Genomic DNA, 113,291 nt, shown 5'->3' with positions numbered 1-113,291 from the left:
CAGCGCAGGTGCGCCCAGCCGCCGCCCTGGAACTTGTGGAGGGTGTCCGTACGCCCCTCGACGTACTCCTCCTCCTGCTGCCCGCTCGGCTCGGCGTGCCCGAGCCGGTAGGCGCGGTAGCCGCCGCCCTCGCGTCCGACCTCGACCACGAGGAACGGCACGTCGAGCGGCCGGTGGGCGAGCAGCGGCACGAGGTCCGGGACGGCGCCGTACCCGACGCTCTCGGGTCCGTGCATGTGCCCGGGCAGGACCTCGCTGACGACGAGCTCGCCGTCGCGCGCCAGGACGAACCGAGCGACCGGGGCGGGCACGCCGGGTGCCTCACCGAGTTCGCGTTCGATCGCCTCGACGTCGGCGGACGGTGCCCCCTGCGCCATGAGCTGGTCGCGGGCGGCGCGGACCTGGAGCGAGGCGAGGTGCTGCGGGTCCTCCCGGTCGCCCGAGACGTCGACGTACGCCCACGACCAGGTACCGGGCTGCGCGAGGAGGGCAGCGAGCCCCCGGTGTTCCTCTGAGACCTGCTCAGCGGTCGTCGGCGCCATGGTCCACCACCTTCCCCTCCGAGACCTGGTCCGTCTCGGTCGTGTACACGGTCGTGTCGATGCCGTCGGCGTCGTCCTCGGGCAGCGCGTGCGTCGCGTCGTCGACGAACTCGCCGTCGTAGCCGGACGCCGCGAGGGTCTCGGGGGCGTCGGTGTCGTCGGTGACGGGTTCCGATTGCCGGAACTCCTCCACGTGGGACGAACTGCCGTGCCCCTGGACGATGCTCTGCGCCTCGTGCGCCATCTGCTCGTCGACCTCCGGGCTGTGGGTGGTGTTGCCCCGTTCGATCATGTCGATCTCCTTCCGTCGGTCCCGCCATGGTCGGCGGCCGCGCCTGCGTGTGTCCGCAGCTCACGGCGGACGTCGAGGTCGGGAGGGCCGGGGCGGGCCGGTCCCGCGCCTCCCGTCCGGCGGGCGCCCCGTACCGACGGGACGCCCGGGCCGCAGCGGACGCTCGCTAGGGTTGGAGCACCCGCCGGCCGGCGGACCAGGATCGACGACGACCCTCGCGGTCGAGGACAGCACCCAATGACGGACATCGCCACCGCGCCCGCTCCCCGGGCGATCTCGGACCTCCACTCGACCGCTCCCGGCTCGGCCTCGCGCCGTCGCCCCCGCGCCCACCTGCACACCGACGCACCGTCGCTGTCGCTCGACGGGGACTGGCGGTTCCGCTGGTCGCCCGTCGCCGAGGTCGCCGAGGACTTCGCGGCCGACACCTTCGACGACGCCGACTGGCAGACCCTGCCCGTCCCGTCGCACTGGGTGCTGCACGGGCACGGCGCGCCGATCTACACGAACGTGCAGTACCCGTTCCCAATCGACGCACCGCACCCGCCGGAGGAGAACCCGACGGGCGACCACCGCCGCACGTTCGAGCTCCCGGCGTCGTTCGCGGACGCCGACCGGGTCGTCCTGCGGTTCGACGGGGTCGAGTCGCACTTCCGCGTCTGGCTCAACGGCGTCGAGGTCGGCTGGTCGACGGGGTCGCGCCTCGTGACCGAGTTCGACGTCACGGCGCTGCTCCGCCCGGGCGCGAACACGGTCGCGGTCCGGGTGCACCAGTGGTCCGCCGCGAGTTACCTCGAGGACCAGGACCAGTGGTGGTTGCCCGGGGTCTTCCGCGACGTCACGCTGCTCGCGCGCCCGGTCGCCGCGATCGAGGACGCCTTCGTCCGCGCCGACTGGGCTCCGCTGCTCGCGTCGGCCGCCGCCGCCGGCACCGCTGCGTCCGGCGCCCCCGCCACCGGCGTCGGTACGGTCACGGTCGAGCTCGACGCCGTGTTCCCGGTGGTGTTCCGGATCCCGGAGCTCGGCCTGGAGGAACGGTGGGCGACCGCCGCGGACGTCCAGCCCGTCACGCTGCCGGCCGTCGAGCCCTGGAGCGCCGAGGTCCCCCGCCGGTACGAGGCGACCCTGACGTCGGGGACGGCCGCGGGCGGGACGGGCGCTGGCGAGACCGTGACGCTGCAACTCGGGTTCCGCACGGTCGAGATCCGCGGCGACCGGTTCCTCGTCAACGGCGAGCGCGTCGTGTTCCACGGTGTCAACCGGCACGAGACGCACCCGGAGCGGGGCCGCGTGTTCGACGAGGCCCACGCGCGCGCGGACATGGCGATGATGAAGCGCGCGAACGTCAACGCCATCCGAACCTCGCACTACCCGCCGCACCCCCGGGTGCTCGACCTCGCCGACGAGCTCGGGTTCTGGGTGGTCCTCGAGTGCGACCTCGAGACGCACGGGTTCGAGCACCTGGGCTGGGCCGGCAACCCGTCGGACGACCCGGCGTGGCAGGACGCATACCTCGACCGCATCGCCCGGACGGTGGAGCGGGACAAGAACCACCCGTCGATCGTCCTGTGGTCCCTCGGCAACGAGTCCGGCACGGGCCGGAACCTCGCGGCGATGTCGCACTGGGTCCACCGCCGTGACCGCTCGCGCCCGGTCCACTACGAGGGCGACTACACGGGCTCCTACACGGACGTCTACTCGCGCATGTACCCCTCGCTCGTCGAGACCGAGTCGATCGGCGGCGGCCCCGTCGTGACCCCGCTCCTCGGGTGCGGTCCGGCCGAGGCGGCACGCCAGCGGTCGAAGCCGTTCCTGCACTGCGAGTACGTGCACGCGATGGGCAACGGACCGGGCCAGATCGCGGAGTACGAGGCCCTCGTGGACCGGTACCCGCGCCTCCACGGCGGGTTCGTGTGGGAGTGGCGCGACCACGGCCTGCTCAGCCACACGGCCGACGGCACCCCCTACCACGCGTACGGCGGCGACTTCCGCGAGGTCGTGCACGACGGCAACTTCGTGATGGACGGTCTGGTCCTGCCCGACGACACCCCGACGCCCGGACTCGCCGAGTTCGCCGCGGTCGTCGCGCCGATCCGGATCAGCGTCTCCACGACGGTCGCCGGGGGCACGGTGCTCGTCGAGAACCGGTACCACTCCGCGTCGACCGCGGGACTGCGCTTCTGCTGGACGCTCGAGCGCGACGGCGTCGCGGTCGCGGCCGGGAGGCTCGCTCCGGGCCTGGTCGCGGCCGGCGCCTCCGCCACGGTTCCGGTCCCGCCCGAGGTCCTCGCGGTCGCCGCCGAGGGCGTCGAGGGCGAGTTGTTCCTCGACGTGACGGCCGAACTCGCCGGGCCGACCGCCTGGGCCGACACCGGGCACGTCATCGCCCGCACGCAGGTGCCCGTCCCCGTCGTGGCGGACGCCACCGGCCCGGCGACCGACGCTCGCGGGGTGGGCACGCACCGGGCCTCCCGGCCGTCGTGGCAGGGCGACGCCCTGGGGATCGCGACGTTCGACGCCCGAGGCGACCTGGCGACGTGGCACGGCCTGCCCGTCGCCGGGCCGCGCCTCGAGCTCTGGCGCGCGCCCACCGACAACGACCGCGGTGCGTCCCAGGGCTCGTACGAGGTCGCCGACCCCGCGCTCACCCTGGGCGTCGGCGGCATCGCTCCCGCCTCGGCCGTGCGGTGGGAGGCCCACGGGCTGCACCGCCTGACGCACCGGCTGGTCGCCGTCGAGCGCACCGAGCACGGGCTCGTCCAACGGGTCCGGGTGTCCGCGGCGAACAGCGGCGCCGGGGTCGACGTCGTGCACCGGTGGACCGCGACCGCCGAGGGCGTGCTGCTCCGCACCGAGGCCGTCCCCTTCGGCGCGTGGGACTGCACCTGGCCGCGGATCGGCGTCCGGTTCGACCTGCCCGGTTCGCTGGCCGACTCGGACGTGACCTGGCTCGGGACGGGGCCCGACGAGTCCTACGCCGACTCGTCACAGGCCGTCCGCGTCGGTCGGTTCACCGCCGCGGTCGACGACCTGTCCGTCCGGTACTCACGGCCCCAGGAGACCGGGCACCGGCCGGACCTGCGGTGGCTCGAGCTCGGGCCGCTCCGCGTGACGACCGTGCCCGCGGCGGGATCCGGGCACGGCGCGCACGCCGGTCACCGCGCGGGGTTCACGCTGTCGCGCTGGACCGCGCAGCAGATCACCGCGGCCGGGCACCCGCACGAGCTGCCGGCCTCGGACGCGCTGTACCTGTACCTCGACGAGGCGCAGCACGGGCTCGGGTCGCGCGCGTGCGGGCTCGACGTCCTGCCGGAGCACCAGCTGTGGCCGGCGGCGCGGGCGTGGGAGGTGCTGCTCGGGTAGGGCACCCGGGCCTGCCGGCGTCGCACCGGTTCCTTCCGTTCGAACCCCGCGATGCGGGTGTTCGACGGGACGGAGGCGGTGCACCTCGCGACGGGCCCGCGGCGGCGTCAGCGCTGCTCGGCGGCGATCGCGTCCGCGGCGGCGGGGTCGGCGTCGTGGAGGAACGTCGACAGGCGCTCGACCTCCGGCTCCTCGCCGATGCCGTCGGCCGCCCGGCGCAGCGCGAACAGCGAGCGGAGCACGCCCCGGTTCGGCTCGTGCGCCCACGGGATCGGGCCCTGCCCGCGCCAGCCGGCCTTCCGGAGGGCATCGAGGCCACGGTGGTACCCCACGCGGGCGTAGGCGTACGACTCGAGCGCGGCGCCGCGGTCCCAGGCCTCGTCGGCGAGGAGCGCCCACGCCAGGCTCGATGACGGGTGCGCCGTCGCGACGTCGGCCACGGGAGTGCCCGCGGCGAGGGCGGCGGTGACGCCCGGGTCGTCGGGCAGGCGGGTCTCGGGCACGCCGAGGAGGTTGTCGGTCATACGCACCAGCCTCGCACGGCGCACCGTGACAGCACGGCCGACGCGGTCCGCGCGACGACGACATGCGCGGCCAGACGCCGGGGGACGCGCACCGGCGACCCCCAGGCCCCGCGCCTACCGTCCACCGCATGAGCGACTTCGACGCCGACCACGCCGCCCCGACCGCCCCCGAAGACGAACCACGCGGCGACCTCGAGGTGGTCCACGAGTTCACCGACGGCCCGATGCCCACGGGCGTGAGCGTCTCCCACGGCGGCCGGGTGTTCGTGAACTTCCCGAAGTGGGGCGACGACGTCCCGGCCACGGTCGTCGAACTCGTGGACGGGCAGGCGGTGCCCTACCCGTCGGTCGAGATCAACCAGGCACGGTCGATCGACGACGCCGAGCGGCTCGTCAGCGTGCAGAGCATCGTCGTCGCGCCGGACGACCGCCTCTGGATCCTCGACACGGGCAGCCCGATGATGGGTCCGACCAAGGAGGGCGGCCCGAAGCTCGTGTGCGTCGACCTCGGCACGGACCGCGTCGTGCAGACGATCGTCCTCCCGCGCAGCGTCGCGTACGAGACGACGTACCTCAACGACGTGCGGTTCGACCTCCGCCGCGGCGAGGCCGGGTTCGCGTTCGTCACGGACTCGGCGTCCGAGGGCCCGAACGCGATCATCGTCGTGGACCTCGCCACCGGTGAGGCGTGGCGGCGGCTCGAGGACCATCCGTCCACCAAGGCCTGCCCGCCGCAGGACATGGTCCCGATGGCCGAGGGACGGGTGCTCGCACAGCGCGCCCCGGGTGCGGCCCCGAAGCCGGTGACGATGGGTGCGGACGGCATCGCGATCTCGGCGGACGGCGAGCGGCTCTGGTACTGCCCGCTCATCAGCCGCCGCTGGTACAGCGTGTCGGTGGGGGCGCTCGTCGACCGGGCGATCTCGGAGGAGACCGTCGCTGGGACCGTCGTCGACGAGGGCGACAAGGGCGGGGGCGCGGACGGCCTGGAGTCCGACGACCAGGGCCGCCTGTACGCCACGAACTGGGAGCACGAGTCGATCACCCGGCGGCTGCCGACCGGCGAGATCCAGACCCTCGTGCACGACCCGCGCCTGCTGTGGACCGACACGATGTCCGTCGCGACGGACGGCTACCTCTACGTCACCGCGAACCAGCTGCACCGTCAGGCGGACTACCAGGGCGGCGAGGACCTCCGCGTGTACCCGTACTCGCTGTTCCGCTTCCGGATCGACGCGGGTCCCGTGCTCCTGCGCTGAGCAGGCGCCCGGTCACTTCTCGGGGTCGTGGCCCCAGTTCATGAGGGAGTACCGCCAGCGCGTGTGCGTGTCGTCGCCCGAGGGACGCTGGGCGGAGTGCCGGGCGACGTAGCCGACGACCTTCCGCATGTGCGCGTAGTCGTCGTCCGTGTACTCGCCCTGTCGCTCCTCGAGGATCCGGACGATGTGCCGGCCGCTCTCGTGGCCGGTCGACTCGCCGCCGCCGTCGGGCTTCTGCCCCACGGCCTTCGAGTCGTCGGTGTCGAGCCAGTGCCGCAGCTCGGTCGCGGTCATGTTCACGGCGCGGTGGAAGTCCTCGCGGGTCTGCTGCTCGTCGTCGGCCATGTCCCGATCCTGCGCGGCGCACCTCCGTGCCTGGCGCTCCGCGGTGTACCCCGGGGTCAGCGCTTGCGGGTGGGCCGAACGCTGAGCAGCTCGACGGTGCCGCGCTCCGGCAGGTCGACCACGGTCCGCACCGCGGCGGCGACGTCCTCGGGCGCCAGGTAGTAGCGGGTGTCGTAGTCCTCGCCGAGCTTCGTGGCGAGGGCGACCTGCATGTCGGTGTCGACGCGTCCCGGGTGGACGCCGGACACCCGGACCCCGTGCTCGCGCTCCTCCTCGCGGAGGGCGTCGGCGAAGGCCCGCAGGGCGAACTTCGACGCACCGTAGACGCCGCCGCCGGGCCCGCTCACGAACCCCGAGCCGCTGTTGATCGTGACGACGAGGCCGCGGACGGACCGGAGCGCGGGCAGCGCCAGCCGGGTGAGTTCCGCGACCGCGACGACGTTCGTGGCGAGGACGCGCTCCCACACGTCGCGGGGGGTGTCGGCGACGCGGCCGCCCTCCTCGATGCCGGCGGAGTGCACGAGCACGTCGAGCCGGTCCGGCAGCGGTGGCAACGGGCCCGCGACGAGGTCGGCCACGAACGGCTCGGCGGACGGAAGCGCGTCGACGACGGCGGCGACGGCAGCGGCGGACCGCCCACCGACGAGCACGTGGTGCGTGCGGCCGAGGTCGGCCGCGATCGCGCGTCCGATCCCCCGGGTCGCCCCGGTCACGAGTGCGGTCGGTCGGACGGGAGGCACGATGTCGGTCACCGTGTCAGCCTACGGAACGCCGCTGCGGTGCCGGGCCGAGTCGGGCCTCCCGGTCGCGACGCGGGCGGCGCGACGGACGGGAGGCCCCTGCTCACTTCTCTCGACCGGCGCTCTCGCGGATCTCGATGCCGGAGAGGACGTCCTTCGCGTGCTTCTCGTCCTGCTTGTCGATCTGGCGGGTGTCGCGCTCGGGGAGCTGGATGTCCTCCTCGGCGTGGATGCCGGCCTGGAGTTCGCGGCCGCGCTCGACCTCGGCGTCGAACTCGGCGCCGAACAGCAGGGCGCAGTTCGTGATCCAGATCCACAGGAGGAACACGATCACGCCGCCGAGCGACCCGTACGTCTTGTTGTAGTGCGAGAAGTTCGCGACGTAGAACGCGAACGCGATCGAGGCGATGATCCAGATGAGGAGCGCCAGGAGCGCGCCGAGGCTCATCCAGCGGAACTTCGGCTGCCGGACGTTCGGCGACCAGTAGTAGAGGATCGCGATGATCACGACCGCGATCGCCGCGAGGATCGGGAGCTTGGCGTAGTCCCACACGGTCACCGCGACGGAACCGAGTCCGATCGCGTTGCCGACCGCCTCGGCCACCGGGCCGGAGAGCACGAGCATGAGCGCGCCGATGACGAGCAGGACGACCGTGAACACCGTCACACCGAGCATCGTCGGGCGGAGCTTCCAGATCGGGCGCCCCTCACGGATGCCGTAGATGCGGTTCATCGCACGGCCGAACGACCCGACGTACCCGGACGCGGACCACAGCGCGCCGAGCACACCCACGATGAACGCGAGCGGGGCCGCGGGCGACCGGACGAGACCGTTGATCGGGCCCTTGAGCAGGTCGACGACCTGGTTCGAACCGACGTTGCCGAGCACCTTCATGACCTGGTCGACCGTCGCCTGCCCCTCGCCGAACAGGCCGAGGATCGAGACGATCGCGAGGATCGCGGGGAACACCGCCAGGACGGCGTGGTACGTCAGGCCGGCTGCCAGGTCGGTGCACTGGTCACTCGAGAACTCGCGGAGCGTCTTCTTGAGCGTGTACTGCCACGAGGGCTTCGTCAGGTCGGTCGGGTCGTCCGGCTTGCGGGGGTCGTCCGGGTCCGGTGCGGTGTTCCTTGCCATCGGTGGCTCCTCCTGTGGTCGACGTCGTCAGCGGGTCGCGGGGTGGCGACTCACCGGTCGTCGGCGTCGCGACGCTTCTGGACGGGGTTCAGCTTGTCGGGCTTGCGGGCGAAGGCGGCCTTCTTCCGCTTGCCGCTCTTCTTGGTCTTGCCGGGCTTGTAGACGGGCAGCAGCATCGGCTCCCGCGCGGCGTCGAGGCGCCCCGCGTCCGTCCGACCGATGACCACGCCGCCGACGATCGCCACGAGTCCCGCACCGGCCGTGACGGCCATGGCCACGAGGGGCGTCGGGTCCCGGTGCAACTGCTGACGCGCCTTTGCGACCGCCAAGCGCCACTGTGCGGGGACGTCCGAGCGCCGCACGACCTCGTTCACGGTGTGGCGCAGGTCCTCGCGCGTCCGCACGTTCTGGAGTTCGAGTTGCGGGATGCTGTCGCGCGATCCGCTGTCGGACATACCGGGCCTACACCGCGTCCGGCGACGGCGTGCCTGCCGTACCGGTCGTGTCGGTCTCGCTCGACGTGGCGGCGCTCGGCGCCTCCGGCTTGCCCGCAGCGCTCGGACCCGCGGTGCCGGGTCCGCCGGCCACGGTGTCGGTGCTCGAGGCGTCGGTGTCGGTGTCGCCCGACGACTTCACCTTGCTCTGCACGGCGCCGGCGGCACTCGTCGCCGCGTCCTTGACCTTGCTCGCGACGACCGGTGCCTTGTCCTTGACGAAGCCCTCGGCGTCGTGGAGGCCCTTCTGCACCTTCGGGTCCGACCACACGCCCTGCGCCCGGGTGCGGATGCGCTCGTACGAGGAGCGTCCGGCTCGGGCTCCGAGCACGTACCCCAGCGCGATGCCGGCGATGAACAGCAGTCTCTTCATGGTGGTCCTCTCGTGTGGAGTCGTCCACCGCCGTGCATACTCGGAGTCGAGTGGACGCTCATGCGGCTCGCACCGGTCTCCCAGGCGCCGACGTCGGCCGTCCCCCGGTCGCGCACACCGTCGTGCCGCCCGACGGCCCGCGCGGGCGCCGACGAGTAGCCTGCGGCCATGCTGTTCCGAGACGTCGCCGAGGGGATCCACCGCCTCGAGATCGCCCACACGAACCTCTACCTCGTCGAGACCGGCGACCAACTGCTCGTCGTCGACAGCGGTCTGCCCGCCGCGTGGCCGCACCTGCTCGTCGCGATCGCCGAGCTCGGGTACACCCCCGATGCCGTCGAGGGCATCGCGCTCACGCACGGGCACTTCGACCACGTCGGCACCGCGGCCCGTGCGCGTCGGGAGTGGGACGTGCCCGTGCTCGTGCACCCGCGGGACGCGGAGCTGGCCGCTCACCCCTACCGGTACCGGACGGAGCGGAACCGGCTCGTGTACCCGCTGACACACCCCGCCGGCCTCCCGAAGCTCGCGCGGATGGTGGTCGCGGGAGCGCTCATGGTCGAGGGTGTGACCGACACGAAGCCGCTCGACGAGCGGGACGCCGTGCAGGCCTCCCCGTGGATCATCGAGACGCCCGGGCACACCGACGGCCACGTCGCGCTGTACTTCGCCGACCGCGACGCTCTCATCGCCGGCGACGCGATCGTCACGCTCGACCCGTACACCGGTGGGATCGGGCCGCAGATCGTCGCCGGGTCGGCCACCGCGGACAGCGGCGCCGCCCTGGAGTCGCTCGACCGGCTCGTCGACACCGAGGCACGGATCGTGCTCCCCGGGCACGGCCCCCAGTGGCGCCGGGGCATCCGGAGCGCGGTCGAGCAGGCCAAGCGCCGATCCGCGCACTGAGGTCGGGGTTCGCCGACGTGACCCAGCGGGTCGCGTGAGGTCGGGCGCGGGTCGCGTGAGGTCGGGCGCGGGTCGCGTGAGGTCGGGCGCGGGTCGCGTGAGGTCGGGCGCGGGTCGCGTGAGGTCGGGCGCGGGTCGCGTGGATACGGGGCGCGGGTCGGGTGGAGTCGGACGGGGGTCGCGAGCGTTCGGACGCCGCCGCGACTCAGCGGGTCGCGGCGTAGCCGATGAGCACCATGGTGACGAGGAACCCCGCCAGGTAGTTCACGAGCAGGAACCGGCGCCACCCGGCGTTCGCCGCGTCGGCGTCGGCGTCGGCGACCGACCACCACGGCAGGACGTTCAGCGCGTAGGGCACGACGACGATCGCCGCGAACGGCCCCGGGAACGGCGTCGCGAGCACGACGAGCCCCGCGACGACGTAGGCCACGAACGCCAGGCGCACCGTGGCCCGGGCGCCGATGACCGTCGCGACGGACCCGATGCCCCCGGCGCGGTCGGCCTCGACGTCCTGGACCGCACCGAACGCGTGGCTCGCGACACCCCAGAGGAAGAACGACACGCACACGGCCAGGAGCGAGCCCGTCCAGTGCGCCCCCGCGAGGGTCAGGCCGTACACCGCCGGGGACACGAAGTGCGTGCTCGAGGTCAGGGAGTCGAGGAACGGCCGCTCCTTGAACCGCAACCCCGGCGCGGAGTACGCGACGACGGCGAACACGCTGACGGCGAGCACGAGCCAGCTCCACGGGCCGCCGAGCAACACGAGTGCGACGAGGAACGGCACGTTCGTCACGACGACGGCGACGAGGGTCGTCCGATGCACACTGCGGTCGAGCAGGGCGCCCTCGACGCCGCCCTTGCGCGGGTTCCGCAGGTCCGACTCGTAGTCGAACACGTCGTTGATCCCGTACATCGCGAGGTTGTAGGGGACGAGGAAGTACACGACCCCGAGCACGAGGACCGCGAGGTGGAAGCCGTCCGCCTCGTGTGTCCCGACCCCGGTGCCGAGCACGTACGCGGCCGCGAACGGGTACGCGGTGTTCACCCAGCTCACCGGCCGGGACGACACGAACAGCGCCCGGAGTGTCGACCCCGCGCGGCGCGGTCGGGCCGTCGGACTCGCGGCGCTCATCGTTCCGACCTCGATCGGGGCCCGAACAGCACGACGAGCGACGGCAGCAGCAGGACCGCCGCGATCGCGTACGCCAGGTCCTCGACCGGGACGACGCCGAGACGGATGCCGCTGATCCGCTGCGCGTCGTACGCCACGATGCCGGTGCCGACGATCACGTTGTCGAACACGACCGTCGCCACGACCAGGACGACGCCCGCCACCAGGCCGGTCAGGAGGACCGTGCGACGCCACCGCACGACGGCCTCCGGTCCGCGCCGGAGCGCCACCCGACGCACCGCGACGACCGCGGCGACCACGGCCACGAGGACCACGACGGCGAGGAACGCGAGGTCGAGGAGGGCGTAGGTCGCCGCGCCCGCGGTCATCGGAGCACCACCCCGGCGGCCGGGAGCACCGAGAGCACCGAGAGCACGCGGGCCACCCGCGGCGGCACCCCGCTCACCGCGCCACCCCGTTCGTCCGGCGGGCGGGAGGTTCGACGCGCGGCGGGGCCGTGCGCTCGACGACGGGTCGGACGAAGCCGATGAGGTCCATCGTCACGTAGCAGAGCAGCGCGAGGAAGAACAGCTCCTCGACCGGGACCTCCGGCGCCACCTGGACACCGATGAGCCACGAGGACGGTCCGCGGTGGAAGACACCGAGCCCGATCCCCGCGAGGTCCCACACGAGGAAGTACGCGATCCCGACGGCCATGACGGCGGCAGCCCGCCGTGGGCCCCGCCAGAAGAACAGGCGGAACCGGGCGTCGAGCACCGTCATGCCGACGAGCGCGACCACGAGACCCGCCAGGTAGAGCCCGGGCATCAGGGCCGCCGTCGCTCGAGCGGCTCCGGGAGCGGCTCGGTCGAGGTGTCGCCGTGGATCCGTTTGAGCAGCACCTCGGCACTGATGAGGCACATCGGCAGCCCGATGCCGGGGATCGTCGACGCCCCGACGTGGTAGAGCCCGTCGACCCGGGTCGAGGCGTTCCGCGCCCGGAAGAAGGCGCTCTGCCGCAGGGTGTGGGCCGGCCCGAGCATGCTCCCGCTCCACGCGTTGTAGTCGTCGGCGAAGTCCCTCGGCCCCACGGTGCGGCGCACCCGGATGCGGTCGACGAGATCGGGGACACCCGCACGCTCGGCGAGCGCCGCGATCGCCCGGTCCGCGATGCGCTCGACCTCGGGATCCCCCGCACCGTCGATCCCGCCACGTCCGATCCCGACGTCGGCCGGCAACGGGACGAGCACGAACACGTTGCTCGACCCCGCCGGCGCGGCGGTGGGGTCGGTCTCCGAGGTCGCGGACACGTAGATCGACGCGGGGTCGGGCACGTGGCGTTCCTTGCCGAAGATCGCGCCGAAGTTCGCGTGCCAGTCCGCCGTGAAGACGAGCGTGTGGTGCAGCAGGCCGGGGACGGGTCCGTCGATGCCCAGGTAGACGAGCACCGCACTCGGACCCGGGTCGCCACGTTCCCAGTAGGCGTCGCCGTGCGATCGGTACCGCGGCGGCAGCAGGTCGGTCTCGGTGTGGTGCAGGTCGGCCGCACTGACGACGAGGTCGGCCGGGGTCGTGACCGCGTCGCCGTCGGGCGTCGTGTGGTGCACGCCCGTCACCGTGCCGTGCTCGACGACGATCCGGTCGACCGTGGCCCCGGTCACGATCCTCGCGCCCTCGGCCGATGCCATCCGCTCGACCGCGTCGATCACCGTGCTGATGCCGCCCTGCGGGTACAGGACGCCGTCGGCGAGGTCGAGGTGGCTCATCAGGTGGTACATGCTCGGCGCGGCATACGGGCTCGTGCCGAGGAACACGGCGGGGTACCCCAGCACCTGCTGCAGGCGCCGGTCCTGCACGGTGGCCTCGACGAAGGACGACAACGGCCGGGTGAGCAGGCGGAGCAGCCGCCCGGCGCGACGGAGCACGTCGGGTGTCGCGAGCCGCCGCAGGTCCTGGAAGCTCGTGTAGAGGAACCGGCGCACGGCCATCGCGTAGGTCTCGGCCGCCGAGTCGAGGTAGCGCTCGAGCCGACGGCCCGATCCCGGCTCGATCGACTCGAAGAGCGCGACGTTGGCCTCGCGGGTCGCGGCGAGGTCGATGGGCTCGTCGTGGCCCTCGCTGTACACGCGGTACCCGGGGTCGAGTCGGACGAGGTCGAGCTGCTCGGCCGCGGACGTCCCGAGCAGCCGGAAGAAGTGGTCGAACACCTCGGGCATGAGGTACCAGCTCGGCCCGGTGTCGAACCGGAAGCCACCGGCCGACCAGGTCCCGGCGCGCCCCCCGAGCTCGGACCGCTGCTCGAGCACGGTCACGGCGTAGCCGTCGCGCGCGAGCAGTGCGGCGGCGGCGAGCCCGCTGATGCCGCCACCCACGACGACGACGCGACGGGCGGGGACGCGGCGGCCGGACGGTGCGGTGTCGGCGGCTTGGTCGGCCGCGGTGGTCTCGGTGCTCATGCCGTGCCTCCCGGCCGGTTGCCGCGTCGAACGCGAGGGACGGGGGCGCGGCCGACGAGCACCCGGGCGGCCAGAGCGGCCTTGACCGGGTCGGGGACCCGGACACGCGTCGTGACGAGCCGCTCGGCCGGGGTCGCGGCGATCCGGTCGTTGAGTTCCTGGAACAGGGCGTGCGCGAGGGTCACCGCAGGACGTGCCCGGCCGGGCAGGAGCGGGAGCGCACGCGCGGCGGCGTCGAGGTCGTCCTGCACGTCGGCCACGAGCCGCGCCTTCGTCGCCTCGTCGAAGGACCGGACGTCGACCCCGGGGAAGTACGACCGGCCGAGCTCGAGGAAGTCCGCCCGCAGGTCGCGCAGGAAGTTGACCTTCTGGAACGCGGCCCCGAGCCGACGAGCCCCCGTGACGAGCACCGCCTCGTCGAAGGTCGGCCGTCCCGCCCGGTACACGAATGCGCGGAGGCACATGAGTCCGACGACCTCGGCGGAGCCGTACACGTAGTCGACGAACGAAGCGTCGTCGTGTTCGCTGCGCGTGAGGTCGGCCCGCATGGACCGGAAGAACGGTTGCGTCAGCTCGGCCCCGAACCCGGTGGTCCGGGCGGTCCGGGCGAAGGCGTGCACGACCGGGTTGACGGAGAACCCGATCGTCATCGCACGCTCGGTGTCCTGTTCGAGCTCGTCGAGCAGGCGGCCCGCGAGTGTCGGGTCCAGACCGGCCTCGGTCGCGGGGCCGTCGACGATCTCGTCGGCCACCCGCACGAGTGCGTACACGTGTTCGATGTGCTCGCGGACGTGCGCTGGCAGCAGGCGCGATGCGAGCCCGAACGACGTCGAGTACCGGCGGATGACGACCGACGAGGCGGCCGCCGCGGTCGCGTCGTACAGGCCGAGCCCCGTGGTCACGGTCGGGGCCGCGCCCGTCACGTCGCCCCGGGTCACCGGACCCGGTCCACGAGTTCGGTCGCGATCGCCGCCAGCTGGCACCGCAGGTCGTCCGGGAGGCCCGCCAGCGCTGCCGTCGCGAGGCTCGCGTGGCGCTCGACCCGCTCCTGCGCGACGTCACGTGCGCCACTGCAGAGCAGACGGAAGCGCAGGTGCTCCGCTTGATCGTCGGTGAGGTCCCGGTTCCCGAGGAACGGCTCGATGGCGGCCCAGTGCTCGGTCGTCGCCGCGTGGGCCACGAGCACGGTGCGCTTGCCCTCGCGCAGGTCGCCCACCGCGGTCTTGCCCGTCGTCGCCTCGTCCCCGAAGACCCCGAGGATGTCGTCGACCACCTGGTACGCGACCCCGATCTCGCGCCCGAACACCCCGAGCGCGGCGACCACCGCGTCCGACGCCCCCGCGAGCACCGCGCCGGACTGCAGCGGTGCCTCGAACGAGTACACCGAGGTCTTCGCGCGCTCCATGGCGAGGATCTCGTCCACGCTCGGCATGACCCCGATCGACAGGTCGACGTCGGTCATCTCGCCCGCGGCGCTCGCGAACACGGCCTCGTCCAACAGGTCGAGCAGTCGCGTGCGGCGCTCGCCGTCGACGCCGCTCGACTCGATGAGCCGCGGCGCGCCCGCGAGGGCCAGGTCCCCCGCGATGACGGCCGCGCTCGTGCCGCGGTGCTCGGCCACCGGCGTCGGGATGCCGCCCGTCGTGGCCTCGTCCCGGTAGCTGCCGGCGACGTTCGGCACGCCCCGCCGGGACCAGTCGCGGTCGATGACGTCGTCGTGCACCACGAGCGCGGTGTGCAGCAGCTCGTATGCCGCGCCGACGTGGGCCGCCGCATGGAGGTCCCGCCCGCCGAGTCCGGTGTAGGCGGTGAGCACCATCCGCGGACGGAACTGCTTGCCGCCGGTGCTGGCGCGCTTGAGCACACGCCAGAGGTCCTCGGACGCACGGCCGTAGGTGCTGGCCCGACGCGCGGCGAGTGCGAAGAACCGCTCGAGGCACTCGTCGACGAGCGTGAGTCCGTCCCGGGCGACGGCGGTCGCGTCGTCGTTCATTGGCCTAACCTATCCATCGCGATGAGCACTTTCCCGGAAACCGTCGTCCTGCTGGACGACGACGGCGCCCCCATCGGTGTGGCCGACAAGTTCGCAGTGCACACCGACGCGACGCCGCTGCACCTGGCGTTCTCGTGCCACGTGTCGGATCCCGAGGGGAACATCCTGGTCACACGCCGGGCCCTGACGAAGGCCACCTGGCCCGGGGTGTGGACGAACACGTTCTGTGGACATCCCGGGCCGGACGAGTCCTTCGAGGACGCGATCGCCCGACGTGCCGCGCGCGAACTCGGGATCACCGTGGCGGACGTGACCCCGGTCCTCCCCGACTTCCGGTACCGCGCCGTCGACGCGTCCGGCATCGTCGAGAACGAGGTCTGCCCGGTGTTCCGTGCCACGACGACCGACGTGCCACGACCCGCGGCGGACGAGGTCGCCGAGTGGATCTGGGTCTCCGAGGACGAGCTGCGGGCCGCGGTCGCCGCGGCTCCGTTCGCGTTCAGCCCGTGGCTCGGGTGGCAGCTCGCGGTGCTTCCGGCGCGCGCGCTCGACTGAGGCGGACGCCTGGTGGACCCCGTCCCCGGGTGGTCCGGACGGCGGCCCGGGAGGCGTCCCCTCCACTGCGGGACCCTGCGGCCGGGCCGCCGCTCCGGTGCCTGCGCGAACTCGATGCGGCGCCCGACAGCGGAACGTGCATAATGATGTGGCTCGCGATGTGAACGTGCACATCGGGGTGGAATGAGAAGGCAATGGCGTCGGCGAAGACAGAGAAGTCGCGTGCGCCCAGCATCCGGGACGTCGCTCGGGTCGCGGGGGTGTCGCACCAGACGGTCTCCCGCGTCCTCAACAACTCCGACGCGATCCGCGAGGCGACCCGGGACAAGGTCGTCGCCGCGATGGAGCAGCTGCAGTACCGGCCGAACCGGGCCGCCCGCGCCCTGGTCACCAGTCGCTCCCGCACCATCGGGGTCCTCACCTCGCAGCGCTCCCACTACGGGCCGACGTTGACCCTCCAGGCGATCGAGGACGCTGCGGTCCGACGCGGGTACTTCGTGACGACCGCGAACATCGCGGCGCCGGACGACGCGTCGATCCGCCAGGGCCTCGGCCACCTGCTCGACCAGGACGTCGAGGGCATCGTCGTCATCGCGCCGCAGACGCGGGTGTTCGACGTGATCGCCGAGTCCGGCATGCAGACGCCGTACGTCACCCTGCGATCGAGCATCGGCGAGGACCCGACCGCGCTCTGGGTGGACCAGATGACGGGGGCGCGGCTCGCCACGGCGCACCTGCTCGACCTCGGGCACCAGTACGTGCGGCACATCGCCGGTCCGCGGGACTGGATCGAGGCGGACGCGCGCATGCAGGGGTTCCTGCGCGAGATGTCCGACCGTGACATGCCCGTGCAGCCGCCGATCCTCGGGGACTGGACCGCCGACTTCGGGTACCACGCGGGCCGCGAGCTCCTGCGCTGGCGGGACTGCACGGCGATCTTCTGCTCGAACGACGCCATGGCCCTCGGCGTCATGCACGCCGCCCGCTCCTACGGGCTCGACGTCCCCGGCGACCTGTCCGTGGTGGGCTACGACGACATCCCCGAGGCGCAGCACTTCTGGCCGCCGCTCACCACGGTGTCCGTCGACTTCGCCGAGCTCGGGCGCCGTTGCGTCGACCTCCTGCTCCCGGTCGAGGGCGACCTCCGGCCCGTCGACATCGTGCCCCGACTCGTCGTCCGCGGCTCCACCGGCTCGCCCCGGAGCCGGTCGTGACCGCCCCTGACCCCCGTTCCAGGGGCCTCCGGACCGCGTTACCAAACCGCGACCCCGGGGAATTGACAGCCGCCCGGAACCTGTGCGTAATATTGCCCCCGTTCCGCTCGATGTGACCGTTCACATGGCGGACGACCCGGACGCGACAACGGAGTCCGACACAGTGCTGCTGTGACCTCCGCTGGCGCGATCACCAGAAGGACTGCCGACACCTCGGCAGAAGGAGATGCACTGTGGCGTCACACCCGATCGGAACCGGCTCCGGCCAGTTCGAAACCGGCACCGAGACCCGGTCGATCACCGCGAACGAGACGATCCTCGAGATGCGGTCCATCACCAAGGAGTTCCCCGGCGTCAAGGCCCTCTCCGAGGTCAGCCTGACCGTGCGGGCCGGCGAGATCCACGCGATCTGCGGCGAGAACGGCGCGGGCAAGTCGACCCTGATGAAGGTCCTGTCCGGCGTGTACCCCTACGGGACCTACACCGGCGACATCGTCTACGAAGGCGAGGAGGTCCGGTTCGCGAACATCAAGCAGTCCGAGCAGGCCGGCATCGTCATCATCCACCAGGAGCTCGCGCTCATCCCGGAGCTGTCGATCACCGAGAACCTGTTCCTCGGCAGCGAGCCGAGCCGCTTCGGCGTCATCGACTGGACCGCGGCGCAGCTCCGCGCCGAGGAGCTCCTGGCCCGCGTCGGCCTCGACGACAACCCGGACACGCAGATCAAGAACCTCGGTGTCGGCAAGCAGCAGCTCGTCGAGATCGCCAAGGCGCTGCACAAGAACGTCAAGCTCCTCATCCTCGACGAGCCGACGGCGGCCCTGAACGAGAACGACTCGCAGCACCTGCTCGACCTCATCGTCGGCCTCAAGTCCCGCGGCGTCAGCTCGATCATCATCAGCCACAAGCTCAACGAGATCGAGCAGATCGCGGACAGCATCACGATCATCCGTGACGGCAAGTCCATCGAGACGCTCGACGTCCAGGCGGACGGCGTCAACGAGGACCGCATCATCCGCGGGATGGTCGGCCGCTCGCTCGAGAGCCGGTTCCCGGACCGCACCCCGAAGATCGGCGACGTCTTCTTCGAGGTCCGCGACTGGACGGTCCAGCACCCGGTCGACCCCACGCGCCTCGTCTGCAAGGGCTCGAACTTCCACGTGCGCCGCGGCGAGATCGTCGGCTTCGCAGGCCTCATGGGTGCGGGACGCACCGAGCTGGCGATGAGCATCTTCGGCCACTCGTACGGCACCTTCGTCAGCGGCCAGATCATCAAGGACGGCCGCGAGATCAAGGTCAACAACGTTCAGCAGGCGATCGACAACGGCATCGGCTACGTGTCCGAGGACCGCAAGGCGCTCGGGCTCAACCTCCTCGACACGGTCAAGCGCTCGACCGTCGCGGCCGACCTCAAGAAGATCTCGAAGGGCGGCGTCGTCGACTCCCTCGAGGAGTACGACGTCGCCGAGAAGTACCGCAAGATGCTCCGCACCAAGGTGCCCACGGTCGAGGAGGGCGTCGGCAAGCTCTCCGGTGGGAACCAGCAGAAGGTCGTCCTGTCGAAGTGGATGTTCACCGACCCCGACCTGCTCATCCTCGACGAGCCCACCCGCGGCATCGACGTCGGCGCGAAGTTCGAGATCTACGGGATCATCCAGCAGCTCGCGGCCGAGGGGAAGGGCATCATCCTCATCTCCTCGGAGCTCCCGGAGCTCCTCGGCCTCTCGGACCGCATCTACACGATCTTCGAGGGTGCGATCACCAACGACCTCCCCGCCGGTGAGGCGGACCCCGAAACCCTCATGCGAAGCATGACCTCCGCGCGGAAGGGCGCACTCACGAAATGAACAACCTCAGACTGCTCTTCGGCAAGGGCAACAGCGTCGGCCAGTACGGCATGATCATCGCGCTCGTCGCGATCGTGATCATCTTCGAGATCTTCACCCACGGGCTCACGCTGGACCCGACGAACATCATCAACGTCTTCCTCCAGTACTCGTACATCCTGATCCTGGCGCTCGGCATGGTCATGGTGATCATCGCCGGTCACATCGACCTGTCCGTCGGGTCGGTCGCGGCGTTCGTCGGCATCATCGTGGCGCAGTCCATGGCGGTCTGGCACTTCCCGTGGTGGCTCGCGATCATCCTCGGTCTCGCCGTGGGTGCGGCGGTCGGCGCGTGGCAGGGCTTCTGGGTCGCGTTCGTCCGCGTCCCGGCGTTCATCGTGACACTCGCCGGTCAGCTGATCTTCCGTGGCGCGAACCAGATCATCGGCAACTCGACGTCGGTCCCCGTGCCGAACGACTTCCAGACCATCGGCGCCGGCTTCATCCCGGACTTCGGCCCGGACTTCGGCTTCAGCAACGGCACCCTGATCCTCGGCATCGTGACCGCGCTCGCGCTCATCTACATGGAGGTCCGCGGTCGCCAGCGTCGCAAGAAGATGCAGGCCGAGGTCCCCCCGGTGTGGGTGTCGTTCGTCCGGACCGGCGTGCTCGTGGCCGTGACCCTGTTCGCGACCTACCTGTTCGCGTCCGGCAACGTCGGCACCTCGGTCCCGGTCGTCGCGATCATCCTCGGCGTGCTGGTCATCATCTACGGCTTCGTGACCCGCAACACGATCTTCGGTCGTCAGGTCTACGCCGTCGGTGGCAACGCGAACGCCGCGGTCCTGTCCGGCGTGAGCGCCCGCAAGGTGAACTTCTTCGTCATGGCGAACATGTCGCTCCTCGCGGCCGTCGCCGGCATGGTGTTCACCGCCTACTCGAACGCCTCGGGCCCGAACGACGGCACCGGCTGGGAGCTCGACGCCATCGCCGCCGTGTTCGTCGGTGGTGCCGCGGTCTCCGGTGGTATCGGTACCGTCTCCGGCTCCATCGTCGGTGGTCTGGTCATGGCCCTCCTGACGAACGGCCTGTCGCTGCTCGGCATCGAGTCCAACATGACGCAGATCATTCGCGGTCTCGTGCTCCTGGTGGCCGTCGCCTTCGACGTCTACTCGAAGTCGCAGGGCCGTCCGTCGCTCATCGGCGGCATGATGCGCCAGTTCCGGCGGCAGGAGACCCAGGAGACGACCATCGCGGACCAGCAGCCGCAGTCGATCCAGGACCAGCCGGACAAGGTCCTCTCCCACTGACCCCATCCATCCCCTGAACCCGCCGGCGGCGGTCACCACCGCCGCCGGCACCCGACGACGGCCTCCGCCGTCGACACGACCCGGGAGGGTCGGCACCGTCCCTCCCCTAGCTCAACGAAGAGAAAGCAATCACATGCGCAAGAAGTTCATGGTCGGTGCGAGCGTCGTGCTCGTCGCCGGTCTCGCCCTCACCGGTTGCTCGGCCCGCGGTGGCTCGAGCGCGAGCGGTGCGGACATCAAGAAGGGCGACACCATCGGCGTCGCGCTCCCCGCCAAGACGTCGCAGAACTGGGTGCTCGCGGGCGCCGCCTTCAAGAAGGCGATCGTGGCCGCCGGCTTCAAGGCCGACATCCAGTACGCCGCCGCCACGAACACCGTGTCCGACCAGCAGAGCCAGGTCTCCGGCATGGTCACCAAGGGCGACAAGGCGATCATCATCGGCGCGCAGGACGGCTCGCAGCTCGGCTCGCAGGTCAAGGCCGCCAAGACCTCCGGCGCGACCGTCATCGCGTGGGACCGCAACCTGCTCAACACGAAGAACGTCGACTACTACGTCGCGTTCAACAACTACAAGGTCGGTCAGCTGCAGGCGCACGCCCTGCTCGACGGCCTGAAGAAGAGCAAGGGCAACGGCCCGTACAACGTCGAGATCTTCGCCGGTGCGTCCACCGACGCCAACGCGACGGTGTTCTACAACGGTGCGATGAGCGTCCTCACCCCGAAGATCAAGGACGGCACGCTCAAGGTCGTCTCGGGTCAGACCAAGTTCCAGAACGTCGAGACGGACGGCTGGCTCGCCCAGAACGCCCAGTCCCGCATGACGAACCTGATCACGCACTACTACTCGGGCGGCACCAAGCTCGACGGCGTCCTGTCGCCGAACGACACCCTGGGCCGCGCGATCCTGACGGCCACCAAGGCCGCCGGTATGCCGAACCCGATCGTCACGGGCCAGGACTCGGAGACCGCGTCGATCCCGCTCATCATGAACGGCACGCAGTACTCGACGATCTACAAGGACACGACGCTCGAGGCCAACACGGCCGTCGACCTGGTCAAGACCCTCAGCCAGGGCAAGAAGCCCAAGACGGTCCTCGACAAGGCCAACAACAACAACGGCGTCAAGACGGTGCCCGCGATCGAGCTCACCCCGGTCCTCGTGACCAAGGAGAACGCGGTCCAGGCGTACAAGAACAACCCGACGCTCGAGCAGCTCGCCAAGCAGGGCTGACCCGCCGCGTCACCGACGCACCCAGGACCCCGTCCGCGACCCAGTCGCGGGCGGGGTCCTCGTCGTTCCGAGCCGGGATGGGCCTCCCGGCGGTGGGCACGACCCGCGCGTCTTCGGGAGCGGCCGGGGGCGAGGACCCGGCGCGCTACCGCTCCCCCGACACGTCGGTGCGGTGGAAGTTGAGCGCCGAGCGGGACGCCGTCGGACCCCGCTGCCCCTGGTACCGCGACTGGTACTCAGCCGAGCCGTAGGGCTTCTCCGCCGGGCTGGAGAGCTGGAAGAAGCAGAGCTGCCCGATCTTCATCCCCGGCCACAGCATGATCGGCAGCGTCGCGACGTTGCTCAGCTCGAGCGTGACGTGCCCGGAGAACCCGGGATCGATGAACCCCGCGGTCGAGTGCGTCAGCAGCCCGAGGCGTCCGAGCGAGCTCTTCCCCTCGAGTCGCGCCGCGATGTCGTCGGGCAGCGTCACGACCTCGAACGTCGACCCGAGCACGAACTCGCCCGGGTGCAGGACGAAGGGGTCGTCCCCGGTGGTCTCGACGAGCCGCGTCAGGTCCGGCTGGTCGACCGACGGGTCGATGTGCGGGTACTTGTGGTTGTCGAACAGCCGGAAGAACTTGTCGAGCCGGACGTCGATGCTCGAGGGCTGCACGAGCGACGGGTCGTACGGGTCGAGGCCGATCCGTCCGGCGTCGAGCTGAGCGGTGATGTCGCGGTCGGAGAGCAGCACGGGTCGATCGTATTGCGCGCGGTCCGGACGGTGCCAGCCGCCTCCGCCCGCGACCGTCGTGCACTGAGTGGGGCCGCAGCGCCCGGCCTGTGGAGACTCAGCGGGCGTGTCGGGAGGCGGACGTACGATTGACCGTCCGCGCACCCCGGCCCTCCCGGCCCCGCTGCGCATCCGCTGATGAGAACAGGCCGTCGAGACCAGGCATGACCGTCACCTCCTCCCCCACCGAGGGTGCCCCCACCGCTGCCGACGACCGCGTCGACCCCTCGCGCAGCGCCGGTTCCGACACCGACGGCGCACTGCCGGGAGGCCCAGCACCGGACACCGAGCCCGCCCCGGCCCGCGCGTCCACCGTCGCGACGGTCCTCGCCATCGCGGTGCCGCTCGCGGTGGCCTGTGCGGTGGGGTCGATGGCGTTCACGGGGGCGCTGACGGGCGACCGGTCACTGGTCGACGCCGGGAACTTCGTCGCCGTCAGCCTGCCCATCGCCCGCGCCGTGCACGACGGCATGGCCGCGCTCACCGTCGGGCTGCTCATCGTCGCCGCGTTCGCGCTGCCGGCCCAGCGCAAGGACCCGAAGCAGATGTCGCGGATCCAGCACCGCGCCGCACGGTGGGCCGCCGTGTCCGGGTCCGTCTGGTTCCTCGCCGCGGTCGTCGGGGTGCTCCTCACGGCCGCGACCACCCTCAGCGTGCCGTTGACGAGCCCCGTGTACGCGCGGAACTTCCTGGTGTTCGCGTTCCAGGTCGAGATCGGCGAGTCCCTCGTGGTCTCGGCGGCGGCAGTCCTCATCGCCACGGCGATCGCCGCGTTCGCCACCCGCGTCACGACGCTCGCCGTCGCCACGTGCTTCGCGCTGTTCGCCTTGCTGCCGCTCGCGCTCTCCGGGCACTCGGCGGGGTCGTTGCAGCACGCGAACGCGGTCAACTCGCTCGCGATCCACCTGGTCGGCGTGTGTGTCTGGGTCGGCGGTCTGGTCGCGGTGGTGCTCCTGCGCACGGGCACGAAGGGCGCGACGGGCCGCGTCGTCGCCCGCTACTCGACGCTCGCGGGCTGGTGCTTCGGTGCCGTCGCGTTCTCGGGGATCATCAACGCGTCGCTCCGGATCACCGGCCCGGGCGACCTGGTGACGACGCCCTACGGCTGGCTCATCACGATCAAGGCGACGATCCTCGTCCTGCTCGGGATCGCGGGCGTGGTGCAGCGTCGCCGACTGGTACCGGGCCTCCTGCGGGACCCGTCCGACCGGCGCCTGTTCGTGCGGTTCGCCCTGGCCGAGATCGTGTTCATGGCGATCGCCATGGGCGTCTCGGTCGGTCTGTCGCGGAGCCAGCCGCCGGTGCCGCAGACGCCGGTGGTGGGCGACGACGCGCGGAGCGGCCTGATCGGGTTCCCGTACCCGCCCGCGCAGACCCTGCACACGTTCCTGACCCAGTGGCAGATCGACTGGGCGTGGCTCGCCGTCGCGGTGACGATGGGCGTCTGGTACCTGCTCGCGGTCCGCAAGCTCCGTCGCCGCGGCGACAAGTGGCCAGTACACCGGACGGTGGCGTGGCTGCTCGGATGCGTCCTGTTCATCTGGTTCACGAGCGGTGGGCCCGCGGTCTACGGGATGATCCACTTCTCGAGCCACATGATCCAGCACATGGGTCTCATGATGTTCGTGCCGCTGCCGCTCGTGCTCGGCGGCCCCGTGCTCCTGGCGCTGCGGACCCTGCCCGTGCGGAACGACGGCAGCCGGGGCTCGCGTGAGTGGCTCATGCTGTTCGTGCACTCCCGCTACATGCACTTCCTCGGGCAGCCCGCCGTGGCGGGGACCCTCTTCGCGGGCTCGCTCATCGTCTTCTACTTCACGCCCGCGTTCCAGTACGCCATGCAGTCCCACGAGTGGCACGTCGTGATGGTCGTGCACTTCATCCTGAGCGGGTACCTGTTCTTCTGGGTCTTCATCGGGGTCGACCCGGGGCCGAAGCGTCCGCCGTACCCCATCCTGATCATCGCGCTGCTGGCCACGCTCGCCTTCCACGCGTTCTTCGGGGTCGCGGTCATGACGAGTTCCGACGTCTACGCGCTCGACTGGTACCACGCGCTCGGGCAGACGAACGACGCCGCGCTCCTCGCCGACCAGCACACCGGCGGGGGGATCGCCTGGGGCGCCTCGGAGATCCCGATGGTGCTCGTCGCACTGCTCGTCGTCCGGGGCTGGATCCAGTCGGACGAGCGAACCGCCAAGCGCCTCGACCGGCAGGCGGACCGTGACGGCGACGCCGAACTCAACGCGTACAACGAGCGGCTCGCGGCGATGAACGGCCGCCGGGCTCCCGGCGCTGGGGACCAGCGGTAGCACCCCGGCCGCCTTCCGCTGCGCCGAGCGGGGGAACCAGCGGCCGGGGGGGCGTCAGCTCCCGTGGACGATGCAGACCGCGTCGAGCGCTCGGGCTGCCTCCTCGGCGGCGGCGACCCCGGCCTCCCCGTCCGGCCCGTAGGGCGCAACGGCGTCGACCCACCACAGCGGTACGGGCAGCGGGGGCGCGTCGGGCAGGATGCGCTCCACCTCGCTCGCGGCGTCGACCCGGTGCACACCGAGGACGCTGATCACGGGGTGATCGGCGTCACGGCAGACCTGGAGCACGGAGCCGTCGTCGAGGGCGCGCACGCCCCAACCGTCAGCATGCGCGACGATCGCTTCCGCCACCTCCCGCAGGTCGACGGGCTTGCGGGAGAGCAGGGTGACGTCACGGGGCACCGGCGCCTCCGAGCGTCCGTGCATCGTGCTCGTCGAGGGCGCCCTCGGCCTGCGCGGGCTCGAGCGGACCGCCGCCGACGAGCGTCAGGAAGCGGTCCTCGTCCATGCGGTCGAGGAACGCCTCGAGCGCGTCCCAGCCGGAGTCGAACCGGACGAGGAGACCCTCGTGGCCGTCCGAGCCGAAGGTCTCGATGCGGGTGTCGGCGGGCGGCCAGTGGCCGCTGCGGTCGAGGAAGGCCGTCGCCTCGGGGCCGACGACGACCGCGGCGGGCTCAGGCTCGCCGTACGACACCGCGCGGACCATGTGGTCAGCATCGCCGTGGCGCCGCATGACGACGCCGAACACCGGGACGACGTCGTTCGCGACCTCGCGGACGGCGTCGAGCACGGCGTCCACTCCGCCGTCCGGCTCGGTGACCATGGCCGAGAGCGTCTCGACCACGAAGCCGTTCGTCATGTGCGCGGTCATGGTGGCCGCCATGCCGTCCCCGATCGCGTACGAGGTGCTGACGTCCGGCGCGCGGTGCTTGGCGTACTGGGTGACGACCCAGCGGTCCCACGGCACGGTGAGCGGCTCGGCGGTTCCCCATCGCTCCGGGCAGCTGTCCGCCGCGTCGCAGAGCGCCTCGAGCGCACCGCCGACGTTGATCTCGCGGTCGGGGTGGTGTCGGAGCGTCAGGTCGATGCTCACCTGCGGGACGGCGTGCGGGGCGACCGGGTGCTCGGGCGACGGTGTCCCGGACAGTTCCGGGCCGCGGAGCACGAAGTCGTCGATGGAGGTCGCACGGACCCCGGTGCGGCCGTCGCGCAGGGAGCCGTCGCGGTCCGTGACGGCCCACGCCGCACCGTGGGCACCGAGGGCGTGCCGGAGCGCGGGTGTGATCGCGGCGTCGGCCTCGGTCCGGAGCACGACGAGGCGTTCGCTCGTCGCGGCTCGGGCGAGCAACGACGCGAGGGCGTCGGTGAGCCAGACCACCGGGGCACTCGACTCGACCACGATCGCCGGTCCGACGACGTCGTCGATGAGTGGGTGTCTGACCATCCGCTTCGCCTCCCGAGTGCTGCTCACGGGCCGATGGGCACCGAGCGCAGGGAATCGCTCGGCACCGTGGACGGTACACACGGACGCTCGGCGTGTCCGTGGAGCACGGCCGCTCCCAGGGATCCTGGAGGGACGTGCCGGAGGCGGCCCGGGCCTCCCGGCTGGAACGGGCGCCCCGCTCCGCGTGCCGACGTGCGGCGATCGACCGGGAGGCCCCGCTCACCTCGTGCGCGCGGGTGCCGCGCGCATCCGCTAAGCTGGTTCGAGCCTCCGGGCGACGCGAGTGTAGTTCAATGGTAGAACTCCAGCTTCCCAAGCTGGTAGCGCGGGTTCGATTCCCGTCACTCGCTCCACAGCACCCCTGTCGACCGCTGTCGTTTCTCAACCCAGATGAGACTTCTCTCGGAGTAGTTGAGACTCCAGCCCCTTGAATCCGCACAAGTGCACCACTCCAGTGCTCGCCCGCGGCGCAGCAACCTCCGTCGATCATCGGTGGTCAGCGTGGTGACATGGCGGCTCCTGGTGGGATGCGAGCGGCGCGCGGACGAACGCCGTCCGCGCGCCGGAGTCGGATCAAAGGGTGACGGTCTCGGCGCCGAGCGACGTCACGATGGACGCAATCGCGAGCGAGGCGGGCGTGGGCAAGGGCACCCTCTTTCGCGCATTCGGCAGCCGTGAGGGGCTGCTCGACGCGCTGATCGAGGCGAAACTGGCCCCGGTGCACATGGTGCTCGACACTCACCGGGCGACTCAGGCGTCTCGGCGCCCGAGCGCATCGTGTTGCTACTCGATCAGCTGCTCATCTTCAAGCTCGAGAACCGCTACCTGGCCCGCGCGCACGAAATCGCGCGGCCCGGCGCCCTACGCCGCGCCCGCTACCTCGCCGAATTCGCGCGGCTTGAACCCCTCGTTCGCGAAATCCTCGGCACGCGCCCGATCGCCGACGCCGTGCATGTCAGTCACGCGCTGCTCGCTGCCATGCATGCGGACATCCTGGACGAGCTGATCGCCGCCGGGCGCAGCACGGACGAAATCCGCCGGGCGCAGTCCGCGCTGGTGCGCAGCGTCCTGTACCAGAAGTAAGGCGACCTCTCCGCGTCGATCCTGTGCGCCGCCGTACGGAGACCCCTAGCCGTCCGAGCACTCCCGGAGCGCGACCTCGCCCATCCGCGCGTTCGCGCACACCGGGGTAAGGGGTGCTCGGCCCTCCTTCCGCCCGGACGGTCAATCCTCGCGGGTTGCGTCAGACGAGTCAGACTCGCGGGTGGCCGGCGGTGTGGCGCCGTGGGGCTGCCCTTGCACAAGGTCCCGGAGGACTTGCGTCCTACTCGTGGGGCGCCCGCCGATCAGGGCCCAGGCGCGTTCGACGCCGAGGAGAATCGAAGCAATGGTCGCACTGGCGATGGCGGGGGTCGCCGAGGACCCCGTGGGGGCGACCAGTGCAACGATGCCGTAGGCGAGGATGACGCCGAGCACTGCGGTGAAGCCGACGAGGCCGAGGAGGCCATCGCGGGGCTCCTTTCGCCGGCGAGGTGTTGCGAGGTACCGGCGAAGGGTTGCGGCAACAAAGAGCAAGCCGCCGAAACTGAGAACGATGGCCGGGATGGCGAGGTGCGCCCCTGGTAACAGGGCGAGAGTGAGCGGCAGGAGAAAGCAAGTCAGCGCGCTCGAGGCGCGGGCTTGCTCAACGAGGGACGCGGTTGGGCCGCTGATCCGCTCCGGCGCGACCGAGATCGCGACGAAAAGCAACCCGATCAGCGCCGCCGCAGCACCGACTTCAGCGACGAAGAACTCCGTAAACGCGGCGGCTACCATCGCGCCAATGTACTGCGCGCCCCGCGACCGGGCCCCCGCCGAAGCGACTGCTGCAACGGGGGGCTTCGTTCGTGAGGCGCGGGGGATGGCGGCGAGGTCGTCACCCAGCGCATGATGTGATCCGACGCCGCCGACCCGAGGGCGGCGACTCTCACGAGAGCGCGGTCGCAAAAAGGAAGACCCCCGCAGCCGTGATGGCTGCGGGGGTCTGTCGTGTGTTCCTAGGACGCCAGGCCCGAGGTCACTTGCTCTTCGACACGAGCAGGCCCCAGGAGTCGTCCTTGGACGCCTTGACCACGGCTTCCACCTTGCCCGTCGTGCTGTCGAGGGCGATGGTCCTGCTTGCGATCTGTCCGCCCTTCTTGCTCGGGCTCGTGCATCCCGCGTCGACGGAGACCGTCGACGGCGGAAGCGTGAGGACCACGTCACCGCCGCCGTGGCAGGTGATGGCCACGTAGACGGTGTCCGTGGCCGCATCGAACGTACCGAGCGACTTGGACCCGGTGCCCGTGCTGGGCGGCACGATATACGCGCCCTGCGCGGTCAGCGACGGCAGTGCCTGAGACGTCGAAGAGCACCCCGTCAGAGATGCAGCCGCAACGGCAATGGTGACCGCAGCGACCAGGTGGCGATGCTTCATGGTGATCCTCGATTTATGCTCGGTCGTCAACTGTCTAGCGCAGATCGCGGCCAGGGCCTAGGAGGCCACGAAGCGGAAGTTCGGCTGGTTGTACTTGCTCGCGACCGCCACGGCAGTCTTGCCGAGGCTGGTGCAGCCGTTCCCGTTCGCGAGGCACTGGTACTCCGTCTGCGTCACCTTCTTCGACGTGTACTGCGCCTGCCACTGGAGCTCGCCAGTCTCACCGGCGGCGATGTTGAAGGAACGGGACGTGCTGACGGTCGTCGTCGCCGACGTGCTGTAGCCGACCGATGCGTTGATGTCCGCAACCGACGCCGAAACGGATCCCGTCAGCGTGTTCGAGATGGACGTCGAAAGGGAGCACGTCACGGAGCCCGCCACCGACGACTTCGTCACGGCCTGGCAGTTGTGCCACGATCCGGTGGTCGTGTAGGCGCTGCCGACGCTCGTCACCTTCCACTTGTTGACGTAGATGACGTCGTTCGGAGACGACGTGTCGGCGTGGGCCGGCGCCGCGACGAGCGTCAGGCCGATGACGGCGACGATGGCGGACCCCAACCGCCAGGCTTTGCGCGAGATGTTCATTGCAATCCCCATATGTCTCAAGAGGGAACGGCCATTCCCTTCCCCCTATGAGATGTCTGAGCCATCCTCGGATTTCGCGCATGTACTCACTTTGGGGGACACTGGCTCATCAATTCAGACGCGCGTCGGTGCGGCGTGCGCGAGGGTGTCGAGCTTGTAAACGATCGAGCCGGCGTCGGACCAGAGCACGACGACCTCGTCGGCGGCGAGGAAGTCTTCGGGCGCCACGAGCACGACGCCGGTCGTGCCGGCGGCCCCTCGCGCCGACTGCTTCGCGTGTCACCTGGCGCCGACGGTTTCCCGCGTCACCGCGCGCCGGTGTGATCCCACGTCGATTCCCAGCCCGCCGGGCGCCGGACACCGTTCGTTCGGGATCCCGGTCCACTGCCCGCTCGACGTGACGGGTAGCGCGTCGACAGGAGCAGGGACCGGGAGGGATACACCGCTCGGACCGGGCTCGGGCGGTGTCCGGTCCGTCCGGGTGCAGCGGGTACTCCTCCGAGCGTAGGTGTCGGCCGGATGGCGGACAACGGTGCCGCGCGCCCCAGTTCGAGGGCGGTGCGGCGCGAACGATGAGGGCACGAACGTAAGATCGTCGGCATGACCGCCGCCTCGGAAACCGTTGATCCGCTCGCGCTCGACCGCCAGCTCTGCTTCGCGCTCGCGGCGACCTCCCGGGCCGTGATCGGGCTGTACCGGCCGCTCCTCGAGCCGATGGGACTCACCCATCCGCAGTACCTCGTGATGCTCGCGCTCTGGGAGGACTCCCCTCGGTCGGTCCGGGCGATCGCGCGCGAGCTGCATCTGGACTCGGCGACCCTCAGCCCCCTGCTCAAGCGGTTGGAGGCCTCCGGGTACGTCCGACGCGACCGCAGTCCGAGCGACGAGCGCCAGCTGCAGGTTTCGCTGACGACGGCGGGTCGCGCGCTGCGCGAGCGGGCGCAGGCGGTGCCGCTCGCGGTCGCCGAGCGGCTGGGGTGGCCGGTCGCCCGCCTGGAGGCCCTCAAGGACGACCTGACGGCCCTCCTGTTGGTCGTCGACGACGTCTCGTGACGCACCGCGGCCCGGTTGGGTGCGATCTCGACTGGCCCGCCGCCGAACACGGTCGTACACTGATCATTAGGGCACGAACGAACAGGAGGAGCGATGGCGGGTCGATTCGGACGCTGGTACATGCGCTGGAACACGACACTCGTCGAGAAGATGGGGCCGTCGCAGATCGGAGCCGGACATCCCGAGGGCCCCGACGACCGCACGGTGGACCGCGCGTGTCCGCTCTGCGGCGCGCCGCTCTCGCAGCACCGCGTCGAGCGCCGCGAAGGACAGCGGGCGTCGTCGACGCTGCACTGCCCCTGACCCGGACGCAGCCCCTCCCCGGGTCCGGACACGGCACTCCCCCGCCCGGTCTCGGCCCTCCCCGGATCCGGACGCAGCCGCTCTCCGGAACCGGACCGCGTCAGTCCGCCAGCCCCGCGATCTCGTAGGCCTTCGCCGGGATCTGCGTGGCGAACTTCCCGCCGCTCACGTCGATGAGCGCACCCGTGACGTACCCGGCCGCTCGACTCGCGAGGAAGCAGACCACGTCGGCGACGTCGTCGGCGGTCTCCCATCGCCGCAGTGACAGCGTGTCGAGCAGGCGCGCCTGGGCCGCGTCGTCCATGTCGGCGAATCCGTTCATCGCCGTCGGCACCATCCCCGGGGCGTAGGCGTTCACCGTGACACCCCAGGGACCGAGTTCCCCCGCCAGCACGCGCGTGAACTGCACGACCGCTGCCTTGGAGGCCGCGTAGGCGGCGCTCCCGACGCTCGGCACGATCGCCGCGAACGACGCCGCGTTGACGATGCGTCCGGACCGCTGGGCGCGCATCGTCGGGATCACGGCTTGGCTCAGCAGGAACACCCCGCCCACGTTGACGTCGAAGCACCGCCGCCAGCGGTCGGGGTCGAGCGTGTCGATGGTGCCCTCGACGTTGATGCCGGCGTTGTTCACGAGCACGTCGATCCGTCCGGCGCGCTCGACGATCGTCGCGACCGCGGAGCGGACCGAGGCCGGATCGCTGACGTCGCACACGAGCTCGACGAACCGCTCGGCCGGCGTCGGAGCAGCTCCGTCGTCCGCCGCACCGAACGCCAGGTCGAGCGCGAACACCGTCGCACCTTCGGCGAGGAACCGCTCCGCGATGGTGCGTCCGATCCCCCGGCCCGCACCGCTCACCACGACCACCTGGTCGTTGAACTCGATCAGCATCCTCGCTGCCTCCACCCGTCCGCGTCGTGCCGCCGAGCATACTGACGACAGGAGGACGGACGATGAGCGATGACGCACGGGTGCTGTGGATCACGGGCGGCGGGACCGGGATGGGGCGCGCGGCGGCGCGGACGGCTGCGGCCGCAGGGTGGCGCGTCGCGGTGAGCGGCCGTCGCCGGGAGGCCCTGGACGCGGTGGTGGCGGAGGTCCGGTCCGACGGTGGGGACGCGATCGCCCTGCCGGTCGACGTGACGGACCGGCGGGCCCTGGCCGCCGCCCACACCGAGCTCGTCGATCGTCGGGGCCGCATCGACGGTCTCGTCCTCGCCGCCGGTCTCAACGATCCGGCACGACGATGGGCAGACCAGGACCTCGCCCGCTTCACACAGATCGTCGACACGAACCTCACGGCGGTGGTGGCGGCGGTCGACCTCGCGCTGCCGGAGCTGCGGTGGGCAGCCGGCGTCGTGGTCGTGGTGTCGTCGTACTCGGGATGGCAGTTCTCGCCCGGGGCCGGCGTGGCCTACAGCGCGAGCAAGACCGCCCTGGGATCCATCGTCCGGACGTTGAACGACCAGGAGGCCGAGCACGGCGTCCGGGCCTGCCACCTGTGCCCGGGAGACGTCGACTCGGACTTCCTGGCGATGCGTCCGGTCGTGCCGGACGCCGACGCCCGCGCGGTGATGCTCACCCCCGAGGACGTCGCCGCAGCCGTGCAGTTCGTCCTCGACGCTCCCGGGCACGTCCGCGTCGACGAGCTCGTCATCTCGCCCGTCTCGCAGCGCTGAACCGCGGCGACCGCCTCACGCACTCCGGCCAGACCGCTCGTCAGCGCCGACCACCCCCACCGGCGTGGTGCATGCCGTCGGCGAGCCACACCGCGAGCATCGTGAGCACGACGCTCCCCGACGCCGCCATCCGACCCGCGACCAGCAGGGACGGAACGTCCGCCGCGTCGCTCACCACGAACACGACCGCGGCGACGGCGCCGATGAGCACGGCGATGCCGAGGGCCGCCAGGAGCGCTCCGGTGACGAGGACGCGCGGCCCCCGCGGAGCGTCGCGGTCGCCCCGCAGGCCGAGGTCGACCCGCGGTCCGACCGCCCGGACGATCCCGAGCCAGAAGAGCGCGACCCCACACGCGCCGACGATGTCGCTCATGCGGTGCCAGCCGTAGACGACGGTCTGGTTCGCCACGATCACCGCGTAGGCGGCGCCGACGAGCAGCACCACGGGCCGGAACCGCCGGGGGGTCACCATGAGCACCGCGAACGACGCCGCGAGCGCGATCGTGGCGTGACCCGACGGGAACGAGTTCGGGGTCGTCGACCCGGCGATCTCAGGGCGCGCGGCGATACGCTTGAGCAAGGTCGACGTCCCCGCGGACGCGAGCACCACGACCCCGGCTCCGATGCCCACGCCGAGCCGCCGTCGGCCCAGACCGACGGCGACGATCACGACGACGAGCAGCAGGATCACCGGGACCGAGATGACGTTGAGCGCGGTGTCGGACCCGAACAGGTCCGTGTCACGGACCCCGCTCAACGCAGCGTCCTCGAGGCGCTGACCGATCGGGGTCAGCACGGCGGCCGCGTAGACGAGAGGCACGACCACGAAACCCACGGCAGCGAGCAGGAACCACCGTCCCCGACGTGACACCTCGCCGGTGCGGTCGGGCGTGAAGGTCACGGGACTCCTCTTGATCGGGGCGGTGGTCGTCGGCGTGGGCATCCGCATCGTGGCGGCGCTCCGATTGGGCCGGTCGGGGCGGGACACGATACCGTTTCCCCGCCCGCCGGAGGCTGAGAGCGACCATCGACCGTCGCGCTCGGCGCGCATCTGGGCGGCACTGACCCACGATCCCGAGGACGACCACGACGTCCGAGGAGAGGAGAACGAGATGTCCATCGTCCAGCCGAGCTTCGCGTCCTCACCGAACCGGGCGCTCGCCATGACGGCGGGCTCGATGTTCGCCATCTGGGGCGTCCTCGGCTTCTTCTTCGCGGGCAACGGCGGTCACCACTTCCTCGGCAACGAAGGCGGCTACCTCTGGGGCGCGTTCCTCGTGAACCCCGCCCTGGCGTTCATCTGGACGGCGCTCGCGGCGGCCCTCCTCATCGCCGGCATGGGGACGCTCCCGTCGGCGCGAGGCATGAACCTGCTCGTCGGCGTCATCGTCCTCGTGATCGGCGTCTACGGGTTCGTGTTCATGAACACGAGCGCGAACGTCCTGGCGGCGAACACCACCGACAACGTGTTCCACGTCATCGTCGGCGCGATCCTCGTGCTCACCGCGATCGGTGCGGACAAGCAGAACCTGCGGGCGATCCGCGGCCTCAACCGCGCCGGCGCCTGAGCGCTCCCGCTCCACGGCACCGACGACGCCCCCGGGACATCCCGGGGGCGTCGTCCTGTCCGCGCGGCGCGCCGCATGGGAGGCACTCCCCGGCTCCCCCGTCATTCGCCCGGTCTCCGCGTCGTCGCCCGGCCACCGCGTCCGCGGACGCGCGAGCTCACCGGGGCGGCGCCGGCAACGCGGTCGCGACGATCCGCGGCGCCTCGGACATGAACCGCCGCACGTCGTTGTCGACGATGATGTCGCGGGGCCGGAGGTCCCGTGTCATGTAGAGCCCGTCGAGCGAGGTGATCCGGCTCAGCGCGACGTACGCCTGCCCCGCGCTGAACACCCGGTTCCCGAGGTCGACGACGGCACGGTCGTACGTCTTGCCCTGCGACTTGTGGATCGTGACGGCCCAGGCGAGGCGGAGCGGGAACTGCTGGAACTCGCCGACGACGTCCTTCTTGAGCTCCTTCGTCGCCGCGGAGTACGAGTACTTGACCTTCTCCCACACGCTCGGCTGGACCTCGAACTCCTCGTCGTCGACCTCGACCCAGACGGTGTCGCGGATCTTCGTGACGACGCCGATCGTCCCGTTCACCCACCGCTGGTCGGCGTCGTTCCGCAGGAACATGACGTGTGCTCCGGGCTTCAGCTCGAGCGCCTCGTCGGCGGGGTGGTTCCGGCCGCCGAAGTCCCCGCTCACCTCGGCCTTGGCGGTCTTCACGCGGCCGGGTAGTCGGTCGAGCGCGCTCTTGTTGATCCGCGCGACGGTGTCGTTCCGGGTCGCGAGGGTGATCACGCCGTCCGGAGCCGGTCGCGCTCCCGCGGTGTTGAGCGCGTTCGCGACGTCCGCCGTGACCCGCCCGTGGCGCACGGCCGTGAGCATCGCCGCGAACGCGTCGTCACGCTGCCGGTGGATGCGGGCCAGCTCGACGATGTGCAGCTCGGTCTCGAGCCACACCTTGGCGTCGAAGAACCACATCGACCGGTAGTGGTCGGCGAAGTACGCCCGCTCGTCGGCGTCCCCCGGCACCGGTGGCAACTGGTAGGGGTCTCCGAACATGACGACCTGCACGCCGCCGAAGGGCTCGCGGGAGCGCTGGCGTGCCTTGCGGAGGGAGCGGTCGATGGCGTCGAGCAGGTCTGCGTTGACCATCGAGATCTCGTCGATGACGACGGTGTCGATCGTGTTGAGCAGCTTGCGGACCTCGCTGTTCTGCTCGAGGTCGGCGTCCGCGATGAGCCCGATCGGCAGCCGGAACAGCGAGTGGATCGTCTGACCGCCGACGTTGAGCGCCGCGACACCCGTGGGCGCGCAGATGACCACCTGCTTGGCGGTGTTCCACGACAGGTGGTGCAGGAGGGTCGACTTGCCGGTGCCCGCCCGGCCGGTGATGAACACGTGGTCACGGGTGGACTCGATGTACTCGAAGACCGCCCGCTGCTCCGGCGTCAGCTCGGGACTCATGACCGGGCCACCGCTGTCGTCACACCCGCGTCGACCCGGGCCGTCGGACCCGTCGACCGGGCGGTCGGCTCACCCTCGGACGAGGAGCGTCGGGACCGCACGAGGACCACCACGACGACGAGCACGAGGAAGGCGATGCCGGCCACGACGAGCACGAGTCCGCCCCGCGCCTGGTCGACCACGGGATCGGGACCCCACGTCCGGCCCATCGCGCCGAACCAGGACGCCTGGACCAGGCCGAGCGGGCCTCGGAGCACCGAGCCGAGCACCACCATCGACGCCGCGACGAGCGCCCCGCTGCCGATCCGGACCAGTGCCGCCCCGGTGCTCGGGCGTCGAGCCCCGACCGCCACCGGCGTCAGGAGAGTCGGCACGGCGACGAGCCCCACCGCGAGGAACACGACGTCGGTCACCGTGCGGGTGATGCCGTCGTCGGCCGCCCACCGCAGGGCGTCGGTGTCGACGTACGCCCACCAGAGCGCGCCGAGGAGCACGGCCGCGGGGAACGGCTGCGCCAGGTAGCGGACGACCACGTTGTCGACGAGGATCCCGGTCCACTCGCGGACGCCGGTGCTGCCGTCCTGCCGCGGGTGCACCGCGGCCCGGATCAGGAGGACCGGACCGGCACCCCAGGCGAGCACCGGCACGAGGAGCCCGAGGAGGACGTGCTCGGCGAGCGCCGACGACACGAGGAACCGGTCGTACCGGTGCAGCGCGCCGTTCGTCGCGGCGAGCAGCACGAGCACCGTCGCGATCGCCGACACGGTCCGCAGCACCGGCCACCGCCGACCCTGACGCCGGAGGCGGATGACCCCGGCCGCGTACACCGCGGCGAGCAGCACGACGGCCATGACCCAGAACAGGTCGAGCGAGCCGCCGGTGAGCCACGTCCACCCGCCGGGCGCGGCGGGCAGACGATCGTCGGTGAGCAGTTCGGCGGGCGTGGGGTCGCTGGTCGTGCTCAGGGCGACCTGGTCGACCGGGGGCGCAGTGCGGGCGAGCGCCGCCGCGAAGCCCGACGCGACGCCCATCACCGCGAGCTCGGCGACCACGAGCGTCCAGAAGGGGCGCCGCCGGGCGGGGTCGGCCGCGAGCGCGACGACGGTCCGACGACGCTGCAGTGCGCCGAGCACACCGATGCCCAGGAGCGCCGCGGTCTTGACGAGCACGAGGACGCCGTACGGGGTGAGCAACGCCCCCCAGCTCCCGACGCGGATCGATGCGGAGGCGTACCCCGAGGCGGCCACGAGCACGAAGCACCCGAGCGCGATGCTCGAGTACCGCGCGGTGACGAGCGGCAGCCGCTCGGCGGGGAGGACGCCGCGGAGGAGCGCCAGGGAGAGCAGCCCGCCGACCCAGAGCGCCGCGCCGACGAGGTGCAGTCCGAGTGCCGTGACGGCTGCGTCGTGGCTGGCCGTGCCCGCGGCGTGCCCCTGCTCGGCCATCGGGACCAGGCCGACCATCGCGACCCCGGCGACGAGGGCCACGAGCCCGCGGGAGCGGACCGCGAAGCAGAGGACCGTGACCACGGCGGCGACGAGGACCGTGACGATCCATGCCAACCCGAGATCCGTGCCGGTCAGGAACACGCTGAGGGACTGGCCGAACTGCTGGTCGAGCGTGACCGGGACGTCCACGACGCTGAGGAACGAGAAGAACGTGGTGACCGCGGCGGCGACCGTCCACACGCCGGCGGAGGCGGCGGCGACGTCGAGTGCTCGGTTCCACTCCGGTGCCGTGCGGGACAGCGCGACGGTGGCGAGCCCGAGGCCGCCGATGGTCGCGGCGGCCGCCAGGTCCACCACGGTCTTGGCGATCGGCAGACCGAACCGGACGGCGGCACCGGGATCCGACACGAGCGGGGCGTCCGCCGCACCACCGATGACGAGTGCCACGAGCACGGACACGAACGCCACGAGGAGCAGCACCGCGGGCGCGGCGATCCGGGCGAGACGAGTCACCCGTCCAGCCTACGGCGATGCCCCGGCGACCCCGACCGACTGTGGATCGCGGTCGTGGGACGCACGACAGGCCGGGAACGACGACGGGGACGGCGCAACGCGCCGTCCCCGTCGTCGATCCGCCGTCGTTACTTGACGGCGGCCTTGAGCTTGCTGCCCGCGCTCACCTTGACGCTGTCGCTCGCGGCGATCTCGAGCGCCTCGCCCGTCTGCGGGTTGCGGCCCGTGCGGGCGGCGCGGTGGGTCTTCTCGAACGCGATCCACCCGGGGATCGAGATCTTGGCGCCCTCGCTGAGCGACTTCGACACGACGGAGAAGAGCGCGTCGACGACGCCGTTGACGGCGGCCTGGCTCTGGCCCGACTCGGTCGCGATCGCGGCGACGAGCTCGGTGCGGTTGAGGGACTTGTCAGCCATGGATGTCCTCCTCGGACTCTCAGCGGTACAGACCGGGCGCATGCCGCACCCGAGCGGGGTGACCACGAGGCCGAGGGCCCGTGGAACCGTAGGCGAACCTACCAGCCACCCGGGCGCATCCCGGCCAACTCGCCCGGATTCTCGCGGTTGCTCGGGACTGCTGGGGCTGCTGTGACCCACGTGACCGAGCGCACGGCCCGTCGCATCACCCGCGGTCGACCGCATCACCCTGGGTGGACCGCATCACCAGGGAACGACGAACGCTCCCCGACCCGAGGGACGAGGAGCGTTCGTTCGTGGTGACCCGCGGTGTCAGCGGGTCGGCGTCACCAGGACGACTTGGTGATGCCGGGGAGCTCGCCGCGGTGCGCCATGGAGCGGAAGCGGACACGGCTGATGCCGAACTCGCGGATGTTGCCGCGGGGGCGACCGTCGATGGCGTCGCGGTTGCGGTAGCGGACCGGCGAGGCGTCGCGCGGGAGCTTCTGCAGGCCGACGCGGGCGGCCTCGCGGCTCTCGTCGGTGCCGTTCGGGTCCACGAGGGCCTTCTTCAGCTCGAGACGACGCTCGGCGTAGCGCTCGATGATGACCGCGCGCTGGTCGTTCTTGGCGATCTTGCTCTTCTTGGCCATGCTTAGCGCTCCTCGCGGAAGTCGACGTGCTTGCGGATGACCGGGTCGTACTTCTTGAGCACGAGGCGGTCGGGGTTGTTCCGGCGGTTCTTCTTGGTCACGTAGGTGAACCCGGTGCCCGCCGTGGAACGGAGCTTGATGATCGGACGGATGTCCTGACCGCGCTTGGCCATCAGATCTTCTCCCCACGGGCCAGGATGTCCTTGACCACGGACTCGATGCCGCGGGCGTCGATCACCTTGATGCCCTTCGCGCTGACGGTGAGCGTGACGTTGCGCCGGAGCGACGGCACGAAGTACGTCTTCTTCTGCACGTTCGGGTCGAAGCGGCGCTTCGTCCGGCGGTGCGAGTGTGAGATGTTGTGCCCGAAGCCGGGAACGGCGCCGGTCACCTGGCAGACTGCTGCCATGGTCTCCTCCTGAGATGGTTACCGTGCGGCCGGATCGGCCACACCCAAGGTCACTTGCCTGGCGCGCACGCGCTCGAGTCGACCGATCGACAGGAGCGAGGGGGCTGTGCGCACCGCCCCGTCCGTTCCCGAGGGAGCGGATCCGCGCGACCACGGCTGCTGCGATGGTCGGAGGGCAGAACAACAGTTCGCCGCGCGGACGCGACGGACCAAGCGACAAGCCTACGTGAGGCCCGGGCGCGTCGCAAGCCGCGCCTCCCGGCCGGCCGCACGCGGCCACCGCTCGCGTCCGCGCCGAGACCGCCCGACCCGCCGCTCGCGTCCGCCGAGAGAGCACGACTCGCCGTACGGGAGGAACGTGAGCGGCCCGTCTTGCACGCTCGTGAGCCGGGGCCCGGCGGAGCCGAGGCCCGACCGGGGCCGGAGGCGGGGCCGGACCGCACCCGGGGTCACCGCTCGCGCTGGGGCGCCATCCCCGTCGGACGCACGAGGGTGAACTGCTCCTGCCGCACCCAGTACAGGCCCGTCGCACGGCGCTCCTCACGCGTCGCGAACCGGTACAGGAACATCCGCGCGCGAATCCACCGTGGACGCCGCCCGTCGAAGGGGTCCACCCGGAGCAGGCGGAGCGTCGGCCGGTCCGCCTCGAGCAGGCGCACGACGAACACCCGGAACCAGCCGTCGTCGGCGCCGAGCGCCAGGAACCACATGAGCCAATCGAGCCGCAGGTGGTAGGGCGCGAACTGCCGCGGGCGCCGGCGCGGGTCCCCCGGTTTCCCCTTGAACTCGTACGGGACCCAGTCGCCCTCCTGCGGGACCTCGGCCTCGGTGCCCTCGACGATCACCTCGGACCGCTGCTGCGTCACGCTGCCGAACGCCCCGTACGCGTTGACGAGGTGCCAGCGGTTGAAGCTCGCGTTCATGAGCTGCCGCTTCGACACCAGGTTCTTCGCGGGCGACCACGACAGCCAGAGCAGGAGCAGCCCGACGAGCACGGTGAGCACGACGAACCACACGGGCGTCGCGGTCGGCCCCGCGGCAGCGTCCACTGCGGGGATCACCGCGCCGAACGCCCGGTCGTCGATGGCGGCGAACGCCAGCAGCATCGTGAGGACGTTGAGCCACGCGAAGTTGCCGCTCACCACGAGCCAGAGCTGCGTGATGACGACGAGCGCCGCGGCGATGCTCGCGACCGGCTGGGGTGCGAACAGGAAGAACGGCACGACGAGCTGCACGACGTGACTGCCGAGCGTCTCGAACCGGTGCACGGGCTTCGGCAGCAGGTGCGCGGTGCGGCTCATGGGGTTCGGCATCGGCTGCGTCTCGTGGTGGTAGTACAGCGCGGTCAGGTCCCGCCACGACGCGTCGCCCCGCATCTTGATCATCCCCGCACCGAACTCGAGCCGGAACACGAGCCAACGGATCGCGAACAGGACGATCACCGACGGGGCGACGTCGTCCGAGCCGAGGAACGCGACCGTGAACCCGGCCTCGAGGAGCAACGACTCCCATCCGAAGCCGTAGAACGTCTGGCCGACGTCGACGATCGACATGTACCCGAGCCACATGAGCAGGAACACGACCGCGGGCACCCAGGCGGGCCCGAGCTGCGGCAACCCGGCGACGACCGACAGCGCGAGCACGACGCCCGCTCCCGCGAGCATCCGCAACCGCCGGTCGGTGTACGGGATCCACCGCCACACGATCGGCTGCTGCTGCGCGTACCGGAGCCGCATGTACCGGGGCACGGGCAGGAGGCCGTGCTCACCGAGCAACGCCGGGAACTGCGCGAGCGTGGACAGGAACGCGATGGCGTAGACCGCCGCGACACCACGCTGCAGTACCTGGCGCGCCAGGTCGTAGTCGGTCGCGCCGGCCCACGTGGTCAGCGTGCTCACGTCCATGGCCGGGAGGCTACGCGGGTCCGGGTCGGGACCGGTCCGGCCGGGCGCAGGGCAGGTGGGCACCGGGCCGGGCGAGCGCAGGGCCGGCGAATGCCGCGCCGGCGAACGCGGGGTCAGACCCCCTGCGTCGGCCGCGGCGCGAGCGCCTCGACGATGAGCGCCCCGAGCTCCGCCGGCCGGGTGGACATCGCCCAGTGCCCGGTGTCGAGGCCGACGATGCGGAGGTCCTCGGTCGCCGCGAGCTCGGTCGCCCAGTCCGCGTGCGCCGTGATCCCCGCGGTGAGCTCGTCCGGGCTCATCTCGCTCGTGATGACCGTCGTCGGGACCCGGCGGCGTGCCTCGTCCGTCAGCCGGAAGTGCTGTCGGGTCGCCCCCGCGGGCACGGGGATCGCCCGCGCCTGCAGCGCCGCCCACTGCTCGTCGGTGGTGTCCCGGACCATGGCCTCGCCGAACGCCGAGCGCTCCGGGAACGGCACGACGCCGTCGACCACCGGGAACTCGTCGTTGTCCCAGTCGCCCTCGGGGAACGGGATCGCGTCGACGTACACCGCGGCACGGATCCGCGCCGCCCGGCGGTCGACCGCGACGCCGACCACGGCGCCCGAGGCCGAGTGCCCGACGAGGGCGATCGACTCGGCACCCGAGGTCGTGCGGCTCGCCGCGTCGACGCGGTCCACGACGGCCTGGACCTGGTCCTCGAACCCGACCGACGCGGGGTCGTCGCCCGGGTGCATCCCGGGGAGCGTCACGGCCTCGACCTCGTGCCCGGCGGCGCGGAGGACCGGGGCGACGTCGTCCCACGCGCTCGCGTCGAGCCACATCCCCGGCACCAGGATCACGTACATGCGCCGCAGCCTAACGCCGACCCGGGACGGACGGGGAGGGCGTGTGCCGGGCACGCGCGGTGCCTCCCGGCCGACCCGTGGTGCGGTGCGCCGCCCCGTGTCAGCGCCGCGCGCTGCAGGACGCGCACTCGCCAAACACGTCGACGACGTGGTTCGCGCGGGTGAACCCGTGCTCCGCGGCGACGCGCTGCGCCCACGACTCGACCTCGTCCGCCTCGATCTCGACGGTGGTGCCGCACGTGCGGCAGATGAGGTGGTGGTGGTGCGTGCCCGGCGTGCAGGCGCGGTACAGGGTCTCGCCGTCCTGCTGCAGGACGTCCGCGGCGCCCTCGTCGGCCAGACCGCCGAGCGCGCGGTAGACGGTCGCGAGGCCGATCGTCGACCCGGTGTCGCGGAGCCGGGCGTGCAGACCCTGGGCGCTCACGAAGCCCTCGGTGGCGTCGAGGGCCTCGCGCACCGCCCCGCGCTGCCGGGTCGTGCGCTTGTGCGGGGTCGCGTCGGCGGTGTCCGCCGCGGGCAGGGCGTTCGTCGCGTCCGTCGCGTCCGTCGCGTCCGTCGCGTCCGTCGCGTCCGTCGGGGTCATGCGCCCACCTCCGCTGGGGTCGTCGTGGTCACTGGGTCCTCGCGTGCCGCTCGGCGGGCGATGCGGTCCCGCCCCCGAGCGTCCCGCCGACCACCGACGATCCGACAGACGACCCAGATGGCGAACGAGATCGTGGTCACGTACGGGCTGATCGGCAGGCCTCCGCCGAGGGCGAGCAGGATGCCGCCGACGACACTCGTCACCGCGAACACCATCGACAGGACGGGCACGAGCACGGGGTGCACGGTCACGCGGAGGGCCGCCGCGGCGGGGGTGACGAGCAGCGAGAGCACGAGCAGGGCCCCGACGACCTGCACGGACACCGCGGTCGCCAGCCCGAGGACGAGCATGAACAGGAGGGCGAGGGTCCGGACCGGCAGTCCCGCGGCCGCGGCCACGTCGGGGTCGACGCTGGCGAAGTGCAACGGTCGCCAGATGACGAGGAGCGTCACGACGACGATCGCCGCGACGACGAGCAGGATGCCGAGCTGGGGGTCGTCGACGGCCACGATCTGCCCGGTGAGCAGCCCGAACTTGTTCGCCGCGCGGCCCCGGTACAGCGCGAGGCACAGGATCCCGAGGCCGAGGCCGAACGGCATGAGCACCGCGATGATCGAGTTGCGCTCGCGGGCCCGGGATCCGAGCAGGCCGATGACGACCGCGGCGAGCACGGACCCGACGAGCGACCCCGCGACGACGTCGACGCCCATGAGCAGTGCGGCGGACGCCCCGGCGAACGACAGCTCGCTGATGCCGTGCACGGCGAACGGCAGGTTGCGGGCCACGACGAACGGCCCGATGAGCCCCCCGACGATCCCGAGTACCGCGCCGGCGAGGATCGAGTTCCGCACGAGGCCGAGCAGCGCGCCGAAGTCCTGGAACGAGAACACGGTCGAGAGCAGCTGGTGCAGGTCGGTGGCGAGGATCATCGGCGCGCCGGTCCTTCCGTCGCGTCGTCGGCGATCCGGAGGTCGTGATCGCCCTCGTGGTGGTGGTGCTCACCGAGGTGGTCGTGCGGGTCGTTCGAACCGACGATGACGATCCGCCCCATGGTCCGGACGACGTCGACCGGCGTGCCGTACAGGTCGGACAGGACGTCGGCGCGGAGGACCTCGTCGGGCGCGCCGATCCGGAAGCGGCCGCGCGCGATGTAGAGCACGCGGTCGACGACGTCGAGGATCGGGTTGACGTCGTGCGTCACGAACAGCACGGCGGCGTCCCACTGGCGACGCTGCCGGTCGATGAGCGCGGTCACCTCGCGCTGGTGCCGGAGATCCAGCGAGATGAGGGGTTCGTCGCAGAGCAGGAGCGCGGGATCCGCGGCGATCGCCTGGCCGACCCGGGCGCGCTGCTGCTCGCCGCCGGACAGCTCGGCGACCGGGGCGTCGGCGAACGCGGCGGCGCCGACCTCGTCGAGGATCGCGTCGATGCGGGCGCGTTCCGCCGCGCGGGCCGGGCGGAGGCCCCACCGGTGCCCGGTCACCCCGAGCGCCACCAGGTCCCGGGTCCGCAGCGGCGTGCCCGACTCCATGAGCCGCTGCTGGGGGACGTACCCGATGCGCCGGTGTCCGCGGGTGACGGGTTCGCCGAGGAACCGGATCGAGCCGGTCGTGAGCGTCTGCTGCCCGAGCACGGTGCGCAGCAGGCTCGTCTTGCCGGCGCCGTTCGGTCCGAGGACCGCGAGGAACTCCCCCGGCCGGACGTCGAGGTCGAGGTCGTGCCAGAGGTGCCGTGACCCGTACGCGAGCCCGGCGCCACGCAGGGACAGGACGGCGTCCTGCTCGTCCTCGTGGGGTGCGCGCGGGGTCACGGCGGTCCTTCCTCGCGGCGAGCATCCGTGCGCTGCCGCCCCTCGACGCTAGACCTGTTGAGAATGATCGTCAAAACCACGGACGGGAGGCGCGGTACCGACCGGCACCGCGCCTCCCGTCCGTCGCGCCATGTCAGGGCGTGGTGGCCGCCTCGACCGACTCGGCCGCCGCGTCGTCCTCGCGCCCCGGGGTCCGGAGGTTCCAGCGTTTGATGACGAAGCTGAAGACGAAGTAGTAGATGACGCCGTAGGCGATGCCGATCGGGATGAGCCAGATCGCGCCCTGCGCCTTGCCGAAGTTGAGCACGTAGTCGATCGCGCCCGCGGAGAACGTGAAGCCGTCGTGGATCCCGAGCGCGTTGACGAGTGCGAGCGACGTGCCGGTCAGGACCGCGTGCACGACGTAGAGCGGCCAGGCCACGAACATGAAGGAGTACTCGAGCGGCTCGGTGATGCCCGTGACGAACGAGGTGAGCGCGGCCGAGAGCATGATGCCGCCGACGACCTTGCGGTTCTGCGGCTTCGCGTGACGCCAGATCGCCAGGGCCGCGCCCGGGAGACCGAACATCATGATCGGGAAGAACCCGGTCATGAAGATGCCGGCGTGCGGGTCGCCCGCGAAGAAGCGGTTGAGGTCGCCGTGCGCGCCGTGGTAGTCGCCGATGATGAACCAGACGACCGAGTTGAGGATCTGGTGGAGGCCCGTCGGGATGAGCAGGCGGTTCGCCGCGCCGTAGATCCCACCGCCGACGACTGAGTTGGACGCGACCGCGTTGCCGATCCAGGTGATCACGGCGTCGAACGGGATGTAGAGGAACGCCATCGCCACGCCGATGAACAGCCCGGCGAACGCGCTGAGGATCGGGACCAGGCGTCGGCCGGAGAAGAACCCGATGAAGTCGGGCAGCTTCGTCCGGTGGAACCGCTGCCAGAGCACCGCGGACACGAGCCCCATCACGATGCCGCCGAGGACCCCGTAGTTGATGGTGGGCACGGTGCCGGCGGCGTTCTTGTGGGTGCCCAGCACGATGGGCGACATCGCGGTGAACACGCTCGAGAGCACCATGTAGCCGACGACCGCGGCGAGGGCGGTCGACCCGTCGGACTTCTTGGCCCAACCGATCGCGATGCCGACGGCGAAGATGAGCGGCAGCCACGTGAAGACGCCGTTGCCGGCAGCGGAGATGACCGCGGCCCACTGCCCGAAGCCGGGGATGGCGCCGAGCAGGTCGGCCTGCCCGAGGCGGAGCAGGATGCCGGCGGCCGGGAGCACCGCGATCGGGAGCATGAGGCTCCGGCCGAGCCGCTGCAGGTTGGCGAACGCGCGACTGGGCTTCTTGGCCGGTGGGGTGGACACCGGGACGGCTTCGGCCGTGGTCATGGTGGATCCTCTCGTCATCGGGTGGAGCATGGGTGGTTGATGCCCGGATCCCGCGTCGGTACTGTTCGAGAACAGTGCCGGTCCTGTCCGGTCATGACCAGTTCGCTGTAGTCTCCACATCAGCGTGGTCCGTGTCAACAACCCGGTCCCGGCCCCGTCGAGACCGCAGTTCATCCCCTGGAGGAGGACCCATGTCGAAGGCAGAAGCGATCGTGGCAGCACTCGGCGGCGCCGACAACATCGAGGAGGTCGAGGGCTGCATCACGCGCCTCCGCACCGAGGTGGTCGACCCGTCGCTCGTCGACGAGGCCGCGCTCAAGCAGGCGGGTGCTATCGCCGTCGTCGCCATGGGCACCGGCGTGCAGGTGATCGTCGGCCCCGAGGCCGACAACCTGGCGCAGGACATCGAGGACATCCTGTGACGGACGTCCGCACGCCGTTCGCCGGACCGGTCGTCGGGCTCGCCGACGTGCCGGATCCGGTGTTCGCGGGCCAGCTCGTCGGGGCGGGCGTCGCCGTGCGCCCGGACGAGCACGCCCGGTCCGTGACGGCGGTGGCGCCCGTGGCGGGCACGATCGTCAAGCTCCACCCGCACGCGTTCGCGATCGAGGGCGCCGAGGGCACGGACGTCCTCGTGCACGTCGGCATCGACACGGTCAAGCTCGGCGGTGCGGGGTTCGAGCTCCTCGCCGCCGAGGGGGACACCGTCGCGGCCGGTGACCCCGTCGTGCGGTTCGACCCGGCGGCGATCGTGGCGGCCGGCTACGCCCCGGTGTGCCCGGTCGTCGTCCTCGGTTCGACGCCCGACTCGGTCCCCCAGGACGCCGTGGGCAGCTCCCTGCCCGAGGGCGCGACGCTCTACACGACCTAGATCAGCGCGATCGTCCGCGGCGCCTCGGCCGAGACCTCCATCTGGACCCGGTACCGGTCGCTCCGGTACCAGCTCCGCGTGTGCTCCACCGGGCCCGGCTCGGCGAACGACACGCGGTCGAACACGAGCACGGGCGCCCCGGTCCGCGTGCCGAGGAGTGTCGCCACGTCGTCGCTCGCCGGGTCCGCCGCGACCGTCTGCACCGCGCGGACGATCGGCAGCCCGTACCGATCGGCCACCAGCGAGTACACCGAGCCGCTGAGGTCGTGCTCCAGGAGCCCCGGGTACGCGGCGCGCGAGAACCAGGCGTCGTCGATCGACACGGGCACGCCGTCGGCGAGCCGCAGGCGCTTCAGGTGGACGGCGACGTCGTCGGACTCGAGGTGCAGGGCGGCCGCGGTGTCCGCGGGCGCGACCCGTTCCTCCCGGACGAGCACGACCGTGGTCGGCGTGTGTCCGAGCGCACGCATCTCCTCGGTGAACGAGGCGAGGTGGAGCGTCGACTGCACGGGTCGGTGCGCGACGAACGTGCCCTTGCCGCGGACACGCGTCAGGTAGCCCTCGTTGACGAGTTGGCCGAGGGCCTCGCGCACGGTGATGCGGCTCACGCCGTACTCGGTGATGAGCTGCCGCTCCGAGGGGATGGCGGCGCCCGGCTGCAGTCGCTCGGTCACGAGTTCGAGCAGGATCCGCCGGAGCTGCGCGTGCTTCGGGATCGCGCTCTCGGTGATCCGTCGTGCCGCACCCTCGTCGCTGCGTCGTGCCACGCGTCGTACTCCTCGCCCGCAGTGGAGGCCCGGCGACCGGGGGCTGGTCCTGTGCGGACATGACCAGTCGAGCACACAGTAGCGAACAGCGCTGGGAGCGCCAGGGTCATCCGGCCGGACGGGACCGCGGGTGACAGCGGATCCCCGCCCGGGTGAGTGCGTGCCGTAAAGGAGCGACGCCGACGGGCGGATCGGTGCGGTTCGACGTCCTCGACACGTCCGGACCCGCACACCATGCGGTCTCGGGACGCCGACCCCCGACGCCCCGTGATGTGGAGGGACCCCGTGCTCGACGCGCCACTCCTCGCCGCCGCGATCGCCACGCACCTCGCCCTCGCCGCGGCCCTGACGGCCTTCGCGGCCCTCACGCTCCTGTGGTCCCTGCACACGCAGGCATCACCGGAGCGGGTGGGGCGGAGCCGGTTCGACCGGACGCCGCGGGCGTGCACGCGGTCGTTCTCGCTCCTCGTGCCGGCCCGGCACGAGGAGGGGGTCCTCGCGGACACGCTCGACCTGCTCGCCGCCCAGACGCACCCGCGGTTCGAGGTGATCGTCATCGTCGGGCACGACGACCGCGCGACGGCCCGGATCGCCGAGGCCGCGGCGGCCCGGCACCCGGACCACGTCCGCGTGGTGGTCGACCGGGGGCGGGTGAAGACGAAGCCGCGCGCCCTGAACCGCGGGCTCGCGGTCGCCACGGGCAGCGTCATCGGGGTGTTCGACGCCGAGGACGACGTGCACGAGCGACTCCTCGAGCGGGTGGACGCGCGGTTCGCGGAGACGGGCGCGGACGTGGTGCAGGGCGGGGTGCAGCTGATGAACCACGCGCGGTCGTGGTGGCGCGTCCGGAACGTGGTCGAGTACGCGCTCTGGTTCGGGTCACGGCTGCACGCGCACGCGGCGGCGGGGGTCGTGCCCCTCGCGGGGAACACCGTGTTCGTCCGCCGTCGGGTGCTCGAGCGGATCGGCGGCTGGCAGGACGACTGCCTCGCCGAGGACTGCGAGCTCGGCATCCGGCTCTCCGCAGCGGGCGCCCGGATCGACGTCGTCACGGACCCGACGTACTCGACCCGCGAGGAGACCCCGCCGGACCTCCGGGGGCTCCTCCGCCAGCGCGTGCGCTGGAACCAGGGGTTCCTCCAGGTGCTGCGTGGCGGCGCCTGGAAGGGCCTCCCGTCGTGGCGGCGGCGCACGCTCGCCCGCGTCGTGCTCGGCATGCCGTTCGCGCAGGTGCTCATCGGCATGTCGGTCCCGGTGGCCGTCGTCGAGACGCTGGCGGTGCGCCTCCCGGTCCCCGTCACGCTCGTGACGCTCGCGCCCGTGGCGCCGTCCGCGCTCATGCTCGTGGTCGAGTGCCTCGCGCTCGACCAGTTCGGTCGCGCCTTCGGCCGTCGGGTCCGGCCGGCGGACCACGTCCGACTCGTGCTCGGGGCGATCCCGTTCCAGGTCGTCCTGTCCGTCGCGGCCGTCGTCGCGGTGTGGCGCGAGGTGCGCGGCGACCACTCGTGGCAGAAGACGGTGCACACCGGCCTGCACCGGCGTCAGCGGCGCGGTGCCCCCACGCCGAGCCGGGCCCCGGCGTGACCAGCCGCTCCGCGGTCCTGCGGGGAGTGGTCTGGTGCGGACCCGTGCTCGTGGTCGAGATCGTGGCACTGTGCGTCGGCCTCGGCCGCACGCCCCAGCGCGCCGACGACGAGGGCACGTACGTCGCGCAGGCCTGGTCCTCGCTGCACTCGGGCGCGCTCGCCCACTACACCTACTGGTACGACCATCCCCCGGCGGGGTGGATGCAACTCGCCCTGTGGTTCGGCGCGACGGGTGCGCTGGCGCGGCACCAGTCCGCGGTGCTCGCCGGCCGGGAGGCCGTGGTCACCGCCACCCTCGCGGCCACCGTCCTGACCTGGCTGTTGACCCGACGCCTCGGCGGCTCCCCGGTCGCAGCCACCGTCGCGGCGGCGGTCTTCGCGATCTCGCCGCTGGCGGTCGCGTTCCACCGGATGGTCTACCTCGACGACCTCGCCGTGCCGTGGGTCCTGCTCGCGGCGGTCCTGGTCACGGCGCGACACCGTCAGCTGCCGGCCTGGGCCGGCGCGGCCGCCGCGTGCGCGGTCGCGGTCCTCACCAAGGAGACGACGGTGCTCGTCGTCCCGTTCCTGGCGTGGGTCGCCGCGCAGCGCGGGCACCCGGCCGTCCGCCGCACCGCCGCCGGTGTGGCGGTGCCGCTCTTCGTCCTGCTCGTCGCCGTGTACCCGGTGTCGGCCGCCATCAAGGACGAACTCCTCCCCGGCGCGGGTCACGTGAGCCTCCTGGGGTCGGCGTGGTTCCAGGTCGCCGGTCGGGAGGCCGGGGGTTCCGTCCTCGACGCGACGAGCGACACCGCGCGCACGCTGGCGTCGTGGTGGTCCCTCGACGCCCCCTTCGTCGTCGCCGGGCTCGCCGCCGCGGTGCTCGCCACGGCCCGGCAGCGGCTCCGCCCGATCGCCGTCCTCGTGCTCGGACACGTCGCCGTGGCGCTCCGGCCCGGCGGGTACCTGCCCGTCCCGTTCGTCGTCGTGCTCCTGCCGTTCGGCGCCGTCCTCGTGGCGCTCGTCGTGGAGGGCAGCCTGCGCCCATGGCTGCGACACGACCGCCGGTTCCCCCGGTCGTTGACGCGTGCCATGGCGGCCGGCACCGTGCTCGCGGTGGTCGCCGTCGGCGCGTTCTGGGTGCCGAGCGCCACGCAGGGCCTCCGCTGGCTGACGACCGCCGATGCCGACCGTCCGATGCGATCCGCCGAACGGTGGCTCGCCGCCCACGTCGGCCGACACGCGGTCGTGGTGGTCGACGACGCCATGTGGCTCGACCTCGTGCGCGCCGGCCGTGACCCCGACGACGTCGTGTGGTTCCACAAGCTCGACAGCGATCCGGAGGTCCGACGCCGCACCGACGACGGCCGCACGGTCGACTACGTGGTCACGACCGTGTCCGTGCGCGAGGACCTGGCACACCTGCCCCTCGTCCACGCGGCGGTGCGACGGGCCGTGCTCGAACGACGGTTCGGCTCGGGCGAGGAACGCGTCGACGTGTGGCGGGTGGCACGACGGACGGGTGGCCGGGCGTGATGCCCGACCACCCGTCCGTGGTCCCGCGCGCAGTGCTCAGACGAGCGCGGTGAAGGACGCGTCGCGCACCAGGAGCGTCGTCGCGCCCTCCTCGACCTGCTGCTCCGCGTCGCTCGACAGCCCGAGGGACCAGTCGCCGCCGCCCGGGCGCTCCGGCAGCGTGAACTCGACGACGGTCTCGGACGCGTTGAGCAGCACCGCGACGACGTCCTCGCCGTCGGTGAGCAGCAGCGTCACCGCCATGTTGAGCGGGTCCTCCCAGTCGTCGTCGCCGAACGGCTCACCGTCGGCGCGGAGGATCTGCACGGTCTCGACGCCGTACTCCGGCGCGACGCGGTACCACTCGGGGGTCAGGGCCGGGTGCGCCTTGCGGAACGCGATCGCCGAGGCGGTGAACGCCTGCAGCTCGCGGTCGGCGGCGGCCCAGTCGTACCACGAGATCTCGTCGTCCTGGCAGTAGGCGTTGTTGTTGCCGCCCTGGCTCCGGGCGATCTCGTCGCCCCCGAGGATCATCGGCACGCCCGTCGACAGCAGCAGCGTCCCGAGGAAGTTCCGGCGCTGCAGGTTCCGGTAGTCGTTCACGGAGCTGTCGTCGGTCGGTCCCTCGATGCCGCCGTTGAACGAGCGGTTGTCGCTCTCGCCGTCGTTGTTGTCCTCGCCGTTGGCCTCGTTGTGCTTCTCGGCGTACATCGTCAGGTCGGCGAGCGTGAACCCGTCGTGCGCCGTGACGAAGTCGACGCTGCAGAGCGGGGAGCGGCGGGACGCCTCGTAGACGTCGGGGCTGCCGAGCACGCGCTGGACGGCGGCGCCGAGCGACCCCGGGGTGCCGCGCCAGAAGTCGCGGAGGTCGTCCCGGTACTTCCCGTTCCACTCGGACCAGTCCGCGGGGAACCCGCCGACCTGGTACCCGGCGGTGTCCCACGGCTCGGCGATCATCTTGACCTCACGCAGCACCGGGTCCTGGTGGATGATGTCGAGGAACGCGGAGAACTTCTCGGCTTCGCCGCCCTGGCGGGTGAGCGTCGTCGCGAGGTCGAACCGGAAGCCGTCGACGTGCATCTCCTCGACCCAGTAGCGCAGCGAGTCCATGATCAGCGCGAGGGCGGCCGGGTGGGCCACGTTGAGGCTGTTGCCGGTGCCGGTCGTGTCGAAGTAGTGCTCCTCGTCGCCCTCGACGAGCCGGTAGTACGACGTGTTGTCGATGCCCTTGAACGACAGGGTCGGCCCCATGTGGTTGCCCTCGGCCGTGTGGTTGTACACGACGTCCATGAAGACCTCGAGCCCGGCGGCGTGCAGGGCCTTCACCATCTCCTTGAACTCGCGCACCTGCTGCCCGGCGGTGCCCGACGACGAGTACTCGTTGTGCGGTGCGAGGAAGCCGATGGTGTTGTAGCCCCAGTAGTTCCGCAGACCCTTGTCGGTGAGCGTCGCCTCCTGGACGAACTGGTGGGTCGGCAGGAGCTCGACCGCGGTGACGCCGAGGTCGACGAGGTGCTGGATCGCGGCGGGGTGCCCCATGCCGGCGTAGGTGCCCCGGATCTCCTCGGGCACGTCGGGGTGCTGCTTCGTGAACCCCTTGACGTGCGTCTCGTACACGATCGTGTCGGACAGCGGGGTGCGGAGTGGGGCGTCGTCGTCCCAGTCGAACGCCCGATCGGCCACGACGCACTTCGGCATGGCGCTGGCGGAGTCGGTGTCGTCGATCTCGTCCGGGGCGTCCATCTTGTGCCCGAAGAGCGCCTGGCCCCACTCGTAGTCGCCGTCGATCGCGGTGGCGTACGGGTCGAGCAGGAGCTTCGCGGCGTTGTGGCGGAGCCCGTTCGCCGGGTCCCACGCACCGTGCACGCGGACGCCGTACCGGGTGCCGACGGCGACGTCCGGGACGATGTCGTGGAACACGTACCCGGTGCGGTTCGTGAGTTCGGTGCGGTGCTCGGTCCCGTCCTCGTCGAACCGGCAGAACTCGACGCGGTCGGCGGTGGCGGAGAACACGGCGACGTTGGCACCATCCTCGACGAGGGTGACACCGAGGGGATGACGGGAGGATCGGCTCATCCGTCCATCCAACCGGGCGAGGGCCGCGCGTGTCCGCAACCGACGCGACGGCCACGTTCCGGGGACAGCCGGGTACCCGACGCGCGTCCATGGAGAGCGCGTACCGTCCCCGGCATGACGGATCAGGAGCACGGACGGATCGACCAGGACGACCCCGAGACGACACAGGCGGAACGGGTGACACGGATCCAGGACGACGCAGCGCGTCTCGGGCTCGCCATGGTGGGCGAGGCGACCGCGATGACGACCGGCGACGAGGACGCCTTCCGCGCGAGCGAGGAGAACCTCCGCGAGGTCGTCGCCGAACTCGTCGACGAACCGCTCACGCCGCGACAGGAACAGGTCGTCGAGACCCTCGGGGCCATGGGCGGCAGCCTCACGGCCGGCCTCGGGAGCGCGCTCGCCCAGGAGCAGGACCGTGAGCCCACGGAGGTGCTCGGCGGTGCGGCCGCGAGCATCGTGTGGCAGCAGCGACTCGCTGACGTCGAACAGGACGTCGACGACATCGAGGACGTCGAGGACCGCTGAGCCACCACGCGCTCAGCGCGGGGTCGCCCCGCCGCTGGTGTGGACGCGGTCCTGCGGAGCGCGACGGAGCGCGACGACCATCCCCATGACCGCGGCGACCACGATGACCGCCGTCGCGGCGACCACGAGCAGCGGCGGAACGCCCATGGTGGCGTGCCCGCGGAACCCGAGGATCCCGTTGTAGAGCGCGTGCAGCAGCACGGCACCCCAGAGCGCCCCCGCCACGCGTCGGGCCAGGTAGCAGGCCGAGCCGATCACGAAGGTCGTCACGACCTGGTAGAGACCACCCGCGGACTCACCCTGGTTGAGCAGGTGCATGAGGGCGAACACCGCGGTCGACACCAGCCAGACCACCCATTCCGGTGTCGCCCGGCGGAGCCCCGACACGAGGATCCCACGGAAGACGAGCTCTTCGACCACCGCGACCGCGATCACGGCGACGACGAGCGCCCCGAGGTACCCGGCGGCGCCGGAGCGGACCGGAGCGAGGAACGTCAGGACCGCCACCACGACGTACGCGGCGAGCGCCACCACTGCCCACCACGGGCGAGCGGACGCGCTCTCGGCGAGCACCCGACGCCACCCGCCGAACACGGTCACGATCACCGCGAACACGACCAGCAGCACGCCCTCGCCCGCCGACTGGTGCAGGAGCGCCTGCGACGACGACAGCGGGTTCACGCCCGACCCGGTGCTGACCGCCTGCCCGGCGAGGACGGCGAACGGGAGCACCAGCACCACCACGATCGCGACCGCGACGCCCAGCCACGGACGCTCGATGCGCGCCGGGAAGGGTCGTGGTCGGCCGGAGCGGTCGGGACCCGAGCGGGGTCCGGGCGAGGGCACGGGCGAAGCGGACATGGACGACTCCTCGAGGACGAAACCTGGTATATCGGTCGTGGTCCAAGCCTAGGCGTGATCGAGGACGCCGACGCGCGGGCCCCCGCCGCCCTGGACGTCGCCGCTCCGGACGTCGCCCGTCAGTCGAGCAGGAGCGCCGGCTCCTCCATGACGGACGCGACGTCCTGGACGAAGCGGCTGGCGACGTCGCCGTCCACCACACGGTGGTCGAAGCTCGCGCCGATCGTGGTGACCATGCGCGATCGGACCTCGCCGTCGACGACCCACGGCTTCTGCTTGATCGTGCCCATCGCGACGATCCCGACCTCGCCCGGGTTGAGGATCGGCGTTCCCGTGTCCATGCCGAACACGCCGATGTTCGTGATCGTGACCGTGCCCGCAGCCATGTCCTCGGGCGTCGTCTTGCCGTCCCTCGCCGTCAGCGTGAGCCGTTCGAGCGCCTGCGCGAGCTCGAACAGCGACATGTCCTGGGCGTCCTTGACGTTCGGCACGATGAGACCGCGCGGGGTGGCCGCGGCGATCCCGAGGTTCACGAAGTGGTGCACGATGATCTCGCGGTCGGTCCACGTCGAGTTCACGGTGGGGTTCCGCCGCACCGCCCAGATCACCGCCTTCGCCATGATGAGCAACGGCGACACCTTGACCCCGGCGAACGTGGGCGAGGTCTTGAGTCGTGCGACGAACTCCATCGCACGGCTCGCGTCGACGTCGACGAACAGGCTGACGTGCGGCGCGGTGAAGGCGCTCGACGTCATCGCGGTCGCGATCGCCTTGCGTACGCCCTTGACCGGGATCCGCTCTTCGCGCACGTCGCCCCACTCGGGGGTCTCGAGGTTGCGGAACACCGTGGCCTGGGTCGCGGAGCGGATGACGTCGTCGCGCGTGACCTCGCCCGCGAGCCCGGTCGCGACGACGGCGGTCAGGTCGACACCGAGGTCCTTCGCGAGCTTGCGGATCGGCGGCTTGGCGACGACCGGCAGCGCCGACGCGGCCGGCACGCTCGCGGGGCGACGCGCTGCAGCGGCCTCCTGGTCGGCCCGAGCGGTCGCCCGCCCCGCCTCGGCGGCCACGGCGGCAGCGCGGCGGGCACCGGGCCGGCGGCGCGACGGCGCACCGGCGGCGGACCCGTAGCCGACGAGGACCGCGCCCGACGCCTCGTCGGTGCCGAGCGGCATCGCGGTGTCGGCGATCTGCGGGGTCGTCGTGACGGTCGGTGCGTCGAGGACCGCGGTCGTGCCTCCCGACCGGTCGGAGCCCGCAGCAACCGCCGCGGTGCCGTCCGACGCGGAGTCGGTCGCGCCAGCGCCCGAGCGGGCCCCGGCGGGGCCGCCCTCGCCGGGGCCGCCCTCGCCGGCGCCGACCTCGCCGGTGCCGACCTCGACCGGGCAGTCGACCTGGATGATCGGCACGCCGACCTCCACCGTGGCGCCCTCGTCCACGAGCAGCCGCGTCACCGTCCCCGCGAACGGCGAGGGGAGCTCGACGAGCGACTTGGCGGTCTCGATCTCGACGAGGACCTGGTCGACACTGACCTCGTCCCCGAGCGCGACGCGCCACTGCACGATCTCGGCTTCGGTGAGGCCTTCTCCCACATCGGGGAGCGGGAATTCTGCGACGGGCATGGTGACTCCGTTCTCGGTCGGGCCGGCGCGGCCAGGGAACCGCGCTCGGACAGGATCAGTAGGCGAGCGCGCGGTCCACGGCCTCGAGCACGCGGTCGGCGTCGGGCAGGTGCAGGTGCTCCAACTTCGACTGCGGGAACGGGATGTCGAACCCCGAGACCCGCAGGGGCGGTGCCTGGAGCGTGTAGAAGGTCTTCTCGGCGATGGTCGCCGCGATCTCGCTGCCGAGACTGACGAAGCCGGAGGCCTCTTGCGCGATCACGACACGGCCGGTCCGACGAGCGGACTCGAGCAGGGGCTCCCAGTCGATGGGCGACAGCGATCGGAGGTCGACGACCTCGAGGCTCGTGCCCTCGGTCTCGGCGATCTCGGCCGCCTGGAGCAGCGTCGACACCATCGCGCCGTGCCCGACCACCGTGACGTCGGACCCCGTCCGGGCGATGCGCGTCGTGTGCATCGGGACGCCGCCGTCGACCAGGTCGACCTGCCCCTTCGGCCAGTACCGGCTCTTCGGCTCGAGGAACACGACCGGATCCGCCGACCGGATCGCCTCCTGGATCATCCAGTAGGCGTCGTTCGGGGTGCTCGGGCTCACCACGCGGAGGCCCGGGGTGTGCGCGAAGTACGTCTCGGGGCTCTCCTGGTGGTGCTCGACCGCGCCGATGTGGCCGCCGTAGGGGATCCGGATCACGACGGGCACCGACATGTGGGCCGGCAGGCGGTTCGCCATCTTCGCGAGCTGCGACGTGATCTGGTCGAACCCGGGCCACACGAAGCCGTCGAACTGGATCTCGACGACGGGCCGGTACCCGCGGAGCGCCAGGCCGATCGCGGTGCCGATGATCCCCGACTCGGCGAGCGGGGTGTCCATGACGCGCTGCGACCCGAACCGCTCCTGCAACCCCTCGGTGATCCGGAACACGCCACCGAGCGTGCCGATGTCCTCGCCCATGAGCAGCACCCGCGGGTCCTGCTCCATCGCGGCGGCGAGCCCGGCGTTCAGCGCCTTCGCCATCGGGAGGACCGGGGCCGGATCCGACGGGACCGCCCCCGCACCCGGGTGGGTGCGCAGGGTGTAGTCGACGAGCTCCTCGGTCCCGCTCACGCGGCATCGCCTCCTGCGGTGTCGTGGGCCGCCTCGTACGCGCGCAACCACGCGCGCTGCTCGGCGACGCGTGGGTGCGCCTCGCGGTACACGTGGTCGAACATGGCCTCCATCGGCGGGACCTGGAGGGCCGTGGTCCGGCGTCGCACGTCGGCCGCGACGTCCTCGGCCTCCTCCTCGATCGCGGCGAGCCACGACTCGTCCACGCCGCGCGCCCGCAGGTGACGCTCGGACCGGACGATCGGGTCGCGCGCGACCCACGCGGCGAGTTCGTCGTCGCCGCGGTACCGCGTCGGGTCGTCCGAGGAGGTGTGTGCGCCGATCCGGTAGGTCTCGGCCTCGATGAAGCGGGGGCCGCGACCGGCGCGGGCGTCGTCGGCGGCCGCGAGGGTCGTCGTGTAGGCCGCGAGGACGTCGTTGCCGTCGATGTGCACACTGGGGATCCCGAACCCGCGGGTCCGGTCGACGAGCGGCGTGGGCGACTGCACCGACACCGGCACCGAGATCGCCCAGTGGTTGTTCTGCAGGAAGAACACCACGGGCGCACCGGTGCTCGCGGCGAAGACGTACGCCTCGCTGACGTCGCCCTGGCTCGTCGCACCGTCGCCGTAGTAGACGATCGTGCAGGCGTCGACCCCCGGGTCGCCCGTGCCGACCACGCCGTCGAGCCGCTGCCCCATCGCGTAGCCGGTGGCGTGCAGGGCCTGGGAGCCGATGACGAGCGTGTAGATGTGGGTGTTGCCCCGGGCGTCCGGGTCCCACCCGCCGTGGGCGTTGCCGCGGAACACGCCGATGATCTCCATCGGGTCGACACCGCGGGTCAGGGCGACGGCGTGCTCCCGGTACGAGGGGAACACGTGGTCCTGCGGACGCAGGGCGTGCGCGGACCCGACCTGGGCGGCCTCTTGCCCGTGGCTCGGTGCCCACAAGCCGAGCTGGCCCTGTCGCTGCAGGTTCGCCGCAGTGTGGTCAAAGCGTCGGGTGACGACCATGTCGCGGTGCAGACCGAGCAGGACGTCGTCGGGGATGTTCCGCGCGACGGCGGCGTACTCGGCGTTCGTGTCGTCCTCGACGAACCGCCCGTCGGGGTCGAGGATGCGGATCGTGGTCGTCGCGGGACCCGCGGCGGGGGAAGGCATGCGGACCAACCTACTGGCCGCGCGAGGCCCTACTCCGTGAGACTCCCGACAACGTGCTGGGCGGTCCGCAAGAGCGTGTCGACAGCCTCCGACTCCCCGATCGACACCCGGATGCCCTCGGGAGCGAACGCGCGCACCATGATCCCGGCCCGCTCGAACGCCTCGGCGGCGGCGGCGGTGCGCTCACCCGCCGGCAGCCAGACGAAGTTGCCCTGCGCGACCGGGACGCGCCAGCCCTGGTCGAGCAAGGCGTCGCGCACGCGGTCCCGGAGCGCCGCGATGCGGTCGACCCGCTCGAGGAGTTCCGGCTCGCGCTCCAGGCTCACGAGCGCGGCCGCCTGGGCCTGCGCCGTGACCGACAGCGGGATCGCGGTCGACCGGGCGGCGTCGAGCACGGACGCCGGGCCGAGCGCGTAGCCGATGCGGAGGCCCGCGAGCCCGTACGCCTTCGAGAACGTCCGGAGCACGACGAGGTTCGGGTAGCGCTCGAGCAGCCCGGCGCCGCGGACGGCGTCCGGGTCCGTCACGAACTCGGCGTAGGCCTCGTCGAGGACCACGAGCAGGTCGGTCGGCACCGACTCCATGAACGCGGCGAACTCGGCGCCCGTGACGATCGGCCCGGTCGGGTTGTTCGGCGAGCAGACGATCACCATGCGGGTCCGCTCTGTGACCGCGGCCGCCATCGCCGGCAGGTCGTGGCCACCGTCCAGTCGGTTCGGGACCTGCACGCTCTCGGCCCCCGCGACCGTGACGAGTCCGGGGTAGGCCTCGAACGACCGCCAGGCGTAGACGACCTCGTCACCCGGGCCCGCCGCGGCCTTGGCGAGCTCGTGCAGGATCGCGACGCTGCCGGACGCGACGTGGACCTCGTCCACCGTCAGTCCGAACCGGGCGGCGAGGACCGCCCGCACCGCGATCGCCGAGGCGTCCGGGTACCGGTTGTACGCGGTCTGGCGCTGGACGGCCTCGACCACGCCGGGCAGCGGGTCGAACGGGTTCTCGTTGCTCGAGAGCTTGAAGGCGTCGCCCGGCGCCTGACGGCCCTGCCGGTAGGCCGGGAGTGCCGCGATCTCGGGACGGAGGCGGACGGGCTGCTGGGTCACCCGGTCAGCCTAGCGACGCACGCCGTCCGGCCCTCGGCGCAGGACGGTCACCGCGGGCAGTATGGGGGCATGCGATTCCTCGTCCGACTCGTCGTCAACGCCGTGGCCCTCTGGCTCACGACGCTCATCGTCCCCGGCGTGCACGTCGACGCCTTCGGTGATCAGGGGCTCGTCGCCACCGTCCTGACCTACCTGCTCGTCGCGTTCGTGTTCGGGCTCGTGAACGGGATCATCGGGACCCTCATCCGCATCGTCGCGTTCCCGATCTACATCCTGACGCTCGGGCTCGTGTCGTTCATCGTGAACGCCGTCCTGCTGCTCGTCGTCGCCGGGATCTCGACCTCGATCGGCTTCGGTCTGCGGGTCGACAGCTTCGGGTGGGGCATCGTCGGCGCGTTCGTGCTCGCCGTATTCGCCTGGCTCATCGGCCTCCTGGCCCGCCCGGTCATCCGGCACGCCCGGGCCTGACCCCGCACTTCGCCCTCTCCGCCCCCTCTCACCGCGAGATCGCACTCGTTGCCGCTTGGCACGGGTCCAAAGCGGCAACGAGTGCGATCTCGCCGGAGTGGTGGGCACGACGAAGGGCCCCGACCGATGGTCGGGGCCCTTCGCGTGCGTCAGGACTGCAGCTCAGCGGGACCGGCCTCGGCGCCGGCACCGACGCGGAGGGTCTGGCCGCTCGGGTTGCCGGTCGTGACCTCGATCCGGCGGGGCTTGGCGGCCTCGCTGACCGGGATCGTGACGCTGAGCACGCCGTTGTCGTAGCTCGCCGCGATGCGCGCCGTGTCCAGCCCCTGCCCGAGCGTCAGCTGGCGCAGGAACGAGCCCGACTGACGCTCGCGGGTGATCCACTTGGCGCCGTCCGGGGCCCCGACGGTCCGCTCGGCGCGGATCGTCAGGAGCTGACCGTCGACGTCGATGTCCACCGAGCCCGGGTCGATGCCCGGCAGGTCCGCGCTCAGGACGTAGTGGTCGCCGTCGCGGTAGAGGTCCATCGGCATCACACGGGGACCGCGGCTCTCGAAAAGGCTGCTCGCCATGCGGTCGAGCTCACGGAACGGGTCGAAGTTGGCCATCGTCATCAGCTCCTTCGTGTCGAGTGATCGAGGACTTGAGTCCCATCGACTCAAGCTGTGACCAGATTAGCACTCGGGCAGGTCGAGTGCTAGAAGGATGCCGAGAGGTCGCCGAGTCTTCGCCGAGATCCCGGTGGGCCGGGCCGGCCGACCGGTCCGGCTGACCGGTCCGGCCGGCTGGCCAGAACCACGGTCAGGCCCGCCGCACCCGCAGCGTCGCGATCTCGAACGGACGGAGCGTCAGCGTCACGGGCTCGTCCGCACCCCAGGCACCCGAGCCCGGCTCGCCAGCGGCGAGGTCACGCTCGAGCAGGTCGGTCCGCGTGACCGAGGCCACGGGGAACCCGAGGTCGACGAGCACGTCCGTCGCCCGCCCGCCGCGTGCCTCGTACAGGCGGACGACGACGTCGCCGGAGCGGTCCTCCGCGAGCTTGACGGCCTCCACGAACACCGCCGGGTCCGACACGGTGACGATCGGTGCGACCGGGGTGTCCCCCGCGACCGCGCGCACCGGCAGGTTGAGCCGGTACCCACTGTCGGCGGCGTCGAGCACCGTCGCTCCCACCCGGAGGACCGTGCGGAACACGTGCCGGCCCTGGTCCGCCGACGGGTCCGGGAACTTGGGCCCGCGCACGAGCGATTCACGCACGAGCGTCGTGGTCCCGCCGTCGGGCCGCGTCACGCGGGTGATGTCGTGCCCGTACGTCGAGTCGTTCGCCACCGCGACCCCGAACCCCGGCTCGGCCACGTGCACCCAGCGGTGCGCGCTCGTCTCGAACCGCGCGAAGTCCCACGAGGTGTTCTGGTGGGTCGGCCGGTCGATGTGACCGAACTGGATCTCCGACGACGCCTGGTCGGCCTTGACGTCGATCGGGAACCCGAGCTTGAGCAACTTCTGCTGCTCGTGCCAGTCGACCTCGGTCTCGACGTGGAGTTCCGGCTCGCCGCGGAGGGCCGAGAACCGGGTGGTGACGGTGGAGTCGTGGAACGCACGGGTCACGACGAGCCGGTCCCCCTCGACCGCGATCGTGTCGGCCGTCGCGAGCTCGGTCGCGTGCCGCTGGTACGACCGGTCGATGTCCCAGGCGTCCCACTGGTTCGGGGTGTCGCGGAACACCGTGTACAGCGCGCCCCGGGTGCCGGGGGCGATCGCCTCGCGCCCCGACGCCGGGTCGACGACGGACGCCACGAGCCCGTCGTCGTCGACCGTCGCCACCACGACACCGGTGTCGAACACCCACGCATCGCCCTGCCGGACGGGAGGAACGGCTTCCGGCTGCGGGACGACCTCGCCAGCCAGCGCGGTCACCCCCTCCGCGCGGACCGGCGCCGCGTTGAAGCGCACGACCGCGCCGGTCGTCCCGTCACCGCCGACACCGAGGGCGTCCGCGGTGGTCGGTGCGTCGAGCGGGCCCGCACCGTCAGCGATCGCGGTCGAGGAGGCGGCGACCCCGGCGAGCGCGGCGGCTCCCCCGTTGGCGAGCGCGGACGTCGACGTGCCGACGAGCCCCTCGAGCGTCGCCGCGACGGCCGCGTAGTGCTCCTCCGCGACCTCGTACACCCAGGCGATGCTCGAGCCGGGCAGGATGTCGTGGAACTGCTGGAGGAGCACGGTGTGCCAGGCGTCCTCGAGCGCCGCGTACGGGTAGTCGAGCCCCAGTCGCACGGCCGCGGTCGTCGCCCAGAGCTCGGCCTCGCGGAGCAGGTGCTCCGACCGCCGGTTCCCCTGCTTGGTCCGGATCTGTGACGTGTAGGTGCCGCGGTGGAACTCGAGGTACATCTCCCCCGACCACACCGACGGCGACGGCAGCAGACGCTCGAGCTCCTCGTACACGTCGGCCGGGGTGCCGAGCTCGACGCGCGGCGAGCCCTCCAGGTCGTGCTGGCGGTGCGCCGCGGCGAGCATCTCGGGCGTGGGGCCGCCACCGCCGTCGCCGAACCCGTACAGGAGCATCGAGACGTCGGCGGTGCCGCGCTCCTTGTTCTGCCGTTCGCCGCGGTGCAGGTCCGCCGGGGACAGCTCGGAGTTGTACGTGTCCGCGGGCGGGAAGTGCGTGAGCACCCTCGAGCCGTCGATGCCCTCCCAGTGGAACGACGTGTGCGGCATGACGTTCGTCTCGTTCCACGACGGCTTCTGCGTCAGGAACCACCGGGAGCCGGCCGCCCGGATGATCTGCGGGAGGGCGCCGGTGTAGCCGAACGAGTCGGGCAGCCAGGCCTCGCGGGGTTCGAACCCGAGCTCGTCGATGAAGAACCGCTTGCCGGCGACGAACTGCCGAGCGAGGGCCTCACCGCCGGGGAGGTTCGTGTCCGACTCCACCCACATGCCGCCGACCGGGATCCAGCGCCCCTCGGCGACCCGCTCCTTGATGCGGGCGAAGACCTCCGGGTAGTGGTCCCGCATCCACGCGTACTGCTGGGCGCTCGAGCAGGCGAAGGTGAACTCGGGGTCGCGGTCCATGAGTTCGAGGACGTTCGAGAACGTCCGGGCACACTTGCGGATGGTCTCGCGCACGGGCCACAACCACGCCGAGTCGATGTGGGCGTGCCCGACGGCCACCGCGCGGTGGGACGCCGTCGAGGCCGGGACGTCGAGGACGTCGCGCAGCACCGCGCGGGCGTCGGCGGCGGTGCCCGCGACGTCGTCGGGGTCGATCGCGTCGGCGGCACGCTCGAGCGTGCGGAGGATGTCGGCACCGCGCGTCGAGTCCGTCGGCAGTTCGGTGAGGAGCCCGCGGAGCACCCACAGGTCCTGCTGGAGTTCCCAGACGACGTCGTCCCGCTCCGCGAGTGCGAGCTCCCGGAGCCGGTAGATGGGCTCGTGCCCCGCCGTGCGCTTCGATCCGAGCGGCGTCGCGTCGTACGCGAAGTGGCCGCCAACGTCGGGGTTCGCGGCCGCCTCGATCCAGAGGTCCACCGTGCCACCCGGCCCGGCCGTGATCGGCACCACGGTGTTGCGGGGCTCGATCGCCTTGACGGTGCTGCCGTCCGGCCGGAAGACGAGCCCCTCGGCCTGGAACCCGGCCTGTCGCGCGCTGAACCCCAGGTCGACGACGAGGTCGACGCTCGTGCCCTCGGCGGTGCCGAAGTCGTCGGGCACGGTCCCCGTCACGTGGAACCAGGTCGTGCCCCAGGGCTTCCCACCCCACGGGTCGCCGATCGCGAACGGCTCGTACGGCTGCGCGACGGCCTCGGTGAACGGCACGGGTTCGTCCGGCACCTGCCAGGCCGTGATCGTGACGGGAGCGGTCCGGCGGTGCACGTGGGGGTCGATGCGGTCGCGGACGAGCCGGGCGATGCGGCTCTGGACGAGGGGTTCGTCGTGGTGCACGGGGATGCCTTCCTGGTGACGGGCGTGCGTGTGGAGGGGTCGGTGGTGACGGATCCGGTCGTGGCGGGACCGGCGCTGGTGGACGGGCCGGGGCGTGGCGGGGCTGCGGTCCGTGACGGATCGCGGTCGGGCCTCCCGGGCGTCAGCCCTTGATGCCGCCCGCCAGCGCGTTCCCGCCGCCGAGGCCGCGGGAGACGATCACGTAGAGGGCGATCACCGGGACGGAGTAGAGGATCGAGAAGGCGGCGAGCTGCCCGTACGCCACCGATCCGTACTGCCCGAAGAAGTTGAAGATGCTGACCGCGGCGGGTTGCTTGTCGGGTGAGAGCAGCAGGACGAACGGGACGAAGAAGTTCCCCCACGCCTGGATGAACACGAAGATGAACACGACGGCGATCCCCGGACGCATGAGCGGCACGACGATCCGGGTCAGCGTCGCCATCATCGAGGCACCGTCGGTCCAGGCGGCCTCCTCGAGCTGCACCGGCACGGAGTCCATGAAGTTCTTCGCCATCCAGATCGCCATCGGCAGGCTCGTCGCGGCGAGGAAGAACACGGTCCCGGCGACGTTGTCGATGAGGTTGAGCGACACGAACAGGCTGTAGACCGGCACCATCATCGCGGTGATCGGCAGGCCCGTCCCGAACAGGATCCCGTACAGGAACGGCTTGTTGACCCGCATCCGGTAGCGCGACAACGGGTACGCGGCGAGGATCGCGATGACGACCGTGACGATCGCGCACCCGCCCGACAGGATGAGGCTGTTGAGCAACGGCACGAACGCGAGCTGCGGCGTGAGGACCTTCGTGAAGTTGTCGAGGGTGAAGTGCGTCGGCAGCTTGACGCTCAGGGTCGCGCTCGCGTCGAACGATGCGAGGACGAGCCAGACGAGCGGCACGGCGAAGCAGATCGCGACGATCGCCAGGACGACGTTCGCCACCCAGCGCATCGTCCGGTGCCCCGGGCTCGTCATGTGCAGCGACCGGGCGTGGTCGCGGGCACCCGTGCGCGCGTTCCCCGGCGCGGTGGCCGTGGGTTGGTCGATCGTGATGGCCATGGTCAGTCCACCTCCGGCTTCAGCGCCCGGATGTACACGATCGAGAAGACCGCGCCGACGATGAGGAGGATCGTCGCGATGGCCGTCCCGAACCCGAGCTGCGAGAACTTGAACGCCTCCTGGTACGCCAGGATCGGCAGGGTCGAGCTGTTCGTGCCGGGGCCGCCACCGGTCATCACGTAGATGAGGGTGAACACCGACAGGGTCTGCAGGGTGGTGAGCATGAGGTTCGTCGAGATGCTCCGCCGGATGACCGGCAGGGTGATGTACGCGAGCCGCTGCCAGCCGGTGGCACCGTCGACCTCGGCGCTCTCGGTGATCTCGTCCGGGACCTCCTGCACGGCCGCCGAGTAGACGAGCATCGAGAACGCGGTCCCGCGCCAGATGTTCGCCAGGATGATCGCGATCATCGGGTACGTGTAGAGCCAGTTCGCGCCGGTGATCCCGATCATCGACAGGAACGTGTTGAGCGTGCCCTTGTCGTTGAAGAACGCGTAGGCCGCGAACGACGCGACGATCTCGGGGAGCACCCACGCGGCCACCACGAAGGTGCCGACGAGTGCCCGGATCACCCGGTTCGCCTCCCGCATGAGCAGTGCCAGGCCGAGGCCGAGCACGTTCTGCCCGATCACCGCGGAGCCGATGAGGAACACGAGCGTCAGCAGCACGGACTTCGGGAAGTCCTTGTCCTGGAACAGGTCGACGTAGTTCTTGAGTCCGACGAACTGCTGGCTCGACGCGGCCGCGCCGGTGAGCGCGGAGTTCGTGAACGAGCCGTAGAAGGACGAGATGATCGGCCCGACCAGGAACACGACGATGAGGACCATCGCCGGCACGAGCGGCGTCGCCCGTGCGGCCGTGCGCAGGCCGTGTCCGCTCCGCCGCCGGGGCGGGTCCGTTCGTCGGGGTCCGCGGGTGCCGGGCAGGGCCGGCGCGATCTGGGTTGCCATCGGGGTACCGCCTCTTCGCTGGGTCGTGGCCGGTGGGGTGGGGTGACCGGGTCGGGCCGGGAGGCGCGGTGCGGGCCCGTCCGGGCTCGCAGGCTCGCCCGGCGCCCGCCGCGGATCGCTGGCGCGATCCCGCTGAGCGGCGGGCGCCCTCCCGGCCGGCCCACCTACTTGATCTGGACGGTGTGGTCCTGACCGACCACCCCGATCACCGCCTTGTCGTAGGTCGCAGCCGCCTGTTTCGGCGTCTGCTGCCCGGTCATCACGGATTCCATGGCCACCTGGATGGCGTTCGAGATCTGGCTGTAGTCGCTCGTCGCCGGGCGGAAGTTCGTGTGTTCCACGAGTCCGGAGAAGAACTTGAACGTCGGGTTGGACGCGTCGTAGGTCGGGTCCTCGGCGACGTCACTGCGCACCGCGATCTGGCTGTTCTGGATGTCGTACTTGAGTGACCCCTGCTTGTCCAACGCCATCGTGATGAAGTTGAACGCGGCCTGCGGGTTCCCGGAATGCGCCCCGACCGCGAGCGTCCAGCCACCGGACATGCTGTTGTAGCCCGGGGCCTGGCCGTTCTGCGTCGGCATCGGCGCCTGGCCGAGCACGCTCGACCACTGCGACCACGGGGCCGTCCCGGTCTTCAGCCACGTGCCGGACTGCCACGAACCGTCGAGGTCGATCGCCAGCTGGCCCTTCGGCAGCCACGTGTTCGCGACGGTCGTGCCGACGTTCGGGTCGAGTTCCTGCTGCGGTGTCGGGCCGAGGCCGCCCTGGTAGACGTCCTTGACGAACTGGAGCGCCTCGACGAACTGCTTCGAGCCCGTCACCCACTTCTTGTTCTGGTAGAGGGTGTTGCCCTTGCCGTCCGCCCCGTACAGGAGCATCTCGAAGCCCTGCATGGTCGAGGCCTCGCCCTGCGGCTTGCCCGAGTACATGTGGAACGGGATGACGCTCGGGTCCTTGGCCTTGATCGTCTTCGCCGCGTCGAGGACGTCCTGCCAGGTCTTCGGCTGCCACGGGACGGGCAGCCCGACCTTCTTGAAGATGTCCTTGTTGTACCAGAGGGCCCGGGTGTCGGTGCCCATCGGGACGCCGTAGGTCTTGCCGTCGACGCCCTGCCCCGCCTGCTTGGCGTTCGTGTAGAACTTGCTCCAGTCGCTCCACTTGGCCGTGTACTTGTCGAGCGGCAGGAGGTACCCGGCCTGCGCGTCCGCCTTGACGAGGAAGGTGTCCTCGTACATGACGTCGGGCGCGGTGGCCGACGCCTTGTTCATGAGCGCGAGCTTCGTGTAGTAGTCGTTCTCCTGCGCCTGGATCGGCACCAGGTCGACGGTCATGTTCGGGTACTTCTTCTCGAACGCCGCCTTGACGTCCTTCATGTGGTGGTCGAGCTGCTGGAAGCTGCCGAACTTCTGGTACGCGATCTTGATGGTGTCGCTGCTCGAGGATCCCGAGCTGCTGCACCCGGCCAGGGCCAGGGCTGCGACCGCTGCTGCTGCGACCGCGGCGATGAGACGAGGGCGTTTCATGGTGCTCCTTTGCTCCACAGGACGCTTCGGGCTCCCTTGCCCGGTCCGCGATTAGTCCACCGTATGGACTTAATGCTTGTCAAGCACCACGGGGGTGCGTTTCGCCCCGATCCCGCGAGATCGCACTCGTTGCCGTTCAGCACGCGCTCAGAGCGACAACGAGTACGATTTCGCGGAGAGGGGGCTGCCTGGCCGACGGGCGGCCGGGGCGGCGCTCAGCGGTCGATGAGCAGGGTGGAGGCCCGGGGCGACAACGTCGTGTCGAGCACCAGACACGCCGCTCCCACGGCGGTGACGTCCTCGTCGATCTCGCTCTGCTCGACCACGACGGGGTGCTTCGCCACGAGGACCGGCGACGACGCGATCGCCTGCGCGGCCGCGGGCAGGGCCTCCACGGCGATGCGCGACCAGAAGGGTCCCCCGAACACGACGCGGTCCACGTCGAGCAGGTTGACGATGACCACGACCGCACGGCCCATCGCGGTGCCGGCCGCCGCGGCGATCGCTCGCGCGATCGGGTCGCCCTCCGCGACCAGGGCCGACAGCTCGGAGAACGCGGCGTCGACCGCGGCCACGTCGGTGGGGCCGTCCCCGGTCGCCCAGGGCGCGCCGATGTCCAGTCCGGCCGCGGCGCCGAAGCGGACCAGGCGCTCGGGCGTCACGGTGTCGCCGACCTCGGCCCGGCCCTCCCCCGACCGGGTGGCCCGGGTCGTCACCGGCGCGGTGCCGACCCCCCGGCTGCCACGGTCCGACATCCGGCGCGCGGCCGGTCCCTCGGGCAGCTCGGCCAGCAGGCCCTGGTCGATCATGATGTGGCCGGCGTCGCCGGCGTTCCCGCCCGCTCCGCGGAGCGGCTCGTGGTCGATCACGAGCCCGACGCCGAACCCGGTGCCGTAGTACACGAAGGCGAAGTTCCGGGCCGACGCCTCGTCGGTCAGCCACATCTCGCCGACGGCGGCGGCCGTCACGTCCTTCTCGAGCAGGACCGGGAGGCCCGTGGCCGCGGCGAGCGCGTCGCGCACCGGGACGTCCCGCCACCGGGGCAGGAACGGCGGGTCGAGGACGACGCCCCGTTCCGGGTCGATCGGTCCGGGCGAGGCCACCCCGACGCCGAGCACTGCCGCGCGGTCGACGCCCGCATCGGTGACGAGTCGCTCGACCGCGTCGGCCATCGTCGACACGACGTCGTCCGGGTTCGCCGCGGAGGGCGTCGGGACGCTCGCCCCGGCGACGACCGCCCCCGTGAGGTCGAGGAGCACGCTCGTGACGACCGCCGGGTCGACGTGGACACCGACGGCGTACCGACTGGTGGGATCGAGTCGGAGGATCGTGCGGGGTTTGCCGCGGCCCGCGACCACGGTGCCCGACTCGACGACCATGCCCGCGTCGATGAGGTGCCGGGTGACGTTGGACACGGTCTGGGGGCTGAGCCCCGTGCGGTCGGCGAGCTCGACGCGACTCAACCCGTCGGTGCTCCGGCGGATCGCGTCGAGGACCACGGTGCGGTTGAACCCGCCGATGGCCGGGAGGTTGGCACCGCGTCGATGCTCGGCCATCGCTCCTCCGTTCGTCCGGGGCCGACCCTATCGCCCGACCCGCCACGCCCGGGCGTCCTGGTTCTCCGGAAGCTCGTGGCAGCCCCTCTGGTCCGCTCGCAGGAGCACCGCTACCCTGACCGGCATGACGGACCTCCGCCTCGAGCCCCTCTCCGCCGCGACGATCGTCGCGGCGAACTCGCTCACGCTCAAGCCAGGGCAGGAGCAGTACGTCCAGCCGGTGTCGCACTCCATCGCCGAGGCCTACGTCCGACCGACGACGGCCTGGCCGCGCGTGGTGCTCGACGGCGACGAGGTCGTCGGGTTCATCATGGGGAACTTCGACGCCGAGAACAGCCAGGAGGAGCTCCGCAGCTGCATCTGGCGGCTCAACGTCGCCGCTTCGGCGCAGGGCCGCGGAGTCGGCCGGTTCGCCGTGCACGGCCTGGCAGAGGAAGCCCGCTCGCGCGGGTTCGACCGGTTGACCGTCATGTTCGAGCCCGGCGACGACGGCCCCGAGCCGTTCTTCCGCGCGATCGGGTTCCAGGTCATCGGCGAGACCCAGTACGGGGAGCACTTCGCCGCCCTGACACTCTGAACCCGGTGGTGGACGAGCCCGGAGACCCCGGCACGGACTTCGGCGCCGCGGTGGCCGATGTGGTCCGCGGCATCCCGCCCGGCCGGGTGATGACGTACGGCGACGTCGCGGCGGTGCTCGGTTCTCGGGCGTCGCGGCAGGTCGGCCGGGTCATGGCGCACGAGGGCCACGGTCTGCCGTGGTGGCGCGTCGTCCGCGCCGGAGGCCTGCCGCCCGTCGAGCACGAGGCCCGCGCCCTCGAGCACTGGCGCACCGAGGGGACCCCGCTCCGGCCGGGGACACCGACCTGGAGGGTCGACATGCGTCGGGCGCGTTGGTCGCCCTCCTGAACCGCTCGCGGGGGACACACCCTGACCGGAGTCGGCCTGCGCCGCGCGTACCGTCCCGGGGGGCCGGGCGTTCCCGTCGTCCGGCGACGAACAGGAGGAGCACCATGCGAGCAGTCGTCTACAACGGACCGCGCGACGTCAGCGTCCAGGACGTCCCCGACGCCCGGATCGAGAAGCCGACCGACATCCTCATCCGGGTGACCGCCACGAACATCTGCGGGTCGGACCTGCACATGTACGACGGCCGGACGGACATCGAGCCGGGCAGCGTCTTCGGTCACGAGAACCTCGGCGAGGTGATCGAGGTCGGCTCCGGGGTCGAGAAGGTCTCGGTCGGCGAGCGCGTCGTCCTCCCCTTCAACATCGGCTGCGGCTTCTGTAAGAACTGCGAGCGCGGCTGGTCGAGCTTCTGCCTGACGACGCAGCCGAACCCGGAGACGGCCGGTGCGGCGTACGGCTACGCGGACATGGGTCCGTACCGCGGCGGGCAGGCGGAGCTCCTCCGCGTGCCGTTCGGTGACTACAACGCACTCCGTCTCGGCGAGGACTCGGTCGAGAAGGAGAACGACTACGCGATGCTGTCGGACATCTTCCCCACGGGATGGCACGGCACCGAGCTCGCGGGGGTGAAGCCGGGCGACTCGGTCGTCGTGTACGGCGCCGGCCCGGTCGGGTTGATGGCGGCACTGTCGGCCACGATCAAGGGTGCCGCGAAGGTCATGGTCGTCGACCGGCAGCCGGACCGCCTGCGTCTGGTGGAGTCGATCGGTGCGATCCCGATCAACGACGCCGAGGTCGACCCCGTCCAGGCGGTCCTCGACCAGACCATGGGGCTCGGGGCGGACGCCGGTGTGGAGGCCGTCGGGTACCAGGCACACGACCCCGAGGGCAACGAGCAGCCGAACCTCGTGCTGAACCGCCTCATCGCGTCCGTGCGGTTCACGGGCGGCATCGGCGTCGTCGGTGTCTACCTGCCGCAGGACCCGGGCGCCTCGGACGAGCTCGCCAAGAACGGGCAGATCGCGCTCGACTACGGCACGTTCTTCTTCAAGGGCCAGCACATGGGCACCGGGCAGGCGCCGGTCAAGCGGTACAACCGGCAGCTCCGCGACCTCATCGCCGCGGGCAAGGCGGAACCGTCCTTCATCGTGAGCCACGACCTGCCGCTCGACCAGGCACCGGACGCGTACCGGCACTTCGACGCCCGCGACGAGGGCTGGACGAAGGTCGTGCTGCACCCCGCCTCGGCCTGACCGGTCGCCGGGCCGCGGCCGTCAGGCGGTCGCGGGCCCGGCCTCCAGGTCGTAGCGGTCGCCCCGCGGGGCGGTCGGCAGGGCGAGCAGTACGAGCAGCACGAGGTTGACGACCGGGACGAGGTCGAGCAGCAGCCACCACCCGCTGCGTCCCGTGTCGTGCAGGCGTCGGACCCCGAGCGCGATCGTCGGCAGGAGCGTGGCGAGGCCCCAGACCGCGCTGACGGCCACGACGACGACGATCGCGATGACGGGCCCGTCCGGGACGCCGCTCGTGGTCGTGCCCGAGGGCAGCGTGGCCACGGTGACCCCGAAGACGATCCCGGCCACGATGCCGAACACGAGACCCACCAGCGCCGCGACGAGCAGCCACCACCAGCACTCGCTGCGGCTCGCGCGGCCCCGCAGCACCACGTAGCCGCGCCAGAACCGGCGGACGGCGACGGGCAGCGGGGCGCCGTACCAGGGCACGCCGATCGGGAGGGCCGCAGCGGGGCCTCCCGTCCGGTCCGGTCGGGTCGTGGTCGGTCGGGCACCGTCGCTCATGGGGACCATCCTGCCCTGTCCGGGGACGCCCCCGCGCCGCCCCCGCGCCGTCCCCGGAGTCGCCGAGATCGCAGAACACGCCGCTCACATGAGGGGCGGTCTCAGGCGGTCAGTGCAACGCGTTGGATGTACTCGTCGAGTTTCTCGGCGGGGGTGCGGAAGCGCAATGTCTGGCGGGGTCGGCGGTTGAGTTGGTCTTGTACGGCTTGGAGCTCGGTGTCGGTGACGGTGTTGAAGTCGGTGCCCTTGGGGAAGTAATCCACCCGGAGCAGGCCGTTGAGGTTCTCGTTGCTGCCCCGCTGCCAGGGCGAGTGGGGGTCGCAGAAGAACACTGGGACCGCGGTCGCGACGGTGAACCTCGCGTGCTTGGCCATCTCGGTGCCCTGGTCCCAGGTCACGGAACGGCGCAGCTGCTCGGGAAGCGTCGCGACCATCGCGGCAAGCCGGTCGATGACGGTGTCGGAGTCCCGGCTCCCGGGAAGCCGACCCAGGAGCGCGAACCGGGTGCTGCGCTCGACGAGGGTGATGATCCCGGAGTTCCGGGGTCCGACAACCAGGTCCCCTTCCCAGTGCCCCGGGATCGCGCGGTCCTCCACGACCGCGGGCCGCTCGGACAACCGCGCGCCCTCAAGCCAGGGCCTGCTACTGCGCCTGGGTAGTTTCGATTGCGGCAACCGACCGGTCCGACCCGAGCGGAGTGCTTTCTCGACCGTGAGTTCGTGCCGGAGCGCACCACGGCCCTGGAGATACAAGGCCTGGTAGATCGTCTCGTGCGACACCTGCATATCCTCGCGCCCCGGAAACACGTCCCGCAGCCGGCCAGCGACCTGCTGCGGGGAGTGGCGATCGTTCAGCTGCACCACGACCGCCTCCCGCAGCTCGGGCCGGGCGTCCAGCAGCCGCTGCCGCGGCCGACGGCGGCGTTGCCCAGCGAGATGCTCCCCAATCGCGGCGTCGTAGTGCCACCGGGACCGATACACGCTCCGGCTCCGACGCACCTCTCGCGAGACGGTCGATGCTGACACGCCGATCAGCGCCGCGATCGCTCGCATCGACAGTCCCTGGCCGAGCCCGATCTCGATCCGGACCCGGTCCATCCGCGAAAGCCGCCGACCATGACCCACCCCACCCGGGACGAGCTGACGAACTCGGACCGCGCCACCATCAGGACCTCGCTGTAGCTCCACGCCCGCAAGCATCGCCCACGTCGTGACCGTCCGCAGCGGCACACCGAACCGTCCCGCAACCGACCCTGCCGACTCCCCATCGATCAGCGACCCGACCGCGGACGCCCGAACCACCAACGACGCATGCGTTGCCACGACAACTCCCGAACCTCAGGCGTTGCACTCACCAGCTGAAACCGCCAGGACGTGAGCGGCGTGTTCTGCGATCTCGGCGGGAGGACCGGGACGGGACGGCCGGCGCGGGGCCGGCCGGACCGGGGCCGGCGGGTCAGACCAAGCTGTCCCGCCAGGCCGCGTGGAGCTGAGCGAACCGGCCGGTACCCGCGATGAGGTCGTCCGGCGTGCCGTCCTCGACGATCTGCCCGTGTTCCATGACGAGCACCCGGTGGGCGATCGCGACCGTCGAGAGGCGGTGCGCGATGATCACGGCCGTGCGGTCGGCGAGCAGGGTCTCGAGACCCTCCTGCACGAGCCGCTCGCTCGGGATGTCGAGCGACGCCGTGGCCTCGTCGAGGATGAGCACGCGCGGGTCCGCCAGGAACGCCCGGGCGAACGACAGCAGCTGCCGCTGGCCCGCCGACACCCGGCCACCGCGCTTGTTGACGTCGGTGTCGTACCCGTCGGGCAGCGCCTCGATGAACGTGTGGGCGCCGACGGCCTTCGCCGCCCGCTCGATCTCGGCCCGTGACGCCCCCGGCTTGCCGAGCGCGATGTTGTCCGCGACGGACCCCGAGAACAGGTACGCCTCTTGCGTGACCATGACGATCGCGCGCCGCATGTCCCGCGGGTCGAGATCGCGCAGGTCGATGCCGTCGAGCCGCACGGAGCCCTGTGACGGGTCGTAGAACCGCGCCATGAGCTTCGCGAGCGTCGACTTGCCCGCGCCCGTCGACCCCACGAGCGCGATCGTCTGACCGGCCGGGATGTGCAGGTCGAACTCGGGGAGCACGACCGTCTCGGCGTTGTACGCGAACACGACGTCGTCGAAGTCGACGCGGCCCTTCGCCTGGGCGAGGTGCTGCGGCCGGACCGGGTCCGGCACGCTCGGCTCCTCCTCGAGCACGCCCGAGATCTTCTCCATCGCAGCGGACGCCGACTGGTACCCGTTGTAGAACATGGCGAGCTGTTCGGCCGGGTCGAAGAACCGCCGGGCGTACAGGGCGACGGCGAGCAGGGCGCCGATCTCGAGCGAGCCACCGACGACGCGGAACGCGCCGATGATGACGACCGCCGCGAGCGTCGCGTTGCCGATGAGCACGAGGCCCGGGTCGAACGTCCCGAACAGGTTGAACACCTTGGCGTTCGCGGCGCGGTAGTCCTCGACGTACCCGGCGTACTCGTCGCGGTTGCGGGACTCCTTGCGGAACGCCTGCACCGCCCGGATGCCCGTCATGGTCTCGACGAAGTGCACGATCACCCGGGCGCTCGTGACACGCGTCGCCCGGAACAGCTGCTGCGAGCGCTTCTGGAACCACCGGGTCAGGAACCACAGCGGCACGAGGGCGATCGCGAGTACGAGGCCGGACGTCGGGTCGAGCGACACGAGCGCGATGGCCGTGAACACCATGTAGAGCACGCCCTGGATGAGCTGGTTCAGCCCGGAGTCCAGGAGTTCGCGGATCGAGTCGAGGTCGCTCGTCTGGCGCGAGATGATCCGCCCGGACGTGTAGGTCTCGTGGAACTCGAGGCTCAGACGCTGGGTGTGCAGGAACACGCGCTTGCGCAGGTCGAGCAGGATCTTCTGGCTGATCTTCGCCGCGAGCACGGTGTACCAGGCGGTGAGCAGCGCGCCCGCGACGGCGACGACGATGTAGCCGGCCACCACGAGGTACGCGGGGAGCCAGTCCTGTCGGTGGAGCACCGACGGCAGCGCGCTGTCGATGCCGTACGCGATGAGGGTCGGACCGGCCACCTGCGCGCCGGTCGACACCACCACGACGATCGCGATCGTCCACAGGTCGCGCCGGAGCGGTCCGAGCAGCGAGCGCATGAGCGCGAGCGACCGACGCCGGAGCCGTCGACTCTCGGCCTTCGTGAAGTGCTCCCGCTCCTCGCCGCGCACACCGCGCACGGTGATGGAGGCGGTGACCGGCTGCCCGTCGTCGGCCGCGGTGACGACGGCGGCCGGGCCTCCCGGCTGTGCGGTGTCCGTGGCGGGCTGGGCCCGCTCCTCGAACTCGGTCTGGTACTCGTCCTCGGGCTCGCCGGGGGCGTCCGGCCTGGCCGACGTCCGCTGGGGGTCGCTCATGCCAGTGCCTCCTCTCGCGCGGTCGCGTCGTCCTCGTCGAGCGAGGAGATGACGTAGCGGTAGTGGTCGTTCGTGGCCATCAGGTCGTGGTGCGTCCCGACGGCGGTGATGCGCCCGTCCTGCATGAGCGCGACCCGGTCGGCCAACGTCACGGTGGAGGGGCGGTGCGCGACGATGAGCGAGGTCGTCTCGGCGAGGACGCGTCGGAGTCCCGCCTCGACCCGGGCCTCGGTGTCGACGTCGAGCGCCGACAACGGGTCGTCGAGCACGAGCACGCTCGGTCGGGCGGCGATCGCCCGGGCCAGTGCGAGCCGCTGCCGTTGCCCGCCGGACAGGCTCAGGCCCTCCTCGCCGACGCGGGTGTCGACGCCGTCCGGGAGCCGGTCGACGAACTCCGCCTGCGCGACGTCGAGCGCCTCGCGGAGCAGGGCCTCGGCCTCGTCCCCCGAGACGTCCGGGCGGCCGAGGAGCACGTTGTCCCGCACCGAGGCGCTGAAGAGCGTGGCGTCCTCGAACGCGACGCCGACCCGGTGCCGCAGTTCCTCGCGCGTGAGCTCGCGGACGTCGACACCGTCGATCGTGATCGAGCCGCCCGTGACGTCGTACAGACGCGGCACCAGGGCGAGCAACGTCGTCTTGCCCGACCCGGTGAGCCCGACGAGCGCCATCGTCTCGCCCGGCTGCAGGACGAGGTCCACCCCGTCGACGAGGTCCGGCGTGCCCGCGGGCGCGTCCTGGTAGCGGAAGTGCACGTCGGTGAACGTCAACGCACCACGGGGGTCGGTGATCGTGCGCGGGCGCTCCGGGTCCTGGATCGTGTTCTCGGAGTCCATGACCTCGAAGAACCGATCGACCGCGGTCCGGGTGTCGAACGTCATCGACAGCAGGAACCCGATGGACTCGATCGGGAACCGGAGGACCGCCGCTGCCGAGAAGAACGCGAACAGCTCCCCGACCGTCAGGTGGCCCTGCGACGCCAGCCAGATCCCGGCGAGCAGGCACAGTGCGAACGCGACGTCGGGCACGAGCAGGAGCCACAGCCAGATGCCGGCGATGGCCCGGGCCTTCTCGATCTCGGTGCCCCGGAGCTGCTCGGCCTGTTCGCTGAACTCGTCGAGCTTGTACCGGCCGCGGCCGAACGCCTTGAGCACGCGGATGCCGTGCACCGACTGCTCCACACTCGTCGCGAGGTCACCGACCTGGTCCTGGCTGCGCCGGGCGACGACCGAGTACTTGCGCTCGAACACGAGGCCGTTGATCCAGATCGGGATCGACGCGACCATGAAGATGAGCGCGAGCAGCCAGCTCCACGTGAACAGCACGCCGAAGCCGACGATGATCGTGACGATGTTGACGACGAGCAGCACGATGCCGAACGCCAACCAGCGTCGGATCAGGCTGAGGTCCGACACCGACCGCGACAGCAGCTGACCCGACTGCCACCGGTCGTGGAACGCGACCGGCAGGTCCTGGAGCTTGGCGTAGAGGGCGTTGCGCATGCGCGACTCGACGTACGTGCCCGGCCGGAGGACCAGGCGACGGCGCGCGGCGATCATGAGGGCCTCGAGCACCCCGAGGCCGAGCACCGCCAGGCCCGCGGGGACGATCTGGCCACGGTCGCCGGACTTCAGCGGCCCGTCGACCAGGGCCTGCAGGACGAACGGGATCGCGAGCGCGACGAGCGACGCGACCATCGCGGCGACCATACCGAGCACGATGCGCCCGATCGCGGGCTGGACGTAGGGGTAGATCCGCGCGATGGCGCGGAAGGTGGACGGACGCGCTGCTGCAGCGGGCGTTCTCGACATGGGGAGACCTCATCGTCGAACCGGTCGGGACCGGAGTGCGGATTGATGCGACCTCCGACCCGTCGGGCGGGCCGGGAGGCGGGACCTCCGCCCGACGTCATGGTGACGACGGGCGTGGCCGGGTGGGGCGGGCGGGGGCGGACGCCGAGGCGTCACGCGCCGCGAGCGGCGGACCGGTGGCCCGTCGGCGGCGTGCTGGTCCCCGCGGGGGCGACTAGCGGAACGTCGGTCCCTCGACGGACGGGGCGACGACTCCGAAGGCGTCCAGGCCGGCAGGAGCCAGGGTGCTGGTCATCGCGTTCATCGTCACTCCAGTCGTCGTCATCGTCACGCCGACCACCGGGCCGCGCTGGTGGGGCGTGTCGAGGCCGGTCGGAGCCTCACAGACTATTCGCAGGCAGTCGCACGATGCAATGCGGTGCGGCGTGTCGCCCGGGGCGGCGCGGCGGGCGTCAGTGGAAGAAGTGGCGTTCGCCCGTGAAGTACATCGTCACGCCGGCCGCGTTCGCCGCAGCGATCACCTCGGCGTCGCGCACGGACCCGCCGGGCTGGACCACCGCCCGGACACCCGCGTCGATGAGGACCTGCAGCCCGTCGGCGAACGGGAAGAAGGCGTCCGAGGCGGCCACCGACCCCGCGGCGCGGTCGCCCGCCCGGGTGACGGCGAGGTGGCACGAGTCGACCCGGTTCACCTGGCCCATGCCGACGCCGACGCTCGCCCCGGCGTTCGCCAGGAGGATCGCGTTCGACTTGACGGCCCGGCAGGCCTTCCACGCGAACGCGAGGTCCGCGAGGGTGGCGTCGTCCGCGGCGTCCCCGGACACGAGGTCCCACGTCGCCTGGTCGAACGTCGTGAACCGGTCGGCGTCCTGCACGAGGAACCCGCCCGAGATCTGCTTGACCTCGCGGGGCGCCAGGGCGAAGTCGGCCGGCAGGGTGAGCAGCCGGATGTTCTTCTTGGCGGACAGGATCTCGACGGCCTCGGGGTCGAACGCGGGTGCGATCACGACCTCGGTGAAGATGTCCGCCACGGCCTCGGCCATGCCGCGCGACACGGGGCGGTTCGCCGCGATGACCCCGCCGAACGCCGACAGGGGATCGCACGCGTGGGCACGGGCGTGGGCGTCGGCGATCGGGTCGGCCGCGTCGGGTGCCGCGACCGCGATGCCGCAGGGGTTCGCGTGCTTGATGATCGCGACCGCCGGCTCCGTGAAGTCGTACGCGGCACGGAGCGCTGCGTCGGCGTCGACGTAGTTGTTGTACGACATCTCCTTGCCGTGCAGCTGGGTCGCCTGCGCGATGCCGTGGCCGTCGGCGGCGGTGTAGAGCGCGGCGGCCTGGTGCGCGTTCTCGCCGTAGCGGAGACCCGCCGCGAGCGAGCCCTCGAGCTGGATCGTCGGTGCGAAGCCGCTGGCGCCGGACCCGTCCGCTGATCCGTTCCCCGGGCCTCCCGGCTGCGCGACGTCGCCATGGACCGTCGGGCCGCCCGCGACGTGCTCGGTGAAGTACGCGGCCACGGCGGTGTCGTACGCCGCGGTGTGGGCGAAGGCCGCGGTGGCGAGCCGACGGCGGAGGGCGAGGTCCGTGCCTCCCGACCGGACCGCGGCGATGACCTCGGCGTACGACGACGGCGAGACCACGACGGCCACGTTGGCGTGGTTCTTCGCGGATGCGCGCACCATCGCGGGGCCGCCGATGTCGACGTTCTCGACGACCGTCGCCGTGTCCGCACCCGACGCCACGGTCTCGACGAAGGGGTAGAGGTTCACGACGACGAGCTCGAACGGCGCGATCCCGAGGTCGGCGAGCTGCTGCTCGTGCGACTCGAGCCGCAGATCGGCGAGCAGACCCGCGTGCACGGCCGGGTGCAGGGTCTTCACGCGGCCGTCGAGGGACTCGGGGAACCCGGTGATCGCGGCGACCTCGGTGACGCCGATGCCCGAGTCGGCGATGGCCTTCGCCGTCGACCCCGTGGACACGATCTCGACCCCGGCGGCGTCGAGGGCCGCGGCGAGGTCGAGGAGGCCGGACTTGTCGCTCACCGAGATGAGCGCGCGGCGGACGGCGACGCGGTCGCGCTCGCGGTAGAGGCTGGGATCGGCGGCGTGGACGCTCATGCGCGGGCGAGTTCCTTCAGGTCGACGGTTCCGTTGGCGATGTCGAGGACGGTCTGGATGAGCAGCCGTCGCTCCACGTGCTTGATGCGGTCGTGCAGCGTGGACTCGGAGTCGTCCGGCTCCACGGGGATCCGCTCCTGGACGATGATCGGGCCGCTGTCGACGCCGTCGTCGACGAGGATGACGCTCGCGCCCGTCTGCCGCACGCCCGCGACGAGGGCGTCCCGCACGGCGTGCGCGCCGGGGAACTCGGGCAGGTGGGCGGGGTGGGTGTTGACGATCGCGGGGCTGAACTCGGCGACGACGTCGTGCGGGAGCAGCCGCATGAACCCCGAGAGCACGAGCAGGTCGGGCGTCCACGGGCGGATCTGCTCGGCCAGGGCGGCACCCCACTCCTGCCGGGTCGCGAACGCCGTGAAGGGGACCGTGAAGGTCGGGATGCCGTACTCCTCGCCGAGATCGAGCCCTTCGGCGTCGCGGTCGGCACCGATGGCGACGACCCGTGCGGGGTACTCGGCGTCCCGTGCGGCGTCGAGCAGCGCGCGGAGGTTCGATCCGGCACCGGAGATCAGCACCACCAGTTCGAGCACGGTCGCCAGCCTACCGGGTGTCGTTCAGCGGGCGGCGTCGCCGCGGGTGTCGTTCAGCGGGCGGCGTCGCCGCGGCTGTCGTTCAGCGGCCGGCGTCGCCCTTGGGCCGACGCCACCACGGGAGCTCGTGCTCGGGGATCTCGTCGACGACGTCGGTGTCCCACTGGTCGGCCTCGCCGCCGACCGCTTCGGGCGACGTCGACTCGGCGCCGTCGGACCCTCTGGTCTCGGCGTGCCCGGACGGCCGGGCCGCCCATCCGAGCGGGAGCTGGGGCAGCGCGGCCTCGCGTTCCCGCTCGAGCTCGCGCTCGAGCTCGCGGACGACCTCCGGGTCCCCGTCGGACACCGGCTCGGTCGGCTGCTCGGGGTGCGCGATCGTCGCACCACTGCGTCCCGTCACGCGGAACCGGGAGTGGCCACCGGTGCGGCCGCCCACCGTCGTCGTGTCCGCCGCCCCGGCCCGGTCGAGCGCGCCGAGGAACCCGCCGTCGTCGTCCTCGGTGATGGTGTCCACGGGGAGCGGGGCGGCCGCCTCCGCATCGTCGTCGCGCCAGCGTTCACGGCGGGGCAGCCAGGAGTCGCGCTCCGGCCACCGCACCAGGTCGCTGCCGACCGCGAGCGCGAGGACCGCCGGCACACCGGCCTCGAGCGCGGCGAGTGCCCCGACGGCGACGGGGGACGGCCCGACGGTGACGAGTCGTCCGGGACCGAGGGAACCGGCGGTCAGCCACGCGGCGAGTCCCGTCGCCAACCCCGCCACCACGCCGATGCCGACGCCGGCGACGGCGCGGCGTCCGGCCGTGTTCCCCTCCGCGAGGGCGCGGACGAGCCGCGGGCGGAGCAGCGCGGCGACGAGGAACGCCCCGACGGCGGGCACCAGCACGGACAGCAGGCCGAACGTGTGTCCTCCGGTGGGCAGCGCGCCGAGGACGGGGATGCCCGGGATCGGACCGAGGGTCGTGCCGATCGGCGAGACGTCCGACCCGGTGCCGATCGCGAACCCGGGGCCGACGATCCACGCCATCGCCCAGCCGACGAGGTCGGGCAGGAACGCGAGTTCACCGACCGTGATCGCGAGGCCGCCGACGAGTCCCGCGTGCGACTGCTCGTAGAGCGTGATGACCTGGGCGTACGACCCGAGCACGAGCAGGGCGACGAGCAGGGCCGCCGCGGTCACGAGCACCGCCACGAGGCCGAGACCGCCGCGCAGCGCCACGTCGGTCACGGAGCGCCACGGGCCCGGGATCCGGTCGACGGCGTCGAGCACCGCGGCGGTCGCGGGGTCGGGATCGGCGCCCCGGCGGCGTCGGGCGACCTCGGCCGCCACGAGCAGCGGCACGGCGTACCAGAGGGTCGGCAGCAGGACCGACTGCCAGATCGAGGGACGAGCCGCGACGCTGACGGTCGACAGCGCGACGGCGAGCGCCAACGCGGCGACGACGACGATGCCGGCGATGCTGCCGGTCACGCGGTGTTCGGTCTCGGCGAGGCGTCGACCGGCGCGTGCGCCGAGCCACGCGGTGATCACCGCGAACCCGAGCGCCGCGATCGTCAGGACGATGGGCGCGTCGGCGCCGCTGAGGCCGGTCGCCTTGGCGGTGGCGGCGTCGAGCACGAAGGTGACGTCGACGCCGTGGCCGATCAGCCAGACACTGCCCGCCGCCCGCCAGAACGCGAGCCACGGGACCTGCAGGCCGTACTCGATGCCCCAGAGGAGCGTCAGCGGCACGAGGGCGATCCCGACGCCGACGGCGACCGTCACGACGGCCTCGACGGCGGCGAAGAGAGCGGTGCCCGGGCGGTTCATCGCGGACGAGGATACGGGAGGGCCCGCCGCACACCGGGTCGGCGCGCGGCGGGCCGGGCGACACTCAGCCGAGTGCGGCGACTGCCTCCCGCAGCAGGGCCGCGGTCTCGCTCGGGGTCTTGCCGACGCGGACCCCGGCGGCCTCGAGCGCCGCCTTCTTCGCCTCGGCCGTGCCGGCCGAGCCGGACACGATCGCCCCGGCGTGCCCCATGGTCTTGCCCTCCGGCGCCGTGAACCCGGCGACGTAGCCCACCACCGGCTTCGTGACGTTGGCCTTGATGAAGTCGGCCGCGCGTTCCTCGGCGTCGCCGCCGATCTCACCGATCATGACGATCGCGGTCGTCTCGGGGTCGGCCTCGAACGCGGCGAGCGCGTCGATGTGCGTCGTGCCGATGACCGGGTCGCCGCCGATGCCGATCGCGGTGGAGAACCCCAGGTCCCGGAGCTCGTACATCATCTGGTAGGTCAGCGTGCCCGACTTCGACACGAGGCCGATCGGCCCCTTGCCCGTGATGTTCGCGGGGGTGATGCCGACGAGGGACTCACCCGGCGTGATGATGCCGGGGCAGTTCGGCCCGATGATCCGGGTCTTCCCCCCGAGCGCCTTCGCGTGTGCCCAGAACTCCGCCGCGTCCTGCACCGGGATGCCCTCGGTGATGACGACGACGAGGGGGATCTCGGCGTCGATGGCCTCCATCACGGCGTCCTTCGCGAAGGCCGGCGGGACGAACACGATCGACGTGTCCGCTCCGGTCTCCTGGATGGCCTCGGTCACCGAGCCGAACACGGGCAGGGTGACGTCGCCGTGTGTGACCGTCGTGCCAGCCTTGCGCGCGTTCACGCCGCCGACGACCTTCGTCCCGGCCTTGAGCATGAGCGCGGTGTGCTTCGTGCCCTCGCCGCCGGTGATGCCCTGGACGATGACCTTCGAGTCCTTGTCGAGGAAGATGGACATGGTGCTGGTCCCTTCTAGGCCGCGGCCGCGGCGAGTTCGGCGGCCTTCTCGGCCGCGTCGTCCATGGTCGCCACGACGGTGACGAGCGGGTGTGCCGCCTCGGCGAGGATGCGCCGGCCCTCGTCCACGTTGTTGCCGTCGAGCCGCACGACGATCGGCTTCGTGGCCGCGTCGCCGAGGATCCCGAGCGCGGCGACGATGCCGTTCGCGACGGCGTCGCACGCGGTGATCCCGCCGAAGACGTTGACGAAGACGCTCTTCACCTGCGGGTCCCCGAGGATGACGTCGAGGCCGTTCGCCATGACCTCCGCCGAGGCGCCGCCGCCGATGTCGAGGAAGTTCGCGGGCTTGACGCCGCCGTGGCGCTCCCCCGCGTACGCGACGACGTCGAGCGTCGACATGACGAGCCCGGCTCCGTTGCCGATGACGCCGACCTCGCCGTCGAGCTTGACGTAGTTGAGGCCGTGCGCCCCGGCCTTCGCCTCGAGCGGGTCGGCCGAGGCGCTGTCCTCGAGCGCGGCGTGGTCCTCGTGCCGGAAACCCGCGTTGTCGTCGAGCGACACCTTGCCGTCCAGCGCGAGGATCTGGCCGTCCTCGGTGCGGACGAGCGGGTTGACCTCGACGAGCGTGGCGTCCTCGCCCTGGAACACGCCGTAGAGCGCGACGAACACGGGCACGACCGCGGGGATCAGGTCCTCGGGGAACCCGGCCTGGCGTGCGATCTGCTCGGCCTCGGCGTCGTTGATCCCGGTGAGCGGGTTGACCTCGACGCGGGCGAGTGCCTCGGGCTTCTCGACCGCGAGCTGCTCGATCTCCATGCCGCCCTCGACGCTGACGAGCGACAGGTACGAGCGGTTCGCGCGGTCGAGCAGCACGGAGAAGTAGAACTCCTCGGCGATCTGCGCGCCCTGCGCCACCATCACGCGGTGCACGGTGTGGCCCTTGATGTCGAGCCCGAGGATGGCCTGCGCGGCCTCGTACGCCTCGTCGGGGGTCTTCGCGACCTTGACCCCACCGGCCTTCCCACGCCCGCCGACCTTGACCTGCGCCTTCACCACGACGACCCCGCCGATGCGCTCGGCCGCCGCGCGGGCCTCGTCGGGGGTGTCGGCGATGATGCCCTGCAGGACGGGGACGCCGGAGGACTCGAAGAGGTCCCTGGCTTGGTACTCGAAAAGATCCACGCTGTTCTTCCTCACCGCGATGTGCGTCTTCGGGCAGCGCCGTCGTCGTGCGTCGGCGCTGGTCGGACGGTCGCACTCGACGTCGAGGTCGCTCGATGTCGAGACAACGGCCGCGGCCAGCCTAGCGCTCCGGGCCGGTCGTACCCCGGCCGCCGGGTCGCCTCCGAGCGGCGCTCCGGCAGGGTGTCGTGCATGAGCGACGACATCCGCGACCGTGCCGAGGCGACCGCCCGCGAGGTCTTCGGTTGGGAGGCCCTGCACGCCGGCCAGGCCGAGGCGATCGAGGCGGTGGTCGGCGGACGTGACACCCTCGCCGTGATGCCGACCGGCTACGGCAAGTCCGGTATCTACCAGGTGGCGGGGCTCCTCATCGACGGCCCGACCGTCGTCGTCTCCCCGCTCATCGCGCTGCAGGACGACCAGGTGGCGGGGCTCGAGGCGCGAGAGCAGACCGGCGGACCCCGTGCGGTCGCCGTCAACTCGACCCGGTCCGCGGGCGAGGTCGAACAGGCATGGGCCGACCTGGCGAGCGGAGACGCCGAGTACGTGTTCCTCGCGCCCGAGCAGCTCGCGAAGGACGAGGTCGTCGAACGCCTGCTCGACCTCGGCGTGCGCCTGTTCGTCGTCGACGAGGCCCACTGCGTGTCGAGCTGGGGGCACGACTTCCGCCCCGACTACCTGGTCCTCGGCGAGGTCGTCGAGCGGCTCGGTCACCCGACGGTCCTCGCCATGACCGCGACCGGCTCGGGTCCGGTCCGGTCCGAGATCGTCGAGCGGCTCGCCATGCGGGACCCGCTCGAGCTGAGCCGCGGGTTCGACCGGCCGAACCTCCGGCTCGAGGTCATGCGTCACAGCGACGACGACGGCAAGCGGGCCGCCGTCGTCGAGCAGGTGGCGGCCCTCCCGGTCCCCGGTCTGCTGTACGTGGCGACCCGCAAGGAGACCGAGTGGTACGCGGACGAGCTGGCGGACCGCGGGCGGAACGTCCGCGCGTACCACGCCGGACTCAAGGCGTCCGAGCGGCAGGAGGTGCACGAGGCGTTCCTCGCCGGCACCCTCGACGTCGTCGTCGCGACGAACGCGTTCGGCATGGGCATCGACAAGCCGGACGTGCGCTTCGTCGTGCACGCCGACGTGCCCGAGTCCGTCGACGCGTACTACCAGGAGATCGGCCGGGCCGGACGCGACGGCGATCCGGCGACCACGACCCTCCACTACCGGGCCGAGGACCTCGGGCTGCGGCGGTTCTTCGCGTCCGGCACGCCCGCCAAGGCGAAGCTCCGGACGGTGTTCGACGCCGTGCCCGACGACGGCGCGATCCGTCGTCCCGAGCTCGCCGAGGCGGCGGAGGTGCCCACGCGGTCCCTCGGCCGCTACGCGAACGCCCTCGTCGAGGGCGGGGCGCTCGAGGAGACCGAGGACGGCCTCGTCCGCACCGACGACGACGCCGCGCGGGACGCGGACGCCGCCGCCGACGCCGCGGTCGCCCGCGCCGAGGACCGTGAGCGGATCGAGGAGTCGCGCATCGCGATGATGCGGCAGTACGCCGAGACCCTCGGTTGCCGACGCCAGTTCCTGCTCGGCTACTTCGGCGACGAGCTGCCCCAGCCCTGCGGCAACTGCGACACGTGTGCCTCCGGCTCGGCGTACGCGCAGGACGCCCACGTGGCGGACGGCTCGAACGACGCCGCGTACCCGCCGGACTCCGAGGTCGAGCACGACGAGTGGGGTCACGGGACCGTCATGAGCACCGAGGAGGACCGGATCACCGTGTTCTTCGAGTCGGTGGGGTACCGCGTGCTGTCGATCGACGCGGTGCGCGAGCGGGGCCTCCTGCGGACCGTCTGACGGCCCTCGTCACCCGCTGCCGGCGGCCCGGCGCGGGTCGGGGGAAGGCGCGGCCGCTCGACCACCCGTCGGCGGCCGCGCTCCACTCCCCCGAGCCAGAGCAGCGTGGCCCACTCGGGCGTCGCGCAGGTGACCGCCCGGTGAACACCGCGTGGCGGATCGCGGTCCGATGCGTCGCCACGGCGTTGCCTGTGCGGCACCTCCGGATGCCGGGGCCGGGAGGCCCGGTGCGGGTACCCAGGAACCGTCACCCGACGCGGTGGCCCAGCGGCGCACCCGCGCCGACCCGACGACAGGAGTCACCATGAGCAAGGACGTCAACACGAAGGCCCAGCAGCACCTCGGCGAACTGCTCCAGCAGCGTGCGTTCGACCGGTTCGGCGAGGTGTGGGCCGAGGACGTCGTCGACCACGACCCGGCTCCGGGCGCCGCTCCGGGGCTGGCGGGCATCGTCGCCTTCTGGCAGGAGTTCACGACCGCGTTCCCGGACGTCGCCCTGCAGCCCGAGACGCTCGTCGCCGACGATGACTCCGTCTCGGTCGTGTTCACGATCACCGGCACGCACAGCGGCGAGTTCCAGGGCCACGCGCCCACCGGCCGGACCTTCCGCGTCCGGGGACTGCAGACCGCGCGGTTCGAGGACGGCAAGATCGTCGAGCGCTGGGGCGCGACCGACGAGAAGGGCCTCGCCGAGCAGCTGCACCTGACCGGCGGCGAGACGCACTTCGTCACGGCCTGACGCCGACCACCCCGCTCCGGACGCACGGCGCGGAGCGACGCCGGCCACCGTCCGGAGGCACACCCCGGCCGGACCGAGTACGAACGAACGAGGACGGCACCACGGCCGTCCCCACCACCAGCACCACGGGAGGACCCCATGAGCGACCCCGCCATCGGACCGGACGACGACGCCACCGAGCTCCGCGAGCAGACGACGACCGACGACCAGGTCGCGTTCGACGAGGACCCGGACGCGATCCAGGAGTCCATCGAGACCGTCACGAACGACGCCGTCGCCGGCGAGACCGTGGACCCGGAACCGGGCGACGGCACGGCGAACGGACCGACCGGCGGTGCCCCGCGCGAGGGCGAACCGATCCTCTGGGAGAACGACGGCGAGGACGAGCCCGAGTCCCAGGGCGTCGACTTCGGCAACGACGAGTACCGGTCGCTCTGACGACCGTCTCCCCGGCCGTCCGCCGGTTCGCGGCGGACGGCTCGCTCGTCATGGCGGGGGGCCGGGCGATCCTGCTGCAGATCGCGGACCCGGTCGTCGCGGCCGGTGTCGCCCGGCACAGTGACTTCGCGCACCGACCGCAGCAGCGGCTCGTGCACACGCTGCAGTACGTCTACGCGGTCGTGCTCGGCTCGCCCGCCGACGCCCGCGCCGCAGCAGCGTTCGTCGAGCACGCCCACCGACCCGTGCAGGGCGCCGACGATCCGGACCACCAGCTCTGGGTCGCCGCGACCCTGTACGAGTCGGCGCTCCGCATGCACGAGGTGCTCCGCGGTCCGGTCGACCCGGCGCTGGCCGCAGCCGTGCTCACCGCGTACGAGCCGCTCGGCGGCGCGCTCCGGGTCCCCGCGGACCGGTGGCCGTCGACGCCCGCGGCCTTCGACGCGTACTGGCGCCGGGCCTCCGCGGCGCTCCGGGTGACCGACGAGGCACGCGGGGTGGTCCGGGACCTGCTCCACCCGCGCTTCGCGCCCGTCTGGATCCGCGCGCTCATGCCCGTCGCGCGGATCGTCACCGTCGGGATGCTGCCGCCCGACCTGCGGACGGCGTACGGGTTCGCGTGGGGAGGCGCGGAGCAACGCCGGTACGACCGCACCGTCGCCGTGCTGCGCCGGGTCGTGGCGGCGGTCCCGGGACCGGTGCGGCGCCTCCCGGTCCGGATGCTGCTGCGGTCGCTCCGACGGGCGGCCGCGCGCCGCACCACCGTCGTCGGCCGCTGAGCGTCAGGCGCTGAGCCTCGGCCGCTGAGCGCCAGCCGCTACGGTGGTCGGCATGGGGGCCGACCACTTCGCCATCACCGTGCCGCGGACCTGGTTCGAGCTGCCGGTCCGACCCGAGCACCGCGACGACGCGATCAGCGCCCTCGTGCAGGAACGGGTCGGGGACCAGCCGACCCTGCGGGAGCACCGCACCGAGATCGTCCGGATCCTCCGACGGTTCGCCCGGTCCGCCTGGGACTCCGGCGCGCGGTACTGCGCCGCGTTCGCGGAACCGAGCGACGACGGGGTCGTGTCCGGTGCGCTGACGGTCAGCATGCTCCCGGCGCCCGGCGGGGACGACGATCCGCTCACGGCGCTGACCGACCGGGTCGCCATGCTGGCCGATCGGGACAGCGGTGACGACGATGCTGCGCGCGCGCACGTCGACCTCCACGACCTCCCCCGCGTCGGCCGGGTCCCACGGACCTGGGGCATCAGCCGGATCGTCGATCCGTCCGGGCAGCGGTCGTTCCCCGTCGCGACGATGCAGACGTTCGTGCCGATGGACGACCAGGTGGCACTCGTCAGCGTCGCCTCACCCGCGGTGGACCTCGCCGAGGCGCTGTTCGACCTCTTCGAGGCGGTGACGGACACGTTCGAGCTCATCGACGCGGGCGCGAGCGGTGCCACGGATCGGGAGGCGCGGTGATGCGCCTCCCGATCCGTGGCCGTCGTCGTCAGGTCACCGTCGTGCCCGAACGGGTCGCGCCCGACGACATCACGCGCATGGCCGCGGACGGCCGACTCGCACGGGTCGTGACGACGCCACCGCCCGCGCCGCGGGCGAGTGCCGGACGGGTGCGGGACCTCCTCGCGGTGCTCCCGGAGCGGCCGCTCGGGCACACCGCGGCCACCGACGCCACGGCACCGGCGCGGCCCGCCGCTGCCGTCGTCCTCGTGCTCGACGACGACCGACGCGTGCTCGTGCGTGGCCCCGGGGTCCTCGGACGCGACCCGTCGCTCCGTGCCACCGGGATCGACGACGACACCGCGCACCGGATCACGCTCGACGACCCGGATCGGTTGCTCAGCCGGACCCACCTGGCGTTCGGGTTCGGGGCCGAGGGCTCGTTCTGGGTCCTCGACGCCGACTCCGCCAACGGCGCCGAGCTGCACCGCCCGGGGTTCCCCTCCACGATGCTCTCGCGGGGCCAGCGCACCACGATCCGCCCGGACGACGTCGTCGTCTTCGGGGGTCACGTGCTCCGCACCGAACCGGCGACCGCGCTCGTGCCCGAGACACCGCTCGACTGACGGCGCGCACGCGATCAGTCGCCCTCCGGCACCTGCACCACCCGGAGGACGCCGTCCGCGTCGTGCAGCAACCCCCGCCCGGGCATGCGGTCCTGACCCAGCGCGCTCTTGGTCAGGCGCGCACCGATCAGGTCGCCGTCGACGGTGCTCAGCGGCGCGAGGAGCAGGCCCCGTCGTGCCTTCTTGGCGTCCACCTGCCAGCCGCGGAATCCGCTCGCCACGCCCTCGACGTCACCGCCGAGCACGAGGCCGACGCGGCGCCCCCGCTCCGACGCCATGATCGCGCGGAACACCGGCTCGGCATCGGTCTCCTTGAGCAGCTCCGCGTCGTCGACGAGCACGAGGGTGAAGCCCTCCGCCCCCTCGACCGCCGCGGCGAGGTCGTCCGCGCTGAGTCCGGGATCGGTGAACACGGTGCACCGCGCCTGCTCGGCCGCGAGTGCGCGCAGCGGTGAGTCGCGCGGGACGACCGCGACGACGCTCCCGCCCGTGTCCAGGGCGTGTCGGGCCATCGCGACCAACGTCGTGCTCTTGCCTGAGCGGGCGCTCCCCGCGACGACGAACACCGCGGTGTCGTCGACGAAGTCGTGGGTGTGGAAGCGGAGCTCGTCGCCGCCCACACCGACCCCGATCCTCCCGGCGCGCGCATCGGCGACCGGCAGGTACCGGACCGCCTCGGAGCGCGTGATCCCCTGCGGGAGTGCGTCGACCCGGACCGGCCGGGGCGCGTCCGCGGCCACCAAGGCTCGGACCTCGTCACCGATCCCGCGGAGGGCGTCGGCCTGCGCCCGCCCGGTGGCGCCACCGGGGAGCACGGCGATCTGGGTCTCGGTGGCCGTGGCGTTGCGGAACCCCCGACCGGGCGGGATGATCTCGGGCAGCTTCTTGCCGTTCACGCCCTCGTACGCGTAGTCGCCGCGGTCCGCCAGGGCGAGCAGGAGCTTCCGCTCGACCTGGCTCGACATGCGCCCGGCGGTGAGCGTGCGATCCCCGGTGACGACGAGGTGCACGCCGACGCCGACGCCCTCGCGCAGGAGCGTCTGGACGGCGTCGTGCAGTGCGCCGTTCTCGACCTCGGCCAGCGAGGACATGAAGCCCTCCCACTGGTCGAGCAGGACCACGACGTGGGGCATGGGGACCTCGTCGGCGGCGGGCGCGGCCTCGCGCTGCTCGGCGATGGACCCGTATCCGCCGCGGGCGAACGCCGTCTGCCGCGTCCGGACGAGACCGAGCAGGGTGGTCACCAGCCGCGCGACACGTTCCGGCTCGTGTCGCTGCACCACTGCACCGCAGTGCGGGAGCGCGCCGATCGGCAGGAGGGCACCGTTGCCGCAGTCGATGCCGTAGAGGTGCACGTCCCCGACACCGAGCCGCAGGGCCATCGCGCCGGCGAGGGTCCGCAGCGCCTGACTGCGTCCGCTCCGCGGCGAGCCGATGACGAACAGGTGGCCGTCCTGGTCGAGGTCGAACACCAGGGGCCGCTGCTCCTGCCGATCGGGGTGGTCCTCGAGCCCCCAGGCCACCGCGAGCGGCGCCGTCACCGCGGACACGGCCTCCACGTCGGCCAGGGTCACGAGCGACGGCAACGGTGGGAGCCATGGCTTGCGCTGCTCGGGGACGCCGATCGCCATGGCCGCGTCGCCGACGGCCCGGACCAGCACGCTGAGGTCCGTGACCTCGACGTCGGCCAGGTCGGAAGCCGTCGCAGCGCGGCGCGGTGCCGGTTCGCTGAGGTCCGCGAAGCTCCGCTCGCGCACGAGCGGAGCGACGTCCGCGTCGTCGCCGACGCCCCCTGGACGACGACCCCCGACGCGACCGGTCTGGAACGGCAGGAGCGACGCCGCGCCGAGCCGGACGTAGGCGCGTCCGGGCGTGGTCTTCGCGATCCGCGCCGCGTCGTTCGCCCCGATCACGTCCTGGCTCTCGGACTGGTCGGTCACCCGCAGCGCGATGCGGATGTTCGTGTTCGCCCGGATCTCGGGCGACACGACGCCACCCGGCCGCTGGGTCGCGAGCACCAGGTGGATGCCCAGCGAGCGGCCCCGCTGCGCCACGTTCACCAGGCCCTTCACGAAGTCCGGGAGTTCGCGGGCGAGCGACGCGAACTCGTCGATCACGATGACCAGACGGGGCAAGGAGGGGACCGAGGCGTCACCCGCCGCCGCCCGTTTCGCACGGAGGTCCTGGTGGTCCTCGAGGTCCTTGGCGCCGACCGCGGCCAGGGCGTGCTCGCGGCGGCGGAGCTCCGCCCCGAGCGACTCCAGCGCGCGCTCGACCTGGTGGGTGTCGAGGTCGGTCACCATCCCGACCGTGTGCGGCAGGTCGACGCAGTCCTTGAACGCCGCGCCGCCCTTGTAGTCGACGAGGACGAACACCATCTCGTCCGGGCGGTTCGCCACCGCGAGCGACGCCACCAGCGACTGCAGCAGTTCGGACTTGCCGGACCCCGTCGTGCCGGCGACGAGCCCGTGCGGCCCGTCGCGGTGCAGGTCGATCGCGAAGGCGCCGTCGATGGACTCGCCGATCACGGCCGTCGTGCTGCGCCCGCCGAGCGTCCAGCGCGCCTGGACGGCCTCGGACGTCGGCGGTTCGAGCGCGAGCACGTCCAGCAGGCGGGACGACGACGGCACCGCGCCGTCCTCGACGTCGGGGCTCGCGTCGACGATCGGCGACAGCGACCGCGCCACCCACTCGAGCCAGTCCTGGTCCACCAGGTCCGGGCGGGCGTCGTCGATCCGCTCGCTCCGTTGCTGGCGGACGCGGAGGCGGCCGTCGCGGATGACGACCACGGCGTCGCACTCCTCCGGGAGCAGGCGCTCGTCGAGGTCGAGGCAGATGCTGAAGACGCCGACCGCCGGGCCCTCCTTGAGCACCTGGACGAGCGACGGCATGGCGCGGAGCCGACGCGCGCCGTCCATGACGACCACGATCTGGCCGGCGTGCTGCGCCTGCCGGCCGGCCCGGACGCCGGCCTCCTTCCGGGCGTCGATGGTGGCGGACAGCTCCGCGATGAGCCGTGCGGTGCCGGCCGCGGTGGACGCGATGCTCGTGACCGGCTGGTCGGCGCCGTCGCGGCGGACGTGTGGGAGCCACGACATCCACTCCCACAGGCCCGTCCTGGTCGAGTCGGTGAGCAGCGCGAACGTCAGGTCCTTCGGGCTCTGCAGCGTCGCCAGTTGCGCGACCACCCAGTTCGCGATCCGACGCGCGTCGTCCCCCGGGCCCGCGATCCCGAGCACGCCCCGCTCGGCGAGCTCGATCCGCACCGGGACGTCGCGGGCGTCCCACGTGACCGTCCGCTTGTGCGAGAGCTGTTCCGGGTCCTCGAGCGTCACCTCGGACCGCTGCGTCGCGGTGCCGACGCGGACGAGCAGGTGGTCGGGGTCGGTCGGGCGGCGTTCCCAGAGGCGCGGGAGCGGCCCGACGGCGGTCTCGTACACGTCCGCCGGATCGGGCGCGCTGGCGATCCACCGCGCACGCTCACGTCGGAGGGACTCGGTCGCGTCCGCTTCGATCCGCGCCCGGGTGTCCTCGTACTCGGCCACCCGCTGCCGGTGGGTCTTCTTGCCCTGCCGTCGGCCCTGCAACCCGGTGATCACCATGACGAGGGGCGAGAGCAGGGCGACGAGCAGGTAGATCCAGCGGCCCGTCGTCGACACGAACATGACGGCCATGCCCATCGGGGCCAGGGCCATGAGGATCGGCAGGGCTCTGGCCGGCGGCTCGACCGGCGGCACCGGCAACTGGTACCGCGCGTGGTCGTCCGGCGGCAGGATGCGGGGTGGCCGGTTGTACTCCAAGGCCATGCCGTCCTCGGCGAGCGCGAGGTGCGCTCCGCGGCTCCGCGGGCGTCCGTACGCGAGCAAGGCCGACCCGATCGTGAGCTGCGCGTCCTCGGCCCATGCGGTTTCCGTCACCACGGGGTCGCCGTCGAGCGCGGCACCCGCGTACCCGTTGACCGGGCGCACGGTCGCGCCGTCCGGACCGACGGAGACCAGGAGCGCAATGTCGGGCACGCCCTGGCCGCCGAGCGCCGCGGCGGCGTCCGCCAGGCCGTCGGCCTGGGTGGCGGCCTCCACGCGGAGCTGGGCCGCCGCCCCCGAGCCGATCGTGACGATCCCCGCGTCGGCCCGGACGACCGTGCCCGCGTGCGGTCCGGACACGATCCGGACCTCGCCGAGTGACAGCGCACGGACGGGAGGCGGTGGGACGGCCTCGGCGCTCCGGCTCACCACCACGCCGTCACGGACACCGGAGGCGGCGATCGACGCGTCGAGGTCCAACGGGCGCTCGCCCACGAAGTAGGTCGCCGGGCCGGTGGCGGACGTGACATCGGTCGCGAGCAGCCGCTCGGCCTCGGCCACGACCTCGCGGACCGCCCGCCCGGTGTCGCCGTCGACGTGGACGTTGGCCGTCTGCCCGCTGTCGCGGTCCACCATCGTGAACGTGAACGTCATCCTGCTCCCCCTCGCCCCGCCATCGTGGCGGGCACCTCTGACAGCGGGGCCCCTTAGCACATGCGATTGCATGAACTGTGGAGAACCGCTGTGCGGCCGACGCGTCGATGGTAGTGTCGCGCCGTGGAACGCCCCGAACGGGGGGAAATACAGCATGACTCCGGGGAAAGGGAGCACCAGTGGCGAACATCAACGTGTCCTACGCGGACCTCGAGGCAGCGGCATCCGACCTCAAGGCGGGGCAAGCCGACATCGAGGACCGTCTGTCCGCGCTGCAGCGCAAGATCCAGCAGCTCATCTCGGACGGCTACGTCACCGACAAGTCGTCCGTGGCGTTCGGTGAGTCCTACGACGAGTTCAACCGGGGCGTCACGCAGACGGTGCAGGGCCTCGACGGGCTCTCGTCATTCCTGACGAAGGCGTCGCAGACCCTGTCCGAGACCGACGAGTCGCTCGCATCGGGCCTCAAGGGCTGACATCGCTCCACGACGCGTGCGCCGTCCGCGGCGCACGGGTCGTGGGCGTATCCGCGCGACGGGGAGGGACATCGCCATGGCAGACCGACTGCTCGTCGACCTCATGGGTCTCGGCGAACTGGAACGGGACCTGACGACCGTGCACCGCACGCTGGAGCGTGCGCACAAGCAGGTCGACGCATCCGACGACGAGATCGGATCGCGGGTCGTCCAGGGTGCGCTGCACGACTTCGACCACCGGTGGGAGGACAAGCGCCGGAGGATCACGGACTCCACCGCGGCCCTCGCTGCCATGCTCACGACGTCCGAGCGCGCCTACCGCGAGACCGACGCCCACCTCGCCTCCGCCCTGCGGGTCGACGACCAGGCCGGTGGGCCCACCGCCGCCGGATCGGCGCAGTAGCCGTGTCCCGTCCCACGGGCTGGGCGGTCGTGGACCAGGGGTTCGACCCGGTCCCCGGCGACCCCACCGTCGTCCGCATGATGGCCCGTGAGTACCAGCGCATCTCGGAGGCCGCCGACGACGCGACCACGCGCCTCCGGTCCGTCCGCGGCTCGGGCTGGCTCACCGATTGGCAGGGTGAAGCCGCCGACGTCTTCGTCCGCGCGATCCAGGACACCCCCACCGACCTCGCGAAGCTCGTGCACTCGTACGCCGACGTCGCCACCGCGCTCCTCGGGTGGGCCGACGTCGTCGACCACACGCAGTACCGCGCCGACGGTGCCCTCGCCGACGCCAAGGACGCAGCCGGCGACCTCGACGCCGCCCGTCACCGGCTCGACGACGCCCAGGCGACCGCGGCGCACTGCGCGGCGACGGCCTCCCGTCTCACCGCGCTCGCCGCCGCGCACCCCGCCAGCTCGACGCCGCCCACCGGCGCGGAGGTCCCGACCCCGGCGCAGCTGCGCGCCGCGTCCGACAACGCCGCCGTGGCATCCGACGGGGTCGAGGCCGCACAGAGCTCCATCACCGCCGCGCAGTCCCGGATCGACGCCGCGAAGCGTCTGGTCGCCGAGGCCCGTGGCGACTGGGAGGACGGCGAACGTCGCACGGCGACCGCGATCGGCCACGCGGCCGACGCCGGTCTCGGCAAGCAGTCCGTCTGGGACGAGGTGTTCCAGTCCGAGGTCTGGAGCGACATCGTCTCCGTGGCCAAGGTCGTCGTGGCCGTGGGGGGCGTCATCGCGCTCATCGTCGGCGGTCCGATCGCCTGGATCGTCGCGGGTGTCGCGCTCCTCGTGCTCGCCGACACCGTCTACAAGATGACCAAGGGCCAGGCGGACGGGTGGGACCTCGCGTTCGCGGCCCTCGACTGCATCCCGATGGGCAAGGGGATCACCACCGCGGCCCGGGTCGGCGAGGAGTTCGCCAAGGGCGCGGGACTCGCGGGCGGGATCGCCTCCGCAGGCAGGCACGTCGGTTCCGAAGTGCTGAACACGGCGCGGTCGTTCACCGCGCTCCCGCACCTCGTCGCCAACGTGCGGCACGGGACGGCGCTCCGGTCGGTGGAGTCGCTCCGCGCGTTCGTCGTCGCGGGGCTCCCGGCCGGGGTGCGGGACGTGCGGAACGCGCGCGGCGCCTTCCGCGATGGCGTGGAGGCGTACTGGCGGTCCGACCTCCCCTCGGTCGCCGCTCGCGCCCGGCACTGGCAGGGCACAACGAGCGGTTGGAAGAGCGGCTATCCGGGGGTCGACCCGTGGCGCTCGGGTCGACCGACGTCCATCGTCGGTCAACGCCTGCAGGTGGTCGGGAACGGCGAGTTCTACGTGATGAGCGAGGGACCCGCACACGATCTCATCACGACTGGTGGTGACGCCGCGCAGTACGCCGCCAACGTGCAGGTCGGAGTGCACGACGCGAGCGGCCCGTTCCAGACCTTCCGGCCACAGGGCGAGACCTACCTGGTCACCCAGCCCCTGCCGCACGCCATCGGATCGGCAGTGGCCAATCCGCAGTACGGCGCAGGCGGCGCGAGCGAGGTCTTCATCCCAGGTGACCGCTCGTCGTGGGGCACGGCCTTCCAGTCGATCGACCGGCCTCTCATGGATCCTGCCAGTGTCCATCCCCTCCCCGGCACGCTCCGGATGGAGGAGTACGGCTCCGCACTCCGTTCCATGGGTGTCGGTGCTCGCGGCCTCGTCGTGGCGACGCCCTGGGACTACGCCGACGACCTCCGGCATCACGCCGTCGCTGCGCAGTGAGCCCCCGCGGGATCACGCGGGGCGGCGAAGAGATCCTGCCGCGCTCGGCGAGTTGGGCGACCCAGCCCGCCGGCGACGGCACGGGTCGGCTCGTCGTGCCGCCGTCGCCCGTCCCGATGTGGCCCGAGTACGGGCGGCTGCTCGGCCTCGTCAACTGGTACCAGGCGTCCGGGTACGAACTCCTCGAACACCGAGGGCCAGCGATGGAGCGAGGGAACGAGATCATCGCTGACCGACGGATGACGCTGCTCGGTCCCGTGCCGACGCCCGCCGAGTTCGCGGCGCGGTGGGTGCTGCCGCCGGGGACCACGTACGAGGCCGTACCGGCCCTCGGGCACGACGGTGACGGACTGCGGGTCCGCGACGGGCTCGAGGCTGGCGGCTCGCGGTACGCCGTGGACCTCCGCTTCGCTCGTCCGGGCACGGAGACGGTCGCGACCGACACCGCCGATCCGGTCATGCGGCGTCCGATCCCGCTCCGTGCCGCGCTCCGCGACCCCGCTGACCCGCAGGGCGGATGGGGCCGTCTCCCCGCACTGGTGGCTCAGCTCCGCGGTGCGGGCGCGCGCGTGCACTCCGCCTTCGGCCGCTACCGGCGCTTGTCCGGACTGGTCGAGCACTCGGCGGGCGTCCGGGTGTCGGGCCACCACGTCTGGTCGGAGCTGCTCGCCACGGCGGCACTGCCGGCCGGTGTCCTCGTCGAGGACTTCGGCGACGGCCACGGCATCGTGCGCGACTTCCCCCAACCGTTCCGCGCGGAACGACCCCGATTCGCGTTGGTCCTCGAACCGTGAACCGGACGCCGACGTCACACGCGGAATCCCTTGCGGCCAGAACCGGTGACCGCAGTCGAAACGGGCAGCGCATCGCGGCCATGATGGAGTTCGACGGGGAGCCCGGGAGCCCGGTACCGCCTCCCTCGACCACCGACGACGACGGGATGACCCCATGCCCCTGACGCCTCCGCGGAACGCGCACCGCGACATGATGCTTCGCTCGAAGTACGGGTTCGCCGAGGCACAGGTCATCGTCCTCCGACACGAAGAGCAGGGTGTTCCGTTGGCGGTCAGCACGCCAGCGGGTGTCGCACTGGTGTTGGGGTTCACCGTGCCCGAGGACGCCCTCGCTCGCATCCCTGCGGGGACCCCTGCCCGGATGCTGTCGATCCCGGTGCACGAGCTCCTCCGTCGGATCCCCGACGAGTGGGGTCTCGTGGTCGACATCGACCGCCCCTTCCCGCAGGTCGTGCAGCCCGATGAGAAGGCGGCGCTGGTGAGCGCCAGTGGGCCGTTTCCCGTCGGCGCGCAGGTCGCGCTCGATCGGGTGACGCGTCGGGATCGGCGGTTCATCGAGGCACTCCATGCGCACGCTCCCGCCACCGCCGAGACACCGCGCGTGTGGGTCTTCCGACATGCGGTCGAGTCCCTTCCGGAAGACCTGCTCGTGGTCGTCACCGCTCGCGATCAGGACGCCGCGCTGCGGTACGCCGAGGCGGTGTACGACGTGTCGTCGTCGCTGGGCGTGCCCGATCCGGTCACCACGACGTGGATCGACGAACTGCCCGTCGAGCACGCGATGTGGGTCAGGACGCAGGACCCCGTGTCGACCGCGCTCGGTGCGACGGATCCGACGACGACGTGAACGCACGACGGGGGTGACGCCCACGGACAGCCCGCGCGGATCGAGCCGCGGGGGCCCGGAGGACCCGTCGTACCCATCGCGGATCACCGTCGGACCCGCTGGCAGAAGCGACGGAGTCCGGCCCAGCACGCGCTCGAAGGCCCGTGGTCGTGATGCGCTCGCACGCCCGCAGGAGCATCGTGGGCTCGTGACCACGGACCGCATCACCCGCGACGACACCGCCAGCTTCCCGGAGTTCGACGGCCTGACCGCCCACCCCGACCACCCGATGACGCTCGCGCGACGCTGGCTCGACGCCGCGACCGCCCGGGAGGTCCGCGAACCGCTCGCGATGACCCTCGCCACCGCGAGCCCCACGGGTGTGCTCAGCGCCCGGACCGTCGACGTCAAGGAGCTCGCCGACGAGGGGCTGCTGTTCGGCACGGGCACGGACACCCCCACGGGCGTCGAGCTCACGGCGAACCCGAACGCCGCCCTGCACGCCTACTGGCGTGAGACGGGGCAGCAGCTCCGGTTCGAGGGGCACGTCGTGCGCCTCGACGACGCCGCGGCCGACGCCCTGTTCTCGGCGCGCTCCCCGAAGTCCCGGGCCGCGACCGCGGCGTGCCACCAGTCCGCGGCGTTCCCCGCCGAACACGACCCGCGGTCGGTCGTGGACGACCTGATCGCGCAGGCCAACGCCCTGCTCGACGAGCACGGTGACGCCGTCCCGCGTCCACCGGCGTGGGCCGCGTACCGCCTCGTGCCGGACGTGGCGGAGTTCTGGCTCAGCGCCCGCGACCGCGTGTACCGACGCCTCCGCTACCGGAGCGCGGAGGGCTCCTGGCGGGTCGACCGACTGCAGCCCTGACCGGTCCTACCCTGAGGTCATGGCACACCGCGCCGTCGTCCGCACCGCCACCGCCGCGGACGCCCGCGGCATCGCGACGGTCCACGCCGTGTCGTGGCGCGAGACGTACGCGCACCTCGTCGACGGGGAGGACCATCCCGCCTTCCAGATCGAGCCGCGCGTCGCGCGGTGGGAACAGAACCTCGCCGCCGGGTCCTTCGGCACGGTGGTCGCGGTCGTCGACGGTGCGGTCGTCGGGTTCGCCACGACCACTGACCCCGACGACCCCGACGGGGACGAGCAGCCGACCGGCCCTGCCGCCGACGACCGCCCCGACGCGCACCGCCCCACCGAGCTGACCATGCTCTACGTCCTCGCCGCCGCACACGGCACCGGCATCGGCCAGGCGCTCCTCGACGCGGCGCTGGCGGACCGGCCGGCGTCGCTGTGGGTCGCGGCCGACAACCCGCGTTCGCAGGCGTTCTACCGGCGCAATGGGTTCAGGACCGACGGCACCACCGGCGCGTTCCCGCCGATCGGCGCGACCGTCCGCATGGTGCGCTGAGCAGGCCGGGAGGCCCGACCCGGCTCCCGCGGATCGTCAGAGCTTCTCGATCGGCGCGATCTTGATGAGGAGCTTCTTGCGCCCGGCCGTGTCGAACTGGACCTCGGCGATCCGCTTCGCCCCGCTGCCCGTCACAGCGGTGACGCGTCCCTCGCCGAAGTCGACGTGCGAGATCCGGTCCCCCGGCGCGAGCTCCATGTCGCCGTTGTCGCGCACCTGCCCCGAGACGCTGTTCGACCACTCGGTCTTCGGGCGGGTCTTCGCCGCGGCCGTGGCCCGGTCGAAGCTGCCGCCCGCGAACCCGCCGCCCCGTCCGCGCCAGCCCGCGCCGCCGCCCGGTCCGACGCCGCCCTCGCGCCGGGCGTTCAGGGCGCGGGGTTGCGTGCCACCACGGCTGTTCGCCATGCCCGGTGACTGCTTCCACTCGATGAGCCCGTCCGGGATCTCCTGGAGGAACCGCGAGGGCATGGCCACGTTGACGTCACCGAACTGCGCGCGCGTCATCGCGAGCGAGAGGAACAGGTGCTTCCGAGCGCGGGTGATGCCCACGTAGAACAGACGGCGTTCCTCGGCCGGGCCACCGGGCTCGCCGGCGGACATGCGGTGCGGGAGCAGGTCCTCCTCGATGCCGGTGAGGAACACCGCGTCGTACTCGAGCCCCTTCGCGGTGTGCAGCGTCATGAGCGAGACGGTGCCCGAGGAGTCGTCGAGCTCGTCGGCCGCGGCGACCAGGGAGACCTCGGTCAGGAAGTCCGAGAGCGTGCCGTCGGGGTTGTTCTTCTGGAACTCCCGCGTGACCGCCACGAGCTCGTCGATGTTGTCGGCGCGGGCGGCGTCCTGGGCGTCCGGCGACATCCGGAGCACCTCGAGCAGCTTCGAGCCGTCGAGCAGCTGCGTCAGGGTGTCGACCACGGGCTGCGTCGGGGCCTTCTCGGCGACGGCGTCGAGCAGCGCCGCGAAGTCGGTGATCGCCGTGCGGACCTTCGGCCCGAACCCGAGTTCGTCGGCGTGCCGGAGGGCCTCGCGCAGGGAGACCTCGTTCTGGTCGGCGTACCGCTGCAGGGCCGTCTCGGTGACGGCGCCGATGCCGCGCTTCGGGACGTTGAGGATACGGCGCAGCGAGAGCGGGTCCGCGGGGTTCGCGACGGTGATCAGGTACGCCATGGCGTCCTTGATCTCGGCACGCTCGTAGAACTTCGTGCCGCCGAGCACCCGGTACGGGATCGCCGCGCGGATGAAGATCTCCTCGAGCGCACGGGTCTGGGAGTTCGTCCGGTAGAACACCGCCATGTCGCGGTAGTCCATGTGCTCGTCGTCGTGCAGCCGCTGGATCTCGTCTGCGACGAACTGGGCCTCGTCGTGCCCGGTGTAGCCCGTGAAGCCCGTGATCTTCTCGCCGGCCCCGACATCCGTGAACAGGTTCTTGGCCTGCCGGTCGAAGTTGTTCGCGATCACGGCGTTGGCGGCGTCGAGGATGTTCTGCGTCGACCGGTAGTTCTGCTCGAGCAGGATCACCCGGCTGTTCGGGAAGTCCCGCTCGAACTCGACGATGTTCCGGATGTCCGCGCCGCGGAAGGCGTAGATCGACTGGTCGGAGTCGCCGACCACGGTGAGCGACGCCGGCGCGATCGACCCGTCGGGCTCCCGCATGCGGTCGACGTGCTGCCCCGATGCCTCGAGCGCGTCGACCTGCTCGGGTGCGACCGGCCGTGTGAGTTCGCGGATCAGGGCGTACTGGGCGTGGTTCGTGTCCTGGTACTCGTCGACGAGCACGTGCCGGAAGCGCCGCTGGTACAGCGCGGCGACGTCGGGGAACGCCCGGAACAGGAACACCGTCTGCCCGATGAGGTCGTCGAAGTCGAACGCGTTCGCCCGCCGGAGCTCGCGTGAGTACTGCCGGAACACCTCGAGGAACATGACCTCTTGCGGGTCGTTCGTGTTGATGTCGCGGGCGTAGGACTCGACGTCCTGCAGCTCGTTCTTGAGCTTCGAGATCTTGTTGGCGGCGGCGCCGACCGTCAGCCCGAGCGCGTCGGCCTCGAGGTCCTTGAGGATCCGCTTGAGCAGTGCGCGCGAGTCCGCGGAGTCGTAGATCGTGAACGACGACGTGAACCCGAACCGCTCGGACTCGCGTCGGAGGATGCGCACGCACGCCGAGTGGAACGTCGAGATCCACATGCCCTCGGCCGCCCCGCCGACGAGCGCCTGGACACGCTCGCGCATCTCGGCCGCGGCCTTGTTCGTGAACGTGATCGCCAGGATCTGACTCGGCCAGGCCTCGCGGTTGGCCAGGAGGAGCGCGATGCGCCGGGTGAGCACGCTCGTCTTGCCGGATCCCGCGCCCGCCACGATGAGGAGGGACTCGCCGCGGTACTCGACCGCGGCCTTCTGCTGCGGGTTGAGGCCGGCGGTGAAGGGGTCGTCGTAGGTGGCGGTGCCGCTGCGCGCGGGTCGACCCGCCCCGTCATCGGGAGCGGAGTCGAAGGGGTCGAGCACGATCGTCATGACCGGGTCAGTCTAGGCGCGACCACGGACACCGCCATCGGTCCGACGCCCGACCGCGGCTCGCATCCGCGCCTCCCGCGGCGCCGGGAGCTCAGCGGGCGAGACCGTCCCGGAGCGCGTCGAACAGCCGCCCCAACCGCGCCCGGTGGTCGTCGACGAGGGCGTCGGCCGGGGTCCCCGCGATCACCTGACGCGCGGTGACCACGAGCACGGTGGCGTAGCCCGCCACGACGAGAGCCGCGAGCAGGGTCGGATCGCCGTCGAACCCGCCGTCGTCCCGGACCGCGTCCTCGAGGGTCCGCTGCAGTTCCGCGCCGATCTCGCGCGCCCGGGCGACGAGGGCCGAGGACTCCGCCACGGTCCGGAAGAACGGACCGGACCGGTCGTCGAGCCCGGACAGGGGATGCCGTTCGTCGACGAGCCGCAGGGCCACGGCGTGCAGTGCAGCCAGGACGTCGGTGCCGGCGGGACGCGACCGCACCGCCGCACGGAGCAGCTCGGCGGCGTCGAGCGAGCGGTCGAGGAACAGGTCCTCCTTCCGCGGGAAGTGGTTGAAGACGGTGACGCTGGACACGCCGGCGGCCCGCGCGACCTCCGCGACGGTCACGGCGTCGAAACCGCGTTCGTGGAACAGGCCGGACGCGATCGCGGCGATCCTGGCTCGCGTCTCGGGTCCACCGCGCGCTGTGGTCCGTGGCATCGTTCCTCCACTTGCTTGTGTCACTTAACTTACTCACGTAAGGTCATCGTCATGGCCGACCCGACCACCAGCGCCATCGTCCCAGGTGCGCGATCCACCCGGCGCGCGCCCACCTCGCTCCGACAGGCGTGGCCCGCCCTGCTCGGCCTGTCGGCCGTGTTCCTGTTCGAGATGCTCGACAACGCGATCCTCAACGTCGCACTCCCCACGATCGGCCGGGATCTGCACACGACGACGACGGGACTGCAGTGGGTGACCGGCTCCTACGCCGTCGTGTTCGGCGGGTCGATGCTCGTGTTCGGGGCGATCGCCGACCGGTTCGGGCGGCGGCGCGTCATGCTCGTCGGGCTCGTCCTGCTCGCGGTGACGAGTCTCGCGACCGCACTCGTCGGCTCGACCGGCGAGCTCATCGCGGTCCGGGTCGTGATGGGGGTCGCCGCCGCGATGACGACGCCGGGCTCGATGGCCCTGGCGTTCCGGCTCTTCGACCGCGACGACCTCCGCGTCCGCGCGACCACCCTCATCTCGACGGTCGGACTCGTGGGGCTCGCGATCGGACCGACCGTCGGCGGGTTCGTCCTCGCGGTCGCGCCGTGGCAGGTCCTCCTGCTCGTGAACGCCCCGATCGCGGTGCTGGCGATCATCGGGGTCCGCCGGGGCGTGGCCCCCGACGAGCCCGAGGAGCTCCACCGCGCGCCGATCGACGTCCTCGGCGCGGCGCTCGGCACGGCGACGATCGTCCTCGGCCTCGTCGCACCGACGCTCTTCGTCGACCGTGGTACGCAGGACGGCGCGCCGTGGGCCGCGAGCCTCGCCGCCCTCGTGGCCGCGGCGCTCTTCGTGCTCCGCGAACGCACCGCGCGGCACCCCCTGCTCGACCTCGCCCTGGTCGCCCTGCCCCGCGTCTCGAGCGGACTCGCGTTCAAGGCCGCCGCCGGACTCGCCACCGCCGGGCTCGGGTACCTCGTGACCCTGCAGTTCCAGCTGGACTGGGGTTGGGCACCGGCACTGGCCGCCCTCGGCATGCTCCCGCAGGTCGCCGTCCTCGTCGCGGGCGGCCCGTTCGTCGGCCGGTTCGTCGACCGCGTCGGGATCGACCACGCGGCGTGGTCCAGCGCCGCCGCGGTGGTGGCCGGTCTCGCCGTGTACGGAGTGCTCGGGCGCTTCGGCTACCCCTGGGTCGCCGTCGCGCTCGTGCTCGAGGCGGCCGGCATGCGCGTCGTCGGGGTCGTCGCGGGCGTGAACGTCCTCCGCGGCCTGCCGTCGGCGCGCACGACGATCGGTGCCGCGCTCGTCGACACGGCCACCGAGGTCGCGTCCGGCGTCGGTCTCGCCGTCACGGGGACCGTCCTCGCCGCGTCCGCCGTCGGTCGGCTCACCGCGGGCGGGTGGACCGCCGCACAGACCGCGGGGTTCCGGGAGGCCGTGACCACCGGGTCCCTCGTCCTCACCGTCGTCGCCGCGGCACTCGTCGCCTGGGGGATCGCCCGCGGCCGACGTGCCGTGCCGCTCGGTTGAGCGGGGGCGCTCAGCGGAGCATCGACCGTGCGGCGAGCGCGAGGTCCGGCTGGTCCGCGAACACGCCGTCCACGCCCGTGCGCATCACCGAGGTGAACCAGCGGGCCCAGTCCCCGTGCGCCGCGAGGTCGCCGTCGCGCCGGAGTGGCGCGGGGAGGAACCGGTTCTCCGCGCGGAGCGTCCAGGTGAACACCGTCAACCCGGCGGCGTGGGCCCGCTCGACCAGGCCGCTGCGGACCTCCCGGTCGTCGCCCACGGCGACCGAGTCGACACCCGCCATCAGGGTCGACAGGTCCACGCTGATGCCATCGAAGCGCGACGCGAGCCCGGCCAGGCCGGCGTCGGTGCGCTCCGCGGCGTACGTCGGGGCGGCGGAGCCGTGCCGCGCGCGCTCGTCGGCCGCCGCGCCCCGCCGCTCCATGAGGTAGACGGAGCGACCGCCCGTTCCCCGGGCCCTCAGGTCGAGGAGCACCTGCTTCTCGAAGCTCTCGAACGTGAGGCGCGGATCGGAGCGCCAGCCGGCCTCGCCGAGGACGGCGTCGACGAGCTCGTCGAGGGGCAACCCCTGCTCGGCGAAGAAGGTGGCGTGCTTGACCTCGGCCACGAGCCCGACCGGGCGCGGTGCGGCGTCGAGCAGTGCGAGGAGGTCCGCGAAGCGGAGGATCCCCCCGCTGCCGTCGTACGCCGCGCTCGCCGGCCGCAGGGCGGGGAGGCGCTCACGCACGCGGAGGGTGCGCAGCTCCTCCCACGTGAGGTCCTCGGTGAACCAGCCGGTGACGCGCTGACCGTCGACGCGCTTCGTGGTGCGCCGGTCGCGGAACTCCGGTCGGGACGCGATGTCGGTCGTGCCCGAGATCTCGTTCTCGTGACGCAGGACGAGCACACCGTCCCGGCTCACGACGAGATCCGGCTCGATCGCGTCCGCGCCGAGCGTCACCGCCAGGTCGTAGGCCGCGCGGGAATGCTCGGGACGGTGCCCGGAGGCGCCCCGGTGGGCGATGACGCGGGGCTGTGGAGACGCCGTGCGCGCGTGCTCGTCGGGCATGCGCACGAGCGTACGGGCGTTCTCCCAGAGGACGGCGACAGGATCGCGAGCACACCGGTGATGGCAGCCCGTCACCACCAGGAGGCCCGCAGTCCCTCATCGCGAATCCCCAGCCAGGCGCCGTCGAACGACCCTAGGCTGAGAGAACACGGATGTTCGCACCCGCGACGCTCCCCGACAGCCGGACCACACCCGGCCGCAGAGCACCCAGAGAACAGGAACAACGAGGACACCATGGCGTTCAAGCCCGGTTTCGACCAGTCCCCCGCCTTCAACGACGCGGGCCGCAATGCATGGGGCAACGGTGCCTACGGCGCCGGCGCCCCCTCCGGCCAGGCCCCGTACGGACAGCAGGCCCCCTACGGCCGGGCCGGCGGCCAGCCGCTCACGCCCGAGCAGCTCCAGTACATGTACGACCGCCCGGCGGCCGGCCCGGTCGAGACCGACCGCATGAGCTACGAGGACACGATCGTCAAGACGCTCGTGGCCTTCGGTGTGCTCGTCGTCGGCGCGGTCATCGGGTGGATGGTCCCGGCGCTCATGATCGTCGGCGTGATCGGGGGCTTCGTGCTCGCGCTCGTCAACACGTTCAAGCGCAGGCCCTCACCCGCCCTCGTCCTCACCTACGCGGGGCTCGAAGGCCTGTTCGTCGGCGGGATCTCGCAGGTCTTCAACACCCAGTGGGACGGCATCGTCGCCCAGGCGGTGTTCGGCACGCTCGGCGTCTTCGCCGTGACGCTCCTGCTCTTCACGTCCGGCAAGGTCCGTGCGACCCCGAAGGCCACGCGGTTCTTCCTCGTCGCGATGCTCGGGTACCTCGCGTTCTCGCTCGTGAACCTCGTCCTCATGTGGACGGGTGTCACGCACAGCGCGTTCGGTCTGCTGAACGTGACGCTGTTCGGCATCCCGCTCGGTGTGCTCATCGGCATCCTCGTGGTGCTCATGGCCGCGTACTCGCTCGTGCTCGACTTCGACCAGATCAAGACCGGCGTCGAGCGTGGCGCCCCGCGCATCTACGGCTGGACCGCAGCGTTCGGACTCATCGTCACGCTGGTCTGGCTGTACCTCGAGATCCTGCGCATCCTCGCGATCCTGCGGAACAACTAGGCCCTCTCGGACCTCGTCCCCGCACCCCGGACCGAGCCCCGCCGACGCGTCCCCGTCGGCGGGGCTCTTCCGTGTCCGGGCGCCGTAGCGGAGCGGGAAGTGCGCGCACAGACGACAAGTGCGCATGCGGGCGCATGCGCACTTGTCGTCAGCGCGAGCAGATCGGCCCCGGGGCCCCTGGCCCGGCGGCCCCTACTCCCACTCGATGGTGCCCGGCGGCTTCGACGTGACGTCGAGCACGACGCGGTTGACGTCGCGCACCTCGTTCGTGATCCGGTTCGAGATCCGCGCGAGGACGTCGTACGGCACGCGCGTCCAGTCCGCCGTCATGGCGTCCTCCGAGGAGACGGGGCGCAGCACGATCGGGTGCCCGTAGGTCCGCCCGTCGCCCTGCACGCCGACCGACCGGACGTCGGCGAGCAGCACCACGGGGCACTGCCAGATCTCCTGGTCGAGGCCCGCCGCGGTGAGTTCGGCGCGCACGATCGCGTCCGCCGCACGGAGCAGGTCGAGGCGGTCCTTCGTGACCTCGCCGACGATGCGGATGCCGAGGCCCGGGCCGGGGAACGGCTGCCGCCCGACGATGACCTCGGGCAGGCCGAGTTCGCGGCCGATCGCCCGGACCTCGTCCTTGAACAGGGTCCGGAGCGGCTCGACGAGCGCGAACGTCATGTCCTCGGGCAGGCCGCCGACGTTGTGGTGCGACTTGATGTTCGCGGTGCCCGTCCCGCCGCCGGACTCGACGACGTCGGGGTAGAGCGTGCCCTGCACGAGGAACCTGACCTCGCCCGCGTCGTCGTCCGCCTTCGCCTCGAGCACCAGGGCCTCGGCCGCGGACTCGAACGTCCGGATGAACTCGCGCCCGATGATCTTGCGCTTCTGCTCCGGGTCGGACACACCGGCGAGCGCGTCGAGGAACTGCTGCTCGGCGTCGATCGTGACGAGCCGGACGCCGGTCGAGGCGACGTAGTCCTCTTCCACCTGCTTCCGCTCGTCGGCGCGCAGCAGGCCGTGGTCGACGAAGACGCAGGTGAGCTGATCGCCCACGGCCTTCTGCACGAGCGCGGCGGCGACGGCGGAGTCGACACCGCCCGACAGACCGGCGATGACCCGCGCCGAGCCGACCTGCTCGCGGATCCGCTCGACCTGCTCGGCGATGACGTTGCCGGCGTTCCAGTCACCCGGCAGGCCCGCCGCCTTGTGCAGGAAGTTCTCGATGACCCGCTGGCCCTCGGCGGAGTGCTTCACCTCGGGGTGCCACTGCACGCCGTAGAGCTTGCGCTCGTCGGATCCGAAGGCCGCGACCGGGGTCGAGGAGCTCGACGCGAGGACCTCGAAGCCCTCGGGCGCGGTGCGCACGGAGTCGCCGTGGCTCATCCAGGCGGTCTGCGCCGCGGGCTGGCCGCCGAGCAGCGTGCCGCCGTCACCGACGAGCTCGACGTCGGTGGCCCCGTACTCGCGGAGGCCGGTGTTCGCGACCTCGCCGCCGAGTGACTTCGCCATCACCTGGAAGCCGTAGCAGATGCCGAGGACGGGCACACCGAGCTCCAGGATGCCCTCGTCGAGGTCGGGCGAGCCGGCCTCGTAGACACTGGACGGCCCTCCCGACAGGACGATCGCGGCGGGGTCCTTCGCCTTGATCTCGTCGGCCGTGACGGTGTGCGGCACGATCTCGCTGTAGACGTTCGCCTCGCGCACGCGACGGGCGATGAGCTGCGCGTACTGGGCGCCGAAGTCGACGACGAGGACGGGACGCTGGTCGGTCTCGCTCACCGAGCGGCCTCCTTCTGGCGCGCCTGCTGGTGCTGCGCGACGAGTTCGTGGTGGGTCGCCAGCGCGATGCCCGCCATGCGGTGCTCCACGAAGAACGACAGGAACGGGACGACACCGCCGAGGGCGATGAGCAGGAAGCGCAGCGGCTTCCAGCGCATGATGCTCCACAGGCGGAAGTCGGCGAAGAGGTAGAGCACGTACAGCCAGCCGTGCGCGATGAGGATCCCGATCGACAGGTCGAACGTGCCGGGGGCCTTGCCCGAGGTGCCCTCGGGCACGAAGAAGCCGTTGCCGCCCAGCTGCATCTCGGTGTGCATCGGCGTGTACTTGAGGACCATCTCGAGCACGAGCAGCAGGAGCATGACACCCGTGATGTACGCGGAGACCCGGTACAGGCGGACCGCCCCCGGGATCTTGCGGATGTCACGCGTGCGGACGGTCAGGGCCATGGACCGATCCTACCGGTGGCCCGCGTGGGCCCCGGCGAGCAGCTGGGAGTCCTGAGCACCCGCAGAGCCGACCGGGAGGTCCGGGTCGGGATCGCGGTCGTCGTCCGGCCCGTCGTCGTCACCGGCCGCCTCGTCCTGCTCACGCTCCCAGGCGTCCTTGACGAACCGGTACCAGAGGAACACCGCGAAGCCCGCGAAGACGACCCACTCGACCGCGTAGAACAGGTTGAGCCAGTTGAACTGGACGTTCCGGGTGGGCGCCCGGTCGGCGATCGTGCCGAGGTGCGCCTGGGCCGCCGTCGGATGGGTGGCGACCACGTACCCGCCGTAGATCTCGCCGTCGAAGTCGTGCCACTCGTTGACGAGCGACGCCGCGGCCACCGCGCTGTGCTCGCCCTTCTGGAACGCGTCCTGGTCGGGTGACTCCGACGGGTAGTAGCGGCCCTCGACCGTGACGGTACGACCCGTGGCGGCCCGGGCACCACCCGCGAGGGCCGCCCGCCGCGCGTCCGCGTACCCGATGACGACCGGGAGGCTGGCGCCCGAGCTGCTGTCGACGAAGTGCCCGACCGTCTGGAAGCGGCCACCGCCGCTGCGCCCGGTGAGCACCACCGTGTCGCCCGCGACGAAGTGCCCTCGCACGGAGACCCGCTGACCGGCGAGGTCCTCCGGCATGGAGCGCTGCGGCTTCGTGACGCGGTCGAGCACCTGCTGGTTCTCGGTCGAGGCGGGACCGACCTTCGCCGTCGCGATCGCCCGTTCGAGCTGCCACCGCCCGAGGAACGCGAACAGCGCCGCGAGGGCGAGCGCCAGGACCAGGAGACCGATCCACCGCGGTCGACGCGCCACAGCCCACATGTGTCAGTACTCCGGATCCCGCTGTCGTTCGGCGCGGACGTCGGACTGCTGCCCGGCCTGCTCCGCGTGGAGGTCGATCGGCGACGCCGGTACGGGTTCGCGGTCCTCCACGAGCACCGGTGCCTCCTCCGGTGCACCATTCTCGCGCGCTTCGCTGCCCGCTGCCTCCACGAGGGCGATCTCCTCGGCGAACATGCGATCACGCTCAGCTCGCCGCGCTTGCTCCGCCGCCGTCCGAGCACGCGCACGCCGCCGCTCCGGGCGGAGCACGAGGAGGCCGATCCGGTCGGCGTTCACGGCCAGGAGCGGACCGAGGATCGCCATCACGAGGACGTACAGCCCCGCGAACGCCGTGATCCGCGCCTCGAGGCCCGCGGCCGCCGACAGCGTCGCGAGGATGAGCGCGAACTCGCCGCGGTTGACGAGGATCACGGCGGTGTTGATGCCCGCCTGGGCGCCGAACCCGTTCATCCGCGCCACGACCTGGCCGGCGATCGCGTTGAGGACGACGGTCATGAGCACGGCGCCGAGCACCGGCCACACGACGACGCCGAACGTCGAGACGTCGAGGCCCAGACCGAAGTTGACGAAGAAGAACGCGCCGAAGACGTCCCGCATCGGGAGCGCGAGCTGTTCGATGCGGTCGCGGTACCGGGTGGCACCGCAGAGCAGACCGATGACGAACGCGCCGATGGCGTCCGTCACGCCGAGCAGGTCTCCGAGCCCCCCGAACAGCACCGCGAGCCCGAAGAACAGCACCGTGAACAGTTCGTCGTCACGGGTGTTGAAGGCACGCGAGACGAACCTGCCGCCCCAGCGCGCGAGCGAGAACATGACGATGAGGAACCCGAACGACAGCGCCAGCTTGCCGACGACCGCCCAGATGTTCGTGTCGCCGCTGAGCACGACGGACACGATCGCCAGGTAGATGGCGATGAAGACGTCCTCGATGACCGTGACGCCGAGGATCATCGGCGTCTCGTCGTTCGCGAGGCGCCGGAGCTCGATGAGGAGCTTCGTGACGATCGCGCTCGAACTCGTCGCCGTCATCCCCGCGACGACGAGGGCCTCGCGCGTGCCCCAGCCGAGCGAGAAGCCGAACGCGAACCCGACGCCCATGTTGATCGCGACGTAGGTACCGCCGGACACGAGCAACTTGCCCGCGTTGCCGTAGAACTCCTCTTGGTCGAACTCGAGCCCGAGGTTGAACAGCAGCAGCACGAGCCCGAACGTCGCGATGAGCTCGATCGTGTGCGACTCGATGCTCAGCCCGATCCACGTGGAGTGCGGACTCGCGATGAGTCCGACCACCATGTAGATCGGGATGGCCGGCAGGCCGATGAGCTTGCCGAGACGTCCGAGGACGTAGGCGATGAGGAACAGGCCGCCGATGGTCAGCAGCTCACCACCCAGGTGCATCGCCCTATCCTCCGGGCGGGGCCTCGACGGACGCCGCCGTCAGTACACCGCTGCGGTAGTAGGCGAAGGCGCGCGCGACCTTCTCCGGGGAACCCGCGACGACGATGGTGTCGCCCGGGAACACGACGAAGTCGCCGGAGGGCGCCGGGTTCGCCGAGTCGCCACGGACGACCGCGACGACGGTGAGGCCGATGATGCCCGCGGCCGCCAGGTCGCCGAGCGGCTTGCCGGCGATGGCGTCCTCGTAGTCGACGCTGAACCAGTCGATCGACAGCCCGGGGATCTCGTCGAGCTTCGACAGGCCCTCGGTGATCCGGGTGCCGCCGAGCAGTTCGGCGAGCGTGTGGGCCTCGTCCTCACTGAGGCGGAGCGAGACCTTCTGCGCACGGTCGGCGCCGTCCGACACGTCGGCGAAGGAGATGAGGTCGGAGTGCCCCGACCGGTGCGTGATGACCCCGCACTTGCCACCGTCGTCGGTGTAGAAGCTGTGCAGTACGCCGACGCCGGGGAGCTTGACGCGATGAACGTCGACCATGGATGACTCCCTTTGTTGTCGCCCATGTTAACCGCGCACGCGCTCGCGCGATTCCCGCCGCCGCGGACCGGGAGGAGCGGGGCGCGCCCGCACCGTCCCTCCCGTCCGCCGTCCGGTCGGGAGCCGCCGCCGTCAGCGCGGCTCGGTCGTCTTCTCGCCGATCACCTGCTCGTCCTCGGCGCGGCCGCCGTCCTGGCGACCCGGGCCGCCGACCTTGACGTCGTCCTCCTCGAAGCCGAACGCGATGTCGGGCGCCTCGAGCCGCACGCGGTCGGCGGAGGCGTCGTCCGGCTCGAGCTGGCTCGCCCGCTCCGCCGCGACGCGCTTGAGGTAGTTGCCCACTTCCTCCTCGGTGCGCTCGCGGTCCCAGCCCAGCACGCCCGCCATGAGCCGCGCGGCCACGGGTGCGGCCGACTCGCCGCGGTCCCACGCCTCGATCGAGATGCGCGTCCGCCGGGCGAGGACGTCCTCGAGGTGCAGGGCGCTCTCGTGGCTCGCCGCGTACACGACCTCGGCGCCGATGTAGTCGTCGGCCCCCGGCAGCGGCTCGGCGAGCGTCGGGTCCTCGCTGACGAGCCGGAGGACCTCGTCGGCGAGGGTGCCGTACCGGTTGAGCAGGTGCTCGAGCCGGACCTTGTGCAGCCCGTAGGCCCGGGCCGTCCTGCCGCGCCGGTTCCACGCGGCCGGGTAGCCCTCGGCACCGAGCAGCGGGATCTCGTCCGTGATCGACTCCGGGATCCGGCCGTCGAGCGCGGCGACGGCCTCGTCGATCGCGTCCTTTGCCATCACGCGGTAGGTCGTCCACTTGCCGCCCGCGACGACGACGAGCCCGGGCACGGTGTGCGCGACGATGTGCTCGCGGGACAGCTTCGACGTCTGGTCGGACTCGCCCGCGAGCAACGGGCGGAGTCCGGCGTAGACGCCCTCGACGTCCTCGCGCGTCAGCGGGACCGCGAGGACCTGGTTGACGTGCTCGAGGATGTAGTCGATGTCTGCGGCGGTCGCGGCGGGGTGCGCCTTGTCGAGGTCCCAGTCGGTGTCCGTCGTGCCCACGAGCCAGTGCCGGCCCCACGGGATCACGAACAGCACGCTCTTCTCGGTGCGCAGGATCATGCCCATGGTCGACTGGAACCGGTCACGCGGGATCACGAGGTGCACGCCCTTCGACGCGCGGACCTTGAACTGGCCCCGCTCCCCCACCATGGCCTGGGTGTCGTCCGTCCACACGCCCGTCGCGTTGACCACCTGCTTCGCGCGGATGTCGAACCGCTCACCGGTCTGGATGTCGTGCGCCTTCGCCCCCACGACGCGCTCGCCGACCTTGACGAAGCCCTCGATCCGCACCCGACTGGCGGCGTGGGCGCCGTACGCCGCTGCGGTGCGGGCGAGGGACGCGACGTACCGCGCGTCGTCGACCTGGGCGTCGTAGTAGGTCATCCCGCCGACGAGGGCGTCCTTCGCGAGGCTCGGGATCGCACGCATCACCTGGCGCTTCGACAGGTGCCGGTGGTGCGGGACGCCCGGGGGTCGCCCGCCACTCCAGCTGAACGCGTCGTACATCGCCATGCCGATGCCGATGTAGAACCGCTCCCAGACCCGGTGGTTGAGCGGGTAGAGGAACTTCACGGGCTTGACGAGGTGTGGGGCGAGTCGCTGCAGGAGCAGGCCGCGCTCGATGAGGGCCTCGCGGACGAGCGCGAAGTTGAGCTGTTCCAGGTACCGGATCCCGCCGTGCACGAGCTTCGACGAGCGGCTGGAGGTCCCCGATCCCCAGTCCCGGGCCTCGACGATGCCGACACTCAGCCCGCGCGTGACGGCGTCGAGCGCGCTCCCCGTGCCGACGATGCCGCCCCCGATGACGAGCACGTCGAGTTCGCGTGACTTCAGGGCCTGGATGGCCGCCGCACGTTCCTCCGGACCGATCTTGTTCGAGTTCGAGACCGTCGTCCTGGCCATGTCCGCCTCCGTACCGCGTGGTCGGCCACGCCGGCGACGCAGCCCGCGGCGCCGGGCTCCGGACGACCGCCGAGCGGGCGGGTCAGGCGTGGTACGGCGCCACGACCACTTCTACTCGCTGGAACTCCTTGACGTCGGAGTATCCGGTGGTGGCCATCGACCGGCGGAGTGCGCCGACCAGGTTCGCCCGGCCCTCGCTCGTCGGGGTCGGGCCGGCAAGGACGTCCTCGAGCGGCGCGATCGAGCCGACGTGCATCCGGCGTCCGCGCGGGAGCTCGGGGTGGTGCGCCTCGGCGCCCCAGTGGTAGCCGCCGCCCGGGGCGTCCGTGGCACGCGCGAGCGCCGTGCCGAGCATGACGGCGTCGGCACCGACCGCGATCGCCTTGACGATGTCGCCCGAGGTGTCGAGCCCACCGTCGGCGATGACGTGCACGTAGCGGCCGCCGGACTCGTCGAGGTAGTCGCGCCGGGCACCGGCGACGTCCGCCACCGCGGTGGCCATGGGCGCGTGGATGCCGAGCGCCGCGCGTGTCGTCGATGCCGCACCGCCGCCGAAGCCGACGAGGACCCCCGCGGCGCCCGTGCGCATGAGGTGCAACGCGGCCGTGTACGTCGACGCGCCGCCCACGATCACGGGCACGTCGAGCTCGTAGATGAACTCCTTGAGGTTCAGCGGCTCCTGGTTCTGGGACACGTGCTCCGCCGACACGGTGGTGCCCCGGATCACGAAGAGGTCGACACCGGCGTCGACGACGGTCTGGTACAGCTCCTGCGTGCGCTGCGGGCTCAGCGCACCGGCGACCGGCACGCCCGCGGCGCGGATCTCGGCGAGGCGGGCGGTCACGAGCTCGGGCTTGATCGGCTCGGCGTAGATCTGCTGCATGCGGGCCGTGACGTCGCCGTCGGCGAGCTCGCGGATCTCGGCGAGGTACGGCTCCGGGTCCTCGTACCGGGTCCAGAGGCCCTCGAGGTCGAGGACACCGAGCATGCCGAGGCGGCCCATGTGCACCGCGGTCGCGGGCGAGACCACCGAGTCCATGGGCGCTGCGATGATCGGCGCGTCGAAGGTGAAGGCGTCGATCGACCACTGCACGGACACGTCGCGCGGGTCGCGCGTGCGCCGCGAGGGCACCACCGCGATGTCGTCGAAGGCGTACGCCCGTCGTCCGCGCTTGCCGGCCCCGATCTCGACTTCAGTCACCGGGTCAGACTAGCGGGCCGGGCCGGGCCGACCCGGGAACGGGCCGGCCGGACGGTGCGCACCGGTCCGCGAGCGACGCGTCGGGCACGGCCGGGAGGCACGGCAGCGGCCGCCGCGCGCGTCACCGACGCGAGCGGCGGAGCAGCCGGAGCGTCAGCCCGAGTCCGACGGCGAGGACGAGGAGCACGACGACGAGCACCACGAACACCTTGAGCACGAGGGCCGCGCCGACGAAGAGCAGGGCGAACACGACCCACACCACGCCGTCGAGGACGGGGCGGTGTTCGTGGGGCGGGGCGGCGGCCGGACGTGGGCACGGACCCGACGCTAGCAGCGGGGCGGGCGCGGGGCCGGGCCTCCCGGGCGTGGTGCCGGGGGGCGGGAGGACCGCACGGCGCTCGCGCGACCTCGTCCGGCCCTCCCGGCGGATGCCGCCCCCACGGCGGCACCCGCGGTCGGCGCGGCCTACCCGGCGGCGTC

General features: G+C 71.9%; 107 protein-coding genes, 1 tRNA gene and 1 pseudogene (2 of these 109 only partly in view). 40 read left to right on the top strand and 69 right to left on the bottom strand.

All coding sequences use genetic code 11. From position 1 onward, the window contains the following. Both DEI88_RS02515 and DEI88_RS02510 read right to left on the bottom strand, forming a co-directional pair. On the bottom strand, positions 1-542 hold the beginning of the coding sequence (locus DEI88_RS02515; RefSeq protein ID WP_111072504.1) for a baeRF2 domain-containing protein. 676 nt of this gene lie to the left of the window's left edge; the window shows 542 of its 1,218 coding nt (coding positions 1-542); the start codon lies at positions 540-542; its stop codon lies beyond the left edge, outside the window. Then, positions 523-834, bottom strand: coding sequence for a hypothetical protein (locus DEI88_RS02510; RefSeq protein WP_111009683.1), 312 nt, complete (start codon positions 832-834; stop codon positions 523-525). The genes DEI88_RS02515 and DEI88_RS02510 overlap by 20 nt, the downstream gene beginning before the upstream one ends. Positions 835-1,071: 237 nt before the next feature. On the opposite strand from DEI88_RS02510, the gene DEI88_RS02505 reads away from it, so the two are divergent. After that, positions 1,072-4,197 carry a glycoside hydrolase family 2 TIM barrel-domain containing protein gene (locus DEI88_RS02505; protein WP_111072505.1) on the top strand — a complete coding sequence of 1,042 codons (3,126 nt, stop codon included), beginning with the start codon at positions 1,072-1,074 and terminating at the stop codon, positions 4,195-4,197. Between the two features lie 107 nt (positions 4,198-4,304). On the opposite strand, the gene DEI88_RS02500 is transcribed toward DEI88_RS02505, so the two are convergent. Next, the gene (locus tag DEI88_RS02500; protein WP_111072506.1) at positions 4,305-4,721 is read right to left on the bottom strand and encodes a DUF3151 domain-containing protein; all 417 of its coding nucleotides are present in this window, start codon (positions 4,719-4,721) and stop codon (positions 4,305-4,307) included. A gap of 128 nt (positions 4,722-4,849) precedes the next feature. Between DEI88_RS02500 and DEI88_RS02495 the strand changes: the two genes are divergently transcribed. After that, on the top strand, positions 4,850-5,980 hold the full coding sequence (locus DEI88_RS02495; protein WP_111009686.1) for an L-dopachrome tautomerase-related protein: 1,131 nt from the start codon (positions 4,850-4,852) through the stop codon (positions 5,978-5,980). 12 nt (positions 5,981-5,992) lie between these two features. On the opposite strand, the gene DEI88_RS02490 is transcribed toward DEI88_RS02495, so the two are convergent. The 5 genes from DEI88_RS02490 to DEI88_RS02470 all read right to left on the bottom strand — a co-directional run bounded on the left by DEI88_RS02490 (position 5,993) and on the right by DEI88_RS02470 (position 9,070). Then, positions 5,993-6,325: a DUF3140 domain-containing protein gene (locus tag DEI88_RS02490; protein ID WP_111009687.1), complete on the bottom strand. Its 333-nt coding sequence runs from the start codon at positions 6,323-6,325 to the stop codon at positions 5,993-5,995. 56 nt (positions 6,326-6,381) lie between these two features. Beyond that, entirely contained in the window at positions 6,382-7,068 is a 687-nt protein-coding gene (locus tag DEI88_RS02485) for an SDR family oxidoreductase (protein WP_181441269.1), read from the bottom strand. Between the two features lie 100 nt (positions 7,069-7,168). Next, the gene (locus DEI88_RS02480) at positions 7,169-8,203 is read right to left on the bottom strand and encodes a YihY/virulence factor BrkB family protein (RefSeq protein WP_111009689.1); all 1,035 of its coding nucleotides are present in this window, start codon (positions 8,201-8,203) and stop codon (positions 7,169-7,171) included. Positions 8,204-8,253: 50 nt separating this feature from the next. Beyond that, on the bottom strand, positions 8,254-8,658 hold the full coding sequence (locus DEI88_RS02475) for a hypothetical protein (RefSeq protein WP_111072508.1): 405 nt from the start codon (positions 8,656-8,658) through the stop codon (positions 8,254-8,256). A gap of 7 nt (positions 8,659-8,665) precedes the next feature. Beyond that, positions 8,666-9,070 carry a YtxH domain-containing protein gene (locus DEI88_RS02470; protein WP_111009691.1) on the bottom strand — a complete coding sequence of 135 codons (405 nt, stop codon included), beginning with the start codon at positions 9,068-9,070 and terminating at the stop codon, positions 8,666-8,668. Positions 9,071-9,238: 168 nt separating this feature from the next. Between DEI88_RS02470 and DEI88_RS02465 the strand changes: the two genes are divergently transcribed. Next, entirely contained in the window at positions 9,239-9,976 is a 738-nt protein-coding gene (locus DEI88_RS02465) for an MBL fold metallo-hydrolase (protein ID WP_111012242.1), read from the top strand. Between the two features lie 205 nt (positions 9,977-10,181). On the opposite strand, the gene DEI88_RS02460 is transcribed toward DEI88_RS02465, so the two are convergent. From DEI88_RS02460 to DEI88_RS02435, 6 genes are all read right to left on the bottom strand, one after another. After that, positions 10,182-11,108, bottom strand: a complete 927-nt coding sequence (locus DEI88_RS02460; protein WP_111009693.1) for a prenyltransferase — start codon at positions 11,106-11,108, stop codon at positions 10,182-10,184. Next, complete coding sequence (locus tag DEI88_RS02455) at positions 11,105-11,476, bottom strand: lycopene cyclase domain-containing protein (RefSeq protein WP_111009694.1); 372 nt, start codon at positions 11,474-11,476, stop codon at positions 11,105-11,107. Before DEI88_RS02455 ends, DEI88_RS02460 begins: the two co-directional genes overlap by 4 nt. Positions 11,477-11,549: 73 nt before the next feature. Continuing rightward, a complete protein-coding gene (locus DEI88_RS02450) occupies positions 11,550-11,915 on the bottom strand; it encodes a lycopene cyclase domain-containing protein (protein ID WP_111009695.1) in 366 nt (121 codons plus the stop codon). Continuing rightward, positions 11,915-13,543: a phytoene desaturase family protein gene (gene crtI / locus DEI88_RS02445; protein ID WP_111072509.1), complete on the bottom strand. Its 1,629-nt coding sequence runs from the start codon at positions 13,541-13,543 to the stop codon at positions 11,915-11,917. The genes DEI88_RS02450 and crtI overlap by 1 nt, the downstream gene beginning before the upstream one ends. Next, the gene (locus tag DEI88_RS02440; RefSeq protein WP_258375147.1) at positions 13,540-14,481 is read right to left on the bottom strand and encodes a phytoene/squalene synthase family protein; all 942 of its coding nucleotides are present in this window, start codon (positions 14,479-14,481) and stop codon (positions 13,540-13,542) included. The genes crtI and DEI88_RS02440 overlap by 4 nt, the downstream gene beginning before the upstream one ends. Continuing rightward, positions 14,478-15,536, bottom strand: coding sequence for a polyprenyl synthetase family protein (locus DEI88_RS02435; protein ID WP_111009697.1), 1,059 nt, complete (start codon positions 15,534-15,536; stop codon positions 14,478-14,480). Before DEI88_RS02435 ends, DEI88_RS02440 begins: the two co-directional genes overlap by 4 nt. 21 nt (positions 15,537-15,557) lie before the next feature. Between DEI88_RS02435 and idi the strand changes: the two genes are divergently transcribed. The 5 genes from idi to DEI88_RS02410 all read left to right on the top strand — a co-directional run bounded on the left by idi (position 15,558) and on the right by DEI88_RS02410 (position 21,672). After that, positions 15,558-16,091 (top strand): isopentenyl-diphosphate Delta-isomerase, encoded by a 534-nt coding sequence (gene idi / locus DEI88_RS02430; protein ID WP_111012239.1) that lies wholly within the window; start codon positions 15,558-15,560, stop codon positions 16,089-16,091. A gap of 194 nt (positions 16,092-16,285) precedes the next feature. Further along, complete coding sequence (locus DEI88_RS02425) at positions 16,286-17,305, top strand: LacI family DNA-binding transcriptional regulator (RefSeq protein ID WP_111009699.1); 1,020 nt, start codon at positions 16,286-16,288, stop codon at positions 17,303-17,305. A 323-nt stretch (positions 17,306-17,628) separates the two neighbouring features. Then, on the top strand, positions 17,629-19,152 hold the full coding sequence (mmsA, locus tag DEI88_RS02420; protein ID WP_111012411.1) for a multiple monosaccharide ABC transporter ATP-binding protein: 1,524 nt from the start codon (positions 17,629-17,631) through the stop codon (positions 19,150-19,152). Next, positions 19,149-20,441, top strand: a complete 1,293-nt coding sequence (gene mmsB, locus DEI88_RS02415) for a multiple monosaccharide ABC transporter permease (protein WP_111012238.1) — start codon at positions 19,149-19,151, stop codon at positions 20,439-20,441. The genes mmsA and mmsB overlap by 4 nt, the downstream gene beginning before the upstream one ends. Before the next feature lie 133 nt (positions 20,442-20,574). Beyond that, positions 20,575-21,672, top strand: a complete 1,098-nt coding sequence (locus tag DEI88_RS02410; RefSeq protein WP_111027622.1) for a substrate-binding domain-containing protein — start codon at positions 20,575-20,577, stop codon at positions 21,670-21,672. 145 nt (positions 21,673-21,817) lie between these two features. Here DEI88_RS02410 and dcd read toward each other — a convergent pair whose 3' ends face one another. Continuing rightward, positions 21,818-22,405, bottom strand: coding sequence for a dCTP deaminase (gene dcd, locus DEI88_RS02405; protein WP_111009702.1), 588 nt, complete (start codon positions 22,403-22,405; stop codon positions 21,818-21,820). Positions 22,406-22,608: 203 nt separating this feature from the next. Here dcd and DEI88_RS02400 point away from each other — a divergent pair, with 203 nt between their 5' ends. Further along, positions 22,609-24,750, top strand: coding sequence for a bifunctional copper resistance protein CopD/cytochrome c oxidase assembly protein (locus tag DEI88_RS02400; RefSeq protein WP_111012236.1), 2,142 nt, complete (start codon positions 22,609-22,611; stop codon positions 24,748-24,750). A gap of 54 nt (positions 24,751-24,804) precedes the next feature. Here DEI88_RS02400 and DEI88_RS02395 read toward each other — a convergent pair whose 3' ends face one another. Together DEI88_RS02395 and DEI88_RS02390 are read right to left on the bottom strand one after the other, a co-directional pair. Then, positions 24,805-25,152, bottom strand: coding sequence for a hypothetical protein (locus tag DEI88_RS02395; protein WP_146242778.1), 348 nt, complete (start codon positions 25,150-25,152; stop codon positions 24,805-24,807). Continuing rightward, on the bottom strand, positions 25,142-26,194 hold the full coding sequence (locus DEI88_RS02390) for a DUF6177 family protein (protein WP_111027619.1): 1,053 nt from the start codon (positions 26,192-26,194) through the stop codon (positions 25,142-25,144). The genes DEI88_RS02395 and DEI88_RS02390 overlap by 11 nt, the downstream gene beginning before the upstream one ends. Before the next feature lie 279 nt (positions 26,195-26,473). Between DEI88_RS02390 and DEI88_RS02385 the strand changes: the two genes are divergently transcribed. The 3 genes and pseudogenes from DEI88_RS02385 to DEI88_RS02375 all read left to right on the top strand — a co-directional run bounded on the left by DEI88_RS02385 (position 26,474) and on the right by DEI88_RS02375 (position 27,277). Further along, positions 26,474-26,547: transfer RNA gene (locus tag DEI88_RS02385), tRNA-Gly, on the top strand. Between the two features lie 257 nt (positions 26,548-26,804). Continuing rightward, positions 26,805-26,879, top strand: a pseudogene (locus DEI88_RS02380) (TetR family transcriptional regulator); the annotation flags it as partial. A 92-nt stretch (positions 26,880-26,971) separates the two neighbouring features. After that, entirely contained in the window at positions 26,972-27,277 is a 306-nt protein-coding gene (locus DEI88_RS02375) for a hypothetical protein (RefSeq protein WP_258375148.1), read from the top strand. Positions 27,278-27,418: 141 nt separating this feature from the next. On the opposite strand, the gene DEI88_RS02370 is transcribed toward DEI88_RS02375, so the two are convergent. The 3 genes from DEI88_RS02370 to DEI88_RS02360 all read right to left on the bottom strand — a co-directional run bounded on the left by DEI88_RS02370 (position 27,419) and on the right by DEI88_RS02360 (position 29,234). Further along, positions 27,419-28,009, bottom strand: coding sequence for a hypothetical protein (locus tag DEI88_RS02370; protein WP_111072510.1), 591 nt, complete (start codon positions 28,007-28,009; stop codon positions 27,419-27,421). 241 nt (positions 28,010-28,250) lie between these two features. Continuing rightward, positions 28,251-28,649 carry a hypothetical protein gene (locus DEI88_RS02365; protein WP_146246097.1) on the bottom strand — a complete coding sequence of 133 codons (399 nt, stop codon included), beginning with the start codon at positions 28,647-28,649 and terminating at the stop codon, positions 28,251-28,253. Between the two features lie 57 nt (positions 28,650-28,706). Beyond that, positions 28,707-29,234: a hypothetical protein gene (locus DEI88_RS02360; RefSeq protein WP_111072512.1), complete on the bottom strand. Its 528-nt coding sequence runs from the start codon at positions 29,232-29,234 to the stop codon at positions 28,707-28,709. Positions 29,235-29,834: 600 nt separating this feature from the next. On the opposite strand from DEI88_RS02360, the gene DEI88_RS02355 reads away from it, so the two are divergent. Further along, on the top strand, positions 29,835-30,287 hold the full coding sequence (locus DEI88_RS02355; protein WP_111072513.1) for a MarR family winged helix-turn-helix transcriptional regulator: 453 nt from the start codon (positions 29,835-29,837) through the stop codon (positions 30,285-30,287). Between the two features lie 93 nt (positions 30,288-30,380). After that, entirely contained in the window at positions 30,381-30,590 is a 210-nt protein-coding gene (locus DEI88_RS02350; protein WP_111072514.1) for a hypothetical protein, read from the top strand. Positions 30,591-30,690: 100 nt separating this feature from the next. On the opposite strand, the gene DEI88_RS02345 is transcribed toward DEI88_RS02350, so the two are convergent. Then, positions 30,691-31,482 (bottom strand): SDR family NAD(P)-dependent oxidoreductase, encoded by a 792-nt coding sequence (locus DEI88_RS02345; RefSeq protein WP_111072515.1) that lies wholly within the window; start codon positions 31,480-31,482, stop codon positions 30,691-30,693. A gap of 62 nt (positions 31,483-31,544) precedes the next feature. On the opposite strand from DEI88_RS02345, the gene DEI88_RS02340 reads away from it, so the two are divergent. After that, positions 31,545-32,270 carry an SDR family oxidoreductase gene (locus DEI88_RS02340; protein ID WP_111072516.1) on the top strand — a complete coding sequence of 242 codons (726 nt, stop codon included), beginning with the start codon at positions 31,545-31,547 and terminating at the stop codon, positions 32,268-32,270. Between the two features lie 40 nt (positions 32,271-32,310). Here the strand turns inward: DEI88_RS02340 and DEI88_RS02335 are convergent, their stop codons facing one another. Further along, positions 32,311-33,171, bottom strand: coding sequence for a phosphatase PAP2 family protein (locus DEI88_RS02335; protein WP_181441268.1), 861 nt, complete (start codon positions 33,169-33,171; stop codon positions 32,311-32,313). 211 nt (positions 33,172-33,382) lie between these two features. Here DEI88_RS02335 and DEI88_RS02330 point away from each other — a divergent pair, with 211 nt between their 5' ends. Continuing rightward, the gene (locus DEI88_RS02330; RefSeq protein WP_111012409.1) at positions 33,383-33,838 is read left to right on the top strand and encodes a DUF4383 domain-containing protein; all 456 of its coding nucleotides are present in this window, start codon (positions 33,383-33,385) and stop codon (positions 33,836-33,838) included. Positions 33,839-33,995: 157 nt separating this feature from the next. Here the strand turns inward: DEI88_RS02330 and DEI88_RS02325 are convergent, their stop codons facing one another. The 12 genes from DEI88_RS02325 to DEI88_RS02270 all read right to left on the bottom strand — a co-directional run bounded on the left by DEI88_RS02325 (position 33,996) and on the right by DEI88_RS02270 (position 45,232). Further along, the gene (locus DEI88_RS02325) at positions 33,996-35,291 is read right to left on the bottom strand and encodes an ATP-dependent DNA helicase (RefSeq protein WP_111048982.1); all 1,296 of its coding nucleotides are present in this window, start codon (positions 35,289-35,291) and stop codon (positions 33,996-33,998) included. Next, the gene (locus DEI88_RS02320) at positions 35,288-37,252 is read right to left on the bottom strand and encodes a bifunctional copper resistance protein CopD/cytochrome c oxidase assembly protein (RefSeq protein WP_111012211.1); all 1,965 of its coding nucleotides are present in this window, start codon (positions 37,250-37,252) and stop codon (positions 35,288-35,290) included. Before DEI88_RS02320 ends, DEI88_RS02325 begins: the two co-directional genes overlap by 4 nt. Before the next feature lie 128 nt (positions 37,253-37,380). Beyond that, positions 37,381-37,668, bottom strand: a complete 288-nt coding sequence (locus tag DEI88_RS02315) for an HU family DNA-binding protein (protein WP_111009715.1) — start codon at positions 37,666-37,668, stop codon at positions 37,381-37,383. A 326-nt stretch (positions 37,669-37,994) separates the two neighbouring features. Beyond that, positions 37,995-38,300, bottom strand: coding sequence for a 30S ribosomal protein S14 (gene rpsN, locus DEI88_RS02310; RefSeq protein WP_111009716.1), 306 nt, complete (start codon positions 38,298-38,300; stop codon positions 37,995-37,997). Between the two features lie 2 nt (positions 38,301-38,302). Further along, positions 38,303-38,473 carry a 50S ribosomal protein L33 gene (rpmG, locus tag DEI88_RS02305; protein WP_110823153.1) on the bottom strand — a complete coding sequence of 57 codons (171 nt, stop codon included), beginning with the start codon at positions 38,471-38,473 and terminating at the stop codon, positions 38,303-38,305. Then, positions 38,473-38,709, bottom strand: a complete 237-nt coding sequence (gene rpmB / locus DEI88_RS02300) for a 50S ribosomal protein L28 (RefSeq protein ID WP_111009717.1) — start codon at positions 38,707-38,709, stop codon at positions 38,473-38,475. Before rpmB ends, rpmG begins: the two co-directional genes overlap by 1 nt. A gap of 449 nt (positions 38,710-39,158) precedes the next feature. Further along, positions 39,159-40,613 (bottom strand): lipase maturation factor family protein, encoded by a 1,455-nt coding sequence (locus DEI88_RS02295; RefSeq protein WP_111072518.1) that lies wholly within the window; start codon positions 40,611-40,613, stop codon positions 39,159-39,161. A 113-nt stretch (positions 40,614-40,726) separates the two neighbouring features. Further along, on the bottom strand, positions 40,727-41,458 hold the full coding sequence (locus DEI88_RS02290; RefSeq protein WP_111035418.1) for an alpha/beta hydrolase: 732 nt from the start codon (positions 41,456-41,458) through the stop codon (positions 40,727-40,729). A gap of 100 nt (positions 41,459-41,558) precedes the next feature. Beyond that, entirely contained in the window at positions 41,559-42,041 is a 483-nt protein-coding gene (locus DEI88_RS02285) for a Fur family transcriptional regulator (RefSeq protein WP_111072519.1), read from the bottom strand. Then, positions 42,038-42,970, bottom strand: a complete 933-nt coding sequence (locus DEI88_RS02280; RefSeq protein WP_111009721.1) for a metal ABC transporter permease — start codon at positions 42,968-42,970, stop codon at positions 42,038-42,040. The genes DEI88_RS02285 and DEI88_RS02280 overlap by 4 nt, the downstream gene beginning before the upstream one ends. Further along, the gene (locus DEI88_RS02275) at positions 42,967-43,851 is read right to left on the bottom strand and encodes a metal ABC transporter ATP-binding protein (protein ID WP_111035416.1); all 885 of its coding nucleotides are present in this window, start codon (positions 43,849-43,851) and stop codon (positions 42,967-42,969) included. Before DEI88_RS02275 ends, DEI88_RS02280 begins: the two co-directional genes overlap by 4 nt. A 133-nt stretch (positions 43,852-43,984) precedes the next feature. After that, positions 43,985-45,232, bottom strand: coding sequence for a PTS transporter subunit EIIC (locus DEI88_RS02270; protein ID WP_111009723.1), 1,248 nt, complete (start codon positions 45,230-45,232; stop codon positions 43,985-43,987). Between DEI88_RS02270 and DEI88_RS16435 the strand changes: the two genes are divergently transcribed. Then, positions 45,196-45,654: a PTS sugar transporter subunit IIB gene (locus DEI88_RS16435; protein ID WP_375334600.1), complete on the top strand. Its 459-nt coding sequence runs from the start codon at positions 45,196-45,198 to the stop codon at positions 45,652-45,654. The genes DEI88_RS02270 and DEI88_RS16435 overlap by 37 nt on opposite strands. Continuing rightward, a complete protein-coding gene (locus tag DEI88_RS02260) occupies positions 45,651-46,103 on the top strand; it encodes a PTS sugar transporter subunit IIA (RefSeq protein WP_111072520.1) in 453 nt (150 codons plus the stop codon). The genes DEI88_RS16435 and DEI88_RS02260 overlap by 4 nt, the downstream gene beginning before the upstream one ends. Here the strand turns inward: DEI88_RS02260 and DEI88_RS02255 are convergent. Next, complete coding sequence (locus DEI88_RS02255) at positions 46,100-46,870, bottom strand: GntR family transcriptional regulator (RefSeq protein ID WP_258368534.1); 771 nt, start codon at positions 46,868-46,870, stop codon at positions 46,100-46,102. The genes DEI88_RS02260 and DEI88_RS02255 overlap by 4 nt on opposite strands. A 285-nt stretch (positions 46,871-47,155) precedes the next feature. Between DEI88_RS02255 and DEI88_RS02250 the strand changes: the two genes are divergently transcribed. Both DEI88_RS02250 and DEI88_RS02245 read left to right on the top strand, forming a co-directional pair. Continuing rightward, a complete protein-coding gene (locus tag DEI88_RS02250) occupies positions 47,156-48,454 on the top strand; it encodes a glycosyltransferase family 2 protein (protein ID WP_220038177.1) in 1,299 nt (432 codons plus the stop codon). Continuing rightward, entirely contained in the window at positions 48,451-49,971 is a 1,521-nt protein-coding gene (locus DEI88_RS02245; RefSeq protein ID WP_146246098.1) for a glycosyltransferase family 39 protein, read from the top strand. The genes DEI88_RS02250 and DEI88_RS02245 overlap by 4 nt, the downstream gene beginning before the upstream one ends. A 36-nt stretch (positions 49,972-50,007) precedes the next feature. Here DEI88_RS02245 and glgX read toward each other — a convergent pair whose 3' ends face one another. After that, positions 50,008-52,026 (bottom strand): glycogen debranching protein GlgX, encoded by a 2,019-nt coding sequence (gene glgX / locus DEI88_RS02240; RefSeq protein WP_111072523.1) that lies wholly within the window; start codon positions 52,024-52,026, stop codon positions 50,008-50,010. A 114-nt stretch (positions 52,027-52,140) separates the two neighbouring features. On the opposite strand from glgX, the gene DEI88_RS02235 reads away from it, so the two are divergent. Next, positions 52,141-52,554 carry a hypothetical protein gene (locus DEI88_RS02235; protein ID WP_111072524.1) on the top strand — a complete coding sequence of 138 codons (414 nt, stop codon included), beginning with the start codon at positions 52,141-52,143 and terminating at the stop codon, positions 52,552-52,554. 12 nt (positions 52,555-52,566) lie between these two features. Here the strand turns inward: DEI88_RS02235 and DEI88_RS02230 are convergent, their stop codons facing one another. The 5 genes from DEI88_RS02230 to DEI88_RS02210 all read right to left on the bottom strand — a co-directional run bounded on the left by DEI88_RS02230 (position 52,567) and on the right by DEI88_RS02210 (position 58,384). Next, the gene (locus DEI88_RS02230) at positions 52,567-53,415 is read right to left on the bottom strand and encodes a CPBP family intramembrane glutamic endopeptidase (protein WP_111072525.1); all 849 of its coding nucleotides are present in this window, start codon (positions 53,413-53,415) and stop codon (positions 52,567-52,569) included. 119 nt (positions 53,416-53,534) lie between these two features. Continuing rightward, complete coding sequence (locus tag DEI88_RS02225; RefSeq protein ID WP_111072526.1) at positions 53,535-55,037, bottom strand: dihydrolipoamide acetyltransferase family protein; 1,503 nt, start codon at positions 55,035-55,037, stop codon at positions 53,535-53,537. A gap of 55 nt (positions 55,038-55,092) precedes the next feature. Then, a complete protein-coding gene (locus tag DEI88_RS02220) occupies positions 55,093-56,052 on the bottom strand; it encodes an alpha-ketoacid dehydrogenase subunit beta (RefSeq protein WP_111012407.1) in 960 nt (319 codons plus the stop codon). An 86-nt stretch (positions 56,053-56,138) separates the two neighbouring features. Then, complete coding sequence (locus DEI88_RS02215) at positions 56,139-57,281, bottom strand: thiamine pyrophosphate-dependent enzyme (RefSeq protein ID WP_111009732.1); 1,143 nt, start codon at positions 57,279-57,281, stop codon at positions 56,139-56,141. Between the two features lie 29 nt (positions 57,282-57,310). Then, positions 57,311-58,384, bottom strand: a complete 1,074-nt coding sequence (locus DEI88_RS02210) for a histidinol-phosphate transaminase (protein WP_111072527.1) — start codon at positions 58,382-58,384, stop codon at positions 57,311-57,313. Positions 58,385-58,453: 69 nt separating this feature from the next. Between DEI88_RS02210 and DEI88_RS02205 the strand changes: the two genes are divergently transcribed. Further along, the gene (locus DEI88_RS02205; RefSeq protein ID WP_111009734.1) at positions 58,454-58,852 is read left to right on the top strand and encodes a phage holin family protein; all 399 of its coding nucleotides are present in this window, start codon (positions 58,454-58,456) and stop codon (positions 58,850-58,852) included. Between the two features lie 149 nt (positions 58,853-59,001). On the opposite strand, the gene DEI88_RS02200 is transcribed toward DEI88_RS02205, so the two are convergent. The 6 genes from DEI88_RS02200 to DEI88_RS02175 all read right to left on the bottom strand — a co-directional run bounded on the left by DEI88_RS02200 (position 59,002) and on the right by DEI88_RS02175 (position 67,877). Next, a complete protein-coding gene (locus DEI88_RS02200; RefSeq protein ID WP_111012406.1) occupies positions 59,002-59,460 on the bottom strand; it encodes an Hsp20/alpha crystallin family protein in 459 nt (152 codons plus the stop codon). 193 nt (positions 59,461-59,653) lie between these two features. Continuing rightward, complete coding sequence (locus DEI88_RS02195) at positions 59,654-62,791, bottom strand: alpha-mannosidase (RefSeq protein WP_111072528.1); 3,138 nt, start codon at positions 62,789-62,791, stop codon at positions 59,654-59,656. A gap of 142 nt (positions 62,792-62,933) precedes the next feature. Beyond that, positions 62,934-63,848: a carbohydrate ABC transporter permease gene (locus DEI88_RS02190; protein ID WP_111012198.1), complete on the bottom strand. Its 915-nt coding sequence runs from the start codon at positions 63,846-63,848 to the stop codon at positions 62,934-62,936. Positions 63,849-63,850: 2 nt separating this feature from the next. Continuing rightward, positions 63,851-64,798: a carbohydrate ABC transporter permease gene (locus tag DEI88_RS02185; RefSeq protein WP_111009737.1), complete on the bottom strand. Its 948-nt coding sequence runs from the start codon at positions 64,796-64,798 to the stop codon at positions 63,851-63,853. A 164-nt stretch (positions 64,799-64,962) separates the two neighbouring features. After that, complete coding sequence (locus tag DEI88_RS02180; protein ID WP_111072529.1) at positions 64,963-66,321, bottom strand: extracellular solute-binding protein; 1,359 nt, start codon at positions 66,319-66,321, stop codon at positions 64,963-64,965. 215 nt (positions 66,322-66,536) lie between these two features. Further along, positions 66,537-67,877: an ROK family transcriptional regulator gene (locus DEI88_RS02175; RefSeq protein ID WP_111072530.1), complete on the bottom strand. Its 1,341-nt coding sequence runs from the start codon at positions 67,875-67,877 to the stop codon at positions 66,537-66,539. 124 nt (positions 67,878-68,001) lie between these two features. Between DEI88_RS02175 and DEI88_RS02170 the strand changes: the two genes are divergently transcribed. From DEI88_RS02170 to DEI88_RS02160, 3 genes are all read left to right on the top strand, one after another. Next, positions 68,002-68,454 (top strand): GNAT family N-acetyltransferase, encoded by a 453-nt coding sequence (locus tag DEI88_RS02170; protein WP_111009740.1) that lies wholly within the window; start codon positions 68,002-68,004, stop codon positions 68,452-68,454. A gap of 8 nt (positions 68,455-68,462) precedes the next feature. Then, a complete protein-coding gene (locus tag DEI88_RS02165) occupies positions 68,463-68,783 on the top strand; it encodes an MGMT family protein (protein WP_181434597.1) in 321 nt (106 codons plus the stop codon). Between the two features lie 104 nt (positions 68,784-68,887). After that, positions 68,888-70,036, top strand: coding sequence for a glutathione-independent formaldehyde dehydrogenase (locus DEI88_RS02160; RefSeq protein ID WP_111012195.1), 1,149 nt, complete (start codon positions 68,888-68,890; stop codon positions 70,034-70,036). Between the two features lie 21 nt (positions 70,037-70,057). Here DEI88_RS02160 and DEI88_RS02155 read toward each other — a convergent pair whose 3' ends face one another. The 9 genes from DEI88_RS02155 to sucC form a co-directional block, all read right to left on the bottom strand. Continuing rightward, on the bottom strand, positions 70,058-70,582 hold the full coding sequence (locus DEI88_RS02155) for a DUF805 domain-containing protein (RefSeq protein WP_111072531.1): 525 nt from the start codon (positions 70,580-70,582) through the stop codon (positions 70,058-70,060). A 101-nt stretch (positions 70,583-70,683) separates the two neighbouring features. Then, positions 70,684-71,904 carry an IS30 family transposase gene (locus tag DEI88_RS02150; RefSeq protein ID WP_502866970.1) on the bottom strand — a complete coding sequence of 407 codons (1,221 nt, stop codon included), beginning with the start codon at positions 71,902-71,904 and terminating at the stop codon, positions 70,684-70,686. A 133-nt stretch (positions 71,905-72,037) separates the two neighbouring features. Then, positions 72,038-73,846, bottom strand: a complete 1,809-nt coding sequence (locus DEI88_RS02145; protein ID WP_111035599.1) for an ABC transporter ATP-binding protein — start codon at positions 73,844-73,846, stop codon at positions 72,038-72,040. Positions 73,847-74,013: 167 nt separating this feature from the next. Next, positions 74,014-75,825 (bottom strand): ABC transporter ATP-binding protein, encoded by a 1,812-nt coding sequence (locus DEI88_RS02140; RefSeq protein WP_111048992.1) that lies wholly within the window; start codon positions 75,823-75,825, stop codon positions 74,014-74,016. Positions 75,826-76,277: 452 nt separating this feature from the next. Further along, positions 76,278-77,942 carry a bifunctional phosphoribosylaminoimidazolecarboxamide formyltransferase/IMP cyclohydrolase gene (gene purH / locus DEI88_RS02135; protein WP_111072773.1) on the bottom strand — a complete coding sequence of 555 codons (1,665 nt, stop codon included), beginning with the start codon at positions 77,940-77,942 and terminating at the stop codon, positions 76,278-76,280. Further along, positions 77,939-78,532 carry a phosphoribosylglycinamide formyltransferase gene (gene purN, locus DEI88_RS02130; protein ID WP_111072774.1) on the bottom strand — a complete coding sequence of 198 codons (594 nt, stop codon included), beginning with the start codon at positions 78,530-78,532 and terminating at the stop codon, positions 77,939-77,941. Before purN ends, purH begins: the two co-directional genes overlap by 4 nt. 82 nt (positions 78,533-78,614) lie before the next feature. Continuing rightward, a complete protein-coding gene (locus DEI88_RS02125; RefSeq protein ID WP_111072775.1) occupies positions 78,615-80,339 on the bottom strand; it encodes a cell division protein PerM in 1,725 nt (574 codons plus the stop codon). A gap of 64 nt (positions 80,340-80,403) precedes the next feature. Further along, on the bottom strand, positions 80,404-81,294 hold the full coding sequence (gene sucD / locus DEI88_RS02120; protein ID WP_111009748.1) for a succinate--CoA ligase subunit alpha: 891 nt from the start codon (positions 81,292-81,294) through the stop codon (positions 80,404-80,406). Between the two features lie 14 nt (positions 81,295-81,308). Beyond that, entirely contained in the window at positions 81,309-82,478 is a 1,170-nt protein-coding gene (gene sucC, locus DEI88_RS02115; protein WP_111009749.1) for an ADP-forming succinate--CoA ligase subunit beta, read from the bottom strand. Positions 82,479-82,670: 192 nt separating this feature from the next. On the opposite strand from sucC, the gene DEI88_RS02110 reads away from it, so the two are divergent. The 6 genes from DEI88_RS02110 to DEI88_RS02085 all read left to right on the top strand — a co-directional run bounded on the left by DEI88_RS02110 (position 82,671) and on the right by DEI88_RS02085 (position 87,575). Beyond that, positions 82,671-84,326, top strand: a complete 1,656-nt coding sequence (locus DEI88_RS02110) for a RecQ family ATP-dependent DNA helicase (protein WP_111072776.1) — start codon at positions 82,671-82,673, stop codon at positions 84,324-84,326. 304 nt (positions 84,327-84,630) lie between these two features. Further along, positions 84,631-85,065 (top strand): ester cyclase, encoded by a 435-nt coding sequence (locus DEI88_RS02105; RefSeq protein WP_111009751.1) that lies wholly within the window; start codon positions 84,631-84,633, stop codon positions 85,063-85,065. Positions 85,066-85,203: 138 nt separating this feature from the next. After that, positions 85,204-85,503: a hypothetical protein gene (locus DEI88_RS02100; protein ID WP_111009752.1), complete on the top strand. Its 300-nt coding sequence runs from the start codon at positions 85,204-85,206 to the stop codon at positions 85,501-85,503. After that, the gene (locus DEI88_RS02095; protein WP_349775212.1) at positions 85,428-86,282 is read left to right on the top strand and encodes an oxygenase MpaB family protein; all 855 of its coding nucleotides are present in this window, start codon (positions 85,428-85,430) and stop codon (positions 86,280-86,282) included. Before DEI88_RS02100 ends, DEI88_RS02095 begins: the two co-directional genes overlap by 76 nt. 52 nt (positions 86,283-86,334) lie before the next feature. Next, positions 86,335-86,970, top strand: coding sequence for a hypothetical protein (locus DEI88_RS02090; RefSeq protein WP_111072777.1), 636 nt, complete (start codon positions 86,335-86,337; stop codon positions 86,968-86,970). After that, entirely contained in the window at positions 86,970-87,575 is a 606-nt protein-coding gene (locus DEI88_RS02085) for an FHA domain-containing protein (RefSeq protein ID WP_111072778.1), read from the top strand. Before DEI88_RS02090 ends, DEI88_RS02085 begins: the two co-directional genes overlap by 1 nt. A gap of 14 nt (positions 87,576-87,589) precedes the next feature. Here DEI88_RS02085 and DEI88_RS02080 read toward each other — a convergent pair whose 3' ends face one another. After that, entirely contained in the window at positions 87,590-92,032 is a 4,443-nt protein-coding gene (locus DEI88_RS02080) for an FtsK/SpoIIIE domain-containing protein (RefSeq protein WP_111072779.1), read from the bottom strand. A gap of 179 nt (positions 92,033-92,211) precedes the next feature. Between DEI88_RS02080 and DEI88_RS02075 the strand changes: the two genes are divergently transcribed. The 7 genes from DEI88_RS02075 to DEI88_RS02045 all read left to right on the top strand — a co-directional run bounded on the left by DEI88_RS02075 (position 92,212) and on the right by DEI88_RS02045 (position 97,745). Beyond that, a complete protein-coding gene (locus tag DEI88_RS02075) occupies positions 92,212-92,508 on the top strand; it encodes a WXG100 family type VII secretion target (protein WP_111009757.1) in 297 nt (98 codons plus the stop codon). A 76-nt stretch (positions 92,509-92,584) separates the two neighbouring features. After that, positions 92,585-92,911, top strand: a complete 327-nt coding sequence (locus tag DEI88_RS02070) for a hypothetical protein (protein ID WP_111072780.1) — start codon at positions 92,585-92,587, stop codon at positions 92,909-92,911. 2 nt (positions 92,912-92,913) lie between these two features. Continuing rightward, the gene (locus DEI88_RS02065; protein ID WP_111072781.1) at positions 92,914-94,710 is read left to right on the top strand and encodes a WXG100 family type VII secretion target; all 1,797 of its coding nucleotides are present in this window, start codon (positions 92,914-92,916) and stop codon (positions 94,708-94,710) included. Next, positions 94,707-95,504 (top strand): hypothetical protein, encoded by a 798-nt coding sequence (locus DEI88_RS02060; protein ID WP_111072782.1) that lies wholly within the window; start codon positions 94,707-94,709, stop codon positions 95,502-95,504. The genes DEI88_RS02065 and DEI88_RS02060 overlap by 4 nt, the downstream gene beginning before the upstream one ends. A gap of 154 nt (positions 95,505-95,658) precedes the next feature. After that, positions 95,659-96,351, top strand: coding sequence for a hypothetical protein (locus DEI88_RS02055; RefSeq protein ID WP_181434595.1), 693 nt, complete (start codon positions 95,659-95,661; stop codon positions 96,349-96,351). A gap of 187 nt (positions 96,352-96,538) precedes the next feature. Then, positions 96,539-97,201, top strand: a complete 663-nt coding sequence (locus DEI88_RS02050) for a pyridoxal 5'-phosphate synthase (protein ID WP_181441299.1) — start codon at positions 96,539-96,541, stop codon at positions 97,199-97,201. Between the two features lie 19 nt (positions 97,202-97,220). Beyond that, positions 97,221-97,745, top strand: coding sequence for a GNAT family N-acetyltransferase (locus DEI88_RS02045; RefSeq protein WP_111072784.1), 525 nt, complete (start codon positions 97,221-97,223; stop codon positions 97,743-97,745). Positions 97,746-97,781: 36 nt separating this feature from the next. Here DEI88_RS02045 and DEI88_RS02040 read toward each other — a convergent pair whose 3' ends face one another. After that, positions 97,782-100,250, bottom strand: a complete 2,469-nt coding sequence (locus tag DEI88_RS02040) for an ATP-dependent helicase (RefSeq protein ID WP_111012179.1) — start codon at positions 100,248-100,250, stop codon at positions 97,782-97,784. Positions 100,251-100,341: 91 nt separating this feature from the next. Then, complete coding sequence (locus DEI88_RS02035; protein WP_111072785.1) at positions 100,342-100,950, bottom strand: TetR/AcrR family transcriptional regulator; 609 nt, start codon at positions 100,948-100,950, stop codon at positions 100,342-100,344. 51 nt (positions 100,951-101,001) lie between these two features. On the opposite strand from DEI88_RS02035, the gene DEI88_RS02030 reads away from it, so the two are divergent. After that, positions 101,002-102,468 carry an MFS transporter gene (locus tag DEI88_RS02030; RefSeq protein WP_111072786.1) on the top strand — a complete coding sequence of 489 codons (1,467 nt, stop codon included), beginning with the start codon at positions 101,002-101,004 and terminating at the stop codon, positions 102,466-102,468. Positions 102,469-102,478: 10 nt separating this feature from the next. Here the strand turns inward: DEI88_RS02030 and DEI88_RS02025 are convergent, their stop codons facing one another. Next, positions 102,479-103,513, bottom strand: coding sequence for a glycerophosphodiester phosphodiesterase family protein (locus tag DEI88_RS02025; RefSeq protein ID WP_111072788.1), 1,035 nt, complete (start codon positions 103,511-103,513; stop codon positions 102,479-102,481). Between the two features lie 234 nt (positions 103,514-103,747). On the opposite strand from DEI88_RS02025, the gene DEI88_RS02020 reads away from it, so the two are divergent. After that, entirely contained in the window at positions 103,748-104,620 is an 873-nt protein-coding gene (locus DEI88_RS02020) for a Bax inhibitor-1/YccA family protein (RefSeq protein WP_111026979.1), read from the top strand. A 192-nt stretch (positions 104,621-104,812) separates the two neighbouring features. Here the strand turns inward: DEI88_RS02020 and guaA are convergent, their stop codons facing one another. The 9 genes from guaA to DEI88_RS01975 all read right to left on the bottom strand — a co-directional run. After that, positions 104,813-106,393 (bottom strand): glutamine-hydrolyzing GMP synthase, encoded by a 1,581-nt coding sequence (gene guaA / locus DEI88_RS02015; protein WP_111072787.1) that lies wholly within the window; start codon positions 106,391-106,393, stop codon positions 104,813-104,815. Further along, positions 106,390-106,842: a DUF3817 domain-containing protein gene (locus DEI88_RS02010; protein ID WP_111009768.1), complete on the bottom strand. Its 453-nt coding sequence runs from the start codon at positions 106,840-106,842 to the stop codon at positions 106,390-106,392. The genes guaA and DEI88_RS02010 overlap by 4 nt, the downstream gene beginning before the upstream one ends. 9 nt (positions 106,843-106,851) lie before the next feature. Next, entirely contained in the window at positions 106,852-107,691 is an 840-nt protein-coding gene (locus DEI88_RS02005; RefSeq protein ID WP_181435241.1) for an SURF1 family cytochrome oxidase biogenesis protein, read from the bottom strand. A 12-nt stretch (positions 107,692-107,703) separates the two neighbouring features. Next, positions 107,704-109,119: a cation:proton antiporter gene (locus tag DEI88_RS02000; protein ID WP_111037438.1), complete on the bottom strand. Its 1,416-nt coding sequence runs from the start codon at positions 109,117-109,119 to the stop codon at positions 107,704-107,706. A gap of 4 nt (positions 109,120-109,123) precedes the next feature. Continuing rightward, positions 109,124-109,654: a cation:proton antiporter regulatory subunit gene (locus DEI88_RS01995; protein WP_111009771.1), complete on the bottom strand. Its 531-nt coding sequence runs from the start codon at positions 109,652-109,654 to the stop codon at positions 109,124-109,126. 132 nt (positions 109,655-109,786) lie between these two features. Beyond that, entirely contained in the window at positions 109,787-111,610 is a 1,824-nt protein-coding gene (locus DEI88_RS01990; protein WP_111009772.1) for a glycerol-3-phosphate dehydrogenase/oxidase, read from the bottom strand. An 82-nt stretch (positions 111,611-111,692) separates the two neighbouring features. Continuing rightward, positions 111,693-112,811, bottom strand: coding sequence for a GuaB3 family IMP dehydrogenase-related protein (locus DEI88_RS01985; protein ID WP_111009773.1), 1,119 nt, complete (start codon positions 112,809-112,811; stop codon positions 111,693-111,695). A gap of 121 nt (positions 112,812-112,932) precedes the next feature. Further along, positions 112,933-113,061, bottom strand: a complete 129-nt coding sequence (locus DEI88_RS01980) for a hypothetical protein (protein ID WP_284183583.1) — start codon at positions 113,059-113,061, stop codon at positions 112,933-112,935. Between the two features lie 215 nt (positions 113,062-113,276). Next, on the bottom strand, positions 113,277-113,291 hold the 3' end of the coding sequence (locus DEI88_RS01975; protein WP_111012171.1) for an ABC transporter ATP-binding protein. Its footprint extends 738 nt past the window's final position; the window shows 15 of its 753 coding nt (coding positions 739-753); its start codon lies beyond the right edge, outside the window — the gene reads right to left on this strand; the stop codon is at positions 113,277-113,279.

The organism is Curtobacterium sp. MCBD17_003, assembly GCF_003234885.2.
GTDB lineage: Bacteria > Actinomycetota > Actinomycetes > Actinomycetales > Microbacteriaceae > Curtobacterium.
Note: the sequence above shows the minus strand (reverse complement) of the source record. Positions and strands in the feature narration are given on the sequence as shown.

What these genes read in the sequence shown, in the direction of transcription:
- DEI88_RS02510 (WP_111009683.1), bottom strand. Translation starts at nt 834, where the DNA reads ATGATCGAACGGGGCAACACCACCCACAGCCCGGAGGTCGACGAGCAG.
- DEI88_RS02505 (WP_111072505.1), top strand. Translation starts at nt 1,072, where the DNA reads ATGACGGACATCGCCACCGCGCCCGCTCCCCGGGCGATCTCGGACCTC.
- DEI88_RS02500 (WP_111072506.1), bottom strand. Translation starts at nt 4,721, where the DNA reads ATGACCGACAACCTCCTCGGCGTGCCCGAGACCCGCCTGCCCGACGAC.
- DEI88_RS02495 (WP_111009686.1), top strand. Translation starts at nt 4,850, where the DNA reads ATGAGCGACTTCGACGCCGACCACGCCGCCCCGACCGCCCCCGAAGAC.
- DEI88_RS02490 (WP_111009687.1), bottom strand. Translation starts at nt 6,325, where the DNA reads ATGGCCGACGACGAGCAGCAGACCCGCGAGGACTTCCACCGCGCCGTG.
- DEI88_RS02480 (WP_111009689.1), bottom strand. Translation starts at nt 8,203, where the DNA reads ATGGCAAGGAACACCGCACCGGACCCGGACGACCCCCGCAAGCCGGAC.
- DEI88_RS02475 (WP_111072508.1), bottom strand. Translation starts at nt 8,658, where the DNA reads ATGTCCGACAGCGGATCGCGCGACAGCATCCCGCAACTCGAACTCCAG.
- DEI88_RS02470 (WP_111009691.1), bottom strand. Translation starts at nt 9,070, where the DNA reads ATGAAGAGACTGCTGTTCATCGCCGGCATCGCGCTGGGGTACGTGCTC.
- DEI88_RS02465 (WP_111012242.1), top strand. Translation starts at nt 9,239, where the DNA reads ATGCTGTTCCGAGACGTCGCCGAGGGGATCCACCGCCTCGAGATCGCC.
- DEI88_RS02460 (WP_111009693.1), bottom strand. Translation starts at nt 11,108, where the DNA reads ATGAGCGCCGCGAGTCCGACGGCCCGACCGCGCCGCGCGGGGTCGACA.
- DEI88_RS02455 (WP_111009694.1), bottom strand. Translation starts at nt 11,476, where the DNA reads ATGACCGCGGGCGCGGCGACCTACGCCCTCCTCGACCTCGCGTTCCTC.
- DEI88_RS02450 (WP_111009695.1), bottom strand. Translation starts at nt 11,915, where the DNA reads ATGCCCGGGCTCTACCTGGCGGGTCTCGTGGTCGCGCTCGTCGGCATG.
- crtI (WP_111072509.1), bottom strand. Translation starts at nt 13,543, where the DNA reads ATGAGCACCGAGACCACCGCGGCCGACCAAGCCGCCGACACCGCACCG.
- DEI88_RS02435 (WP_111009697.1), bottom strand. Translation starts at nt 15,536, where the DNA reads ATGAACGACGACGCGACCGCCGTCGCCCGGGACGGACTCACGCTCGTC.
- idi (WP_111012239.1), top strand. Translation starts at nt 15,558, where the DNA reads ATGAGCACTTTCCCGGAAACCGTCGTCCTGCTGGACGACGACGGCGCC.
- DEI88_RS02425 (WP_111009699.1), top strand. Translation starts at nt 16,286, where the DNA reads ATGGCGTCGGCGAAGACAGAGAAGTCGCGTGCGCCCAGCATCCGGGAC.
- mmsA (WP_111012411.1), top strand. Translation starts at nt 17,629, where the DNA reads ATGCGGTCCATCACCAAGGAGTTCCCCGGCGTCAAGGCCCTCTCCGAG.
- mmsB (WP_111012238.1), top strand. Translation starts at nt 19,149, where the DNA reads ATGAACAACCTCAGACTGCTCTTCGGCAAGGGCAACAGCGTCGGCCAG.
- DEI88_RS02410 (WP_111027622.1), top strand. Translation starts at nt 20,575, where the DNA reads ATGCGCAAGAAGTTCATGGTCGGTGCGAGCGTCGTGCTCGTCGCCGGT.
- DEI88_RS02400 (WP_111012236.1), top strand. Translation starts at nt 22,609, where the DNA reads ATGACCGTCACCTCCTCCCCCACCGAGGGTGCCCCCACCGCTGCCGAC.
- DEI88_RS02390 (WP_111027619.1), bottom strand. Translation starts at nt 26,194, where the DNA reads ATGGTCAGACACCCACTCATCGACGACGTCGTCGGACCGGCGATCGTG.
- DEI88_RS02370 (WP_111072510.1), bottom strand. Translation starts at nt 28,009, where the DNA reads ATGGTAGCCGCCGCGTTTACGGAGTTCTTCGTCGCTGAAGTCGGTGCT.
- DEI88_RS02365 (WP_146246097.1), bottom strand. Translation starts at nt 28,649, where the DNA reads ATGAAGCATCGCCACCTGGTCGCTGCGGTCACCATTGCCGTTGCGGCT.
- DEI88_RS02360 (WP_111072512.1), bottom strand. Translation starts at nt 29,234, where the DNA reads ATGAACATCTCGCGCAAAGCCTGGCGGTTGGGGTCCGCCATCGTCGCC.
- DEI88_RS02355 (WP_111072513.1), top strand. Translation starts at nt 29,835, where the DNA reads ATGACCGCCGCCTCGGAAACCGTTGATCCGCTCGCGCTCGACCGCCAG.
- DEI88_RS02350 (WP_111072514.1), top strand. Translation starts at nt 30,381, where the DNA reads ATGGCGGGTCGATTCGGACGCTGGTACATGCGCTGGAACACGACACTC.
- DEI88_RS02345 (WP_111072515.1), bottom strand. Translation starts at nt 31,482, where the DNA reads ATGCTGATCGAGTTCAACGACCAGGTGGTCGTGGTGAGCGGTGCGGGC.
- DEI88_RS02340 (WP_111072516.1), top strand. Translation starts at nt 31,545, where the DNA reads ATGAGCGATGACGCACGGGTGCTGTGGATCACGGGCGGCGGGACCGGG.
- DEI88_RS02330 (WP_111012409.1), top strand. Translation starts at nt 33,383, where the DNA reads ATGTCCATCGTCCAGCCGAGCTTCGCGTCCTCACCGAACCGGGCGCTC.
- DEI88_RS02325 (WP_111048982.1), bottom strand. Translation starts at nt 35,291, where the DNA reads ATGAGTCCCGAGCTGACGCCGGAGCAGCGGGCGGTCTTCGAGTACATC.
- DEI88_RS02315 (WP_111009715.1), bottom strand. Translation starts at nt 37,668, where the DNA reads ATGGCTGACAAGTCCCTCAACCGCACCGAGCTCGTCGCCGCGATCGCG.
- rpsN (WP_111009716.1), bottom strand. Translation starts at nt 38,300, where the DNA reads ATGGCCAAGAAGAGCAAGATCGCCAAGAACGACCAGCGCGCGGTCATC.
- rpmG (WP_110823153.1), bottom strand. Translation starts at nt 38,473, where the DNA reads ATGGCCAAGCGCGGTCAGGACATCCGTCCGATCATCAAGCTCCGTTCC.
- rpmB (WP_111009717.1), bottom strand. Translation starts at nt 38,709, where the DNA reads ATGGCAGCAGTCTGCCAGGTGACCGGCGCCGTTCCCGGCTTCGGGCAC.
- DEI88_RS02295 (WP_111072518.1), bottom strand. Translation starts at nt 40,613, where the DNA reads ATGGACGTGAGCACGCTGACCACGTGGGCCGGCGCGACCGACTACGAC.
- DEI88_RS02290 (WP_111035418.1), bottom strand. Translation starts at nt 41,458, where the DNA reads ATGTACGTGATCCTGGTGCCGGGGATGTGGCTCGACGCGAGCGCGTGG.
- DEI88_RS02285 (WP_111072519.1), bottom strand. Translation starts at nt 42,041, where the DNA reads ATGACCCCGACGGACGCGACGGACGCGACGGACGCGACGGACGCGACG.
- DEI88_RS02280 (WP_111009721.1), bottom strand. Translation starts at nt 42,970, where the DNA reads ATGATCCTCGCCACCGACCTGCACCAGCTGCTCTCGACCGTGTTCTCG.
- DEI88_RS02270 (WP_111009723.1), bottom strand. Translation starts at nt 45,232, where the DNA reads ATGACCACGGCCGAAGCCGTCCCGGTGTCCACCCCACCGGCCAAGAAG.
- glgX (WP_111072523.1), bottom strand. Translation starts at nt 52,026, where the DNA reads ATGAGCCGATCCTCCCGTCATCCCCTCGGTGTCACCCTCGTCGAGGAT.
- DEI88_RS02235 (WP_111072524.1), top strand. Translation starts at nt 52,141, where the DNA reads ATGACGGATCAGGAGCACGGACGGATCGACCAGGACGACCCCGAGACG.
- DEI88_RS02230 (WP_111072525.1), bottom strand. Translation starts at nt 53,415, where the DNA reads ATGTCCGCTTCGCCCGTGCCCTCGCCCGGACCCCGCTCGGGTCCCGAC.
- DEI88_RS02225 (WP_111072526.1), bottom strand. Translation starts at nt 55,037, where the DNA reads ATGCCCGTCGCAGAATTCCCGCTCCCCGATGTGGGAGAAGGCCTCACC.
- DEI88_RS02220 (WP_111012407.1), bottom strand. Translation starts at nt 56,052, where the DNA reads ATGGCGAAGGCGCTGAACGCCGGGCTCGCCGCCGCGATGGAGCAGGAC.
- DEI88_RS02215 (WP_111009732.1), bottom strand. Translation starts at nt 57,281, where the DNA reads ATGCCTTCCCCCGCCGCGGGTCCCGCGACGACCACGATCCGCATCCTC.
- DEI88_RS02205 (WP_111009734.1), top strand. Translation starts at nt 58,454, where the DNA reads ATGCGATTCCTCGTCCGACTCGTCGTCAACGCCGTGGCCCTCTGGCTC.
- DEI88_RS02200 (WP_111012406.1), bottom strand. Translation starts at nt 59,460, where the DNA reads ATGGCCAACTTCGACCCGTTCCGTGAGCTCGACCGCATGGCGAGCAGC.
- DEI88_RS02190 (WP_111012198.1), bottom strand. Translation starts at nt 63,848, where the DNA reads ATGGCCATCACGATCGACCAACCCACGGCCACCGCGCCGGGGAACGCG.
- DEI88_RS02185 (WP_111009737.1), bottom strand. Translation starts at nt 64,798, where the DNA reads ATGGCAACCCAGATCGCGCCGGCCCTGCCCGGCACCCGCGGACCCCGA.
- DEI88_RS02180 (WP_111072529.1), bottom strand. Translation starts at nt 66,321, where the DNA reads ATGAAACGCCCTCGTCTCATCGCCGCGGTCGCAGCAGCAGCGGTCGCA.
- DEI88_RS02175 (WP_111072530.1), bottom strand. Translation starts at nt 67,877, where the DNA reads ATGGCCGAGCATCGACGCGGTGCCAACCTCCCGGCCATCGGCGGGTTC.
- DEI88_RS02170 (WP_111009740.1), top strand. Translation starts at nt 68,002, where the DNA reads ATGACGGACCTCCGCCTCGAGCCCCTCTCCGCCGCGACGATCGTCGCG.
- DEI88_RS02160 (WP_111012195.1), top strand. Translation starts at nt 68,888, where the DNA reads ATGCGAGCAGTCGTCTACAACGGACCGCGCGACGTCAGCGTCCAGGAC.
- DEI88_RS02155 (WP_111072531.1), bottom strand. Translation starts at nt 70,582, where the DNA reads ATGAGCGACGGTGCCCGACCGACCACGACCCGACCGGACCGGACGGGA.
- DEI88_RS02140 (WP_111048992.1), bottom strand. Translation starts at nt 75,825, where the DNA reads ATGTCGAGAACGCCCGCTGCAGCAGCGCGTCCGTCCACCTTCCGCGCC.
- purH (WP_111072773.1), bottom strand. Translation starts at nt 77,942, where the DNA reads ATGAGCGTCCACGCCGCCGATCCCAGCCTCTACCGCGAGCGCGACCGC.
- DEI88_RS02125 (WP_111072775.1), bottom strand. Translation starts at nt 80,339, where the DNA reads ATGAACCGCCCGGGCACCGCTCTCTTCGCCGCCGTCGAGGCCGTCGTG.
- sucD (WP_111009748.1), bottom strand. Translation starts at nt 81,294, where the DNA reads ATGTCCATCTTCCTCGACAAGGACTCGAAGGTCATCGTCCAGGGCATC.
- DEI88_RS02110 (WP_111072776.1), top strand. Translation starts at nt 82,671, where the DNA reads ATGAGCGACGACATCCGCGACCGTGCCGAGGCGACCGCCCGCGAGGTC.
- DEI88_RS02105 (WP_111009751.1), top strand. Translation starts at nt 84,631, where the DNA reads ATGAGCAAGGACGTCAACACGAAGGCCCAGCAGCACCTCGGCGAACTG.
- DEI88_RS02100 (WP_111009752.1), top strand. Translation starts at nt 85,204, where the DNA reads ATGAGCGACCCCGCCATCGGACCGGACGACGACGCCACCGAGCTCCGC.
- DEI88_RS02090 (WP_111072777.1), top strand. Translation starts at nt 86,335, where the DNA reads ATGGGGGCCGACCACTTCGCCATCACCGTGCCGCGGACCTGGTTCGAG.
- DEI88_RS02085 (WP_111072778.1), top strand. Translation starts at nt 86,970, where the DNA reads ATGCGCCTCCCGATCCGTGGCCGTCGTCGTCAGGTCACCGTCGTGCCC.
- DEI88_RS02080 (WP_111072779.1), bottom strand. Translation starts at nt 92,032, where the DNA reads ATGACGTTCACGTTCACGATGGTGGACCGCGACAGCGGGCAGACGGCC.
- DEI88_RS02070 (WP_111072780.1), top strand. Translation starts at nt 92,585, where the DNA reads ATGGCAGACCGACTGCTCGTCGACCTCATGGGTCTCGGCGAACTGGAA.
- DEI88_RS02055 (WP_181434595.1), top strand. Translation starts at nt 95,659, where the DNA reads ATGCCCCTGACGCCTCCGCGGAACGCGCACCGCGACATGATGCTTCGC.
- DEI88_RS02045 (WP_111072784.1), top strand. Translation starts at nt 97,221, where the DNA reads ATGGCACACCGCGCCGTCGTCCGCACCGCCACCGCCGCGGACGCCCGC.
- DEI88_RS02040 (WP_111012179.1), bottom strand. Translation starts at nt 100,250, where the DNA reads ATGACGATCGTGCTCGACCCCTTCGACTCCGCTCCCGATGACGGGGCG.
- DEI88_RS02035 (WP_111072785.1), bottom strand. Translation starts at nt 100,950, where the DNA reads ATGCCACGGACCACAGCGCGCGGTGGACCCGAGACGCGAGCCAGGATC.
- DEI88_RS02030 (WP_111072786.1), top strand. Translation starts at nt 101,002, where the DNA reads ATGGCCGACCCGACCACCAGCGCCATCGTCCCAGGTGCGCGATCCACC.
- DEI88_RS02025 (WP_111072788.1), bottom strand. Translation starts at nt 103,513, where the DNA reads ATGCCCGACGAGCACGCGCGCACGGCGTCTCCACAGCCCCGCGTCATC.
- DEI88_RS02020 (WP_111026979.1), top strand. Translation starts at nt 103,748, where the DNA reads ATGGCGTTCAAGCCCGGTTTCGACCAGTCCCCCGCCTTCAACGACGCG.
- DEI88_RS02010 (WP_111009768.1), bottom strand. Translation starts at nt 106,842, where the DNA reads ATGGCCCTGACCGTCCGCACGCGTGACATCCGCAAGATCCCGGGGGCG.
- DEI88_RS02000 (WP_111037438.1), bottom strand. Translation starts at nt 109,119, where the DNA reads ATGCACCTGGGTGGTGAGCTGCTGACCATCGGCGGCCTGTTCCTCATC.
- DEI88_RS01995 (WP_111009771.1), bottom strand. Translation starts at nt 109,654, where the DNA reads ATGGTCGACGTTCATCGCGTCAAGCTCCCCGGCGTCGGCGTACTGCAC.
- DEI88_RS01990 (WP_111009772.1), bottom strand. Translation starts at nt 111,610, where the DNA reads ATGGCCAGGACGACGGTCTCGAACTCGAACAAGATCGGTCCGGAGGAA.